Source organism: Bradyrhizobium sp. 159 (assembly GCF_023073795.1).
Classification (GTDB): domain Bacteria; phylum Pseudomonadota; class Alphaproteobacteria; order Rhizobiales; family Xanthobacteraceae; genus Bradyrhizobium.
This window is the reverse complement of sequence record NZ_JADPKE010000082.1, coordinates 1-115,343: the sequence shown is the minus strand read 5'-3', so window position 1 is coordinate 115,343 and position 115,343 is coordinate 1. Positions and strand designations below refer to the sequence as shown.

General features: G+C 64.6%; 93 protein-coding genes and 1 pseudogene (1 of these 94 running past the window's edge). 48 read left to right on the top strand and 46 right to left on the bottom strand.

The window, feature by feature from the left end:
* From IVA96_RS22920 to hpaH, 6 genes are all read right to left on the bottom strand, one after another.
* Window positions 1-1,290, bottom strand: the 5' portion of a protein-coding gene (locus IVA96_RS22920; protein WP_247419337.1) for a thiamine pyrophosphate-dependent enzyme. The gene continues 339 nt to the left of window position 1, outside the view; only the first 1,290 of its 1,629 coding nucleotides appear in the window; it begins with the start codon at window positions 1,288-1,290; its stop codon lies off the left edge, out of view.
* 25 nt (window positions 1,291-1,315) lie between these two features.
* The gene (locus IVA96_RS22915) at window positions 1,316-2,185 is read right to left on the bottom strand and encodes a fumarylacetoacetate hydrolase family protein (protein ID WP_247419335.1); all 870 of its coding nucleotides are present in this window, start codon (window positions 2,183-2,185) and stop codon (window positions 1,316-1,318) included.
* A complete protein-coding gene (hpaD, locus tag IVA96_RS22910; protein WP_247278928.1) occupies window positions 2,185-3,168 on the bottom strand; it encodes a 3,4-dihydroxyphenylacetate 2,3-dioxygenase in 984 nt (327 codons plus the stop codon). Before hpaD ends, IVA96_RS22915 begins: the two co-directional genes overlap by 1 nt.
* A gap of 133 nt (window positions 3,169-3,301) precedes the next feature.
* Window positions 3,302-4,840, bottom strand: a complete 1,539-nt coding sequence (hpaE, locus tag IVA96_RS22905) for a 5-carboxymethyl-2-hydroxymuconate semialdehyde dehydrogenase (RefSeq protein WP_247419333.1) — start codon at window positions 4,838-4,840, stop codon at window positions 3,302-3,304.
* Window positions 4,833-5,231 (bottom strand): 5-carboxymethyl-2-hydroxymuconate Delta-isomerase, encoded by a 399-nt coding sequence (locus IVA96_RS22900; protein WP_247278926.1) that lies wholly within the window; start codon window positions 5,229-5,231, stop codon window positions 4,833-4,835. The genes hpaE and IVA96_RS22900 overlap by 8 nt, the downstream gene beginning before the upstream one ends.
* Window positions 5,232-5,264: 33 nt before the next feature.
* A complete protein-coding gene (gene hpaH / locus IVA96_RS22895; RefSeq protein WP_247278925.1) occupies window positions 5,265-6,071 on the bottom strand; it encodes a 2-oxo-hept-4-ene-1,7-dioate hydratase in 807 nt (268 codons plus the stop codon).
* Between the two features lie 111 nt (window positions 6,072-6,182).
* Here hpaH and hpaR point away from each other — a divergent pair, with 111 nt between their 5' ends.
* From hpaR to IVA96_RS22825, 14 genes are all read left to right on the top strand, one after another.
* Window positions 6,183-6,701 carry a homoprotocatechuate degradation operon regulator HpaR gene (gene hpaR, locus IVA96_RS22890; protein WP_247419330.1) on the top strand — a complete coding sequence of 173 codons (519 nt, stop codon included), beginning with the start codon at window positions 6,183-6,185 and terminating at the stop codon, window positions 6,699-6,701.
* A gap of 118 nt (window positions 6,702-6,819) precedes the next feature.
* Entirely contained in the window at window positions 6,820-7,905 is a 1,086-nt protein-coding gene (locus IVA96_RS22885) for a malate/lactate/ureidoglycolate dehydrogenase (protein WP_247419327.1), read from the top strand.
* Window positions 7,906-8,016: 111 nt separating this feature from the next.
* Entirely contained in the window at window positions 8,017-8,793 is a 777-nt protein-coding gene (locus IVA96_RS22880; protein WP_247278922.1) for an aldolase/citrate lyase family protein, read from the top strand.
* 211 nt (window positions 8,794-9,004) lie between these two features.
* Window positions 9,005-10,528, top strand: a complete 1,524-nt coding sequence (locus IVA96_RS22875; RefSeq protein WP_247419323.1) for an altronate dehydratase family protein — start codon at window positions 9,005-9,007, stop codon at window positions 10,526-10,528.
* A 104-nt stretch (window positions 10,529-10,632) separates the two neighbouring features.
* Window positions 10,633-13,908 (top strand): transglutaminase family protein, encoded by a 3,276-nt coding sequence (locus IVA96_RS22870; protein ID WP_247419320.1) that lies wholly within the window; start codon window positions 10,633-10,635, stop codon window positions 13,906-13,908.
* 27 nt (window positions 13,909-13,935) lie between these two features.
* Window positions 13,936-16,461, top strand: coding sequence for a circularly permuted type 2 ATP-grasp protein (locus IVA96_RS22865; RefSeq protein WP_247419317.1), 2,526 nt, complete (start codon window positions 13,936-13,938; stop codon window positions 16,459-16,461).
* Window positions 16,458-17,336, top strand: coding sequence for a transglutaminase family protein (locus IVA96_RS22860; RefSeq protein WP_247419314.1), 879 nt, complete (start codon window positions 16,458-16,460; stop codon window positions 17,334-17,336). Before IVA96_RS22865 ends, IVA96_RS22860 begins: the two co-directional genes overlap by 4 nt.
* A 216-nt stretch (window positions 17,337-17,552) precedes the next feature.
* The gene (locus IVA96_RS22855) at window positions 17,553-18,380 is read left to right on the top strand and encodes an HD domain-containing protein (RefSeq protein ID WP_247419312.1); all 828 of its coding nucleotides are present in this window, start codon (window positions 17,553-17,555) and stop codon (window positions 18,378-18,380) included.
* A 109-nt stretch (window positions 18,381-18,489) separates the two neighbouring features.
* Window positions 18,490-19,380 carry an alpha/beta hydrolase gene (locus IVA96_RS22850; RefSeq protein WP_247419309.1) on the top strand — a complete coding sequence of 297 codons (891 nt, stop codon included), beginning with the start codon at window positions 18,490-18,492 and terminating at the stop codon, window positions 19,378-19,380.
* 136 nt (window positions 19,381-19,516) lie between these two features.
* Entirely contained in the window at window positions 19,517-20,143 is a 627-nt protein-coding gene (gene folE / locus IVA96_RS22845) for a GTP cyclohydrolase I FolE (RefSeq protein WP_247278915.1), read from the top strand.
* A 27-nt stretch (window positions 20,144-20,170) separates the two neighbouring features.
* The gene (locus IVA96_RS22840; RefSeq protein WP_247419306.1) at window positions 20,171-21,694 is read left to right on the top strand and encodes an FAD-dependent oxidoreductase; all 1,524 of its coding nucleotides are present in this window, start codon (window positions 20,171-20,173) and stop codon (window positions 21,692-21,694) included.
* A 169-nt stretch (window positions 21,695-21,863) separates the two neighbouring features.
* Window positions 21,864-23,075 (top strand): ABC transporter substrate-binding protein, encoded by a 1,212-nt coding sequence (locus IVA96_RS22835; protein WP_247278913.1) that lies wholly within the window; start codon window positions 21,864-21,866, stop codon window positions 23,073-23,075.
* Between the two features lie 29 nt (window positions 23,076-23,104).
* Window positions 23,105-24,322, top strand: a complete 1,218-nt coding sequence (locus IVA96_RS22830; RefSeq protein ID WP_247278912.1) for an acyl-CoA dehydrogenase family protein — start codon at window positions 23,105-23,107, stop codon at window positions 24,320-24,322.
* 311 nt (window positions 24,323-24,633) lie between these two features.
* Window positions 24,634-26,064, top strand: coding sequence for a hypothetical protein (locus IVA96_RS22825; RefSeq protein WP_247419304.1), 1,431 nt, complete (start codon window positions 24,634-24,636; stop codon window positions 26,062-26,064).
* A gap of 257 nt (window positions 26,065-26,321) precedes the next feature.
* Here the strand turns inward: IVA96_RS22825 and IVA96_RS22820 are convergent, their stop codons facing one another.
* A complete protein-coding gene (locus IVA96_RS22820) occupies window positions 26,322-28,061 on the bottom strand; it encodes a HAMP domain-containing methyl-accepting chemotaxis protein (protein WP_247419303.1) in 1,740 nt (579 codons plus the stop codon).
* 319 nt (window positions 28,062-28,380) lie between these two features.
* Here IVA96_RS22820 and IVA96_RS22815 point away from each other — a divergent pair, with 319 nt between their 5' ends.
* The 4 genes from IVA96_RS22815 to IVA96_RS22800 all read left to right on the top strand — a co-directional run bounded on the left by IVA96_RS22815 (window position 28,381) and on the right by IVA96_RS22800 (window position 34,862).
* Window positions 28,381-29,763: an ethanolamine ammonia-lyase subunit EutB gene (locus IVA96_RS22815; RefSeq protein WP_247419302.1), complete on the top strand. Its 1,383-nt coding sequence runs from the start codon at window positions 28,381-28,383 to the stop codon at window positions 29,761-29,763.
* 147 nt (window positions 29,764-29,910) lie between these two features.
* The gene (locus IVA96_RS22810) at window positions 29,911-31,497 is read left to right on the top strand and encodes a B12-binding domain-containing radical SAM protein (RefSeq protein ID WP_247419301.1); all 1,587 of its coding nucleotides are present in this window, start codon (window positions 29,911-29,913) and stop codon (window positions 31,495-31,497) included.
* A gap of 6 nt (window positions 31,498-31,503) precedes the next feature.
* Entirely contained in the window at window positions 31,504-32,292 is a 789-nt protein-coding gene (gene eutC / locus IVA96_RS22805) for an ethanolamine ammonia-lyase subunit EutC (RefSeq protein ID WP_247419300.1), read from the top strand.
* Between the two features lie 206 nt (window positions 32,293-32,498).
* Entirely contained in the window at window positions 32,499-34,862 is a 2,364-nt protein-coding gene (locus tag IVA96_RS22800) for an MMPL family transporter (RefSeq protein WP_247278906.1), read from the top strand.
* Between the two features lie 119 nt (window positions 34,863-34,981).
* On the opposite strand, the gene IVA96_RS22795 is transcribed toward IVA96_RS22800, so the two are convergent.
* Window positions 34,982-35,479: a hypothetical protein gene (locus tag IVA96_RS22795; protein ID WP_247278905.1), complete on the bottom strand. Its 498-nt coding sequence runs from the start codon at window positions 35,477-35,479 to the stop codon at window positions 34,982-34,984.
* 448 nt (window positions 35,480-35,927) lie between these two features.
* Between IVA96_RS22795 and IVA96_RS22790 the strand changes: the two genes are divergently transcribed.
* The 6 genes from IVA96_RS22790 (at window position 35,928) to IVA96_RS22765 (ending at window position 42,075) form a co-directional block, all read left to right on the top strand.
* On the top strand, window positions 35,928-36,161 hold the full coding sequence (locus IVA96_RS22790) for a hypothetical protein (RefSeq protein WP_166817451.1): 234 nt from the start codon (window positions 35,928-35,930) through the stop codon (window positions 36,159-36,161).
* Between the two features lie 179 nt (window positions 36,162-36,340).
* A complete protein-coding gene (hpnC, locus tag IVA96_RS22785; RefSeq protein ID WP_247278904.1) occupies window positions 36,341-37,225 on the top strand; it encodes a squalene synthase HpnC in 885 nt (294 codons plus the stop codon).
* Window positions 37,215-38,054, top strand: coding sequence for a presqualene diphosphate synthase HpnD (hpnD, locus tag IVA96_RS22780; protein WP_247278903.1), 840 nt, complete (start codon window positions 37,215-37,217; stop codon window positions 38,052-38,054). The genes hpnC and hpnD overlap by 11 nt, the downstream gene beginning before the upstream one ends.
* Window positions 38,054-39,310: a hydroxysqualene dehydroxylase HpnE gene (gene hpnE / locus IVA96_RS22775; RefSeq protein WP_247419299.1), complete on the top strand. Its 1,257-nt coding sequence runs from the start codon at window positions 38,054-38,056 to the stop codon at window positions 39,308-39,310. The genes hpnD and hpnE overlap by 1 nt, the downstream gene beginning before the upstream one ends.
* 51 nt (window positions 39,311-39,361) lie before the next feature.
* Window positions 39,362-41,329, top strand: a complete 1,968-nt coding sequence (gene shc / locus IVA96_RS22770; RefSeq protein WP_247419298.1) for a squalene--hopene cyclase — start codon at window positions 39,362-39,364, stop codon at window positions 41,327-41,329.
* Window positions 41,326-42,075 (top strand): phosphorylase, encoded by a 750-nt coding sequence (locus IVA96_RS22765; RefSeq protein WP_247301325.1) that lies wholly within the window; start codon window positions 41,326-41,328, stop codon window positions 42,073-42,075. Before shc ends, IVA96_RS22765 begins: the two co-directional genes overlap by 4 nt.
* A 90-nt stretch (window positions 42,076-42,165) precedes the next feature.
* On the opposite strand, the gene hpnH is transcribed toward IVA96_RS22765, so the two are convergent.
* Window positions 42,166-43,323 carry an adenosyl-hopene transferase HpnH gene (gene hpnH / locus IVA96_RS22760; protein ID WP_247301324.1) on the bottom strand — a complete coding sequence of 386 codons (1,158 nt, stop codon included), beginning with the start codon at window positions 43,321-43,323 and terminating at the stop codon, window positions 42,166-42,168.
* A 35-nt stretch (window positions 43,324-43,358) separates the two neighbouring features.
* Window positions 43,359-44,285 carry a 4-hydroxy-3-methylbut-2-enyl diphosphate reductase gene (gene ispH / locus IVA96_RS22755; protein WP_247419343.1) on the bottom strand — a complete coding sequence of 309 codons (927 nt, stop codon included), beginning with the start codon at window positions 44,283-44,285 and terminating at the stop codon, window positions 43,359-43,361.
* Window positions 44,286-44,750: 465 nt separating this feature from the next.
* On the opposite strand from ispH, the gene IVA96_RS22750 reads away from it, so the two are divergent.
* Complete coding sequence (locus IVA96_RS22750) at window positions 44,751-47,339, top strand: MMPL family transporter (protein WP_247419296.1); 2,589 nt, start codon at window positions 44,751-44,753, stop codon at window positions 47,337-47,339.
* Here IVA96_RS22750 and IVA96_RS22745 read toward each other — a convergent pair.
* The gene (locus tag IVA96_RS22745) at window positions 47,307-47,933 is read right to left on the bottom strand and encodes a DUF2147 domain-containing protein (RefSeq protein WP_247419295.1); all 627 of its coding nucleotides are present in this window, start codon (window positions 47,931-47,933) and stop codon (window positions 47,307-47,309) included. The two genes, IVA96_RS22750 and IVA96_RS22745, sit on opposite strands and share 33 nt — an antisense overlap.
* A 141-nt stretch (window positions 47,934-48,074) precedes the next feature.
* Between IVA96_RS22745 and hpnO the strand changes: the two genes are divergently transcribed.
* Window positions 48,075-49,466, top strand: coding sequence for an aminobacteriohopanetriol synthase HpnO (gene hpnO / locus IVA96_RS22740; RefSeq protein ID WP_247333440.1), 1,392 nt, complete (start codon window positions 48,075-48,077; stop codon window positions 49,464-49,466).
* Between the two features lie 119 nt (window positions 49,467-49,585).
* Here the strand turns inward: hpnO and IVA96_RS22735 are convergent, their stop codons facing one another.
* The 6 genes from IVA96_RS22735 to IVA96_RS22710 all read right to left on the bottom strand — a co-directional run bounded on the left by IVA96_RS22735 (window position 49,586) and on the right by IVA96_RS22710 (window position 55,048).
* The gene (locus tag IVA96_RS22735) at window positions 49,586-50,353 is read right to left on the bottom strand and encodes an anti-sigma factor (RefSeq protein ID WP_247419292.1); all 768 of its coding nucleotides are present in this window, start codon (window positions 50,351-50,353) and stop codon (window positions 49,586-49,588) included.
* Complete coding sequence (locus IVA96_RS22730) at window positions 50,350-50,898, bottom strand: sigma-70 family RNA polymerase sigma factor (RefSeq protein WP_247419340.1); 549 nt, start codon at window positions 50,896-50,898, stop codon at window positions 50,350-50,352. Before IVA96_RS22730 ends, IVA96_RS22735 begins: the two co-directional genes overlap by 4 nt.
* Window positions 50,899-51,013: 115 nt before the next feature.
* A complete protein-coding gene (locus IVA96_RS22725; RefSeq protein ID WP_247355170.1) occupies window positions 51,014-51,349 on the bottom strand; it encodes a cupredoxin family copper-binding protein in 336 nt (111 codons plus the stop codon).
* Window positions 51,350-51,363: 14 nt separating this feature from the next.
* Window positions 51,364-52,308, bottom strand: a complete 945-nt coding sequence (locus IVA96_RS22720) for a metallophosphoesterase (RefSeq protein ID WP_247419291.1) — start codon at window positions 52,306-52,308, stop codon at window positions 51,364-51,366.
* A gap of 226 nt (window positions 52,309-52,534) precedes the next feature.
* Window positions 52,535-53,416, bottom strand: coding sequence for an alpha/beta hydrolase (locus IVA96_RS22715; protein ID WP_247419289.1), 882 nt, complete (start codon window positions 53,414-53,416; stop codon window positions 52,535-52,537).
* 12 nt (window positions 53,417-53,428) lie between these two features.
* On the bottom strand, window positions 53,429-55,048 hold the full coding sequence (locus IVA96_RS22710; protein WP_247276684.1) for a GMC family oxidoreductase N-terminal domain-containing protein: 1,620 nt from the start codon (window positions 55,046-55,048) through the stop codon (window positions 53,429-53,431).
* Window positions 55,049-55,260: 212 nt separating this feature from the next.
* On the opposite strand from IVA96_RS22710, the gene IVA96_RS22705 reads away from it, so the two are divergent.
* A complete protein-coding gene (locus tag IVA96_RS22705) occupies window positions 55,261-56,433 on the top strand; it encodes a M20 aminoacylase family protein (RefSeq protein ID WP_247276683.1) in 1,173 nt (390 codons plus the stop codon).
* Between the two features lie 155 nt (window positions 56,434-56,588).
* On the opposite strand, the gene IVA96_RS22700 is transcribed toward IVA96_RS22705, so the two are convergent.
* The 3 genes from IVA96_RS22700 to IVA96_RS22690 all read right to left on the bottom strand — a co-directional run bounded on the left by IVA96_RS22700 (window position 56,589) and on the right by IVA96_RS22690 (window position 60,993).
* Window positions 56,589-58,217, bottom strand: a complete 1,629-nt coding sequence (locus IVA96_RS22700; RefSeq protein WP_247276682.1) for an inorganic phosphate transporter — start codon at window positions 58,215-58,217, stop codon at window positions 56,589-56,591.
* A gap of 98 nt (window positions 58,218-58,315) precedes the next feature.
* Complete coding sequence (locus IVA96_RS22695; RefSeq protein ID WP_247276681.1) at window positions 58,316-59,758, bottom strand: UdgX family uracil-DNA binding protein; 1,443 nt, start codon at window positions 59,756-59,758, stop codon at window positions 58,316-58,318.
* Entirely contained in the window at window positions 59,758-60,993 is a 1,236-nt protein-coding gene (locus tag IVA96_RS22690) for a putative DNA modification/repair radical SAM protein (protein ID WP_247419287.1), read from the bottom strand. Before IVA96_RS22690 ends, IVA96_RS22695 begins: the two co-directional genes overlap by 1 nt.
* Window positions 60,994-61,156: 163 nt before the next feature.
* Here IVA96_RS22690 and IVA96_RS22685 point away from each other — a divergent pair, with 163 nt between their 5' ends.
* The 3 genes from IVA96_RS22685 to IVA96_RS22675 are packed head-to-tail and all read left to right on the top strand — an operon-like array spanning window position 61,157 to window position 66,913.
* Window positions 61,157-61,945, top strand: a complete 789-nt coding sequence (locus IVA96_RS22685) for a DNA repair protein (RefSeq protein WP_247276679.1) — start codon at window positions 61,157-61,159, stop codon at window positions 61,943-61,945.
* Window positions 61,842-63,434, top strand: a complete 1,593-nt coding sequence (locus tag IVA96_RS22680; RefSeq protein ID WP_247276678.1) for a DNA polymerase Y family protein — start codon at window positions 61,842-61,844, stop codon at window positions 63,432-63,434. The genes IVA96_RS22685 and IVA96_RS22680 overlap by 104 nt, the downstream gene beginning before the upstream one ends.
* On the top strand, window positions 63,431-66,913 hold the full coding sequence (locus tag IVA96_RS22675; RefSeq protein WP_247276677.1) for an error-prone DNA polymerase: 3,483 nt from the start codon (window positions 63,431-63,433) through the stop codon (window positions 66,911-66,913). The genes IVA96_RS22680 and IVA96_RS22675 overlap by 4 nt, the downstream gene beginning before the upstream one ends.
* Window positions 66,914-67,063: 150 nt before the next feature.
* On the opposite strand, the gene IVA96_RS22670 is transcribed toward IVA96_RS22675, so the two are convergent.
* Both IVA96_RS22670 and IVA96_RS22665 read right to left on the bottom strand, forming a co-directional pair.
* On the bottom strand, window positions 67,064-67,834 hold the full coding sequence (locus IVA96_RS22670; protein ID WP_247419286.1) for an SDR family oxidoreductase: 771 nt from the start codon (window positions 67,832-67,834) through the stop codon (window positions 67,064-67,066).
* Window positions 67,835-68,011: 177 nt separating this feature from the next.
* Window positions 68,012-68,299 (bottom strand): hypothetical protein, encoded by a 288-nt coding sequence (locus IVA96_RS22665; protein ID WP_247276692.1) that lies wholly within the window; start codon window positions 68,297-68,299, stop codon window positions 68,012-68,014.
* A gap of 68 nt (window positions 68,300-68,367) precedes the next feature.
* Between IVA96_RS22665 and IVA96_RS22660 the strand changes: the two genes are divergently transcribed.
* From IVA96_RS22660 to IVA96_RS22650, 3 genes are all read left to right on the top strand, one after another.
* Window positions 68,368-69,780: a CoA transferase gene (locus IVA96_RS22660; RefSeq protein ID WP_247276675.1), complete on the top strand. Its 1,413-nt coding sequence runs from the start codon at window positions 68,368-68,370 to the stop codon at window positions 69,778-69,780.
* Window positions 69,781-69,925: 145 nt separating this feature from the next.
* Window positions 69,926-71,170: an efflux RND transporter periplasmic adaptor subunit gene (locus IVA96_RS22655; protein ID WP_247419285.1), complete on the top strand. Its 1,245-nt coding sequence runs from the start codon at window positions 69,926-69,928 to the stop codon at window positions 71,168-71,170.
* A 28-nt stretch (window positions 71,171-71,198) separates the two neighbouring features.
* The gene (locus IVA96_RS22650) at window positions 71,199-74,330 is read left to right on the top strand and encodes a CusA/CzcA family heavy metal efflux RND transporter (protein ID WP_247419284.1); all 3,132 of its coding nucleotides are present in this window, start codon (window positions 71,199-71,201) and stop codon (window positions 74,328-74,330) included.
* Here IVA96_RS22650 and IVA96_RS22645 read toward each other — a convergent pair.
* From IVA96_RS22645 to IVA96_RS22630, 4 genes are all read right to left on the bottom strand, one after another.
* Window positions 74,318-75,280 carry an amidohydrolase family protein gene (locus IVA96_RS22645; protein ID WP_247276672.1) on the bottom strand — a complete coding sequence of 321 codons (963 nt, stop codon included), beginning with the start codon at window positions 75,278-75,280 and terminating at the stop codon, window positions 74,318-74,320. The two genes, IVA96_RS22650 and IVA96_RS22645, sit on opposite strands and share 13 nt — an antisense overlap.
* A gap of 192 nt (window positions 75,281-75,472) precedes the next feature.
* Window positions 75,473-76,822, bottom strand: coding sequence for a TolC family outer membrane protein (locus IVA96_RS22640; RefSeq protein ID WP_346015545.1), 1,350 nt, complete (start codon window positions 76,820-76,822; stop codon window positions 75,473-75,475).
* 268 nt (window positions 76,823-77,090) lie between these two features.
* Complete coding sequence (locus tag IVA96_RS22635; RefSeq protein ID WP_247419283.1) at window positions 77,091-77,870, bottom strand: enoyl-CoA hydratase; 780 nt, start codon at window positions 77,868-77,870, stop codon at window positions 77,091-77,093.
* A 108-nt stretch (window positions 77,871-77,978) separates the two neighbouring features.
* Window positions 77,979-78,632: a hypothetical protein gene (locus IVA96_RS22630; RefSeq protein ID WP_247419282.1), complete on the bottom strand. Its 654-nt coding sequence runs from the start codon at window positions 78,630-78,632 to the stop codon at window positions 77,979-77,981.
* A gap of 290 nt (window positions 78,633-78,922) precedes the next feature.
* On the opposite strand from IVA96_RS22630, the gene IVA96_RS22625 reads away from it, so the two are divergent.
* Both IVA96_RS22625 and IVA96_RS22620 read left to right on the top strand, forming a co-directional pair.
* Complete coding sequence (locus IVA96_RS22625) at window positions 78,923-79,468, top strand: sigma-70 family RNA polymerase sigma factor (protein WP_247276669.1); 546 nt, start codon at window positions 78,923-78,925, stop codon at window positions 79,466-79,468.
* A gap of 2 nt (window positions 79,469-79,470) precedes the next feature.
* Complete coding sequence (locus tag IVA96_RS22620) at window positions 79,471-80,109, top strand: DUF1109 domain-containing protein (RefSeq protein ID WP_247276668.1); 639 nt, start codon at window positions 79,471-79,473, stop codon at window positions 80,107-80,109.
* A gap of 11 nt (window positions 80,110-80,120) precedes the next feature.
* On the opposite strand, the gene IVA96_RS22615 is transcribed toward IVA96_RS22620, so the two are convergent.
* Both IVA96_RS22615 and IVA96_RS22610 read right to left on the bottom strand, forming a co-directional pair.
* Entirely contained in the window at window positions 80,121-81,224 is a 1,104-nt protein-coding gene (locus IVA96_RS22615) for a DUF2336 domain-containing protein (RefSeq protein ID WP_247276667.1), read from the bottom strand.
* A 63-nt stretch (window positions 81,225-81,287) separates the two neighbouring features.
* Window positions 81,288-82,444 (bottom strand): annotated as a pseudogene (locus tag IVA96_RS22610) (GGDEF domain-containing protein).
* A 431-nt stretch (window positions 82,445-82,875) separates the two neighbouring features.
* Between IVA96_RS22610 and IVA96_RS22605 the strand changes: the two are divergent.
* From IVA96_RS22605 to IVA96_RS22590, 4 genes are all read left to right on the top strand, one after another.
* Window positions 82,876-83,445, top strand: a complete 570-nt coding sequence (locus tag IVA96_RS22605; protein WP_247276665.1) for a sigma-70 family RNA polymerase sigma factor — start codon at window positions 82,876-82,878, stop codon at window positions 83,443-83,445.
* A complete protein-coding gene (locus IVA96_RS22600; protein ID WP_247276664.1) occupies window positions 83,442-84,137 on the top strand; it encodes a hypothetical protein in 696 nt (231 codons plus the stop codon). Before IVA96_RS22605 ends, IVA96_RS22600 begins: the two co-directional genes overlap by 4 nt.
* A gap of 16 nt (window positions 84,138-84,153) precedes the next feature.
* Window positions 84,154-85,866 carry a S8 family serine peptidase gene (locus IVA96_RS22595; protein WP_247276663.1) on the top strand — a complete coding sequence of 571 codons (1,713 nt, stop codon included), beginning with the start codon at window positions 84,154-84,156 and terminating at the stop codon, window positions 85,864-85,866.
* Between the two features lie 511 nt (window positions 85,867-86,377).
* A complete protein-coding gene (locus IVA96_RS22590; RefSeq protein ID WP_247276690.1) occupies window positions 86,378-86,953 on the top strand; it encodes a TIGR03809 family protein in 576 nt (191 codons plus the stop codon).
* Here IVA96_RS22590 and IVA96_RS22585 read toward each other — a convergent pair.
* The 6 genes from IVA96_RS22585 to IVA96_RS22560 all read right to left on the bottom strand — a co-directional run bounded on the left by IVA96_RS22585 (window position 86,950) and on the right by IVA96_RS22560 (window position 93,394).
* Window positions 86,950-88,320 carry a TIGR03808 family TAT-translocated repetitive protein gene (locus IVA96_RS22585; protein WP_247419280.1) on the bottom strand — a complete coding sequence of 457 codons (1,371 nt, stop codon included), beginning with the start codon at window positions 88,318-88,320 and terminating at the stop codon, window positions 86,950-86,952. The genes IVA96_RS22590 and IVA96_RS22585 overlap by 4 nt on opposite strands.
* Window positions 88,321-88,440: 120 nt before the next feature.
* On the bottom strand, window positions 88,441-89,097 hold the full coding sequence (locus IVA96_RS22580) for a pyroglutamyl-peptidase I (RefSeq protein ID WP_247276661.1): 657 nt from the start codon (window positions 89,095-89,097) through the stop codon (window positions 88,441-88,443).
* On the bottom strand, window positions 89,094-90,083 hold the full coding sequence (gene meaB, locus IVA96_RS22575; RefSeq protein ID WP_247276660.1) for a methylmalonyl Co-A mutase-associated GTPase MeaB: 990 nt from the start codon (window positions 90,081-90,083) through the stop codon (window positions 89,094-89,096). Before meaB ends, IVA96_RS22580 begins: the two co-directional genes overlap by 4 nt.
* Window positions 90,084-90,134: 51 nt before the next feature.
* Complete coding sequence (locus IVA96_RS22570; protein ID WP_247276659.1) at window positions 90,135-91,646, bottom strand: tripartite tricarboxylate transporter permease; 1,512 nt, start codon at window positions 91,644-91,646, stop codon at window positions 90,135-90,137.
* A 4-nt stretch (window positions 91,647-91,650) separates the two neighbouring features.
* Window positions 91,651-92,142 carry a tripartite tricarboxylate transporter TctB family protein gene (locus IVA96_RS22565; protein ID WP_247276658.1) on the bottom strand — a complete coding sequence of 164 codons (492 nt, stop codon included), beginning with the start codon at window positions 92,140-92,142 and terminating at the stop codon, window positions 91,651-91,653.
* A gap of 259 nt (window positions 92,143-92,401) precedes the next feature.
* Complete coding sequence (locus IVA96_RS22560) at window positions 92,402-93,394, bottom strand: tripartite tricarboxylate transporter substrate binding protein (RefSeq protein WP_247276657.1); 993 nt, start codon at window positions 93,392-93,394, stop codon at window positions 92,402-92,404.
* A gap of 203 nt (window positions 93,395-93,597) precedes the next feature.
* Here IVA96_RS22560 and IVA96_RS35635 point away from each other — a divergent pair, with 203 nt between their 5' ends.
* A complete protein-coding gene (locus IVA96_RS35635) occupies window positions 93,598-93,720 on the top strand; it encodes a hypothetical protein (protein ID WP_256464535.1) in 123 nt (40 codons plus the stop codon).
* A gap of 118 nt (window positions 93,721-93,838) precedes the next feature.
* Here IVA96_RS35635 and scpA read toward each other — a convergent pair whose 3' ends face one another.
* From scpA to IVA96_RS22520, 8 genes are all read right to left on the bottom strand, one after another.
* Window positions 93,839-95,995, bottom strand: coding sequence for a methylmalonyl-CoA mutase (gene scpA, locus IVA96_RS22555; RefSeq protein ID WP_247276656.1), 2,157 nt, complete (start codon window positions 95,993-95,995; stop codon window positions 93,839-93,841).
* A gap of 191 nt (window positions 95,996-96,186) precedes the next feature.
* Complete coding sequence (locus tag IVA96_RS22550) at window positions 96,187-96,651, bottom strand: GFA family protein (RefSeq protein WP_247276655.1); 465 nt, start codon at window positions 96,649-96,651, stop codon at window positions 96,187-96,189.
* Window positions 96,648-98,519 carry a methylmalonyl-CoA mutase family protein gene (locus tag IVA96_RS22545; protein ID WP_247419279.1) on the bottom strand — a complete coding sequence of 624 codons (1,872 nt, stop codon included), beginning with the start codon at window positions 98,517-98,519 and terminating at the stop codon, window positions 96,648-96,650. Before IVA96_RS22545 ends, IVA96_RS22550 begins: the two co-directional genes overlap by 4 nt.
* A gap of 80 nt (window positions 98,520-98,599) precedes the next feature.
* The gene (gene folK, locus IVA96_RS22540) at window positions 98,600-99,091 is read right to left on the bottom strand and encodes a 2-amino-4-hydroxy-6-hydroxymethyldihydropteridine diphosphokinase (protein WP_247276653.1); all 492 of its coding nucleotides are present in this window, start codon (window positions 99,089-99,091) and stop codon (window positions 98,600-98,602) included.
* A 1-nt stretch (window position 99,092) separates the two neighbouring features.
* On the bottom strand, window positions 99,093-99,461 hold the full coding sequence (folB, locus tag IVA96_RS22535; RefSeq protein ID WP_008553485.1) for a dihydroneopterin aldolase: 369 nt from the start codon (window positions 99,459-99,461) through the stop codon (window positions 99,093-99,095).
* On the bottom strand, window positions 99,458-100,318 hold the full coding sequence (folP, locus tag IVA96_RS22530; RefSeq protein ID WP_247276689.1) for a dihydropteroate synthase: 861 nt from the start codon (window positions 100,316-100,318) through the stop codon (window positions 99,458-99,460). Before folP ends, folB begins: the two co-directional genes overlap by 4 nt.
* 160 nt (window positions 100,319-100,478) lie before the next feature.
* Window positions 100,479-100,886, bottom strand: coding sequence for a DUF4332 domain-containing protein (locus IVA96_RS22525; protein ID WP_247276652.1), 408 nt, complete (start codon window positions 100,884-100,886; stop codon window positions 100,479-100,481).
* A gap of 26 nt (window positions 100,887-100,912) precedes the next feature.
* Window positions 100,913-101,278: a DUF2267 domain-containing protein gene (locus IVA96_RS22520; RefSeq protein ID WP_247276651.1), complete on the bottom strand. Its 366-nt coding sequence runs from the start codon at window positions 101,276-101,278 to the stop codon at window positions 100,913-100,915.
* A 323-nt stretch (window positions 101,279-101,601) separates the two neighbouring features.
* Between IVA96_RS22520 and IVA96_RS22515 the strand changes: the two genes are divergently transcribed.
* The 3 genes from IVA96_RS22515 to IVA96_RS22505 all read left to right on the top strand — a co-directional run bounded on the left by IVA96_RS22515 (window position 101,602) and on the right by IVA96_RS22505 (window position 106,205).
* The gene (locus tag IVA96_RS22515; protein WP_247276650.1) at window positions 101,602-103,224 is read left to right on the top strand and encodes a helicase HerA-like domain-containing protein; all 1,623 of its coding nucleotides are present in this window, start codon (window positions 101,602-101,604) and stop codon (window positions 103,222-103,224) included.
* 240 nt (window positions 103,225-103,464) lie between these two features.
* Window positions 103,465-104,787, top strand: coding sequence for a glycosyltransferase family 87 protein (locus IVA96_RS22510; RefSeq protein ID WP_247419277.1), 1,323 nt, complete (start codon window positions 103,465-103,467; stop codon window positions 104,785-104,787).
* A gap of 23 nt (window positions 104,788-104,810) precedes the next feature.
* Window positions 104,811-106,205, top strand: a complete 1,395-nt coding sequence (locus IVA96_RS22505) for a M20/M25/M40 family metallo-hydrolase (protein ID WP_247276648.1) — start codon at window positions 104,811-104,813, stop codon at window positions 106,203-106,205.
* A gap of 235 nt (window positions 106,206-106,440) precedes the next feature.
* Here IVA96_RS22505 and IVA96_RS22500 read toward each other — a convergent pair whose 3' ends face one another.
* Both IVA96_RS22500 and IVA96_RS22495 read right to left on the bottom strand, forming a co-directional pair.
* Complete coding sequence (locus IVA96_RS22500) at window positions 106,441-107,220, bottom strand: class II aldolase/adducin family protein (protein WP_247276647.1); 780 nt, start codon at window positions 107,218-107,220, stop codon at window positions 106,441-106,443.
* A 184-nt stretch (window positions 107,221-107,404) separates the two neighbouring features.
* Window positions 107,405-109,054: a glycosyltransferase family 39 protein gene (locus IVA96_RS22495; protein ID WP_247276646.1), complete on the bottom strand. Its 1,650-nt coding sequence runs from the start codon at window positions 109,052-109,054 to the stop codon at window positions 107,405-107,407.
* A gap of 312 nt (window positions 109,055-109,366) precedes the next feature.
* On the opposite strand from IVA96_RS22495, the gene IVA96_RS22490 reads away from it, so the two are divergent.
* Window positions 109,367-110,245: a DUF308 domain-containing protein gene (locus tag IVA96_RS22490; protein ID WP_247276645.1), complete on the top strand. Its 879-nt coding sequence runs from the start codon at window positions 109,367-109,369 to the stop codon at window positions 110,243-110,245.
* Window positions 110,246-110,392: 147 nt separating this feature from the next.
* Complete coding sequence (locus tag IVA96_RS22485) at window positions 110,393-110,809, top strand: MucR family transcriptional regulator (RefSeq protein ID WP_247276644.1); 417 nt, start codon at window positions 110,393-110,395, stop codon at window positions 110,807-110,809.
* Window positions 110,810-110,814: 5 nt separating this feature from the next.
* Here the strand turns inward: IVA96_RS22485 and IVA96_RS22480 are convergent, their stop codons facing one another.
* Together IVA96_RS22480 and IVA96_RS22475 are read right to left on the bottom strand one after the other, a co-directional pair.
* Window positions 110,815-111,243: a SufE family protein gene (locus IVA96_RS22480; protein ID WP_247276643.1), complete on the bottom strand. Its 429-nt coding sequence runs from the start codon at window positions 111,241-111,243 to the stop codon at window positions 110,815-110,817.
* Between the two features lie 86 nt (window positions 111,244-111,329).
* Window positions 111,330-111,764 (bottom strand): DUF5330 domain-containing protein, encoded by a 435-nt coding sequence (locus IVA96_RS22475; protein WP_247276642.1) that lies wholly within the window; start codon window positions 111,762-111,764, stop codon window positions 111,330-111,332.
* Between the two features lie 408 nt (window positions 111,765-112,172).
* Here IVA96_RS22475 and IVA96_RS22470 point away from each other — a divergent pair, with 408 nt between their 5' ends.
* From IVA96_RS22470 to IVA96_RS22460, 3 genes are read left to right on the top strand one after another with little or no spacing between them, the layout of a single operon-like run.
* Entirely contained in the window at window positions 112,173-114,026 is a 1,854-nt protein-coding gene (locus tag IVA96_RS22470; RefSeq protein ID WP_247276641.1) for a PAS domain-containing sensor histidine kinase, read from the top strand.
* Window positions 114,019-114,720, top strand: a complete 702-nt coding sequence (locus IVA96_RS22465; RefSeq protein WP_247276640.1) for a peptidoglycan-binding domain-containing protein — start codon at window positions 114,019-114,021, stop codon at window positions 114,718-114,720. Before IVA96_RS22470 ends, IVA96_RS22465 begins: the two co-directional genes overlap by 8 nt.
* A 57-nt stretch (window positions 114,721-114,777) precedes the next feature.
* On the top strand, window positions 114,778-115,122 hold the full coding sequence (locus IVA96_RS22460; RefSeq protein WP_247276639.1) for a DUF1491 family protein: 345 nt from the start codon (window positions 114,778-114,780) through the stop codon (window positions 115,120-115,122).
* The last annotated feature ends 221 nt before the right edge of the window (window positions 115,123-115,343 follow it).

The following is a 115,343-nucleotide window of genomic DNA, read 5'->3' as shown; positions in this document are numbered from 1 at the left end:
GTCGCCGGTGATGGCGACGACGGGTTTGTCAGGGTTCGCGACCTTGGCGCCAAGCGCAGTCGGAAAGCCCGAGCCGAGCGTGCCCTGATAGCCTGATGTGATGAAGGTGCGCGGCTGATAGACCGGAAAGCCGTACCAGGAGGCGAAGCCGAACTGCGACAATTCATCTGTCACGATCGCATTCGCCGGCAGCACCTCGCGCAGGATGTTGAGATGCGCCATCTGCGGCTGGATGCGCTGGATTTCCTGTTGCGCGGTTGCGGCGGCCTCGCGGATGTCTCCCCGCCGGCTGCGGCTTCTCGCATAGCCGGCCTTCTTCACGGCGGTGACGAGATCGGCCGTGCCAGCCTTGGCATCGGCGACGATGGCGGTATCGAAGGCGAGCCGGCGCATCTCGGCCGGATCGATATCGATCCGAATGGATTTCAATCCCTTCGGCTGATAGGGCCAGCGAAAGCCAGAGGCCGGCAGCTCCGCGCGAGTGCCGATTGCGATCATCAAATCAGTGTGCGGCCACAGTTTGTAGGCGGCGGCCATGGTGAGGCCGAGCTCGTGCGCGTTGGAGACGATGCCGCGGCCGCTGCGGAAGGCAACGACGGGCGCATCGATCATCTCGGCGAGCTCGAGGATCTCCTCGCACGCCTCGATCGCGCCGCTGCCGACGAAGATCATCGGCGCCTTGCTGGTCTTGATCAGCGTGGCGGCCTGCTTGATCAGGTCAGGATCAGGCTGCGGCGCGGGCAGGGGTGCCAGCATCTGTGCGGCGGCGGTTTCGGCGCGCTGGGTGAAGACGTCCCAGGGCATCTCGACAGACGCAGGCCCGCGCCGCCCCGACATCATCTCCTGAAAGGCGCGCGCGACGACCGTCGGCGCATTGCCGGGATATTCGATACGGTCTGCCCATTTCACATAGGTGCGCAGGGTCGCGAGCTGGTCCGGCATCTCGTGCAGATGGCCGCGACCCTTGCCCAAAAATGGCGTCGGCACCTGGCCGGTGACGCAGAGCACCGGCTCGTTGCAGCCGAACGCGGTGAGCAACGCCGCGCTGGCGTTGAGCACGCCGGGGCCAGGCACCACGCTGAACACGCCGGGCTTGCCGCTGGAGCGCGCATAGCCGAACGCCATGTAGCCGCAGGCCTGCTCGTGCCGCGCGCCGATCACCTTGAGCTGGGCTTGGTGGAAGGCATCGAACAGGCCGTAGACCTGCGCGCCGGGCAGGCCGAACACGGTGTCGACGCCGTGGGCGACGAGGCCGCTTACGATCGCTTCGCCGCCGGTGAGAGTGGTCATGGTGCTATTCCACTTCGATGGTTGATCAGGCTTCGTCGACGACGCCGTTGCGCAAGAGCCCGATGCCTTCTGCTTCGACCTCGACGATATCGCCCGGCCTCAGGTAGCGCGGCGGATCGAACCGCGCGCCGGCGCCGGTCGGCGTGCCGGTGACGATGATGTCGCCGGGGACGAGGGTGGCAAAGGTCGAGATATAGTTGATGAGGTAGCGGAACGGGAACATCAAGCGGCTGGTGCGATCGTCCTGCCTGAGCTCACCGTTGACATGCGTGGTGAGGCGAATGTCGGCGATCTGGGATTCCGTTGTATAGGGCACGAGCCATGGCCCGAGGCTGCCGCTGGAATCAAAGTTCTTGCCCTGCGTGACGTTGAACTTGGCATGACGCAGCCAGTCGCGCACCGAGCCTTCGTTGCAAAGGGTCAGCGCGGCGACGTGATTTAGCGCGGTGCTCTCCGCAATGTGCCGGCCTTCCTTGCCGATCACCAGCACGATCTCGCCTTCATAGTCGAGCTGTGCGGAGGCGCGCGGCCGCACCAGCGGCGTTCCATGGCCGACGAAGGAGCGTGGGCTCCGCATGAACATGCTCGGGTATTTCGGCGCGTCCTGGCCATCCTTGTACTCGGCGTTGCGATCGGGATAGTTGACGCCGATGCAGATGATCTTTTCCGGCGCGGGCACTGGCGGCAGAAAGGTGATCTCGCGGAGGGGATGATCCGGCGTGCGGCCTGCGGCTTCCTCGGCAAGGCTCGTCAGCTTCCCGGCCGCGATCACCTCGCGCAGCGTCGGAAAATCCTTGGCGTGGCGCGCGGAGAGATCGACCACGCCGCTATCGACGACCGCGCCGTAGCGCGTTGCCCCCTTGACGGAATAGGTGGCGAGGCGAGGGAGTGTCATCAGTCTGCCACCAGCACGTCGGCCACGAATTTCGGCTCGCGCACGGCCTGGCCAGTGAAGGGCGAGCCCTGCTCGAACCAGGAGCGCGGCGCGGGGGCACCCCACAGCGTCTGCCGGCGCGGATCGCGCAGCGACCAGCGCAGCGGCTCGTGGTCGTGATCGCCCGTGAAGTAATCGCTGGTGTAGAGCTCGAGCCGGTGGCCGTCAGGGTCGCGCACATAAAGGAAGAACGCATTCGAGATGCCGTGGCGTCCGGGGCCGCGCTCGATGTTCTTCACGAAGCCCTGGGAGGCCATGACGTCGCAGAGATGGATGATGTTCATCGCCGTCGGCGTCCAATAGGCGAAGTGGTGCAGGCGAGGGCCCTTGCCGTTGGTGATGGCGAAGTCGTGGACGTTGCCCTTGCGATGCATCCAGGCTGCGGCGATACGTCCGTTCGGTCCGTCCTCCTCGGCATATTCGGTCAGCCGGAAGCCGAGCCGGGCGTAGAAATCGACGGTGTCCTGCACCTCGGCGGCGAAGACGTTGAAATGGTCGAGCCGCTGCGGGTGGCAGCCTCTGTAGAGATCGTAGCGGCGCAAGAGGTGTGGCCGGCGGTCCATCGCTGCATAGAGCTCGATCTGGAAGCCGAAGGGGTCCGTGAATTGCAGAGTGCGGCCCTGGAACGGCTGGTCCGCGAAGCCGTAGGCGAGACCGTTCTCGGAGAGGAATGCGGCCGCCTTGTCGAGATCCTTGTCGTTGCCGACCTTGAAGCCGAGCCGCGCGCAGGCGGGCGCTGCGGCCTTGCGCAGGACGAGCGAGTGATGCTGATGCTCTTCAGCTCCGCGCAAATAAACGACATTGTCGTCGGCGTCCTCGACATGCAGGCCAACAATGGTCTCGTAGAACTCGCGGCTCAGTTTCAGATCGGTGACGTCGAGCACGACATGGCTGGAGCGAATGATGTTGAACGGCGGCTCGAAGACGTGTTGCGGTATGGGCATTTGCGTTTCCCCTCTCTCGGCTTCGTCATTCCGGGGCGTGCGAAGCACGAACTCGGAATCCATTCATCCACGAACTCTGCTGCACAATGGATTCCGGGTTCGGCTCTTCAAGCCGCCCCGGAATGACACTGCGTTAAATTCCCAGCTTCTGAATCTTGTGCGTGCCCCGCGCCAGCGAGACGTGCTTGGTTTCCATGTAGAAATCGAACGAATAGTCGCCGCCGTCGCGGCCGATGCCTGAGGCCTTCATGCCGCCGAACGGCGTCGGCAGGTGGCGGACGTTTTCCGAGTTCAGCCAGATCATGCCGGCCTCCAGCGCGTCCGCGACACGCAGGGCGCGGCCCATGTCGTTGGTCCAGACATAGCCGGTGAGGCCATAGCGAATGTCGTTGGCGATCTCGATCGCGTCCGCCTCGTCACGGAACGGCAACACGGTCAGGAAGGGGCCGAACACCTCCTCCTGCGCCACCCGCATCTTGCCATGCGCACCGGTCACCAGCGTCGGCTCGACGTAATGTCCGCCGCCGAGGCCGTCACAGGGCTTGCCGCCGACCGCGATCGTCGCGCCGTCCTGGCGCGCGACGTCGAAATAAGAGCAAACCTTTGCGAGGTGACGCTCGTGGATCAGCGGCCCGATCTCGGTTGCGGGATCGAGGGGGTGGCCGACCTTCAGCGCCTTCACGCGCGCGGTCAGCTTCTCCACGAATGTCTCGGCGATGCTCTGCTGAATCAGCAGGCGGCTGGAGGAGGTGCAGCGCTCGCCATTGAGCGAGTAGATCATGAACACCACCGCATCGAGCGCGCGGTCGAGATCGGCGTCATCGAACACGATCACGGGGTTCTTGCCGCCGAGCTCGAAATGCACGCGCTTCAAGGTCGGCGCGCCCTGGATCATGATCGCCGAGCCCGTCGCACTCTCGCCGACGAAGCCGATCGCCTTGATGGCGGGATGTTCGGTCAACGCCTTGCCGGCCTCTTCACCAAAGCCGTGCACGGTGTTGAGCACGCCATCGGGAATGCCGGCTTCCTTGACGAGCTTCGCCAGAATGGAGGCCGTCACCGGCGACCACTCGGCCGGCTTGTGCACGACGGTACAGCCGGCTGCCAGGGCAGGGGCGATCTTCCAGGTCGAGAGCATGAACGGCGTGTTCCACGGCGTGATCACGCCGACCGGGCCGATCGGCACGCGCGTCGAGACATTCCAGTGCTCGTCGCTCGGCGTGTTGAGGCCGTCGCGCGCCTCGGCGCATTTGTCGGCGAAGAACCGAAAGTTCTCGGCGGCGCGGATGGCGGCCTTGGCCATGAAGCGATAGGCTTGGCCGGTGTCGATGCATTCGAGCACCGCGATGTCATCGGCATTGTCCTCGATCGCGTCGGCGACCCGATGCAGCAGCTTGCGCCGCATAGCCGGGCCCATGTCGCGCCAGGATTTGAAGGCCAGCGCGGCAGCAGTGGCCGCACGATCGATGTCCTCGGCATTGCCGCGGGCGACGCTCGCGAGCGTCGCGCCATCGACCGGCGACTTGGTCTCGAAGGTCTCGCCAGAGATCGATGGCTCGATCTTGCCGTCGATGATGTGACCGATGCCGTCCGCGCGGAGCTTTTTCAGCAGCGGTGCGAGGAGGTCGCGGTTGGCCTGGAACACGTCGGCTTTTGGCGCGGGCTTATCCATTTGCGGCCTCCACTTTCAGGGCGTCGTGGATGTTGTTGCGCTTCCAGCTCGTGTCCTTGTCGTTGATCTGCATGTCGAACGACAAGGCGAACTTGCTGGCAGCGAAGACGGGGTCGAGATGTTTTGAGAGCGCCTGGAATACGTGCTCGCCGGCTTTCTGGCGCGTCTTGAGATCGCGGCCCTCGCCGATGCGCAATACCATGTCGAGAAAGCCGTAGTCCTGCCGCGCGTCCGCGATCGCGTAATGCTCGCACCTGACGGCGCGAACGCGGATGCCGCCGAGCGGGAAGATGCCGGTCTCGACCGCTGCCTTGCGCACGACTTCGCATACCAGGCCCATGTCGAGGCGGCCATCGAGATTGGCGGAATATTCGATGGTGAAATGCGGCATCGCGGTTTCACTCCCTGTCTTCTTATTGTCCGTCTAAGCGAAGTAGCAGCTCACCGAGCCGTAGGCGCCATAATCGGCCTGAATTGTGTCGCCCTTGCGGGTCTCGATCGGGCGGATGAAGGAGCCGGCGAGCACGACCTGTCCGGGCTCCAGCGCATGGCCGAGCGGTGCGATCTTGTTCGCGAGCCAGGCCACGGCGGTTGCGGGATGGTTGAGCACGCCGGCGGCAAGTCCGGTTTCCTCGAGCTGGCCGTTCCGGAAACACAGCGCGCCGATCCAGCGTAAATCGGCGTCCAGCGGCCGTATCGGCCGCCCGCCGAGCACGATGCCGGCATTCGCCGCGTTGTCGGCGATGGTGTCGAAAATCTTCCGCGTCGCTTTGGTCCTCGGATCGACCCGCTCGATGCGCGTGTCCAAAATCTCCAGCGCCGGCACCACGAAGTCGGTGGCGTTCAGCACGTCGAACATCGTGCAGCCGGGTCCTGAAAGGCGCTTGCTCATGACGAAGGCGAGCTCCGCCTCGACGCGCGTCGCGATGAAGCGCTCCGTCGGGACGGGGCCGCCATCAGCAAAGAACATGTCGTCGAGCAGCACGCCGGAATCCGGCTCGTCGATATCGAGCGCGCTCTGCATCGCCTTCGAGGTCAGGCCAATCTTGTGGCCTTTGACGATCCGCCCCTCGGCGATCTTGACGTCGACCCAAGCCTTCTGAATCGCGTAGGCGTCAGCGATGGTGATCCCAGGAAAATCCTGCGAGAGCTGCCGGATCTGCGTGCGAGTCTTCTCCGCCTGGTGCAGACGCCTCGCGCAAGCTTGGATATCGTCGTTGGAAAGCGCCATTTGTGATCTTACAAATCGGGGTGCCCGGAGATACTTAACATGTTAAATGAATGCGTCAAACACAATTCGCGCTTGCTGCATTGCGAAGATTTTGCAGCTTGAAAGGGTATCATGACGAAGAAACCCGCCGATCCCGCCGGCGAAAACGCGCCTGCCGCGCGGCAGGTGCCGATGCGCGACTTCTCGCGTTCACTGCCGATGTCGCTGCTGCGGGCACGCGAGGCGGTGATGCGGCAATTCCGCCCCTCACTGCGCGAGCACGGCTTGACCGAGCAGCAATGGCGCATCCTGCGCGCGCTGGCCGGCATCGAGGCGACCGAGGTCACGGAACTCGCGCGCACGGCGTTCCTGCTCGGGCCGAGCCTGTCACGCATCCTGCGCGACCTCGAAGCGCGCAATCTGATCGAGCGCAAGACCGCCAAGGCGGACCAGCGCCGCAGCATGGTCTCGATCTCGAAAGAAGGCGTGAAGCTGATGGCCTCCGTGGCGCCGACGTCGGAGGCGATCTATGCCGAGATCACGCGACGCTTTGGCGCACGCAAACTCGTCGAGTTGCAGGACATGCTTGGCGAGCTCGAACAGAGTCTCGCAGGGCTCGGCAGCGGCGAGGGGGCAAGTGCCGAGGAGTGAAAGCTGATATGCGCGAGCGCGCGGTGCGAGCCATGGACATGGCCGCGTTTTTTCGCTCAAAGTGCCGCCCAAGCCGATCGCTGCAAAATCGGCAGCGGGTAGAGGTAAGCAGACCGTCATGGTCACCATTCAAGTCCAGAGGCTGATCGACTTCGTCAGCGAGGTCTTTGCGCATGCGCAGTCCTCGCCGGAGGAAGTCAGGCGCATCGCCACCTACCTCACAACAGCGAACCTGACCGGCCATGACAGTCACGGCGTGATCCGCGTGCCCGTCTACATCCGTTGGCAGAAATCCGGCGCGGTCGTGCCCAACCAGAACGCGGAAGTGGTGCTGGACACGCCCTCGCTCGCGGTGGTCGACGGCAAGTTCGGCTACGGCCAGACCGTGACGCCGCAGGCGGTTCGGATCGGCCTCGACAAGTGCAAGAAGGCGGGGCTTGCCGCGGTCGCGCTGCGCAACGCCGGCCATATCGGCCGTGTCGGCGACTGGGCCGAGATGGCTGCCGCCGAAGGGCTGATCTCGGTGCACTTCGTCAATGCGGCGGGCTCGCTGCTGGTTGCGCCGTTCGGCGGCGTCGAGAAGCGGCTGTCGACTGCGCCATATTGCGTCGGCATCCCCCGCGCGGGTCAGGATCCGATCGTGCTGGACTTCGCGACCTCGGTCGTCGCCGAAGGAAAGGTGCTGGTCGCAAGCCGTGGCGGCAAAAAGCTGCCGAAAGGCGCGCTGGTCGATTCCGACGGCAGCCTGAGCGAGGACCCAGTCGTGCTCTACGGCCCCTACACGCCGGCGGGACCGCGCGATCATACCAAGGGCACAGGCGCCATCCGTGCCTTCGGCGAGCACAAGGGATCGGGGCTCGCCTTCATATGCGAGCTCTTGGGCGGTGCGCTGACTGGAACCGGGGCCACATCGGGCGGGCGGCGCTTTGCCAACGGCATGCTGGCGTTCTATGTCGATCCGAAGGTGGTCGATACCTCCAACCTTTTCGACGACGAAGTCTCGCGCTATGTCGATTTCATACGCGCCACCAAGCCGATGGCCGACGTCGATCGGGTGCTGATTCCCGGCGATCCCGAGCGGAAAATCCGCGCGGAACGCACGAAAAACGGCATCCCCTTGCCGGATGACACCTGGGCGGCAATAGTGAACACGGCCCGCGAGGTCGGCGTCAGCGAAGTCAGCATCCAGAGGGCGACCGCATAGGTCTTGCGCCATTGCGAGCGTAGCGCGGCGATCCAGTTCGCGGTAACAGCGGGGTTGTGCTGTCGCGGCGCTCGTCATGGTAAGGTTCAAACAACAAAGAAGGAAGGCAACGTGGCGAACAAGGTCAAGGAAATCTGGAAGTCGGGCAAGGCCGTGGTCAACGCGTGGCTCGCTATACCCTCTGGCTTCTCGGCCGAGATGGTCGCGCAATGCGGCTTCGACAGCGTCACCGTCGACATGCAGCATGGCGTGCAGGACTATCTGTCAATGGTCCAGTGCTTCCAGGCCATGGACAAGCATCCGATCACCCCGATGGTCCGCGTGCCCTGGAACGAGCCCGGCATCATCGGCAAGGTGCTCGACGGCGGCGCCTATGGCGTGATCTGCCCGATGGTCAATACGCCGCAGGAAGCCCGGAACCTGGTCTCCTATTCGAAATATCCGCCGAAGGGCGTGCGCTCCAACGGTCCGATCCGCGCCGGCATGTACGGCACCGCAGGCTCCTACCAGAAGACGGCCAACGACGAGATCGTGCTGCTGCCGATGATGGAGACCAGGACCGCGGTCGAGAACATGGAAGCGATCCTCGACGTCGAGGGCATCGACGGCGTCTATATCGGCCCGTCCGACCTCGGCTTCTCCTACGGCCTCGAGCCCAAGCTCGACCGCAGCGAGCCGGAGATCCTCGCGATCTACGAGAAGATCATCAAGGAGTGCGGCAAGCGCGGCCTCAACCCGGGCATCCATTGCAGCGGCGCCGAAGGCGCAGCGCGCGCCATCAATATGGGCTTCAAGCTGGTGACGTTGTCGAACGAGGTCGGTCTGATGACGACCTACGCCAAGATGCAGGTGAATGCGACCCGCAAGGAATCAGGCGGGAAGGCGTGATCTAGCGTGTCCCGGACGCGGTGCAGCGACAAAAGCGCGTTTACGCGCGTCTTTGACCGCTATGGCGATGCACCGCAGAGCCGCGACCCAGTTGCTGCGCAAGGCTGGCGTGACAAGGCTGACGTGACAATGGGCCCGGGATCAGCAGTGCATCCTTTCACGCTGCGCTGCGTCCGGCGCACGATATTTTGAAGACCCAAGGAGACCTCCCATGACCATTAGCCCCGTCATCCGCCTGCATCCCGATGATGGCGTGCTGATCGCGCGCGCGAGCCTGCCGCCCGGCACAATGGTCGCCGACGGCGTGATCACGGTCGATCGCATTCCCTCCGGCCACAAGGTCGCGATCAAGCCGATCGCATTGGGAGAGCCAATCAAGCGCTACGGCCAGATCATCGGCTTTGCCACGGTGCCGATCGCGCCGGGCCAGCACGTCCACACGCAGAATTGCGGCATGGGCGATTTCGCCAAGGACTATGCCTATTGCGCCGACGTCAAGCCGACGCCGAATTTCGACCTGCCGGCGACCTTCGAGGGCATCCGCCGTCCGGACGGCCGCGTCGCCACGCGCAACTATATCGGCATCCTCACCTCGGTGAATTGCAGCGCGCATGTCGCCAGTCTCGTTGCCGACGTCTTCAAGAAGAATCCCTTCACCGGCGACAACCCGCTGGCCGATTTCCCCAACGTCGACGGCGTGGTCGCGCTGACCCACAAGACCGGCTGCGGCATGACGCAGAACGAGCCGCTGGCGCTGCTCCGCCGCACGCTTGGTGGCTATGCGCGGCACGTCAATTTCTCTCACGTCATCGTGCTCGGCCTCGGTTGCGAGGTGAACCAGATCGGCGGCCTGATGGAAGAGCAGAAGCTCGCCGGCCGCCTGCGTGCGATGGACATCCAGGAGGTCGGCGGCACGCGCAAGACGGTGGAGGCGGGCATCGCCTTCGTGCGCGAGGCGCTCGCCGATGCCAACAAGGTCAGGCGCGAATCCGTGCCGGCAAGCGAGCTCACCGTGGCCCTGCAATGCGGCGGCTCGGACGGCTATTCCGGTGTATCAGCCAATCCCGCGCTCGGTGCTGCCAGCGACCTCGTCGTCCGTCACGGCGGCACCGTGATCCTGTCGGAAACGCCGGAGACCTATGGCGCCGAGCATCTGCTGACGCGCCGCGCCGTCAGCCGCGAGGTCGGCGAGAAGCTGGTCGACCTCATGCGCTGGTGGGACGAATACACCGCGCGCGAAGGCGCTGAGATGAACGCCAATCCAAGCCCCGGCAACAAGGCCGGCGGCCTCACCACCATCCTGGAAAAATCGCTCGGCGCAATGGCGAAGGCCGGCACCACCAATCTCGTCGAGGTGCTGCGCTACGCCGAGCCCGTCACCAAGAAGGGTTTTGTCTTTATGGACACGCCCGGCTACGACCCGGTTGCAGCGACCGGCCAGGTCGCAGGCGGCGCCAATCTCGTCTGCTTCACGACCGGGCGCGGCAGTGTGTTCGGCTGCAAGCCGGCGCCGTCGATCAAGCTCGCCACCAACACGCCCATGTACAAGCGCATGGAAGAGGACATGGACGTCAATTGCGGCACCATCCTCGAAGGCGAGGAGAGCGTCGAGCAGTGCGGCCAGCGCATCTTCGATCTCATCCTCAAGACGGCCTCGGGACAGCCGACCAAGAGCGAGAGTTTTGACTTTGGCGGCGCCGAGTTCGCGCCGTGGGTGTTAGGGGCGACGATGTAGTAAACCTGCAGCCTGCGCCATAGGCACGGTCTGCACGTTGTTAGTGCTTGATCGCGCTCACATCAGGTGTTCTGCTCAAAAAAGCTGCTGGAGCACCGCACCCCGTGTCGATCTACGTCGCACTACACCACGTCACGCACTACAAATACGACCGCCCGATCGATCTCGGCCCGCAGACCATCCGGTTGCGGCCGGCGCCGCATACTCGCACGCCGATCCTGAGCTATTCGCTCAAGGTCACGCCATCCAATCATTTCGTAAACTGGCAACAGGACCCGCAGGGCAATTGGCTCGCGCGCTACGTCTTCCCGGAGAAGACGACCGAGCTGAAATTCGAGGTCGATTTTACGGCGCAGATGACCGTGGTCAATCCGTTCGACTTCTTCGTCGAGCCTTATGCCGACAGCTTTCCGTTCGACTATCCGAAGGACCTGAAGACGGAGCTTGCGCCCTATCTCGAGACCATCAAGCCCGATCGCTTGTTTGCGCAATATCTCGATGCGATCCCGCAGGAAGCGCCGAACACCGTCAACTTCCTGGTCGATCTCAATCGCGAGCTCCAGAAGAAGATCCGGTACGTCATCCGCATGGAGCCGGGCGTGCAGTCTCCGGAGGAGACGCTTAGTTCCGGCGCCGGCTCGTGCCGCGATTCCGCCTGGCTCTTGATCCAGACCTTCCGCCATCTCGGGCTCGCCGCCCGTTTCGTCTCCGGCTATCTCGTCCAGATCCGTCCCGACATCGATCCGATCGAGGGGCCGCCGGAGGTTGAGAACGATTTCACCGATCTGCACGCCTGGGCCGAGGTCTACCTTCCGGGCGCGGGCTGGATCGGGTTCGACGCGACCTCCGGCATGCTCGCGGGCGAGGGGCACATCCCGGTTGCCGCAACACCGCATTATCGCTCGGCCGCGCCGATCTCCGGTGGCGCCGGCTTTGCCGAGGTCGAGTTCGCATTCGACATGAGCGTGAAGCGCATTCGCGAGGCGCCGCGCATCACAAAACCGTTCTCTGACGAAGCCTGGGCGCGGCTCAACGATCTCGGCGAGCAGGTCGACGGCGAACTTGCCGCCCACGACGTGCGGCTCACCATGGGCGGCGAGCCGACCTTCGTCTCGGTCGATGATCTTGAAGCGGCGGAATGGAACATCGACGCCGTCGGTCCGACCAAGCGCGCCGTTGCCGACGATCTGATCCGCCGCCTGCGCGTGCGGTTCGCGCCCGGCGGCCTGCTGCACTTCGGCCAGGGCAAATGGTATCCTGGCGAGACCCTGCCGCGCTGGGCGTTTGGCCTGTATTGGCGCAAGGACGGCGTGCCGATCTGGAAGAATGCGGATCTCATCGCCAGGATCGAGAACCCGGGGCGCGCTAACGTCAAGGACGCCGAGGCCTTCATGGAGGGCACGGTCGCACGGCTCGGCCTCGATCCCGGCTACATCATGCCGGCCTATGAAGATCCCGCCTATTGGTTGCAGAAGGAGGGGGAGCTTCCGATCAACGTCGATCCCTCGGATTCCAAGCTGTCCGATCCGGAAGCGCGCGCCCGCATGGCGCGGGTGTTCGACGAGGGGCTGAATACGCCAAAGGGCTTCGTGCTGCCGGTGCAGCGCTGGAACGCGGACGCGCCGCGCTGGCGCAGCGAGCGCTGGAAGCTGCGTCGCAAGCATCTGTTCTTGATGCCCGGCGATTTCCCGCTCGGCCTGCGATTGCCGCTCAGCGCGCTCGAATATGTTCCGCCCGATCGCTATCCCTATATCGTCGAGCAGGATCCGATGGAGCCGCGCACCAAGCTGCCGGTGTTCGAGCGCATGCCACGCCTGCAATCGCCGCCGCCGCGACTGGCGCCGGACCGTCCCGACGCAGCGGAGCCGGTACGCACCGCGATGTCGATCGAAGTCCGCGACGGCGTGCTCTGCGCCTTCTTGCCGCCGGTCGAGCGCATCGAGGATTATCTGGAGCTGGTCGCGGCGCTCGAAGCCACGGCCGAGGAGATGCAGCTCCAGGTTCATGTCGAGGGTTATCCGCCGCCGTTCGATCCGCGCATCGACGTCATCAAGGTGACGCCTGACCCTGGCGTAATCGAGGTCAACGTCCAGCCGGCAAAGAATTGGCGTGAGGCTGTCGACATCACCGTCGGGCTCTATGAGGATGCCGCCAAGATCCGTCTCGGCGCCAACCGTTTCCTGGTCGACGGCCGCCACACCGGCACCGGCGGCGGCAATCACGTCGTGGTCGGCGGCTCGTCACCGCAGGACTCGCCGTTCCTGCGGCGGCCCGATCTCTTGAAGAGCCTCGTGCTGTACTGGCAGCGGCATCCGTCGCTGTCCTATTTCTTCTCCGGCCTCTTCATCGGCCCGACCAGCCAGGCGCCGCGTATCGACGAGGCGCGCCACGACAGCATCTACGAGCTCGAGGTCGCGCTGTCGCATGTGCCGCCGCCGGGCACCCAGACGCCGCTGTGGCTGGTGGATCGCCTGTTCCGGCATCTGCTGGTCGACATCACCGGCAACACCCACCGTGCCGAGATCTGCATCGACAAGCTCTATTCGCCGGAAGGTTCGACCGGCCGCCTCGGACTGGTCGAATTCCGCGCGCTCGAGATGCCGCCTGATCCGCGCATGTCGCTGGCTCAGCAGCTCCTGATCCGCGCGCTGATCGCAAGGTTTTGGCGCGAGCCGCTGACAGGCAAGTTCGTGCGCTGGGGCACCGCGCTGCATGACCGCTACATGCTGCCGCATTTCATCTGGGAGGATTTTCAGGACGTGCTCACCGAGCTGAAGCAGTTCGGTTATACCTTCGAGCCGGAATGGTATCTGGCCCAGCTCGAATTCCGCTTCCCCGCCTTCGGCCGCGTCCATCATGGCGGCGTGACGCTGGAGCTGCGGCAGGCGCTGGAGCCCTGGCACGTGCTCGGCGAGGAGGGCTCGGCCGGCGGCACGGTGCGCTATGTGGACTCATCGGTCGAGCGGCTTCAGGTCAAGGCCGAGGGATTCGTCGAGGGGCGCCACATCGTCACCTGCAACGGCCGCCGCCTGCCGATGACATCGACCGGCCGCTCGACGGAAGCCGTGGCCGGCGTCCGCTTCAAGGCCTGGCAGCCGGCCTCCGGCCTGCACCCGACCATTCCGGTCCATGCGCCGCTGACCTTCGACCTGATCGACACCTGGAACGGCCGCTCGCTGGGCGGCTGCGTCTACCACGTCGCCCATCCCGGCGGACGCAACTACGATACCAAGCCCGTCAACACCTATGAGGCCGAGGCGCGGCGGCTGGCGCGCTTCCAGGACCATGGCCATACCCCTGGGCCAATACAGCCGCCGCCCGAGGAACGCACAAATGAGTTTCCGCTGACCCTCGACTTGCGGACCCCGCTCCTGCAATGAGTATGATGGTGGGGCAGGGAGAGGCGCATGGCCGAGGGCGCAGCCGAGCAGGACGACCAGGCGGGCAGGGCGCAAGGACTGCGTGAAGGCCAGCGCCGCCTTGCGCAATGGGTCCGCGATTATAGCCGCCTGCCTGGCATCCCCGACGAGTTCCTGGGACCCGACGGCGCCCCGCGGGCGGTCTGGAGCCGCTTCTTCGATGCCTTCGGCGCGCTCGCGCCCGACGAGGTCGAGCGTCGCTTTGGCATGGCCGACCGCCATCTCCGCGAGGCCGGCGTCACCTACCGCGCCCCAGGCGACAGCGCCGACCGGCCGTGGTCGATCAGCCATCTGCCGCTCCTGATCGACGAGGCCGACTGGAAGCAGCTCTCCGCCGGCATCACCCAGCGCGCCGAATTGCTCGAGCTCGTGCTGCGCGACATCTATGGCGAGGGGCGCCTCATCGCCGAGGGCGCACTGCCCGCGGCTGCGATCGCCGGCAGTCCCGAATATCTCCGCCCCGTCTGCGGCGTGCCGCCGCCCGGCGGGCGCTACCTCTCGATCTATGCCGCCGATGTCGGCCGCGGTCCTGACGGCCGCTGGTGGGTGCTTGGCGACCGCACGCAGGCGCCGTCGGGGGCCGGCTATGCGCTGGAGAACCGCCTGGTGCTCTCGCGCGCCTTCTCCGATCTCTACAAGTCGATGAATGTGCCGCGCGTCGCGCCGTTCTTCGAGGCGTTCCGCGACAGCCTGCGCGCGCGTGCCGACCGCGACGAGCCGCGGATCGGCGTGCTCACGCCGGGCAGCTTCAGCGAGACCTATTTCGAGCATGCGACGCTGGCGCGCTATCTCGGCTTCCTCCTGGTTGAGGGCGACGATCTCGCGGTCAGCGACAACCGCGTTCACATCCGCACCGTCGCCGGCCTGAAGCGGCTCGACGTGCTCTTGCGCCGCGTCGATTCCAACTCGCTCGACCCGCTCGAGCTCGACGCGTCCTCGCATCTCGGCGTGCCGGGGCTGATCGACGTGCTGCGCAAGGACGGCGTCGTCATCGCCAACATGCCGGGCTCGGGCGTGCCGGAAGCACGGGCGCTGCTCGGCTTCCTGCCGGCGCTGAGCCGCCGCCTGCTCGGCGAGGAGCTGAAGATGCCGCACATCGCGACCTGGTGGTGCGGCCAGCGCGCGGCGCGCGACGAGGTGCTGGCGCGGCTCGACGAGGTCGCGATCGAGGGTGCCTACCGACGCGGCGTTCCCGGCTTCGACAGCACGGGACCGGTGCTCGCGAGCGAGTTGGATGCGAGCGAGCGCCAGCGCCTGGTCGATGCGATCACCGCGCGCGGCATGGACTATGTCGGTCAGGAGGTGGTGCGGCTCTCGACCATGCCGGTGTGGGAGCAGGGCCAGCTCACGCCGCGGCCGTTCGTGCTGCGCGTGTTCGCAGCCGCCACGCCCGATGGCTGGGCCATCATGCCCGGCGGCTTCTGCCGGATCGCCGAGCAGGCCGACGCGCGCGCGGTATCGATGGGCGACGGTGCCCGCGCCGCCGACGTCTGGGTCGTCTCGGACAAGCAGGTCTCGACCGCGACGCTGCTGCCGGCGACCGACAAGGTGCGCATCCGCCGCATCGCCGGCGTGCTGCCGAGCCGCGCCGCCGACAATCTGTTCTGGCTCGGCCGCTATCTGGAACGCGCCGAGGCGACGCTGCGCCTGGTGCGCGCGTTGGGATCGCCGAGCGGGCCCAACAAGGGCAGCTCGGCTACGATGCAGTCGATTGAACGGATCCAGCGCCTGCTGGTCGCATGGGGCGCGGTCTCGCAAACCTCGCGCGCGGCGCCTGGACCTATCGTCGCCGAAGCGCTGCAGAGCCCGGAGCGTTTCGGCTCGGCGCTGTCGCTGGTCCGCGCGGCGCAGCGCACGGCGACCTCGTTGCGCGAGCGCCTCTCGCCTGATGCCTGGCAGGTCATCACCGAGATGGCCGAGCGCCTCGCCCACGAGGTCGAGGACGACGACAGCGTCTTGAGCGCGGCCGAGCTCACTTTGCAGGAGCTCGCGAGCTTTGCAGGCCTCGCGCAGGAGAACATGAACCGCGCCGCCGGCTGGCGCTTTCTCGACATCGGCCGCCGCGTCGAGCGCGCCGTCAACACCACGCGCTTCACGCGTCAATTCGCCTATGACGAGGCCGGCGACGAGGATCTCGACATCCTGCTGACGCTGGTGGATTGCCAGATCACCTACCGCTCGCGCTATCTGCTGGCGCCGGTCCTGGCGCCGGTACGCGACCTCGCCGTGCTCGATCCCTACAATCCGCGTTCGGTGGCGTTCCAGGTGACGACGCTCAACGAGCACATCGCCGCGCTGCCGAGCCTGAAGGAGCACGGCCTGATCGAGAAGCCGCAGCGGCTTGCAGTGGCGATGCAGGCGATGCTCGCGACCGCGGAGGCCGAGAAGCTCGAGGTCAAGACGCTGTTCGCGCTGGAGCAGGATCTGCTCAGCCTCGCGGAGGCGATCGGGCAGCACTATTTCCCGCACGGCCCCAATGCCAGCCGGCCGGAAAAGTTGACGGGGCTGGCGTGATCTACGACATCCGTCACGTCACGACTTACGAATATGAGAGTCCGGTCAGCTTCGCCCGCTGCACGCTGCGGCTGGAGCCGAACAGCGGCAATGGCCAGGAACTGATCTCACACCACGTCGAGATCCGTCCGCGTCCGGCCGAGCGCAATCTCCGCCGCGATTTCTTTGGCACGCTCACCGAGAGCGTGGTGATCGAAGCTGCGCACCGCAACTTGCGGATCGATTCTCGATCACGTGTGTCCGTCTCGCGACAGCCGCCAGCGCGTGATGCGGAAAGCCCGGCCTGGGAAAGCATTCGCGACATTGCCTTCGAGGCGACGAGCCTCGGGCCGTCCTCGCCAGTCGGCTATGTCTTTGCGAGCCCGCTGGTGCCGGTGTTGCATCCGCTCAGCGCCTACGCGGCGATGAGCTTTGCGCCCGGCGCCGGCATCCTCAAAGGTGCCGCCAATCTCATGCATCGCATCCGCAGCGATTTTCGCTACGACCCGAAGGCGACAGTGATCTCGACGCCGCTCGGCGAGGTCTTCGACAAGCGTCACGGCGTCTGCCAGGATTTTGCCCACGTGATGATCGCAGGGTTGCGCGGGCTCGGCCTGCCGGCGGCCTATGTCAGCGGTTATCTGCGTACCGTTCCGCCGGCGGGCCAGCCGCGTCTGCAAGGTGCCGACGCCACCCACGCCTGGGTGTCGCTGTGGTGCGGGGCGGAGCTCGGCTGGGTCGATTTCGATCCCACCAACGATCTCCTGGTCGCAAATGACCATATCGTGCTCGCGGTCGGGCGCGATTTTTCCGACGTGTCGCCGGTCGACGGCATCATCGTCGGCTCGCCGAAGCAGAAACTCGGCGTCGCCGTGGACGTGCTGCTGGTGGAATGACCGCAATCTTGCGGTTTGGACGGAAGCCACCCCAAGATGTATCGCGCCGCAACTGCAACTGAGGTATGACGCAGCGCAACTGCAACATATTTTCGTGTTTTCGTGCCGGGATTTGGTCAGTCGGCCCAAGATGGGCTATGCTCGCTCGTGCGTCGAGGACAAGAATGAGGCGTCGGGAGTTGGTATGGAACACCAGCGACAGACGGGGCTGCATCCATGATGACGTTACCGAGACTGGCGGCCGAGACCCTCGAGAAGATGCTGGGCTCGTTCATGCGTCGCCGGTACGACGAGACCTCTGCCAGGATGCTGGAAGGCTCGACGCGCACCGCGATGGAATGCATCGGCAACAGCGACGCGTTGTATCACAACATCGAGCATACGATGCTGGTGACATTGGCCGCTCAGGCGATCCTCATGGGACGTAATCTCCATGCGCATCTTGCCGCCGAGGACTACCTCCATATCCTGATCGCCTGCCTCGCGCACGACATCGGCTATGTTCGCGGCCTGTTTCCCGAGGATGACGAACACGGTTTTATCATCGACGAGGCTGGAACCAAGGTGTCGCTGCCGCGGGGCGCGTCGGATGCCAGTCTGATGATGTATCACGTTGATCGCTCGAAACTCTTTGTGCGGCGGCGGCTGCCGCCGATCCGCGGCCTCGACTCTGAGCGTGTCGCGCGTGCCATCGAGGGCACGCGGTTTCCGGCCCGCGAGGGCCAGGACTATGACAAGGAAGCCTCGATCCTGCGCGCCGCCGATTTCATCGGCCAGCTCGGCGATCCCAACTATCTGCGCAAGGCCAACGCGCTCTATTACGAGTTCGAGGAGGTCGGCATCAACCGCCAGCTCGGCTACGACTCGCCCGCCGACATCGTCAACCGCTACCCACAGTTCTACTGGAACAGCGTCGCGCCGCACATCCAGACCGAGATCGGCTATCTGAACAAGACCGAGATCGGCCGGCAGTGGATCGCCAATCTTTACAGCAACGTGTTCCGCGCCGAACGCGACATCTCGCTGTCCGGTCCGCAGAAATGACATCGAGCTCCTAGCTCGGATGAACGCAGCGATATCCAGGTTCAGCATGGCCTCGGAAGTCGCTCCGCTCGTCCGAGGCTACGATAGCGAACAGCTCGGCGAACAAATCATGCAACACAAAACGATCGCCACCGACATCCTCGACATCGCCTATCTCGACTATGGCCCGCTCGACGGCTGGCCCTGCATCATGGGCCACGGCTTTCCCTACGATGTGAACGCCTATGCCGAGGCCGCACCGATTATGGCACGGGCCGGCGCGCGGGTGCTGGTGCCCTGGCTGCGCGGCTACGGGCCGACGCGGTTTCGCGCTGCCGGGACGCTGCGCTCCGGCGAGCAGGCGGCGCTTGGCGCGGATCTCCTGGCCTTCATGGACGCACTCGGCATCAAGCGCGCGGTCGTCGGCGGCTATGACTGGGGCGGACGCGCCGCCTGCGTGGTTTCGGCGCTCTATCCGGAGCGCGTGATCGCTCTCGTCTCCGGCAATTCCTACAACATCCAGAACATCGCCCTCGCGATGGAGCCGGCCTCGCCGGCCGAAGAGGCCGCGCTCTGGTATCAATATCTCTTCCACAACGAGCGCGGCCGCCGCGCGCTGGAGCGCAACCGGCGCGGCTTTGCGCGTCAGCTCTGGTCGATGTGGTCGCCGAAATGGACGTTCGACGAGGCGACGTTCGAGAAAAGCGCGGTATCCTTCGACAATCCTGATTTCGTCGATGTCGTGATCCATTCCTACCGCCACCGCTATGCGCTTGTTGACGGCGACCCCGCCTATGCCGCGATCGAGGCCAAGCTCGCCGCGCAGCCGCCGATCCGCGTCCCGACCATCGCAATCGACGGCGATAGCGACGGCGTCAATCCCGGCACTGCCCATCACGCGCGCAAGTTCGAGGGGTTGTTCGAGCGGCGCGTTTTCACGAATGCCGGTCATAATTTGCCGCAGGAGCGGCCGGTCGAATGGGCGAGGGCCGTGCTCGACGTCCGGAAAGCGGCCGCATAGAGCCCGTTTCTAGTCTCGCGGCTGGCTTGTCTGTCATGCTTCCGATTTTTCCTGATTCTGGGAACCTTTTCCGATTGCAGCCGTCCAAGCTGTGGGGCCGCCTCTGTGTTGCGGCTCGTCGCAGGGGAGGATCTAGATGAAGTCACAAGTGCGCAAGCTGGAACGTGTCGCGGTTGCGCAGAGGCCAACCGAACGGCCTGATCGGGCGGAGGTCGAGCAAGCGGTCCGGACCATGATCCGCTGGGCGGGCGATGATCCCGCGCGCGACGGCCTGCGCGATACACCGGATCGGGTTGCGCGTGCCTTCGAAGAATATTTTTCCGGCTATGCGCTGGATCCAACCGAAATCCTGCAAAAGACCTTCGAGGAAATCGAGGGCTATGACGAGATGATCGTCCTGCGCGGCGTCCGCTTCGAAAGCCATTGCGAGCACCACATGGCGCCGATCGTCGGCCGCGCCTGGGTTGCCTATATTCCGCAAGGGCGCGTGGTCGGCATCTCAAAGCTGGCGCGCGTGGTGGACATCTATGCGAAACGCCTCCAGATCCAGGAGAAGATGACCGCGCAGATCGCCAATACCATCAACGACGTGCTGAAGCCCGAAGGCGTCGGCGTCATCATCAAGGCGACGCATCACTGCATGACCACGCGCGGTGCGCACAAGCCCGGGACCGATCTCGTCACCAGCCGCATGCTGGGCGTGTTCCGCGACAATGCGCTGACACGTCAGGAGCTGTTGGGGCTGGCCAATTCGGACGATTGATCCGCGCTTGCTCAAGGAGATGACGCCATGACCGAGGACAACAAGCCGAGCGGACCCGATCTGGCCAGGGGCGTATCACTGACCGCGTTCGAGGACGGCAAATTGCTCGGCCACGTCGGCGAGGAAGACGTCCTGCTGGTGCAGGCCGGCAGCGAGATTTTTGCGATCGAGCCGGCCTGCAGCCACTACCACGGCCCGCTCGCCGATGGTCTGGTGGTCGGCGACACCATCCGCTGTCCCTGGCATCACGCCTGCTTCTCCCTGCGCACAGGCGAAGCCACCCGCCCGCCGGCGCTGAACGCGCTGGCGGTGTGGGAGGTCACGCGCGATCGGGACAACATCGTCGTCCAGCGCAAGCGCGACGCACCGAAGCCGTCGGCAGCGCATCGCAGCGCGTCGACGCCGGAGAAATTCGTGATCATCGGCGGCGGCGCGGCTGGCTTCGCCGCGGCCGACACGCTCCGGCGCGAGGGCTTTGCCGGTGCCATCACCATGCTCAGCAATGACGGCGCGATGCCGGTCGACCGGCCCAACCTCTCAAAGGATTACCTCGCCGGCAACGCGCCAGAGGATTGGCTGCCGCTGCGGGCCGAGGATTATTATCACGACGCGGGCATCGATCTCAGGCTCAACACGAACGTCTCCGCCATTGATCCGCAGGCGCGCAACGTCACGCTGGGCAATGGCGACAGACTGCCGTTCGACAAGCTGCTGCTGGCGACCGGGGCCGAGCCGGTCAAGTTGCAGATCCCGGGCGCGGACCAGCCGCGCGTCCACACCTTGCGCTCGGTTGCCGATAGCCGCGCCATCATCAAGGCCGCAGGGACCGCCAAGCGCGCCCTGGTGATCGGCGCCAGTTTTATCGGCCTCGAAGTCGCAGCTTCCTTGCGGGCGCGGAAGATCGAGGTGCATGTGGTCGCGCCCGAGCAACGGCCGATGCAGCGCGTGCTCGGCTCGGAGATGGGCGACTTCGTTCGCGCACTGCACGAAGAAAACGGTGTGATCTTCCACCTCGAGGACACCGTGGAGAAGCTCGAGGGCGCACGCGCCACGCTGAAGAGCGGCGGCGTCATCGAGGCCGATCTCGTCGTGGTCGGCATCGGCGTCAAGCCGCGTCTCGCGCTCGCCGAGCAGGCGGGTCTTGCCGCCGATCGCGGCGTGAGCGTGAACGAATATCTGGAGACCAGCGCATCCGGCATCTTCGCCGTCGGCGACATCGCGCGCTGGCCCGATCCGCACTCAGGCCAGAACATCCGCGTCGAGCATTGGGTCGTTGCCGAGCGCCAGGGCCAGACCGCAGCGCGCAACATGCTCGGCAAGCGCGAGCGCTTCGACGCGGTGCCGTTCTTCTGGTCCCAGCATTACGATGTGCCGATCAACTATGTCGGCCACGCCGAGAGCTTTGACGATATAGTGATCGACGGCAGCATCCCGGGCAAGGACTGCCTGCTGAAGTACCGCAAGGGCGCCCGCGTGCTCGCGGTTGCTTCGATTTACCGTGATCTCGACAATCTCAAGGCCGAGCTCGGGATGGAGCGGTCGCGCACCTGAAGCCAAGCATCGGGTTTGACCCTCAACTCCTCACGTTACAGGCGCTGGAGGCGCTCCATCAGCAACTCGACGCAAGACCGTCTGGCGCAACTCCGCTGATCTGATGTGCTGACAAAAAACAGCACGCAGCGCGTTCGCTTCGCGCGGAGATGATCACCGGGGAGAAACCATGAAATCCGCCTTGGTCCTGGCCGCAGCGCTGGCTTCCGCCTGTCTGTTCACGCCCGTCGCCGCGCAAAAATCCTACGGTCCGGGCGTCACCGACACCGAGATCAAGATCGGCAATACCATGCCCTATAGCGGCCCGGCCTCGCCGCTCAGCATCACCGGCAGGGTGATCGCGGCCTATTTCGATGAGGTCAACGAGAAGGGCGGGGTCAATGGCCGCAAGCTCAATCTGATTTCCCTGGACGACGCCTTCTCCCCGCCCAAGACCATGGAAGCGGCGCGGCGGCTGGTCGAAGGCGATGGCGTCGCCTTCATCTTCGCCACCATGGGCACCGCGCCGAGCTCGGCGATCGCAAAGTACCTGAACAGCAACAAGGTGCCGCAGCTGTTCCTGATCAGTTCGGCCTCGAAATGGAACGATCCCGCCAACATGCCCTGGTCAATGGCGCTGCCATGGGCGCCGAACTACACCAGCGAAGCGGCGATCGACGTCGCCTATGCCCGTGCCAAGAATCCGAATGCGCGCTTTGCGGTGCTCTATCAGAACGACGACGCTGGGAAGGAATATCTGCGCGGCGTCAAGGAAGCGCTCGGTGCCGACGCCGACAAGGCGATCGCGATGGCCTCGAGCTTCGAGGTTGCCGACCCCACAGTCGATTCCCAGGTGCTGACGCTCGCCAATACCAAGGCCGACGTCTTCATGATCTATTCGGTGACGCCGCGCGCCTGCGCGCAGGCGATCCGCAAGGCGCATGAGGTCGGCTGGCAGCCGACGCGCTTCCTCGCCTCCGGCTGCGCCAACAAGGCGACCGTGATGGTGCCGGCCGGCCTCGATGCCGGCAAGGGCGTGCTGTCGCTCGGCGCGCTCAAGCCGTTCGTCGCCGAGCCCAAGAACGATCCGGCGATGACGGCCTATATCGATTTCATGAAGAAGCGCCTGCCCAATGCAGACATCAACAACGTCGCCGGCCTCTACGGCTACACCGTGGCCGAGGCGCTGGTGGTCCTGCTCAAGCAGTGCAAGGACAATCTGACGCGCGAGAACATCATGGCGCAGGCGTCGAACCTGAAGAACGTGCCGCTGTCGCTGCTGATGCCCGGCATCACCCTCAACACCACCCCGCAGGATTTCCGCCCGATCAAAGACGGCTACATGCTCCAGTTCGACGGCAACGACTGGGTCGTGGCGAGCGAGCTGCTGCGCGGTACCTGACGCGCCGGCCGAGCGAACGGGAGGATACGATGGATTTTCAACACTCCGCCCGTTCGCTCGAGCTCCAGGACCGCGTCCGCCAATTCATGCGGACGCATGTCGAGCCCGTCGAGGAGCTCTATTACGAGCAGGTCAAGCCGGAGGCCGCGCGCTACAAGACGCCGCAGGTGCTTCAGGACCTGAAGAAGCTGGCGCGGGAGCACGGGCTCTGGAACCTGTTTCTCTCCGGCGAGCACGGACCGGGCCTCAGCAACCTCGACTACGCGCCCGTGAAGGAGATCATGGGCCGCATCCTCTGGGCGCCCGAGGTCTTCAACTGCTCGGCCCCTGATGTCGGCAACATGGAGGTGCTGGCGAACTACGGCACGCCCGCGCAGCAGGAGCGCTGGCTGAAGCCGCTGCTGGAAGGGCGCATCCGCTCCGGCTTCTCGATGACGGAGCCGCAGGTCGCCTCCAGCGATGCCACCAATATCCAGTGCGAGATCCGCCGCGACGGCGACGATTACGTCATCAATGGCCGCAAATGGTTCACGTCAGGCGCCATGAACGAGGATTGCGAGATCCTGATCGTGATGGGCAAGACCGCGCCCGATCATCCCGACCGCCACCGCCAGCAATCCATGATCCTGGTGCCCAAGGCGACGCCTGGCGTGCGCATCGTCCGCGATATGCTGACCTACGGCTATGACGACGCGCCGGTCGGCCATCCCGAGATCGTCTACGACAACGTCCGTGTGCCCGCTGAGAACATCCTGCTCGGCGAGGGCCGCGGTTTCGAGATCGCGCAGGGGCGGCTCGGGCCCGGCCGCATCCACCATTGCATGCGGCTGATCGGCTGTGCTCAGCGCGCGCTGGAACTGATGTGCCGGCGAGCGACTTCCCGTCTTGCCTTCGGCAAGCCGCTGGCGGAGCAGGGCTCGGTGCGCGAGGACATCGCGCACTCCTTCTGCGAGATTGCGCAGGCGCGGCTGCTCACGCTGCAAGCCGCCGATAAGATGGACCGCGACGGCAACAAGGCCGCGCGCGACCTGATCGCCGCCGCCAAGATCGTGGTGCCCAGCATGGCCGCCCGCGTCATCGATCGCGCCATCCAGATCCACGGGGCTGCCGGCGTCTCGCAGGACACGTTCCTTGCGCGTGCTTACGTCTACGCCCGCTTCATCCGCATCGGCGACGGGCCGGACCAGGTGCATCTTGCGGCGGTGGGGAAGGAGCTGATCAGGCGTGGCGGGGTGACGGCGGGCTAGGGCTATTGCGCTCCTGCTCTCGGTCAGTCGGATAGCCAGGCTGCCCATGTCGAATGCAGGCGCACCGGGCCCACGTCTCCAGGGCTTGATAGCTCTCGCCCGAAAAAGACCGTGATGGCCACCGGAAGCGAGATCTCTGCGGCAGGGCGAAGTGCCTTCACTGTTACCCTCTTTTAGGGCGTGTGGGCTAAACACGCGGGTGCCCGATCGATGCGGATGTCCGCCTAGGCTGCCACGGGCTGCTCTGCAGGAGAAGGTACGCCGTGGGTCTGTTAGATGACCAATTCAGCGCAAGACGACGTTGGATTGTCGTGGCTGCGATCCTCCTGGCGGCCCTGGTCATTCAAATCCCCCTCGTCCTCCACGCGGATCTGGGCTGGCTTCTGACTGCAAACGAAAAGATCCTGGATGGCCGGAAGCTCGGCATCGACCTCTTTGAGTCCAACCCGCCTCTGTCGGTCTACATGTACATGCCGACGGTGATGCTCGCGCGCGTGACCGGTGTTGCACCCGAATTCGTCGTGATCGTCTTGGTGATTGCCGAGATCGCCGGCGCGCTTCTGTTGATGGACCGAGCGGCCGCAGCCGCAAGGCTGGGAGCCCGGGAGAGAAGTATTTCAACCTGGTCGTTTGCGCTTCTGCTCGCAATTCTTCCGGGTGCCATCTTTGGACAACGTGAACACATCGCGGTGATCGCGTTGACCCCGTTTGTCGCCGTCGCCGCACTGCGCTGGCGCGGGCTCGATTCTGGATGGGTGGCGATCGTCGCCGGAGCGGGGGCGGGGCTCGCCATGAGTATCAAGCCATTCTTTGCTCTGGTGGCAGGCCTCCCGATCATCCTGGGCGCGCTCCGCCAGCGTTCTTTCAGGTCCTTGTTCACCTCGGAAGCGTGCACGGCTGCTGCTGTCGTCATCGGCTACGCGGCGGTGGTGATAGCCGTCTTCCCCGCCTATCTCTCCACCTATGCCCCGATGGTCGCCGAGGCGTATCTGCCGATCAGAAGGGAATTTGGTCGCCTGCTCCCCATTCCAATCGCGGTGATAGGCGCTTCCATCGGCTTCCTGCGCCTGCTTGGCCGCCAAACTCTCAAAATGCAGAGCGAGGCGATCCCTTGGCTGGCCGCCGCGGTCGGCGGAGCCGCGGGTTTCCTTCTTCAGGGCAAGGGCTGGCCATATACGGCTTTCGCGCTTTGTCTGTTTGCGATTGCGGCGCCGCTGCTACAGGCCTGCGCGAGGGCAGTGCGAGCGCCGATTGTGATCGGTGGCCTCGCAACCGTTGTGGCCATCGGGCTGTATTTGTCCTCACCGGCCCCAGGGTTTCCGCCGCTGAAGGAGCGTGTCCAGGCCCTCGTGAAGCAGCCGCGGCTGATTACGATCACCGACCACATCGGACTGGGGCACCCCCTCGTCCGTCAGATCGGCGGCACTTGGGTGGGCAGCTCGTGTGCGCAGCTTTTGGCGGCCGGCGCAATACTGCGCGAGAACAGCTCGCAACCGACTCCGGAGGAGCGGGCACGATTGGACAGCATCATCAATTTCGAACGACGGCATTTGCTGGCGGACCTGCGAAACGGTCGGCCAAATGTCATTCTCGTGGATACTTATCTGCTGAGCACGTTCGAGTTCGATTGGTTGGCCTGGGCCAATTCAGACGCTGAACTCAAGCTGGAGCTAAGTCGCTATCGCGAAATCGAGGACGTCGGCCGCGTTCGCATCTTCGTCGATCGATCAAGCCTGGAATGATAAGCCGCTCTCTCGTTCGATGTGCACCGACCGAACGGCAGATAAAGGCTCCGGCGCAGCCGGGGCTGCAGGGAGAACGCTGGAGGGCGCGCCATTGCGATGGTGACATCATGCCCCTGTTTTGCCCGACGTGTCAAACGGCTTCGTGAAATCCGCAGTCGTTGGCGCCGACCGTCAAGTCATTGATATAGCTGCCCCCGCCTACTGTGCATGGGGTTGTTTTTCGACTTTTTTCGAGGATGGGCCTTGCCGTTCGCTCACCCCGCCTTGGCGGTGCGGCCGTCCGCCGCGCCCGAACGCAGGTTCTGGAAGAATTTCTCCACCTCGCGCGACAGCGTGTCCGCCGTCTCCGTCAGGCTGCTCGCCGCCGTCAGCACGGATGCCGCCGCCGTGTCGGTCTCGCCGATCGCGTCGCGCAGCGAGGTGATGTTGGCGACCAGGGTCTCGTTGCCCTGCGCGGCCGATTGCGCGTTGGAGGAAATCTCGCGCGTGGCGGCGTCCTGCTGGTCGATGGCGCCGGCGATCGCCGAGGTGACCTCGTTGATCTCGCGCACCGCGCCGCCGATCTCGCGGACGGCCTCGACCGCATTGCGCGTGGAGGCCTGGATCATCGAGACGTTCTCGCCGATCTCGGCGGTGGCCTTGGCGGTCTGGCCCGCGAGCGCCTTCACCTCATGGGCGACGACGGCAAAGCCGCGGCCGGCATCGCCGGCGCGGGCCGCCTCGATGGTGGCGTTGAGCGCGAGCAGGTTGGTCTGCTCGGCGATCGCCTGGATCAGGTTGAGAACGCCGTCGATACGTTGGGTGGCCGCGGCAAGGCTCTCGATCTCGGAGATCGACTTCTCGGTGCGCTGGCCGGTCTGCTCGACCGCGCCGGCGGATTGCCGCACCTGGCGACCGATCTCTTCCACCGAGGTCGACAGTTCCTCGGCGGCGCTCGCCACCGCCGTGACGTTCTGCGAGGCCTGCTCGGTGGCGTTCGCCGCCGTGCCGGCGCGACTATTCGCATCCGCAGTGACGCGCGTGATGGTCTGCGCCGTCTCGCGCATGGTGGAAGCGTTGTCGCTGAGGCCGCGCATGATGGCGCCAATCGCCTCGCGAAACGCCTCGACGGATTTTTCGATATGGCGGGCGCGCTCCTCGCGCGCGGCGGAGTCGTGCGAGACCTGCGAGGCGAGATTGCGGTTGCGGTCCATTGCCTCCTGGAAGACCTCGATCGCGCGTGCCAGCGCGCCGATCTCGTCGGCTCGGTTGCTATAGGGCACCACGACGTTCTCGGTCCCGTCGGCGACCTGCTTGATGGTCGCCGTGATGGCCGAGAGAGGCCGTGCGATCGAGCGGGCGATGATGACGATACCGATCACGACCAGGGCCAGCGCGATGCCGCCGAGGCAGGTCAGGACGAAAGACAGCGTGCGATTGGTCTCGGTCTGCTGGGCGATTTGCCTGCCGCGTTCGGCATACACCTTGGAGAGCGCTTCGAGGTCCTTGTTCAGCGCCGAGCGCACGCTGCGATTGGCGTCGTTGTCGCCCCATTCGCGGCCCGCGGCCGCATTGATCTCAATGCCGCGGCGCACCAGCTCCTTGCGGAACTCGACGAACTGTTCGATGCGCTTCTTGAAGGTGGAAAACTGCTCGGCGTCGTCGGCCTTGACGATGGTCTCCCAGCGCTTCACGACGTCGAGGATCTGCGCGTTGAACTTGAGCAGGCCCTCGCCGTATTTCTTCACCACGGCGGGCTCGGTCGACATGTAGACGCCGCGCGATTCCATCACGACCGCATAGACCAGCGAGTTGACCCGCTCGACGTTCAGCGCGGCCGCGTTCGCCGTCTCGATCGCGCTGGTCAGGTCGGCGCTGCGGCGGCTGTTGTAGTCGGACAGCATCGCGATCGCTGCCGTGAGCAGCGCAAACAGCGCGAAGATCGCGTAGAGCTTGGTGGCAAGCGTGAAACGGCCGGCAAGGCCAGCGGCATTCCCAGATCGGTCTGATGGCATGGTGTTCAAGAGGCCCGTGATGGCCTGGAGCGGCCGGTGGCGCGGTCGTTTGAATTTGATGCAAAACTATGCAGAACGAAGATGGATGCGGCGTTAACGCCGCAGGCCCGGAAGAGCGCGCCGGCCGGGCGGAAATACGAAATGTTTCAGCTGGTTGGGAAAGCCGCATCGATCTCCGGCAGGTCGCCCCCCGGGAATCCGGCGGGATGCTCCAAACATCGGCGTGCACGCCGGCCGCCGAAAGCGTATTCCTGCCGTCGGGATCGCCTTCGAGATTGAATTTGGACTCGGCCACCGGCCGACGACCCTGGAGAGGCCCTTGGTCTACCGCCACACCATCGACGCGACGACCTACACGTTCCCGGACCTGCGCGACCTTCTCGCCAAGGCGACGCCGCCGCGCTCCGGCGACCGGTTGGCTGGGATCGCCGCCGCCAGCGCCGAGCAGATGATCGCGGCGCGGATGGCGCTCGCCGATCTCCCCCTCGGACAGTTCCTCCAGGAAGCCGTCATCCCCTATGAGGCCGACGAGGTCACCCGTCTCGTCGTCGACAGCCACGACGCAAAGGCCTTTGCGCCGGTGGCCTCGCTGACGGTCGGCGCTTTCCGCGACTGGCTGCTATCGGACGCCGCCACGCCCGAGGCATTGAAAATGCTCGCGCCCGGCCTCACGCCGGAAATGGCGGCCGCGGTCTCGAAACTGATGCGCAACCAGGATCTGATCCTGGCGGCGCGGAAGTGTGAGGTCACCACCGCCTTCCGCAACACCATCGGCCTGAAGGGGCGGATGAGCACGCGGCTGCAGCCCAACCATCCGTTCGACGATGCCAGGGGCATCACCGCCTCGATCCTCGACGGCATCCTGCTCGGGGCCGGCGATGCCTGCATCGGCATCAACCCGGCGAGTGACGATCCGGCCGTCGTCGCCCAATTGCTGCGGCTGCTCGACGAGATCATCGCGCGGCTGAAGATCCCGACCCAGGGCTGCGTGCTCACCCATGTCACGACGACGCTGTCGCTGATCGGGCAAGGCGTGCCGGTCGATCTCGTCTTCCAGTCGGTCGCCGGCACCGAAGCCGCCAACCGCAGCTTTGGCGTCGACCTCGCACTTCTGAGGGAAGCCCACGAGGCCGGGTTGTCGCAGCGGCGCGGCACCGTCGGGCAGAACGTGATGTATTTCGAGACTGGCCAGGGCTCGGCGTTATCGGCGGGCGCCCATCACGGCGTCGACCAGCAGACCTGCGAGGCGCGCGCCTATGCGGTCGCCCGCGCCTTTGCGCCGCTTCTGGTCAACAGCGTGGTCGGCTTCATCGGACCGGAATATCTCTATGACGGCAAGGAAATCATCCGGGCCGGGCTAGAGGATCATTTCTGCGGCAAGCTGCTCGGCCTGCCGCTTGGGGTCGACATCTGCTACACCAACCACGCCGAGGCGGACCAGGACGACATGGACAATCTGCTGACGCTGCTCGCCGCCGCCGGCGTCACCTTCATCATGGGCGTGCCCGGTGCCGACGACGTCATGCTGAACTACCAGTCGACCTCTTTTCACGACGCGCTTTATGTCCGTGACGTCTTTTCCCTGCGCCGCGCGCCGGAATTCGATGACTGGCTGGTGTTATCAGGCATTGCCGGCGCCGACTTCCGCCTTGCCGGAGATGCAGGCCTGCTGCCCGATTTTGCCTCGCGGCTGATCGCGTAAGGTCACGGAAAACGCCCGGGAAACTATTGGCGCCCCTCGCTAATTGAATGCCGGCCACAATATTGAGAAATTCCGGCGACAGCATTACGCTAGGTGACTGGCTGGCAATTTCCGCACCATTCGGTCGAGCGTGGCGGGGGAGCTTTGATGCGAGCTGAAAGTAACGGAACGTCCCGGCGGATTCTCTGTGTGTTTCCGCGCTACACCTCGTCGTTCGGCACGTTCGAGCATTCCTATCCCCTGACCGATGGCGTCCGCGCGTTCATGCCGCCGCAGGGGCTGCTGCTGATTTCCGCCTATCTTCCGAAAGAGTGGCAGGTCAAATTCGTCGACGAGAACCTTCGCCGCACGTCGAAGGAGGAGTTCGAATGGGCCGAGGCGGTCTTCGTCAGCGGCATGCACATCCAGCGCCAGCAGATGAACGACATCTGCCGCCGCGCCCATGAATTCGATCTGCCGGTCGCGCTCGGCGGTCCCTCGGTCAGTGCCTGCCCGGACTATTATCCCTCGTTCGACTATCTGCATGTCGGTGAGCTCGGCGACGCCACCAACCGGCTGATCGACATCCTGTCGCGCGACACCTCGCGGCCCCAGCAGCAGGTCGTGCTCACGACCAAGGACCGCGTGCCGATGACGGCGTTTCCGATCCCGGCCTACGAACTGGCCGACGTGAAGAAATACTTCCTCGGCAGCATTCAGTATTCCAGCGGCTGTCCCTATCAGTGCGAGTTCTGCGATATCCCCGGCCTCTACGGGCGCAATCCCCGGATCAAGACGCCGGAGCAGATCATCGCCGAGCTCGACCGTCTGCGCGAATGCGGCATGACCGACACCGTCTATTTCGTCGACGACAATTTCATCGGCAACCGCAAGGCAGCGATGGACCTGCTGCCGCATCTGATCGAATGGCAGAAGCGGACCGGCTACGTGGTGCGGCTCGCCTGCGAGGCGACGCTCAACATCGCCAAGCGGCCCGAGATCCTCGAGAAGATGCGCGAGGCCTATTTCATCACCATCTTCTGCGGCATCGAGACGCCCGACCCCGATGCACTGAAGGCGATGCACAAGGATCACAACATGATGGTCCCGATCCTGGAGGGCGTGCGCACCATCAATTCCTACGGCATGGAGGTCGTGTCCGGCATCATCATGGGACTCGACACCGACAAGCCGAACACGTCGGAGGCGCTGCTCGCTTTCGTCGAGGAGTCCCGGATTCCGCTGCTCACCATCAACCTGCTCCAGGCGCTGCCGAAGACACCGCTGTGGGACCGGCTGGAGCGTGAGGGACGCCTGGTCGACGACGACCGTCGCGATTCAAATGTCGACTTCCTGTTGCCCTATGACGAGGTCGTCGCATCGTGGAAGCACACCATGGCGGTCGCTTACGCGCCCGAGAAGGTCTACGCCCGCTATCAGTATCAATGCGACCACGTCTACGTGCACCGCCTCAAGATGCCGGTGCCGGACGAGATGAAGACCTGGCCCAATATCAGGCGCGCCCTCGTCATGCTGCGCAACATCTTCTGGAAGGTCGGCGTGCTCGGCGACTACAGGCGCGTGTTCTGGAAATTCGCGCTCGGACGCATCAAGCGCGGCGACATCGAAGGCCTGATCGGCTGCACCCTGACCGCGCACCACCTCATCACCTTTGCGCGCGCGGCCTCCAGCGGCAAGCAGAACGCCTCGAACTATTCCATTCGCCTGCGCGAGGCCGCCATTCCCGCCGAATGATGCGACATGTCTGATCCGCTTCCGCCGCGCCGTCCCACGCTCGATCTTCTGCGGACGTTCACGCCCGCGCGCGTTGCGCTGGGCCGCAGCGGCGCGAGCGTGCCGACGCGCGCGCTGCTCGATTTCACGCTCGACCATGCCCGCGCCCGCGATGCCGTGCATGCCGTCTTCGAGGTGCCGCGTCTGGTCACCGATCTCCGCGCGCTAGGCCTGGTCGTGACCGAGGTGAGGAGCCGGGCGGTCGACCGCAGGGACTATCTGCGGCGGCCGGACCTTGGACGGCAGCTTGATGCCGGCTCAGCCGAGCTTCTGGCGCAAAGGGCCTCGGCGCCGTGCCAGCTCGTGGTCGTGATCGGCGAGGGCCTGTCGGCGGCAGCGGTCCACGGCCATGCGGTGGCGCTGCTGAGGCGCCTGCTGCCGCTGCTCGCGGCCGGCGATGGTGTCGCGATCGGCCATGTCGTTGTCGCCTCGGGCGCGCGCGTCGCGCTCGGCGACGAGATCGGCGCGATTCTCGGCGCGCGCATGGTCGCGATGCTGATCGGAGAGCGGCCGGGCCTGTCGGCGCCCGACAGCCTCGGCGCCTATCTGACCTTCGCGCCCAAACCCGGCCGCACCGACGCTGAGCGCAATTGCGTGTCGAACATCCACCGCGCTGGGTTGAGCTATGAGGACGCTGCTTTCAAGATCGCCTGGCTGGTCCGTGAGGGGCTCGCCCGGAAGACCACCGGCGTGGCGCTGAAGGACGAGAGCGCGGACCGCGCGCCGCGTCGAATTGGCACGGCTTTGCTGGAATGACTAGCATTCCGGCAAAATCGCCGCATCTTGATCGATTCGGCCACATTTCGCCGGCTTGCGAGAAGGGTGATTGACCTGCTAAACCCCTCGCGGCGATTTTCCGCGCATTTTCAAAGGGCAAGCCTCCCATTGGTATGGCGTTTTCAAGCCGTTCGCGGGGCGTAATAAGCTCTCAAGACCGAACCGATTTAGGAACTGGATAAGGCATGCTCGAAAAGCACAGCGAGAATGAGGTTCATGTCGACAAGGTCGAGCAGGGACCTACGTCCTCGATCGCCTTCGGGCTGGAACGGCTCGGGCTGATCGCCGTCCGGACCCCGATCGTTTCCTGTATCGTCCTGCTCGCGCTGATCGTCGGCGCCGTGTTCGGCATTCACCGGATCAAGATCGACGATTCGCTGTCGCAGCTCTTCCGCTCCGACACCCGCGAATTCCACCAATACGAAGAGGTGACCAAGAAGTTCCCGGCCGAGGAGTTCGACGTTCTCGTCGTGGTTGAGGGCAAGGATCTGCTGGCGAGGAACAACCTGGAGAAGCTGCGGGACTTCATCACGGACCTGCAATTGGTCGAAGGCACGCGCGGGCTGGTCTCGCTGTTCTCTGCGCGCCAGGCGCCGGCGCCGGGCAAGCTGCCGGCGGCGCTGTTCCCGCCCGAGCTGCCCGAGGGCGCGGCCTATGACAAGTTCATCGAGACCGTCAAGAACAACGAGATCATCCGCGGCAAGCTGTTGTCGGAGGACGGCACGCTGGCCCTGATCGTGTTGTCGCTCGATCCGGAGGTGGTCGGCTCCAATAAGCTGACCAAGACCGTCGGCGACATCCGCGCGCTGATGAAGGAGGACCTTAGCGACACCGGGCTCAACGTGCAGCTCTCCGGCGTGCCGGTGATGCAGCTCGAGATCCGCAACGCGGTCGAACGCGACGGGCTCACCTACAACATCCTCGGCATCCTCGCCGGCTGTATCATCGCCATCATCTTCTTCCGCAAGATCTCGTTCATGGTCGCGGCGGCATTCCCGCCGATGATCGCGATCCTGCTGGCGCTCGGTGCGCTCGGCTGGGCTAATTTCAACCTTAACATGTTCCTGAACGTGATGACGCCGCTCATCATGGTCATCAGCTTCTCGGACTCGATGCAGCTCACCTTCGCCGCGCGCGACCGGCTGATCGCAGGCCAGGACAAGTTCACCGCGTTCAAGAACGCCGTGCTGGTGGTGGGACCGGCCTGCGTGCTGACGCACGGCACCGCCGGCATTTCCTTCATCGCGCTCCAATTCTCCGACTCCGACCTGATCCGCAAGTTTGGCGAAGCGGGCCTTGCTGCCACCATCATCGCGCTGGTCGCGGTGCTGTCGCTGGTGCCGGTGTTCGGCGTGCTGTTCGTGCGCAACGAGAAGGTTTTTGCGGTCAAGTTCCAGGGTGCCGATGCCGGCGTCCAGGCGCTGCGCAATTTCTGCTATTGGATCGCGGTGCGCATGGTCGGCCGTCCCGGCCTGTTCAGCCTGATCGCGGTGCTGTTCGTCGGCGGCCTCGGCGTCATCTATGCCAATCTGGAGCCGCGCTACCGGCTCGCCGATCAGGTGCCGGACAAGCGCCAGGCGGTCGCCGCCAGCGACCGGCTCGACGCCAAGCTGACCGGCGCCAATCCGGTCAACGTTCTGATCGCGTTCCCCAAGGGCGAATCGCTCTATTCGCCGGAGACGCTCCAGACCATCGGCGACGTGCATGCGATCGTGGAGAAGGCGGCCGGTGTCGGCAACGTCTGGTCGCTCGAGACCCTGCGCCGCTGGCTGGCGGAAAAGGCCGGCAGCGCCGACGTCGCGACGCTGCAGGAATATGTCAACGTCATCCCCGAGCACCTGGTGCGGCGCTTCATCGACGCCGAGCAGGACGCGGTCGTGGTCGCCGGCCGTGTGCCGGACAAGGATTCCAGCCAGCTGCTGCCGATCGTCGACAAGCTCGATTCCGAACTCGACGCCGTCCGCAAGAAGCATCCCGGCTACGAGATTGCGGTGACGGGCCTCGCTGCGATTGCGGCGCGCAACTCGGCCAGCATGATCGAGAAGCTGAACCGCGGCCTCACCGTCGAATTCGCGCTGGTCGCGATCTTCATCGGCCTCGCCTTCCGCTCCTGGGTCGTGATGTTGGCCTGCATCCTGCCTGGCATCTTCCCGGTGGTGATGTCGGGTACGGTGCTGTGGGCGATGGGCGAGGGCCTGCAATTCGCCAGCGTCGTCGCGCTCACCGTCTCGTTCGGCCTCGGCCTCAGCGCCACCATCCACTTCCTCAACCGCCTGAGGCTCGAGAGCAAGCCGGGCGTCGGCTCGGCGCTCGCGGTGGAGCGCGCCACCGTCTTGGTCGGCCCGGCGCTGATCCTGACCACGGTGGTGCTGGCCTGCGGCCTCGTCGTGACCGTGTTCTCCGACCTGCCGTCGCTGCGGCTGTTCGGCTGGCTCAGCGCCTTCTCGATGGTGATGGCGCTCGTCGCCGACCTCTTCATCCTGCGGCCGACGGCGATGTGGCTGATCAATCTGCACGCGAAGCTGCAGGGCGACAAGCCGGCGATTTGAGCGGGAGGGCCCGGGCCGTCTCGTATTCGACGTCAAGCAGCCATACGCATGTCCATGTCAACAAAAAGCCCCCGGCTCGCGAGAGCCGGGGGCTTTGTTGCTCGTGAGCGGAAAGGACGTCAGCCCTTCGTCATCGTGATGTTGACGCCGCGGATTTCGCCCTTGGAAGAGATCTGCACCGTCTGCTTGGTGCCGTTGGTGCGCAGTGACAGATTGGCGGCAAAACCGTTGGCCTCGACGAACACGTCGATCTGGCCGCCGCCGGCGGTGCCCTGGAGGTTGCCGAAGATGTTGCGGCTGGCTTCGCTCCAATTGCCGGAGATGCGGTCGCCCTGGCTCGTCACGTCGCTCGTGAGGTCGAACTTGTAGCTGTCGGACGCGCAGTGCAGCGCCTGCTTGAGGTTGAGGCCGCTGCCGGCGACCTTGTAATCGGCCTTGCAGCGGATGCGTTCGGTGGAGCCGTCGGACAGCGACACCGTGCCGGTGCCGGTCCACGCGCCGTCAAAACCGGCAAATGGGCCGGACGATTGAGCATGGCTTGCCGACACTGAGAAGAGCAGCGCAGCCCCGATGCCGACCGCCTTGATTGCCTGTCCAGATCGCCCAAAGAATGTCATCTCAAATATCCCGTTTTGGAACGACGTCCATTCAAGACAAGGACGTCTCGCCACATCGAAAGTTTAGTGTTCCGAGCCTGTGCTAGGTTCAACGCGTGACCACCGAAGATGGTGCTTCGTGCCACGCGCAATAACGCGATTCCCCGTGTTTCGGTGTGTTTCTGACCGAAACAGCGAGGCGGAGAGATGCAGCTCTGCAACAGATCCCAGCCAAAACGCGATGTTCCAGAATTATCTCGTAGTATCAGCCTCTTACATCTGCCAATGAAGGCGCAGGGAAGACCTGATTTGGTGGAAGTGGCGCCAATTTGGCCGCATTTGCCAGTGCTTGTGCCTTCTCTGAGCCCGCTACTCCCGCGGCAACTTGCCATCAGAAGAATCCGCGCCGGACATCCGCCCTGTGCAGCCCGTGATCGGTGCGATTCTGCCGTCAGAATGAAGGAATACAATGCGTAAGCTTCTCGTCGCTCTCACCCTGCTGTCGGCCTCTCTTTCGACGGCGGCGTTCGCCCAGCAAGGGCGTGGCACGGACGCTGAGCAGAAGGCCTGCACACGCGACGTGCAGAAGTTCTGCCGTCCGGTCATCGACCAGGGCGATTTCACCGTCCTGGCCTGCCTCAAGGAGAACCGGGCCAAGATCTCGCAGGCCTGCGACCAGGTCCTGAAGAACCACAACCAGTAAGCTCGGCCGCTGGCCGACAAGGGCGGCCTGGGCCGCCTTTGTCGGCGCGATCCGCAAGGGGCAGCCATCGAGAGACAGGATTGGTTTTGCGGCCGTATTCCCCTATATGGGGGCCGCCGGCATGAGCCCGCGCGAGCGAAAAAGCCCTTCCTGTCCAACCGATTGTAAACCAGCCCTCGATGACCTCTGCGAGCGAATTGCGATCCGGCAAGAGTGACCGCGACGAGAATTTTCCCGTCGCGTCCTGGATCATTCATCCGCGTCATCGCGCGCTGATTCTGGCGTATTACAATTTCGTCCGCACCGCCGACGACATCGCCGACCATTCGACGCTGCCGCCCGACGAAAAGCTCGCTTATCTCGACCTGCTCGAGGCGGAACTGCTCGGCAGGGGCGACACCCAGGCCGAATCGGTCACCCTGCGCCGTGCACTGGCCGAGCGCGGCATGGCGCCGCGCCATGCGCTCGACGTGCTCATCGCCTTCCGCATGGACGTCACCAAGCTGCGCTACGAGAATTGGGACGAGGTCATCCACTATTGCCGCTATTCGGCGATGCCGGTCGGCCGCTTCATGCTCGACGTTCATGGTGAGAGCACCTCGACCTGGGCTGCCTCGGATGCGCTCTGCGCGGCGCTCCAGATCAACAACCACCTCCAGGATTGCGGCAAGGATTTTCGCGAACTCAACCGCGTCTATCTGCCGCGCGATGCGCTGGCCGCGAGCGGCGCCTCCGTCGAGCAGCTCGGGCTGACGCAGTCGCCGCCGGCGATGCTGGCCTGCCTTCAGGCGCTCGCCGTGCGTAACGAAGCGCTGCTGAACGAGAGCAAGTCGCTCAGCGCGCAGGTGAGGGACTTCCGCCTGGGCGTCGACATTTCGGTGATCCAGGCCTATGCCGACCGCATCGTGCGCCTGCTCAAGGTGCGCGATCCCCTGCGCCAGCGCGTGCATCTGAACAAGCTCGAGCTGCTCGCCTTCAGTCTCGCCGGGATGATTGGCGAAGTCGGCCGTCGCGCGATCGGACGCAGGGCCATTTCCAGACCGGGGACTGCACATGACGCTTGAGGCGACCTCGCCCGGCGCCAATTATGGTTCGACCGCATCCGGCAGCTCTTTCTACGCCGCGATGCGCATCCTGCCGCATGATCAGCGCGAAGCGATGTTCCAGATCTACAGCTTCTGCCGCCAGGTCGACGACATCGCCGATTCTGACGGCCCGCGCGCGGAGCGGCTTGCCGCGCTTCAGCAGTGGCGCAACGACATCGATGCGCTCTATCAGGGCAATCCGCCGCCGCGCCTGAAGGACTACGTCGCCTCGGTGAAGACCTTCGGGCTGAAGCGCGAGGACTTCCTTGCCATCGTCGACGGCATGGAGATGGACGTGCCGCAGGACATCCGCGCGCCCGATATGGCGACCCTCGATCTCTACTGCGATCGTGTCGCCAGCGCCGTGGGGCGCCTGTCGGTGCGGGTGTTCGGCCTGCCTGAAGAAGACGGTATCCTGCTTGCCCATCATCTCGGCCGCGCGCTTCAGCTCACCAACATCCTGCGCGACATCGATGAGGACGCTGGCCTCGGCCGGCTCTATCTGCCGCGCGAGGCGCTGCTGCATGCCGGCATCACCGCCACCGATCCCAACCGCGTCATCGCCGAGCGCGCGCTGCCGAAAGTCTGTCTGCCGCTGGCGCAGCGCGCGAAATCGCATTTCGAGAAGTCGGACGAGATCATGAACCGCAACAAGCGCCGCGCGGTGCGCGCGCCGCGGATCATGTCGAAATACTATCATTCCATTCTGGACCTCCTGATGGCGCGCGGCTTCGACGCGCCGCGCGCGCCGGTGCGTGTGTCGAAGATCACACGCATCCTGATCCTGCTCCGTTACGCTTTCATCTGATGCAAAAGACAGTTCATATCATCGGCGCCGGGATTTCCGGCCTCTCCGCCGCCGTGCGGCTCGCCAATGCCGGCTTCAAGGTCGCCGTGCACGAGGCAACGCACCAGGCCGGCGGCCGCTGCCGGTCCTATTTCGACGGCGCCACCAATCTCACCATCGATAATGGCAATCATCTGCTGCTGTCGGGCAACAGCCATGCGCGTGCCTATGCGCGCGCGATCGGCACCGAGGCCGGCCTTGTCGGCCCCGAGCGCGCGCAGTTTCCCTTCGTCGACATCAAGACCGGGCAACGCTGGCAGATCGATCTCGGCGATGGCCGGCTGCCGACCTGGGTCCTCGACGAGAGCCGCCGGGTGCCCGATACCGGGCTGAGCGATTATCTCAAGCTGGCGCCGCTGGTCTGGGCGTCGGAGGAGACACTGGTCGGCAAGTCCATTCCTTGCGAGGGCATCCTCTATCAGCGTCTGGTGCAGCCGTTGCTGCTGGCGGCGCTCAATGTCGATCCGCCCGAGGGCTCGGCCGGGCTCGCCGGCGCGATCGTGCGCGAGACGCTGCTCGCGGGGGGGCAGGCCTGCCGTCCCCTGATCGCGCGCGACGGCCTCAGCGCCGTCCTGATCGAGCCTGCTGTGAAATTCTTGGCTGAGCGCGGCCACACGGTTCAGCTCGGCCATGAGCTGCGTTCGTTTTACACCAATGACGGCAAGGTCGCCGCGCTGAATTTCGGCGGCGAGGACGTGATCGAGCTCAGTGAGGGGGACGTCATCGTAATGGCGGTGCCACCCCGCGCCGCCGCCAGCCTGCTGCCCGGCCTGAAGACGCCCACCGAATTCCGCGCCATCGTGAACGCGCATTTCCGCTTCGAACCGCCGCCGGGCTCTGCGCCGATCCTCGGCGTGATCGGCGGCGTTGTGGAGTGGCTGTTCGCGTTCCCGAACCGACTTTCCGTCACCATCAGCAATGGCGACCGCCTGGTCGACATGCCGCGCGAGGAACTCGCGCAGGCGATCTGGAACGACGTCTGCAAGGCCGGCGGCGTGTCCGGTGAGTTGCCTCCGTGGCAGATCGTGCGTGAGCGCCGCGCCACGTTTGCCGCGACGCCAGCGCAGAATGCCCTGCGTCCGGCGCCGGTCACTGCGCTGAAAAACCTGTTCCTTGCTGGGGATTGGACTGCTACGGGATTGCCGGCAACCATCGAGGGATCGGTCCGGTCGGGCGATCGCGCCGCCGATCTGATTCTCGCCGCACAGCGGCCCTGACGGGCAAATGTCCCGGTCAATTTCAATCGACAATCGGAGCAATCGAGCGACATGGATTCCGTGAACGCGACCAGCCGCGAAGCCTTGGATCCAAGCATCTTGGAATCGAGCATTGCATCGGCGACGCAAGGCGTCCTCGGCTTCCAGCAAGCGGACGGCCATTGGGTGTTCGAGCTCGAGGCCGACTGCACGATTCCGGCCGAGTATATCCTGCTGCGCCATTATCTCGCCGAGCCCGTCGACACTTTGCTCGAAGCCAAGATCGGCAACTATCTGCGTCGCGTCCAGGGTGCCCATGGCGGCTGGCCGCTGGTGCATGACGGTGAGTTCGACATGAGCGCCAGCGTGAAAGCCTATTTCGCGCTGAAGATGATCGGCGATTCCATCGATGCCCCGCACATGGTGCGTGCGCGCGAGGCCATTCATGCCCGCGGCGGTGCGATTCATAGCAACGTCTTCACGCGCTTCCTGCTGGCGACATTCGGCGTCGTGACCTGGCGCGCGGTGCCGGTGCTGCCGATCGAGATCGTGCTGCTGCCGTTCTGGTCGCCGTTCCACCTCAACAAGATCTCCTATTGGGCGCGCACAACGATGGTGCCGCTGATGGTGATCGCCGCGCTGAAGCCGCGTGCGAAGAATCCGAAGGGCGTCGGCATCGACGAGCTGTTCCTGCAGGATCCGCGTTCAATCGGCATGACCGCGAAGGCGCCGCACCAGAGCATGGCCTGGTTCCTGCTCTTCCGCTCGCTCGATGCGATCCTGCGCGTGATCGAGCCGATGTTTCCCAAGAGCCTGCGCAAGCGCGCGATTGATGCGGCGCTCGCCTTCACCGAGGAGCGGCTCAACGGCGAGGATGGCATGGGCGCGATCTATCCGCCCATGGCTAATATCGTCATGATGTATGACGCGCTCGGAAAGGACGAGAATTATCCGCCACGCGCGACGACGCGGCGGGGCATCGACAAGCTGCTCGTTATCAAAGACGACGAAGCCTATTGCCAGCCCTGCGTCTCGCCGGTGTGGGACACGACGTTGACGGCCCATGCGCTGCTGGAAGCTGGCAACGCGCAAGCCGTGCCGGCCGCCAAGCGTGGCCTCGATTGGTTGGTCCCGAAGCAGGAGCTCGAAGTGAAGGGCGATTGGGCGGTGAAGCGGCCCGACGTGCGTCCGGGCGGCTGGGCCTTCCAGTACAACAATGCCCATTATCCCGATCTCGACGACACCGCCGTCGTGGTGATGTCGATGGACCGGATGCGCCGGGAGCACGGCGCGACCGGCTATGACGCCGCGATCGCCCGCGGCCGGGAGTGGATCGAGGGCATGCAAAGCGACGACGGCGGCTGGGCTGCCTTCGACGTCAACAATCTCGAATATTACCTGAACAACATCCCGTTCTCCGACCACGGCGCGCTGCTCGACCCGCCAACCGAGGACGTCACCGCGCGCTGCATTTCGATGCTGGCCCAGCTCGGCGAGACCGCGAAGACCAGCAAGCACGTGGCCGACGGGGTCGCCTACTTGCGGAAAACCCAGCATCCGGAAGGGTCCTGGTATGGCCGCTGGGGCATGAACTTCATCTATGGAACCTGGTCCGTGCTCTGTGCCCTCAACATGGCCGGCGTCGACCACAAGGACCCCATGATTCGCAAAGCCGCCGCCTGGCTGGCCTCGATCCAGAACGAGGACGGCGGCTGGGGCGAGGATGCCGTCAGCTATCGCCTGGACTACAAGGGCTGGGAGGCTGCGCCCTCGACCGCCTCGCAAACGGCATGGGCCTTGCTTGCCCTTATGGCGGCAGGCGAGGTTGATCACCCGGCCGTCGCCCGCGGGGTGGAGTACCTGATTGCAACACAAAACAAAAAAGGACTGTGGGACGAGCAGCGGTACACCGCCACAGGCTTCCCCCGCGTGTTCTATCTACGATATCATGGTTACCCAAAGTTCTTCCCGCTGTGGGCACTGGCGCGGTACCGGAACTTGCGGAACACCAACAGCAGGGTGGTAGGGGTCGGAATGTGACTTTGGGGACGGGGGACTATTTTACCGCGGGTAATACGATCGACCCGCGGCCGATACTGATCGTGACCGGTTTGGTTCAGGAGGCCCGCATTGCAGCCGGGCCCGGAATGGCGGTCATCTGTTCATCCAGCAGCCCGACCCAGTTGCGGGCCCTGCTGACGGTGGTGGATCCCGAAACGATTCGCGGTGTGATCTCGTTTGGTGTGGCTGGCGGGCTCGACCCGACCTTGCGCTCCGGTGACGTCGTGCTGGCGACCGAAGTGCTGTCCGGCGACACCCGCTGGGCCGCCGGCCTGTCGCTCGGCGACGACCTCATCGATCGCCTGACCTCGGGACGCCGCCGTGTCGTGCGCGGTAGCCTCGCCGGTGCCGAGGAAGTGGTCACCGGGCGGTCCTGCAAGGCGGCGCTGCATTCCGAGACTGGAGCAGCGGCCGTCGATATGGAGAGCCACATCGCGGCCGCCTACGCGGCCGAGGCCGGGCTGCCCTTTGCCGCGGTCCGCGTCATCAGCGACCCCGCCCATCGCGCGCTGCCGGCGCTCGCCCGCGCCGCCATTAAGCCGAACGGCCAGATCGACCTTCCGGCCGTGCTGCGCGGCATCGTGCGCAATCCGGCGACGCTGCATGCGCTGGTCTCGACCGGCCTCGACTTCAACCGCGCGCTGCGATCTTTGCGCGGCTGCCGCGACTTTCTGATCGGCACCGAGGTCGCCGGCAGCGAGACCCTGGTGTCAGAGGCGGCCTGAGCGGCTTCTTCGAGCTGACGAAAAGAAAGGCCCGGTCGCATTGGCGACCGGGTCTTTATCTTACCTGCATCTTACCTGCTTGGGCCTGCCTCAAGCCGCCGTCGAAGCCTTCGTCGCCTTCTCCTGCGCTGCGAGAGCTTCGTCGCGGCGGATCTCCGAGAGCTTCTTCTGGACCTGCTCGGAGAAGATGTACTGAGCCGGGCGCTGCTTGGACATGTCGATCTCCGGCGCCATCGGGCCAGTGGTCTTGATGCCGCGCAGCGACACCCACATCGCCTTCAGCGGGTTGTTGAGGGCTGCGGTCGCCGCGGTCGGCTCGTAGCCGCAATGGGCCATACAGTCGGCGCACTTCTCGTATTTGCCGGTACCGTAGCTGTCCCAGTCGGTGGTCTCCATCAGCTCCTTGAAAGTCTTCGCATAGCCTTCGCCGAGCAGGTAGCAGGGCTTCTGCCAGCCGAAGATGTTGCGCGCGGGCATGCCCCACGGCGTGCACTCGTATTCCTGGTTGCCGGCGAGGAAGTCCAGGAACAGGCCGGAATGCATGAAATTCCACTTCTTGCCCTTGCCCATGGCGAAGACGTCGCGGAACAGCTTCTTGGTCTTGGTGCGGTTGAGGAAGTGCTCCTGGTCCGGCGCGCGCTCATAGGCGTAGCCCGGGGACATCGAGACGCCGACGCCGAGCTCGACGGTGAAGTCGAGGAATTTCGCGATCTCCTCGGCCGGATGGCCGTCGAAGATGGTGGCGTTGACGTTGACGGTGAAGCCGCGCGCCTTGGCCGCCTTGATTGCGGAGACGGCGCGGTCGAACACGCCCTTCTGCGACACCGCCTTGTCGTGGTGATCGCGCAGGCCGTCGAGATGCACGGAGAAGAACAAATACGGGGAGGGCTCGAACAGATCCAGCTTCTTCTCAAGCAGCAGCGCGTTGGTGCAGAGCGAGACGAACTTCTTGCGCGCGACGAGGCCGCGCACGATCTCGCCGATCTCCTTGTGGATCAGCGGCTCGCCGCCGGGAATCGCGACCATTGGCGCGCCGCATTCGTCGGCGGCGTCCCAGCACTCCTGGGCCGTCATGCGGCGGTTGAGGATCGCGTCGGGATAATCGATCTTGCCGCAGCCGACGCAGGCGAGGTTGCAGCGAAATAGCGGCTCCAGCATGAGCACAAGCGGATAGCGTTTGCGGCCAAGCAGTTTCTGCTTGAGCAAATAGCCGCCGATACGCATTTCCTTGAAGAACGGGATGGCCATTACAAGTTTCTTTCTGGGCTTTGAATTCGGGTGGGTCAGCTCGCAGCCAGTTGCGCCGGAAGCCTGAATTCGATGTTTTCCTCGCGGCCCGGCAACACCGAGACCTTCACAGGTCCGATCCGCCGCATCGCTTCGATCACGTCATCCACGAGTACCTCGGGCGCCGATGCGCCGGCCGTGACGCCAACAGTTCTGGCATCCTTCAACCACTCCGGATTGAGCTCGCTGCCGTCGGCAATCAAATAACTGGCGACGCCGGCTTCAGTGCCGATTTCGCGGAGCCGGTTCGAGTTCGAACTGTTGGCAGCGCCAACCACCAAGATCACGTCGACCAGCTTGCTCAAATCCCTTACCGCAGTTTGGCGGTTCTGTGTCGCATAGCAGATATCCCGGATATCCGGACCTTGAATATCTGTAAAGCGGGCCTGAAGGGCCGCGATGATGTCCTTGGTGTCGTCGACCGACAGGGTGGTCTGGGTGATGTAGGCCACTGGCGTATCCGCCGGCAGCGTCAGCGCCTTAACCTCTTCAACGCTTTGAACCAGCAGCACGGGAGCGGGAACCTGGCCCATCGTGCCCTCGACCTCGGGGTGGCCGGCATGGCCGATCAGGATCAGCGTGCGTCCCTTGGTGATGTAGCGCTTCCCCTGATTGTGAACTTTCGTGACCAGGGGGCAGGTGGCGTTCAGCACCGGAAGGTCGCGCGCGGCGGCCTCTTCCTCGACGCTCCGGGCGACGCCATGGGCGCTGAAAACGGTGACCGCTTTCGGCGGCACCTCGGACAATTCCTCGACGAAGATCGCGCCCTTGTTCTTCAGGCTCTCGACCACGTATTTGTTGTGCACGATCTCATGGCGCACGTAGACGGGCGGGCCGTACTTTTCCAGGGCCCGCTCCACGATCTCGATCGCACGCACCACGCCCGCGCAGAAGCCGCGCGGCTGCGCCAGATAAACTTCCATTGGACGTCCATCACGCAAGTTGCACCAATCCACTTCAAAGTTCCCGACAGCACCCGATACTGACCAACGAGCTGCAATATCCGCACCATCGGTCTTGCGCACGCGGTAGCCGCCACTCCCCGTTCGGGGCTCCGGCGCATGGAGGCGCAATACTTTGTGTCAAAAAATCGGCAGCAAGGGAAGGCTGAATGAACCTAGGGTTCCCGACAAAATCCATTCGATGGTATTATAGTAGGGTAATCCACGGTGAGCGAGATGCGGCACGGTGCTCACTCTTTCGTCACTTTCCCGCCTCAACTTCCCGGTTATACCGACCGCCCCGCATTGGTTTTTGCCACGCTCCTCCGCCGTTTACCTCGAACCTTCGCGCGGCGAGAGCCACTCAAAACAGCAATAGGTTTCGCCCGGGAACTCCGATAAACAGCGGGCGTTTCCGGCAAGCTGTTAACCGCAGAAAGAAAAGAAGTGCTGCAAAGCGTCGTCGTTGCCATTGTCAGGGCCTGCACCCGGTTTGCCTCCCTCGTCGTCGTTCTCGGGCTCCTGCTGTCGGTGGGAGCGGGCTATTACGCTGCGCGCCACTTCGCCATCAACACCGACATCAATTCGCTGATTGCCCAGAATCTCGACTGGCGCCAGCGCGACCAGCAGTTCGACCGCGCCTTCGACCGCGATGCGACTATCACGGCGGTCATCGAGGCCAAGACGCCCGAAATGGCGAGCGCGGCGGCGGACGCGCTCTTTGCCAAGCTGAAAGACGACAAGACCAACTTCCAGTCGATGCAGCAGCTCGGCAGCGGCGAGTTCTTCGAGAAGAACGGCCTGTTGTTCCTGCCGACCGAGGAGGTCGGCAAGATTACCGGTCAGTTCGAATCCGCAGCGCCCCTGATCGAGATCATGGCGGGCGACCCCTCGATCCGCGGCCTGACCGGCGCGCTCGAGACCGGACTTGCCGGCGTCAAGCGCGGCCAGGTCAAACTCGACAGCACGGAACGGCCCTTCAACCTGATCGCGCAGACGGTCGAGACCGTGCTCAACAAGGGCAATGCCAGCTTCTCCTGGCGCGAGCTCGTCAGCGACGAGCCGCTGAAGGATTCGGACAAGCGCGCCTTCATCGAGTTCAAGCCGATCCTCGACTACAACGCGCTGGAGCCGGGCAAGGGCGCCACCGATGCAATCCGCAAGGCCGCAGCGGATCTGGATTTCCCCACCAAATACCAGGCGCGGGTGCGGCTGACCGGCCCGGTCCCGATCGCCAACGAGGAATACGCGACCGTCCAGGAAGGCGCCGTCGTCAACGGCATCGGCACGGTCCTCGTCGTGCTGCTCATCCTGTGGCTGGCGCTGCATTCGGCGAAGATCATCTTCGCGGTGTTCGTCAACCTCTTCGTGGGCCTCGCGATCACGACCGCGGCCGGCCTGATGATGGTCGGCTCCCTCAATCTGCTATCGATCGCGTTTGCGGTGCTGTTCGTCGGTCTCGGCGTCGATTTCGGCATCCAGTACAGCGTCCGTTACCGATCCGAGCGCTACAAGCACGACAATCTCTCGGGCGCGCTGGTGCTGGCCGCCAAGCGCTCGGCGGTGCCGCTGTCGCTCGCGGCGATGGCAACGGCCGCGGGCTTCCTCTGCTTCATGCCGACCGATTACAAGGGCATCTCCGAGCTCGGCCAGATCGCCGGCGTCGGTATGCTGGTGGCGTTCATCTCTTCGATCACCGTGCTGCCGGCGCTGTTGAAGCTGTTGAACCCGCCCGGCGAACCGGAGCCGGTCGGTTACGCCTTCCTGGCGCCGCTCGATCACTTCCTCGAAAAGCACCGCGTCCTGATCGTCGGCGGCACGCTGCTGCTGGCGCTCGGCGGCCTGCCGCTGCTCTACTTCATGAAATTCGACTTCAATCCGATGAATCTGCGCAACCCGCACGCCGAATCCATCGCGACCTTCCTCGACTTGCGCAAGGATCCCAACACCGGCGCCAATGCCATCAACGTGATGGCGACGTCGGAGGAGCAGGCAAGGCAGGTCGAAGCCAAGCTGGAGAAGGTGCCCGAGGTGCTGCGGGTGATGTCACTCGACAGCTTCGTGCCGCAGGATCAGCCGCCGAAGCTGAAGCTGCTCGCGCAGGGCGCCAAGGTGCTGAATCCCGCGCTCAATCCCGACCAGATCGATGCGGCTCCCTCCGATCAGGAGAACGTCGAATCGCTGAAATCCTCGGCTGACAATCTGCGCCGGACCGCGGGGGATGCGAAGAGCCCGGGTGCGGCCGCCTCGCGCCGGCTGGCGGACGCGCTCGAGAAGCTCGCCAATTCCGATGAGGCCGCGCGCAACAAGGCGCAGGACGTGTTCGTCACGCCGATGAAGATCGTGTTCGACCAGCTCAGGAACGCGATGCAGGCCGAGCCGGTCACCCTGAAATCCCTGCCGCCGGATCTCGTCAGCGCCTGGAAGAGCAAGGATGGCATCATCCGCGTCGAGGCATTGCCCAAGGGCGACCCCAATGACAACGACACCCTGCGCAAATTTGCGGCCGCAGTGCTCGCGGCCGAGCCGACCGCGATCGGCGGCCCGGTCTCGATCCTGAAATCCGGCGACACCGTGGTGAAGGCGTTCATCCATGCCGGCATCTATGCGCTGCTGGTGATCGGCTTGCTCTTATGGGTCACGTTACGCCGGTTCGTCGACGTGCTGATGACGCTGGTGCCGCTCCTGGTTGCCGGCGCGGTGACGCTCGAGATCTGCGTGTTGATCGGCCTGCCGCTCAACTTCGCCAACATCGTCGCATTCCCGCTGCTGCTTGGCGTCGGCGTCGCCTTCAAGATCTATTACGTCGTGGCGTGGCGCTCGGGCAGAACGAACCTGCTCCAGACCAGCCTGACACGCGCGATCTTCTTCAGCGCGCTGACGACGGCGACCGCGTTCGGCAGCCTGTGGCTGTCGAGCCATCCCGGCACGTCCAGCATGGGCAAGCTGCTCGCACTCTCCCTGGTGACGACGCTTGCCGCCGTGCTGCTGTTCCAGCCGGCCCTAATGGGCAAACCCCGCAATCTCCGGGAGTAGGCAGATGTCGCCGATCGGGTCGGCGGCGCTCTTCTGACCGGCCTTGGCTGCGCCGACGGCCTTCGGGGCAGCGGGGGCAGGTGCTGTGGCGCCCGTCGTTCCCTGGGCCTTCGGTGCCGCGCCGCTGGACTTCGGCGCGCCCCTGGCCATGGCGTTGGCGGGGCTCAAGGGGATCGGCGGACCAACCCGGGTCCAGGTCTCGCCCCCGCAGAGGAAGCCCATCACGCAGCCCTTGATTTCGAGCTGGTCGGTACCGGCCGGCGTGATGGTTGCACTGTAGAGCTGGCCGTCCTTCGCGTTGTAGACCTGTCCCTCCCACTGATCGACGCCGGGCTTCTTCTTCATGTCGATCAGGGTCGCCATGCCCAGCGTCGGCCTGTTCTTTTTTGACGCATCCGGGTTGTTCTCGTCGCGGCCGCCAGGCTGCTTTTCCCAGGACACGGCACCCCACATGCTGCCGTTGCATTGGGCGACACGGATGTTGGCGACGCCGTCGGCGACCCGCCAGTCGCCGGTCGGGTCTGCGGCGAGCGCGGGGGTCGGACAGGTGTAACCGGCAGCCAGTATTATTCCGGTGTAAAGGGCTAAACGCATGATAGTTCCTTGGCAGTGCAACATCGCTTAAAGCTGTGCTTGCGAAGATGGTCCGAAAAAGGGCAAAAGGCCGCACAGAGCGTTTTCGACAGCGGTCCGTTTTCAGTTGACGAGACGGCCCTCAACCGAAGTATGTAGCGGATGCACAGTCCAAATCCAGACATGTCTGAGCTCTTCGCGGACCGTCAGGCCCAGCGCAGCGCCCTGCATAATCGGTATCTGAATGAGCAGTTCGTTCGGGTTCTGAAGACCATCGGATACGATGTCGGGTTCCAGAAGGGGCAGGGGCAGTACCTCTATGATCGCGATGGCGCGCGCTATCTCGACCTCTTGTCCGGGTTCGGCGTGTTTGCGATCGGGCGCAATCATCCCGTCATGCGTGAGGCGCTCAAGAGCGTGCTCGACGCGGACCTGCCCAATCTCGTCCAGTTCGATGTCTCGGTGCTCGCCGGCGTGCTTGCCGAGCGGCTTTTGAAGTACGTCCCTTATCTCGACAAGGCGTTCTTCGCCAATTCCGGCGCAGAATGCGTCGAAGCCGCGATCAAGTTCGCGCGCGGCGCGACCGGCCGGCCCGGCATCGTCTATTGCGCTCACGGCTATCACGGCCTGACCTATGGCGCGCTGTCGCTAACGGGTGATTCGAACTTCCGCACCGGTTTCGAGCCGTTGCTGCCGGGCTGCACCCCGATCCCGTTCAACGATCTGGCCGCGCTCGAAAAGGCGCTGGCCTCGCGCGAGGTCGCAGCCTTCGTCGTCGAGCCGATCCAGGGCAAGGGCGTCAACATGCCCACCGATGAGTTCCTGCCCGGCGCGGCCGCGCTCTGCAAGAAATACGGCACGTTGTTCGTAGCCGACGAGATCCAGACCGGCATGGGCCGCACCGGCCGCTTCCTTGCGGTCGAGCACTGGAACGTCGAGCCCGACATGGTGCTGCTGTCGAAGTCGCTGTCGGGCGGCCACGTGCCGGTCGGCGCGGTGCTGACGCGCAAGAGCATCTTCGACAAAATCTTCAACCAGATGGATCGTGCGGTGGTGCACGGCTCCACCTTCTCCAAGAACGACCTCGCCATGGCTGCGGGCATCGCCACGCTCGACGTCATGGAGTCCGACAAGCTGATCGAGTCCGCCGCCAAGCGCGGCGCCGAGCTGCGCCTCGCGCTGACGCGCATGGTGCCCGGCTACGAGCTGATGAAAGAAGTCCGCGGCAAGGGGCTGATGATCGGCGTCGAGTTCGGCCCGCCGAAGTCGCTGCGCCTTCGCGCTTCCTGGAACGTACTGGAGACCGCCAACAAGGGCCTGTTCTGCCAGCTCATCACGGTGCCGCTGTTCAAGGATCACAAGATTCTGACCCAGGTCGCCGGCCACGGCAGCCACACCATCAAGCTGCTGCCGCCGCTCACCATCACCGAGGAAGACTGCACCTGGATCGAGCGCGCCTTCGACGACGTCATCGCCGGCAGCCATAAGGTCCCCGGCGCGATCTGGTCGCTCGGCAAGACCTTGGTCGACAACGCGGTACGACGGTCGGCGTAGTTTCGCCGATCGGTCTCAACGCGCGTCATTGCGAGCGAAGCGAAGCAATCCAGGATCGTTCCGCGGAAAGAACCTGGATTGCTTCGTCGCTACGCTCTCGCAGTGACGGCGAGACCCTTCTATCCCTCCACATTCGCCTTGATCGCCGCCTCGAACCTGTCGACGAACTCGGCGAGCTCGTCGGCGCCGAGATCGCTGACGGCCCAGAAGTTCAGGCCGCGATTGCCCCAACGACGGCAGTTGAAGCCCTGCATGGTTTCGGTCTTTGGCGCGCGATATTCTGCGTTCGATGTCTGCGACACGAACAGGTTGATGACGTGCTGCCGGCGCCGGTAGACGACGGCGCCGATGGCGCGCGCATCGATATAGTCGAGCCGGCCGCCGACCAGCGTGAAACCCTGCGCGGTGAGGTCGATCACGGGCGGGGCGACGTCGAGCTTGCCGTTGAACCATGGCTTGACGGTGTGCTGGTCGGTGGAAATCACGTCGGTAAGGTGACCGGCCTGGAGCGAGCGCAGATGCGCGGAGACGACCTCCGACAGGATACGCTGCTGGTCGTCCTGGCGCAGCACCACCGCGACGACCCCCGAAGCAGCAAGCGCGGAGACGGCTGAGCCCATTGCAAAGCCGCGCAGCACGGAGCGGCGGGTCGGTTGTTGGCGCTGCGGCTCGGGCAACGAGGCCTCGATCCGGCTGCGCAGGCTTACGGGCGCGGTGTAGCGCAAATTGGCGTGGGCGAGCACGCGTTGCATGTCGCGCTGCGCGGCGAACTCCGCAGCGCAGTCCGGGCAGCTTGCGATGTGGGCTTCGACCTCGCGCGCATGGCCCGCATCGAGCTCATTGTCGAGCAGCGCGTGAAGCAGGTTCCTTGCTTCTTCGCAAGTCATCTTGAGTGCTCCTCTTCCACATTCCAGGCCGCGCGCAGCATGGCGCGGGCGCGGGCGAGGCGGGACATCACGGTACCGATGGGCGCGCCGACGACCTCGGCGATTTCACGGTAGGAAAGATTGTTGATCTCCCGCAGCACGAAGGTTTCCTTGAACGGTTCGGCGAGCGCGTCGATCAGCTTGCGGATCGCGCCGGCATCGCGGCTGCGCTGCACTTCGGTTTCCGGGCTTGCCTCGCTCTCTTGCCAGATCGGCGTCTGCTCGGCGGCGCCGGGCGTCTCCTCGATCGCGCTGTGCGAATGCGCGCGCCGCGCATATTCGGCGTTGCAGACGTTGCGCAGGATCGCGAACAGCCACGGCTTCATCGCCGGTCCATGATAGCTGTCAAAGTGCTTCAGCGCTCGCAGATAGCACTCCTGCACCGCGTCCTCGGCGTCGGAGGCATCGCGCAAGAGATAGCGCGCGAGCGTGTAGACGTCGTCGAGATAGGGCAGCGCCGCTTCGCGGAAGCGCAGCGCCTTCTGCAAATCGTCGGTGCCGGGCATCGCTCCTCGCTTTGCCTTTTGCTTTGCCACTTCTTTTGCCGTGATCGAATAGGTCTGAGCCCGGCCGGCGTGGGACAACCGGCCGGGCAAGACGTGGGTGCCTTGGTTGGAGACGTTACTCAACCTTGATCATCCCCGTCATGTGCGGATGCAACGAGCAAAAATATTTGTAGTCGCCCGCATTGGTGAAGGTGAACGAGAACTTGTCCTCGGTGTCCAGGGTCTTGGACCTGAACTTGCCGGCCGACACCACGGTGTGCGGGATGTCGTCCCGGTTGGTCCAGGTCACGGTGGTGCCGACCTTGATCGTGAGCTCGGCCGGCTGGAAAACGAAATTATCGATATGCACCTCCGTCTCGTCGGCACGGGCAGCTGTTGTGGGCAACAGGATGGCCGCGGCCAAAGCGAGACCGAAGTCGACACCGAAGTCGCGCCGATTGAGTGTCTTCATGATCAGCTTTTCTCTCAGCCCTGGAGCGGCGTGTCGATGATGGCGAGGCGCTGCTCGTTCTGCTTGAAGTTGATGCTGGCAACGCCGAGCATGGAGCGGAGCCTGGCGTTCTCGACCTTCATCGGTCCTGGTGAGGGAGCGGCCCCCGGCGCCGGCTGCGGGAAGGCGGTCGAGCGCGCAGTGTGGAAAGTGACGTTGCCCTCGAGCTTCTGCATCACCTGGTGGATGTGGCCGTTGAGCACCGTGACCGAGCCGAACCCCTTGACGTATTCCAGCGCGCGGCCGCCGTCTTCGGTGCCCCAGCCCCATTCGGGATAGACGGTCCAGAGCGGGATGTGCGCGAACAGCACGACCGGAGTCGATTTTGACTTGCCGCGCAGATCGTCATCGAGCCAGGCGAGCTGCTCGGCGCCGAGATTGCCGAGGCCGCCGGCCTTGAGGTCGACGACGTTGACTAGGCCGATGAAGTGCACGCCGCCGGCGTCGAACGAGTACCAGCCGTGACCCTTGGTGCCACGGCCGTAGCGTTCGCGATAGAGCTTCACCTCCTCGTCGATGATGTCGTGCTCGCCCGGCACGTAATGCACGTCGAGCTTGGTTTGCGAGATGATGCGCTCGGCATTGTCGAATTCGGCGGCCTTCGACAGATGCGTGATGTCGCCGGTGTGGATCATGAAGGACGGCTTGACCGGCATCGCGTTGATCTTGCCCACGGCTTCCTCCAGCGTGCCGAGCGCGTTGGGATTGGCCGGCTTGTCGAAGCCGACATGGCTGTCGCTGATCTGGAGGAAGGTCATGCCGGGCGCGGCCGCGGTAGCAGCTTGCGCACTATCGATGATGCCGAGCGAGCGCGGCACGCCGCCGGTGATGGTCCAGAGCACCCCGGTGCCGGCCCAGGTCATGCATTCCAGCACCTTGCGGCGGCTGACGCCGTCGTCCCCGTGATCGTGTCCGCTCATCGCGCATCTCCTCTCGCCCGGAATTGGGCTTCGGGAAGGTGATCGGGGAAGGAAGCGTCTTATTCCCGAATGCGATGACGATTTCGTGAGGGGGAAATTCTCGTGTCCCGGACGCAACGCAGCACCTCTTGGTGATGCGTTGCAGAGCCGGGACCCTGAAAGCCGCGCGGTGCGCCGAGATGGGCCCCGGCTCGGCGGCGCATCTGCGCCGCGTCCGGCACGAGACTTACTTTGAAAAATCTCTCACGGCTTGCACCACGGCCTGCGGCACTTCCTGCGCCACGCAATGCCCGGCATCATCGAAGGCCAACGTACTGACGCGCGGAATCAGCGATACGGCGCGCGCCGACATTTCCTTGTAGATCGGCCCCGACTTCGCGGCGGTCGTGACGCGCACCGGGCAGTCGATCTCGGTGAGCGAGGTAAACGGATTCCCGCGGGCATCGCCAACGTAAACCTGCTCCATCGCCTCGTAGATCGGACACAGGATTGCCGACTCGATCTCCGGCGTGCAGCAGAGCTTTACCCGGCCGTCGTCGAGCGGCACGAAGCCGTGGCGCACGTAAGCCCAAAGCGACGTCTCGGTCCAATCCGCAAATGCCGGCGCCGCGCGGTAGCGCGCGAAGACGGCCGCAGCGTTCTCGAATTCGGCCCGTCGCCGCAGCGTGCCGTGCACGCGGGAAAGGGATTCGTCGCTCAATGCGCCGGAGCGCGCCGCGCGCGGGTCCATCACGGTCGGCTCCATCACGAACAGGCGCGTGAAGCATCCGGGACGAAGTTTTGCCGCGAGGAGTAGGTCGGTCGCACCAGCACTGTGGCCGATGCCATAGACGTCGCGCAGCTCGAGTGTCTCGATCACCCGGCACACGTCATCGGCGTAATCCAGGAAGTGATAGGCGCCGGGCTTGTGGCTGGCGCCATGGCCGCGGCGGTCGAGCGCATAGACGGTGTAGGTCGATGCAAGCTCGCGCGCGACCTCGTCCCAGACGTCAGCGACGAAGCCAGTGCCATGCAGGAGCAGGGCAGGTGGTTTCCCGCTCTCGCCCCATTGCAACATGGCGATCTGCGCGTCGGCTGGGCCGATTGAAAAGCGGTACGGATTGATCATGGTGGCCGGATGCTACTTCGCATCCTCCAAAATCATCGCCGCACCTTTCTCCGCGATCATCGCGGTCGGCGTGTTGGTGTTGCCCGAGGTGATGGTCGGCATGATCGAGGCATCGACGATGCGAAGACCGCCGAGGCCGTAGAAGCGCAGGCGTTCGTCGACCACCGCCATCGGATCGTTCGCCGCGCCCATCTTCGCGGTGCCGACGGGATGGAAGATGGTGGTGCCGATGTCGCCGGCAGCCTTCGCAAGCGAGGCATCGTCGTCGCCGACGGTGGGGCCGGGCAGATATTCGATCGGGCGGTATTTTGCCAGCGCCTTCTGCTGCATCAGGCGTCGCGTGGTGCGGATGGCGTCGGCGCCGACCTGGCGATCGTCGTCGGTCGACAGGTAATTCGGCGCAATGATCGGCTTCTCTTCAGGCGTTGCCGAGCGCAGCCGCACGGTGCCGCGAGAGGTCGGTTGGAGATTGCACGCGCTCACCGTGATCGCGGGGAAGCGGTGCAGGGGATCGCCGAACTTGTCGAGCGACAGCGGCTGCACGTGAAACTGGATGTTGGCGCGTGCGCGCGTCGCATCGGAGCGCGTGAAAATGCCGAGCTGCGATGGCGCCATGGTCAGCGGCCCGCGGCGGCGGAAGGCGTAGTCGAGCCCCATCAGGCCGCGGCGAAACAGGTTGTAATAGGTCTCGTTCAGCGTGCGCACCCCTTCGACCTTGTAGATCGCGCGCTGCTGGAGATGATCCTGCAAGTTGCGCCCGACGCCGGGCCGGTCCACGACGATGTCGATGCCGAGCGGCGAAAGCCAGTCGGCGGGGCCGATGCCGGAGCGATGCAGCACCTGCACCGAGCCGATCGAACCGGCCGAGAGGATCACCTCGCGCTTGGCGCGCGCCTCGATGATCTCGCCATTCTGGATGAAGCGCACGCCGACGGCGCGGCCCTGCTCGATGACCAGGCGGTCGACGAGTACATGCTTTTCCAGCCGCAGATTGGGACGGTTCAGCGCGGGCTTGAGGAAGCCGCGCGCCGACGACCAGCGCCGGCCGCGCTTCTGGTTGACGTGGAAATAGCTGGTGCCTTCGTTGTCCCCGGTGTTGAAGTCCGGGATGCGCTTGATGCCCATCTCCTCGGCGGCGTCCCCAACGGCGTCGAGAATGTCCCACGACAGTCGCGGCGCCTCGATGCGCCAGCCGCCTCCTGTGCCATGATGCTCGCTCGGCCCAAGGAAATGATCCTCCAGCCGTTTGAACAGCGGCAGCACGTCGCCATAGCCCCAGCCGGTCAGCCCGAGCTGGCGCCAATGGTCGTAGTCGGCAGCCTGTCCGCGCATGGAGATCATGGCGTTGATCGCCGAGCAGCCGCCGATCACCTTGCCGCGGGGATAGGCGAGCGCGCGGCCGTTCAAGCCCGGCTCGGCTTCAGTCTTGAACATCCAGTCCGAGCGCGGATTGCCGATCGCGAAGAGATAGCCGACCGGGATGTGGAACCAGATCCAATTGTCGTCGCCGCCGGCTTCGAGGATGAGGACGCGGTTGTTGCGATCGGCCGACAGCCGGTTCGCGACGATACATCCCGCGGTGCCGGCTCCGACGATAATGTAGTCAAACTCACCTTCGAGCCGTCTTGGCATTCTGCGTCCATCCCAATAGGCGTCATGCCAGGGCTTGTCCCGGCCATCCACGCGCTTTCTGTCGTAATAGTCGGACGTAGATGGCCAAGACAAGCTGGCTAAAAGCCCGGCCATGACGAAAGGACAGGTTACCTTCGATCCACCGGAGTTAGGTGGACCGGCGCTTGCATGGTAGGACAATCCTGTGTTCCCAAAAAAGCTTGAGATCCTCCATGCCTATCGTGAACCGCGTCGCCGACCTCCAACCGGATATTCAGGCCTGGCGCCGGGACATCCATCAGCATCCGGAGCTGCTGTACGAGGTTCACCGCACCGCAGCATTTATCGCTGACCGCCTGCGCGAGTTCGGCTGCGATGAGGTCGTGACTGGCCTCGGCCAGACCGGCGTGGTCGGCGTCATCAAAGGCAGCAAGCCGGCCGGCGACGGGCTCAAGGTGATCGGTCTGCGCGCCGACATGGACGCGCTCCCGGTCGAGGAGCAGACCAACCTGCCTTACGCCTCGAAGAACCCGGGCAAGATGCACGCCTGCGGCCATGACGGCCACACCGCGATGCTGCTGGGTGCGGCGCGCTACCTGGCCGAGACCCGCAACTTCGCCGGCGATGCCGTGGTGATCTTCCAGCCGGCCGAGGAGGGCGGCGCCGGCGGCGAGGCCATGGTCAAGGATGGCCTTATGGAGCGTTTCGGCATCGAGCAGGTCTATGGCATGCACAACGGCCCGGGCATCCCGATCGGCTCGTTTGCGATCCGGCCGGGACCGATCATGGCGGCGACCGACGAGGTCGACATTCTGATCGAGGGCGTCGGCGGCCATGCCGCGCGTCCGCACAAATGCGTGGACTCCGTGCTGGTCGGTGCACAGGTGATCACTGCCCTGCAATCGATCGTTGCGCGCAGCGTCGATCCCCTGGAATCGGCTGTGATCTCGATCTGCGAGTTCCACGCCGGCAATGCCCGCAACGTCATTCCGCAGACGGCGACGCTGAGGGGCACTATCCGCACGCTGTCGCCGGAGGTGCGCCAGCTGGTCGAGAAGCGCGTCCGCGAAGTTGTGGCCGGCGTGGCGCAGATCACCGGCGCCAAGATCGATCTGCGCTACAAGCGCAATTATCCGGTGGTGAACAACCACGCTGCGGAGACCGAGGTGGCAAGGCGCATCGCCAAGCAGGTCGCAGGGGACGCCAACGTGCACGAGATGCCGCCGCTGATGGGCGGCGAGGATTTTGCCTATATGCTGGAAGCGCGGCCTGGAGCGTTCATCTTCTGCGGCAACGGCGACAGCGCCGGCCTGCATCACCCCGCCTACAATTTCAACGACGAGGCGATCGTCTTCGGTACGTCCTACTGGGTCAAGCTGGTCGAGGAACAGCTGGCGGCGTCTTAAGGCTTCTGAGTCGTCATTCCGGGATGGTCCGCAGGATCAGACCTGGAATCTCGAGATCCCGGGTTCGGCTCTTCGAGCCGCCCCGGAATGACAATCTTGAATGCAAATGGCCGGGCTAAGGCCCGGCCATCCGCATTTATGAAGTGTCGTTCTTCTCAGAACATCCGCGAGAAGATCACGTAGAGCGTGGCCGACAACATGATCGCGCAGGGCAGCGTCAGCACCCAGGCCATCAGCAGATTGCGGATGGTCGACCATTGCAGGCCCGAGCCGTTGGCCGCCATGGTGCCGGCGACGCCGGACGACAGCACGTGAGTGGTCGAGACGGGCAGGCCGAACACGTCGGCCGCGCCGATCGTGGCGGCGGCCACGAGCTCGGCCGAGGCTCCCTGCGCATAGGTGAGATGGCTTTTGCCGATCTTCTCGCCGACGGTGATAACGATGCGCTTCCAGCCGATCATGGTGCCGAGGCCGAGCGCGATGGCGACTGCGATCTTCACCCAGGTCGGGATGAACTTGGTCGCGGCGTCGAGCGAGCCCTTGTAGGTGTTGAGCACCGCGATCTCGTCCTTGTTGAGATCGTTCGCCTTATCCTTCATCAGGAAGCGGATCGCTTCCGAGGTCAGGTACATGTCGTTGCGGGTGTTGCCGACGGCTTCGGCGGGTACCTTGCTCAACGTGCCGTATCGAGCGACCTGATCGCCAACGTCCTTCACCAGCAGGGCGAGCGAGGGATAGGTACCATCGTTGAGCTCGTGCAGGGCGATGTATTGCGTCACCGCCGGGCGAGGATCGCCGATGATGCTGTGGCCGGCGCCTTTCGCCGAGATCACCTTGGAGGCAGCCTCGGAGGCCTTCTGGAACTGGGCGACCTGAGATTCCGGCAGCGCCCGGTTGAGGGCGTAAGCCGTCGGCACGGTGCCGATCAGGATCAGCATGATCAGGCCCATGCCCTTCTGGCCGTCATTGGAGCCGTGGGCGAAGCTGACGCCGGTGCAGGTCAGGATCAGCAGGCCCCGGATCCAGAGTGGCGGCGCCTTGTTGCCCTCAGGTGCCGCGTACAGAGACGGATTGCGCACGATGAACTTGAGCAGCAGCAACAGCACGGCGGCACAGATGAAGCCGAACAGCGGCGACAGCAGCAGCGCGTAACCGATCTCGGTCGCCTTGCTCCAGTCCACGCCGGAGGTGCCGTCGCGGCCGCGCATGACGGCGTTGGCGACCCCGACGCCGATGATCGAGCCGATCAGCGTGTGCGAGGACGAGGCGGGCAGGCCGAAGAACCAGGTGCCGAGATTCCAGAGGATCGCGGCGATCAGAAGCGCGAACACCATGGCGAAACCGGCGCTGGAGCCGACCTGGAGGATCAGCTCGACCGGCAGCAGCGAGACGATGCCGAACGCGACCGCGCCGGAGGACAAGAGCACGCCGAGGAAGTTGAAGAAGCCCGACCACATCACCGCGACTTCGGCCGGCAGCGAATGGGTGTAGATCACGGTGGCCACCGCATTGGCGGTGTCGTGGAAGCCGTTGACGAACTCGAAGCCGAGCGCGATGAGGAGCGCGACGAATAGGAGGATGTAGGGCAGGTAGGTCGTCACCCGCGTGCCGGTCGCGTTGATGTCGACATAGATGCTGTAGGCGACGAACAGCGCGCCCGCGGCGAGGATGCCGAAGAACAGGATCAGCGTCAGCGGATTGAAGCCCTTGTCGAGATTTGGCCGCGACGCCTGCTGGACGGGCGCGCGATCTGTTACGGCGCGGTCGAATGCTACATCGGTCATCTCTGGACGCCCCTTAACCTTCAGGTAAGGGTATTGTCCGCGATGGATTTGAAGGCTGGATGACAACCAAGGCGTGAAAGCCGCCTTCCTGCCAGTATTTAAGCAGCCCGTGCAGCCTTCTTCTGCAAGCCGGCCGCGATCTTCAAATCTTCGACAAAGCGCTGATATTCCAGCACCTTGGCCTCGGGATCGGGCAGCCGCAGCAGATAAGACGGATGCACCGTCACCAAAGCCTTGCGCCCGTCGGGAAGGTCGATCAACCGGCCTCGGTTTTTGCCGATGGGCGTGATCTTGCCGAACACGCTTTGCGCGGCGGTGGCGCCCATCGCGACGACGAGATCGGGCTGAACGGCCGCCAGCTCCCGCTCATACCATTGCCGGCACGCCCGGATCTCCGGCGTATTCGGCTTCTGGTGCAGGCGGATCTTGCCGCGCGGCACGAATTTGAAGTGCTTGACGGCATTGGTGACATAGACCTTCTTGCGATCGACGCCGGCTTCCTCGAGCGCGCGATCGAGCATCTGGCCGGCCGGGCCGACAAAGGGATGGCCGGCGAGGTCTTCCTTGTCGCCGGGCTGCTCGCCGACCAGCATGATGTTGGCGGACTTCGGGCCCTCGCCGAACACCGTCTGGGTCGCGTCCTTGTAGAGATGGCAGGCGCGGCAATGCGCGGCCTCCTCGCGAAGCGCGTCGAGATCGTCGGTTGTGGTTTTGCGTTTCATCGGAGCCTCCGGCCGCTTCTGAGGCTTGTGCGGATCGGTTGCGGCATTGGCGATCATGGCGCCGGTCATGCGCTCGGCGTCCTCGATCAAGGGCTTAATGATCGAAGCCTCGGGCAGGTTCCTCCAGTATTTTTTCGGCATCTCGGCCTGCATCGGCTTCACCTTGAGCCGGGCCGGATTGAAGATGCTGGCATAATAGCGCCGCCAGGTTTCCTCCAGACGGTCTTCGCCGGGCGCCTCGCTCTTGCTGACGCCCGGCGTGAACGAGAGTGCGTGGCCATCCCAATGCGCGCAGAGGTCGGGCGTCAGGATCGACCAGGGCATGTCGGCAAAGCGCTTGGCGAAAAATGGCGCGGCGAGCTCGACGATGTGATGTTCCGGCTCGAACCAGGCGACGTAATGCGCCTGGCGTTCCCTGCCGATTTCGCGGAAGCGCACGAAGGCATGCATCTTGTGCTCGTCGCGGTAGACTGCCTTCGCCATGGCCGTGACTTGCGCGACATCGGGATCGGTTGCGACCTCGATGAGATCGTGATTGTCCTTCAGCCGAAATAGCAGGCGATAGAGGATCGCAAAGCGTTCGCGGTCGCGGTGCAGGATTGCCGCTTTGGCGAGCTCGACGAATTTCGCGGAGACGTTGAAGGTGCTATCGCTGCCCTCCGGCAGCAGAGACGGCGAGGGCGGCGCGAACAGCTCCGCTTCGCCTCCCTGCACGGCCCAGGTGACATCGGCTGGCCTGACGCGGTGAAGCACGAGGCTACGTGCGGCTTTGCGCCAGCCTTCGAAATCGGTTTCATGATCGAGAGTGATGAATTGCATCAGAAGCCAAATCCCAGTTGCGTCGCCTTTGGCTTGAACCGCTCGATCAGCCGCGCCTCGTCGAGACAATGCGGTGAGGGGCGGTGATCGCTGAGGACGATGAACGGCAGCGCCTTGTGCCGGGGCACGTGCAGCCGCGCGAGATCGGCGAGGCGGATCATTGTCGTGCGCCGCGTCGCGATGATGCGTTCGACTGCTTTGGTGCCGAAGCCCGGCACGCGCAGCAATTCCTCGCGGCTGGCGCGGTTGACATCGAGCGGAAAGCGGTCGCGGTGGCGCAGTGCCCAGGCGAGCTTTGGATCGATGTCGAGCGGCAGCATCGCGCTGTCGTCGACGATCTCGCCGACGTCGAAGCCGTAGAACCGCATCAGCCAGTCGGCCTGATAGAGGCGGTGCTCGCGCAGCAAGGGCGGCGCGCGCAAGGGCAGGGCGCGGCTGGCGTCGGGGGTCGGGCTGAACGCGGAATAATAGACGCGGCGCAGGCGGTAGGCGCCGTAGAGATTGGCGCTGGTGTGGAGAATGGTGTGATCGGAGGCCGTGTCGGCGCCGACGATCATCTGCGTGCTTTGCCCAGCCGGCGCAAAGCGCTGCGGCTTGGCCTTCGTTTTCGCGCTGCGGCCTTCCTCGGCTTCATCGAGCTTGAGCCGCAGCCGGCCCATGGTGCGGCGGATCGCGCGCACGTCCTTCTCCGGCGCGAATTGCTTGAGGCTCGTCTCCTGCGGCATCTCGATGTTGATGGAGAGACGGTCGGCATATTGGCCGGCTGCTGCGATCAGCGCATCGTCGGCTTCGGGAATCGTCTTGAGGTGGATGTAGCCGCGGAAGTGATGCTCCTCGCGCAGTTTTCGCGCGACGCTGACCACTTGCTCCATGGTGTAATCGGGACTGCGGATGATGCCGGAGGAGAGAAACAGGCCCTCGATGTAATTGCGCCGGTAGAAGTCGAGCGTCAGCTTGACGACCTCGTCGATGGTGAAGCGGGCGCGCGGCACGTTGGAGGAGGCGCGGTTGACGCAATAGAGGCAATCGTAATTGCAGGCATTGGTCAGCAGCACCTTGAGCAGGGAGATGCAGCATCCATCCGGCGCGTAAGAATGGCAGATGCCCATGCCCGGCGCGGTCGAGCCCATGCCCTTGCCGTCGCTGGAATCCCGCTTCTCGGTGCCGCTGGAGGCGCAGGATGCGTCGTACTTGGCAGCATCCGCCAGGATTTCCAGCTTGCGTTGTACGTCCATGTTTGAATCTCTTTGATTCCACTCATGAATCCTAAAGCGCGCCAATTCGATTGACTCCCAGGGCGGCGTTAGCTTTATATTAGAACATATCATGAACAAATGAGCCAGCCGCTGGTTCTCTTTTTGAGAGCCACCGGCAATCACCCCTGAAGGAGCGGCGAGCATGAGCGGCGCACGCAGAAGCGCGCTTGCGACCTTGCGCAGCCAGATCGAGCGCATCGAGACGGCGGAGGTCGTGCATCAGCGCGATCGCGTCGCGCTCGGCCACAGCGAGGCGGACAGCGCGCTGAAGGGCGGGCTCGCACGTGCGGCGATCCATGAGGTGTTTTGTGAGGGCCGGCAGGGGACGGCCGCAACGGGCTTTGTCATGGGGCTTGCGGGCCGCGTTTCGGCGCGCCGGCCGCTGCTGTGGGTGCGGCAGGATTTTTCGGAAATCGAAACCGGCGCGCTGTCGATGAGCGGGCTCGCCGAGTTCGGTCTCGATCCGCGCCGCGTGGTGATGGTGCGCGCCGCTGATGTCGAGAGCGCACTGCGCAGCTCAGCCGACGCGCTTGCCTGCGATGCGCTGGGGGCCTTGGTGCTCGAGCTCTGGGGCGAGACCAGGCAGTTCGATCTCGTGGCGAGCCGCAAGCTGACGCTGGCCGCGCAAGCTTCCGGTGTCACCGGGCTCTTGCTGCGCATGGCGGCGCAGCCGCTGCCCTCGACCGCGGAAACACGATGGATGCTGCGCGCAGCGCATTCACCGCCGGGCCCGGTGTCGAGTGCCTGGGGCGCGCCGCGCTTCGATGCCGAGCTCTTGCGCAATCGTCATGGCCCATGTGGCCGGTGGACCATGGAATGGAAATGTGATGAGTGCCAGTTCAGTGAGCCGTCGACGTATTCTCAGCCTGTGGCTGCCACGCCTGCCCATCGACCGGATTCAGCGGTTCTTTGGGAACGTCGGACTGCATAAGAGCAATGATCCAAGCATCGTCGTCATCAAGGACAACAATGCGCTGGTGATCCATGCGCTCGACGAGGCCGCCGAGCGCCTCGGCCTGTATATAGGTCAGCCCTTGGCCAATGCGCGGGCGATGTGTCCGGACCTGAAAGTGTTCGACGCCGATATTGTGGCCGATGCGAAGACGCTGAGCGATGTCGCGGACTGGTGCGACCGCTTCACGCCGCTGGTGGCGCTCGATCCGCCGCACGGCCTGTTTCTGGACATCACCGGCTGCGCGCATCTATTCGGTGGTGAGGCCGCGTTGTTACGGACGTTGGTTCGCGCATTGGCCCGGCAGGGGTTTGCCATCAGCGCGGCGATCGCCGGCACCTCGATCTGCGCACGCACGCTGACGCGGCAGGCCACGGGCACCATCGTGGCCGATGGCGAGGAGGCGGAGGCGATCAGCCGATTTCCGATTTCCGCGCTCGGTGCAGGTGAAGTCATCACCACAGGCTTGCGTCGCGCCGGTTTGAAGACCATCGGCGACGTCGCCTCGCGCTCGCCGAGCGAGATCACGGCGCGGTTCGGCGCCCGGTTCTCCACGCTGCTGGCGCATGCGCTGGGGCAGGGCGATGCGCCGATCAACCCGCGAAAACCGCTGCCCGACTACATCGTGGAAAAACGTTTCGCCGAGCCGATCGCGACCGACACCATGATCGCGATGACGCTGTCGCGGCTTGCCGACACGTTGATCGCATCCATGGAGAAGCAGGGCAAGGGCGCGCGACGCCTGGAAGCCGCGTTCTTCCGCACCGACGGCGTGGTGCGCGCGATTACGGTCGAGACCGGGCGTCCGGTGACGCGCAGCGCGGTCATCGACCGGCTGTTTCGCGAGCGTCTCGATGCGCTCGCCGATCCGCTCGATCCTGGCTTCGGCTTCGACATGGTGCGGCTGTCGGCGAACCGTACAGAAATCGTGGTGCAGGAGCAGCGCGATCTCGATGCCCATGCCCACGACAATGACGAAATCGCCGCACTGATCGACCGCATTGCCGCGCGCATCGGCGGCAAGCGTGTCGTCGTGCACCTGCCGCAGGACACCCATATCCCTGAATGCGCGGTTGTAGCCGCGCCGGCGCAGCATCATCTCGCCGCCGCCATGCAGGCGGAATGGCCTGCGCGGGCCGAGAACGAGCCGCCGCTGCGTCCCTTGCGGCTGTTCGACAAGCCGGAGCCGATCAAGGTGCCATTTGCGACCGTGCCGGACGGCCCGCCGCATCAATTCACCTGGCGCCGCGCGCTGCATGCGGTGGTGCGGGTGGAAGGGCCCGAGCGCATCGCGATGGAATGGTGGCGGCAGGACGGCAAGCAGCTCACGCGGGACTATTTCCGCATCGAGGATGCCGAAGGCCTGCGCTTCTGGATCTTTCGCGACGGTCTTTATGAGGGGGAGGTGTTCGACGACGACGGCAAACCCGCTTCTCCCGGCTGGTATGTGCACGGTCTCTTCGCATGAATACGCCTGCCTATGCCGAGATCGGCATCACCACCAATTTTTCCTTCCTGCGCGGCGGCTCGGATCCGCGCGCCTATGTGCATCAGGCCAGCATCCTCGGCATTCCCGCGATCGGCATCGCCGATCACAACACGCTGGCCGGCGTGGTGCGCGCCTACAAGGAGCTCGACAATGCCGAGGTGCTGCACAAGCCGAAACTCCTGATCGGTGCGCGCATCGTCTTCATCGACGGCACGCCGGACATTCTGGTCTATCCGCGTGACCGCGGGGCCTATGGTCGGCTGTGCCAGCTTCTCACCAAGGGCAAGCGCGGCGACGACATCACGCGGATCGAGAAGGGCGAGTGTCGTCTCACCTTCGCCGACCTCATCGAGTTTTCAGAAGGCCAGCTCCTGGTCCTGACGCTGCCGCATCGTTTCGAACCCGCACAGGCGCTGGATGTTCTTGCAAAACTCAAGGACAGCCGCGCCGAGGGCGTGTGGCTGGCGGCGAGCCTGATCTATCGCGGCGACGACCGGCGCCGGCTGGCGCGGCTCGATGATCTCGCGGCAAAAGCAAGAGTGCCGTTGCTCGCGACCAACGAGGTGCTCTATCATCATCCCGCGCGCCGTCCTCTCCAGGACGTGCTGACCTGCATCCGGGAAAAGACCACGATCGAAGCGGTCGGACGGAAGCTGGAAGCCAATGCCGAGCGGTTCTTGAAGGCGCCGCAGGAGATGTCGCGGCTGTTCCGCGATTTCCCCGAGGCGATCGCGGAGACCATGCGCTTTGCCGATGCAATCGACTTCTCGCTCGATCAGCTCAAATACCAATATCCGGACGAGCCGGTGCCGCCGGGCAAGACCGCGCAAGGTCATCTTGAGGATCTGACCTGGGCCGGTGTCGACAAATATTTCGGCGGCATCACCAAAATCGACGAGAAACTGTACGCTACGCTGAAGAAAGAGCTCACGCTGATTGCCGAGCTGAGATACGCGCATTACTTCCTCACCGTGCACGACATCGTGCGCTACGCGCGCAGCCAGAATATCCTGTGCCAGGGGCGGGGATCGGCGGCGAACTCGGCCGTGTGCTACGTGCTTGGCATCACCTCGGTCGATCCGACCAAGGTCGATCTGTTGTTCGAGCGCTTCATCTCCAAGGAGCGGCTGGAGCCGCCCGATATCGATGTCGATTTCGAGCATTCGCGGCGCGAGGAGGTGATGCAATATGTCTATCGTCGCTACGGCCGCCACCGCGCCGCGATCATCGCCACCGTCATCCATTATCGCCCGCGCAGTGCCATTCGCGACGTGGGCAAGGCGCTGGGCCTGACCGAAGATGTCACTGCCGCGCTCGCCGACACCGTCTGGGGAAGCTGGGGCAAGGGTCTTAACGACATGCAAGTCAGGCAGGCCGGGCTCGATCCCAACAATCCCATGATCAACCTCGCGGTCGAGCTCGCAACCGAACTGATCGAATTCCCGCGCCATCTCTCCCAGCATGTGGGCGGTTATGTGCTGACGCAGGACCGGCTCGACACCTATGTGCCGATCGGCAACGCCGCGATGGACGATCGCACCTTCATCGAATGGGACAAGGACGACGTCGACGCGCTCAGCATGATGAAGGTCGACGTGCTGGCGCTGGGCATGCTGACCTGTATCCGCAAGTGTTTTGATTTGATCGCGGAGCATAAGGGCGAGCGCTGGGTGCTGGCGAGCGTCCCGCAGGACGACCCCAAAGTCTATGACATGCTTTGCGACGGGGAATCGCTCGGCGTGTTCCAGGTCGAAAGCCGCGCACAGATGAACATGCTGCCGCGGTTGAAGCCGCGGACGTTCTATGATCTCGTCATCGAAGTCGCGATCGTACGTCCGGGCCCGATCCAGGGCGATATGGTGCATCCTTACTTACGGCGGCGGAACGGCCTGGAAAAAGTGAGCTATCCCTCGCCATCGCCCGAGCATGGTCCCGCGGACGAGCTCTACAAGGTTCTGCATAAGACCAAGGGCGTCCCGCTGTTCCAAGAACAGGCGATGCGCATCGCGATCGAGGCGGCAAAATTCACCTCCGAGGAGGCCAATGGCCTGCGCCGCTCGATGGCGACCTTCCGCAATATCGGCACCATCGGCAAATACGAGGACAAGCTGATCGGCAACATGGTCGCGCGCGGCTACGATCCCGACTTTGCCCGAAGCTGCTTTGATCAGATCAAGGGTTTTGGCTCTTACGGCTTTCCGGAGAGCCATGCCGCGAGCTTTGCGCAGCTCGTCTACATTTCTTCATGGCTGAAGCATTACCACCCCGACGCCTTCTGCTGCGGCCTCTTGAACTCGCAGCCGATGGGCTTTTATGCCCCGGCGCAGATCGTCGGGGATGCTCGCAAGAACGGCGTCGAGGTGCGCGACATCGACGTGTCCTACAGTTTTGCGCAGAACACGTTGGAGCAGGGGAGAGGCAAATACTGCGCCGTGCGCCTCGGCTTCCGCCAGATCGACGGCTTTCACTGGTTGGACGAGGATGAGGAGAGGCTAAAGTGCTCTCAGTCGTCATTCCCCATTGCGCAATTGCGCAATGGGGACGCGCCACTTGGCGCGAGCCCGGAAGCCGTCGGGCCGCATACGCCTGACGTAATGGATTCCGGGCTCGACGCCGCCGCATCGCGCCGGAATGACAGGAGAGAGGACTGGGCCGACCGCATCGTCGCCGCCCGCAACCGCCGTCCCTTCACCTCGCTCGAAGATTTTGCGCGCGACACCGGCCTGCCCAAGCGCGCGCTGATCCTGCTGGCGGATGCCGATGCGTTCCGCTCGCTCGGGCTCGACCGCCGCGAGGCGCTATGGCAGGTGCGGCGGCTGCCCGACGACGTGCCGCTGCCGCTGTTCGAGGCGGCCACCGCGCGCGAGCAGCCGGACGAGCACGCAAGGCCGCTGCCAGTGATGCCGCGCGCCGAGCAAGTGGTCGCCGACTATCAGACCATCCGCCTGTCGCTGAAGGGCCACCCGATGGAATTCCTCCGCGAGATGTTCTCGCGCGAGCGCGTCATCGCCTGCAAGGATGTCAGCCATGAGAACGAGCGGCGCCGCGTCCGCTGCGCCGGCGTGGTCTTGGTGCGGCAGCGGCCGGGCAGCGCCAGCGGCGTCGTGTTCATGACGCTAGAGGACGAAACCGGCATCGCCAATGTCGTGGTGTGGCCCAAGATCATGGAGCAATACCGCAAGGAGGTGATGGGCGCGCGCCTCATCCTGGTTGAAGGCTACATCCAGAGCAGCCCTGAAAAGGTGACGCATCTCATCGCTCAGCGCATGATCGACCGCTCGCACGATCTGATAGGTCTCGCCAACGATGCCTTAAGCCGCAAGCATCCGGTGCCGGCAGGCACCGCCCTGGTCGAGCCGCTCAACGACGATCCCCGTGCTCACGCGGATAGCCCGGCGCAGAAAATCCGCCACCCCCGCAACGTCCGCACCCTGCCGCCATCGCGGGATTTTCATTGAGATGTGACGCGAGATGCCGCCACACGCTTACTGCCGTCGGGTGGGCAAAGGCGCGTAAGCGCCGTGCCCACCTTCCAGCGGCTGTCGCGAAAGCGGTGGGCACGCTTCGCTTTGCCCTCCCTACGAGTTCTTCGATGATGATGCCGTGCCCTAAAAATTCACTCGGTTCGAAATCGCGCCGTCCACGACGAGATTGGACCCAGTGGTGAACCCTGACACCGGGCTTGCCAGAAACACCGCGGCGCTCGCGATCTCCTGCGGCGTCGCCATGCGGCCGGTCGGGTTGCGGCTCATCGCATCCTTGTAGCGCTCCGGCATGTTCTGCTCGATCATCTCCCAGACGCCGCCCTTGAAATAGACCGTGCCGGGCGAGACCACGTTGACCCGGATCTTCTTCTTGGCATATTGCCGCGCTAGTCCCTTGGCCATGTGGATCAGCGCCGCCTTGATCGGGCCGTAGGAGCTGGCGGTGTCCGCTTGCGCCGCGGAGATCGACGAGATGATGACGAAGGCGGCGTCGCCACTGCTGGCGCCGCCTGTCTCCAGGAACGGTCGCGCGGCATCGAAGGCATGCACCGCACCGAGCACGTCGAGCCGGAAATTCTGCTCCCAGGACGCGGGGTCGTGCCCTTGCGCCATCGCGCCGGCATTGGAGAACAGCATGTCGATGCCGCCGAGCTCCTTTGCGGCATTCTCGATCCAGGCTTTCAGCGCCGCGCCGTCGGTGACATCGACTGGACTGCCGGTCGCACGGATTCCGCTCGCCTTCAATTCAGTGACGGTGGCCGCAACCTGATCGGCGTTGCGCGCGCAGATAGCGACATTGGCGCCTTCACCGGCAAGTGTCGCCGCGATCGCCCGCCCGATGCCGCGCGTGCCGCCGAGCACGATGGAGTTCTTTCCTTTGAGACCGAGATCCATTGTCTGGTTTTCCTTGTTGTTGGTGCCGGGAGTGTAGCTCTTTTGGGAGATATGCTGAACTCTCCAATTCGTCACTGCGAGCGCAGCGAAGCAATCCAAAAATGCATCCGCGGAAGCACTCTGGATTGCTTCGTCGCAAGGGCTCCTCGCAATGACGCGGAGAGAGGCGGGGCCCATTCACTCCAGCGCCGCTCCCACCGGCGGGCCGCCGGGCGGGCGGTGCAGGAAGGTCAGCGAGACGTAGGCGCCGACCCAGGAGCCGATCGCGGCGAACGCGACGTAGAAGGCGTTCTCGGTGTAGCTGATCACGGCGTAAGACGAGAGCAGGTACCAGATCGCGCTCCAGGTCGCGGCGGGCACGCGCTTGCGCGCGACCACGGCCGAGGTGAACATCACGTAGACCGCGTCCGTCGCCGCCGTCGCGACGAACACGGCACCCGCGGTGAGGGGATCGACGGCGGCCATTGCAATCCTTTCTGTGATCATGACATGGTCGCGAAAAGTACAGCAAACGAGCAGGGAGAGAAGCGGCCATGCAAAGCCCGGCCGATATTCTCAAGAGCATCTGGACCTCCGCAGGCGGCGAGGCCGCCGCGCTCGACCGCGTGCAGCTGACCGGTGAGGAGCCGCAGATCCCATCCTCCTTTCGCGTCGCCGTCGCCGGCCAGACGACGATCGCCGCCGCCGGCCTCGCCGCCGCGGAGATCTGGCGACTGCGCAGCGGTGAGGCGCAGGACGTCTCCGTCGACATGCGTCATGCGGTCGTCGAATGCCGATCCGAGCGCTATTTGCGCGTGGACGACAAGCCGCCGCCCCCGGCCTGGGACGCCATCGCCGGCGTCTACAGAACCGGCGACGGCCGCTTCGTCCGCTGCCACACCAATTTCCCGCATCACCGCGAGGCCGTCTGCAAGGTACTCGGCTGCGTGCCCGAGCGCGAGAAGGTGCAGGCGGCGCTCATGCAATGGAAAGGCGAGGATTTCGAGGCTGCGGCTTACGCCGCGGGCGGCGTCGTTGCCCTGATGCGCAGCTACGACGAATGGTCGGCGCTGCCGCAAGCGTGGGCGCTCGCCGAACTACCGCTGGTCTCGATCGAGAAGATCGGCGAGGCCCCGGCGAAACCGTGGCCCCTGGGATTGTCGAACAGCGATCGTCCGCTCGCGGGCCTGCGCGTGCTCGATCTCTCCCGCGTCATCGCGGGCCCTGTCGCAGGCCGCACGCTCGCTGCGCACGGCGCGGACGTGCTGCTCGTCTCAGGGCCCGAACTACCCGCCATCCCCTGGCTCACCATCGACACCGGCCGCGGCAAGCTTACCACCTTCATCGAACTGAAAAGCGAGGCGGGCAGGGCGCAATTGCGCGCCCTGTTGCAAGACACCGACGTCTTCTCGCAAGGCTACCGCCCGCGCGCGCTCGCCGCCCTCGGCTTCGCGCCGGAGGACGCAGCGCAAACCAATCCCGGCATCGTCTATGTCACGCTGTCGGCCTATGGCCATGCCGGTCCGTGGGCAGAGCGGCGCGGCTTCGATTCACTGGTGCAGACCGCGACCGGCTTCAACCAGGCGGAGGGACAGGCCGCCGGCATCGACGGTCCCAAGGAATTGCCGGCTCAGATGCTCGACCACGCCACCGGTTATCTGATGGCGTTCGGCGCCATGATGGCCAAAGTGCGCCAGGCTCGCGAAGGTGGCAGCTGGCACGTCCGCGTGTCGCTGGCGCAGACCGGACGCTGGCTGTGGAATCTCGGCCGGCTTGACGGCGGACTGGACACCCCGGATCTTACGGGGGAGGCCATACATGCTGCGTTCATCGAGAGCATGCCATCTGGCTTCGGCATGTTGAAGGCGGTGCGCCATTCGGCGGTGCTATCGACGACGCCGGCACAATGGAGTCGTCCGGCGATGCCGCTCGGCAGTCATCCGGCACAGTGGCCGGCGCGAAGCTGACATGAAGCTGACACATCGCGAAATTTTAACGTCGACCAAGAGGCGCCCAGCGTTTTTTAGGTTGTTTGAAATCGGAATTCAGCACTATTAGCGCGACCGATAAGGCAGTCATTTGCCGAGATCGTCGCAAACACGACCGGGCTCAATGGTGGTTGAAAATACCAAGCGATTGCAGGTGCTTACAAAACAACGGATGATCACCTCCGTAGTTTTACTAGCGCTCGCCGGTGCCGGGGCCTACGGCTTCCTGTATTCGGGATCTAAGGAAAAGAAACACTCCGAAATCTCGAGCCAATCGCGCAGGAATGCGCAGACCTTCACACCGACGCCGTCCGAATGGGCGACGCTGACGATCGAGCCGGTCAAGGCCAAGAGCTTCCGGGCCGAGTATGTCACCGAGGGCAAAGTCGCGGTCGACGAGGACCGTTCGACGCCGGTGTTCTCGCCCTATGCGGGCCGGGTCACCAAGCTGCTCGCCAAACCGGGTGAGATGCTGAAGCAAGGCCAACCGCTGTTCACGATCGAGGCCGCCGACACTGTGCAGGCTCAGAACGATTTCGTCGCGGCCATGACCTCGCAGAACAAGGCAAGGTCGGCGCTTGAGCTCTCCGACATCCAGTTCAAGCGCGCTAAGGACCTCTATGAGGGCCATGCCATTCCGCTGAAGGACTATCAGCAGGCGGAGGCGACCCAGGTTCAGGCGCAGAACGACATGCGCTCCTCGATGACGGCGCTAGAAGCGGCGCGCAACAAGCTGCGCATCCTCGGCTTCACCGACGAGACCATCAAGGCGTTCCAGGAAAAGGGCGTCATTAATCCGGAAATCACGATCTATTCGCCGATCGCGGGCACGGTCGTGCAGCGCAAGATCGGCCCTGGCCAGTACGTCAGTTCCGGTGCCAGCGATCCGGTCTTCGTGATCGGCGACCTCTCCACGGTCTGGCTCACCGCCTTCGTGCGCGAGAGTGATGCGGCCGCGGTGTGCATCGGTCAGGACATCACCGTCAACGTGATGGCGCTGCCCGGGCGGCCGCTGACCGCCAGGATCAACTACGTCGCCGCCGCGATCGATCCCAACACCCGCCGCCTCCTGGTCCGAGCCACCATCGACAACAAGGACGGCTTGCTCAAGCCGGAGATGTTCGCCAACGTCACGATCTACTCGGCCGGCGACCGTGCCGCGCCGGCGGTGCCGAAGCAGGCTTTGATCTATGAAGCCGACAAGGTCCGCATCTGGGTCGCGCGCGAGGACAAATCGGTCGAGCTGCGCCAGATCAAGATCGGCCTCATCAACGGCAACCTCGTCGAGGTCACTAGCAATCTGAAACCTGGCGAGCAGATCGTCACCAGGGGCAGCCTGTTCATCGACCGCGCGGCGTCCGGCAGCTGATCGACGACCCAAGAAAACTGAAGACCTGATGGATCGTCTCGTTGCCCTTGCCGTCAATCGGCGCTTTCTGATGGTCGGCATGTTCGTCGCCGTCATGATCGGCGGTCTGATCGCGTTCAACCAGCTCAACATCGAAGCCTATCCCGATCCGACCCCGCCGATGGTCGACATCGTGACGCAGAGTCCGGGCCTCTCGGCAGAGGAGATCGAGCGCTACATCACGATTCCGATCGAGACACAGGTCGCGGGCCTGAAGAACCTCACGACTATCCGCACAATCTCGCTCTACGGCCTCTCCGACGTCAAACTCCAGTTCTCCTTCGCCTATACCTATGACGAGGCGCTGCAGCAGGTGCTGAACCGGCTGGCGCAACTCGCGCCGCTGCCCGGCAACGTGCAGCCGCAGATATCGCCACTCAGTCCGGTCGGCGAAATCTTCAGGTATCGTCTCGTCGGACCGCCGAACTACAGCGTGCTTGACCTAAAGACCATCCAGGACTGGATCCTGCAGCGCCGCTTCCGCGCCGTGCCGGGCGTCATCGACGTCACCGGCTGGGGCGGCAGGAGCAAGACCTACGAGCTCCAGGTCGATTTCAACAAGCTGGTCGCCAACGGCTTGACGCTGCCGCAATTGCTCCAAGCGGTCGGCAATTCCAACGTCAATGTCGGCGGCAACACCGTCAATATCGGCCAGCAATCGGCGGTGGTGCGCGGCGTCGGCCTGATCCGCTCGATCGATGATCTCGCCAACACCATGGTGGCGCAGTCCGGCGGCAATCCGGTGCTGGTCAAGGACGTCGCCACCGTAACCGTTGGCCAGAAGCCACGTCTGGGCATTGCCGGCATCGACGATTCCGATGACATCGTGCAGGGCATCGTCCTGATGCGCCGCGGCGAGCAGAGCTCGCCGACCATCAAGCGCGTCCACCAACTCGTTCAAACCATCAACAACTCCAGCATCCTGCCGCCAGGCGTGCGCATCGAGCGGATCTACGACCGCGGAGACCTGATTGAGCTCACCACCCACACCGTGCTGCACAACATGGTGGTCGGCATTCTGCTCATCGTGCTGTTGCAGTGGATGTTCCTCGGTGACTTGCGCAGCGCGCTGATCGTCGGCGCCACCATTCCGTTCGCGCTTTTCTTCGCCGTTATCATCCTGGTGCTCCGCGGAGAATCGGCGAACCTGCTGTCCGTCGGCGCCATTGATTTTGGCTTGATTGTCGATGCTACCGTCATCATGGTGGAGGCGATCTTTCGACGCCTGACCCAGACCACGCCGATGTCGGAAGCCGAGCAGATGTCGCATGAGACGCTGTTCGGCATGAAGAGCCATGCCATCCTCAGCGCTGCGGCCGACGTTTCGCGCTCGATCTTCTTTGCAGCGGCCATCATCATCGCGGCCTTCCTGCCGCTGTTCACGCTGTCAGGCGTCGAGGGCAATATCTTCGGGCCGATGGCGCGCACCTACGCATATGCGCTTGCGGGCGGGCTGCTTGCGACGTTCACCGTCACCCCGGCGCTATCGGCGATCATCCTGCCCGCCCATGTCGAGGAAACCGAGACCAGGATCATGCAGATCCTGCACAGGCTTTACTCGCCGCTGCTGCATTGGGCGGTCGCCAATCGAAACATCGTGCTCGGCGGCGCCGTCGGCCTCGTGCTGATGACGGTTGCGCTCGGCCGGCTGCTGGGTCTCGAATTTTTGCCCAAACTGGAAGAGGGCAATCTCTGGATCCGCGCCACGCTGCCGCCGACCATCTCGCTCCAGGAAGGCAATTCTTACGTCAACGAGATGCGCAAGGTGATCCGCGCCCGGCCCGAGGTCGAGTCCGTGGTGTCGCAGCACGGCCGTCCCGACGACGGCACCGACGCCGCCGGCTTCTTCAACGCCGAGTTCTTCGCGCCGCTCAAGCCCGCGAGCCAGTGGCCCGGCACGCGCGACAAGGAAGAGCTGACCGCGCAACTGTTCAAGCAGCTCGACGACCGCTTCCCCGGCGTCGAGTTCAACTTCTCGCAATATCTCCAGGACAATGTCTCCGAAGCCGTTTCCGGCGTGAAGGGCGAGAACTCGATCAAGCTGTTCGGCAGCGACCTCCAGGCGCTGACCGACACCGCCAACAAGATCAAGTCGGTGCTGGCCACCGTGCAGGGCGTCACCGATCTTGCGGTGTTCACCTCGCTCGGGCAGCCGACTATCCAGATCGACATCGATCGTGCCAAGGCTGCGCGCTATGGTCTCGCCCCCGGCGACATCAACGCCACGATCAAGGTCGCAATCGGCGGCGACACTGCGGGCGATCTCTATGAGCCTGGCAGCGACCGCCACTTCCCGATCATCGTGCGCCTCGCGCCGGAATACCGCAGAAGCGCGGAGGCGATCCAGAATTTGCGGATCGGCGCGCCGGGACCGAACGGCACCGTCACGCAGATCCCCCTGAGCGAGGTCGCCAACATCAGCCTCGTCTCCGGCGCCGCCTACATCTATCGCGAGCAGCAGGAGCGCTATCTGCCGATCAAGTTCTCGGTACGCGAACGCGACCTCGGCAGCGCGATCCGCGAGGCGCAGCAAAAGATCGCCGAGCAGGTGCAGCTGCCCCCCGGCTCGCGCATGGAGTGGGTCGGCGAGTTCGGCAACCTCCAGGATGCGATCCGGCGGCTGTCGATCGTGGTGCCGATCTCGCTGGCGCTGATCGGCGTCCTGCTCTGGTTCAATTTTGGCTCGATGACCGACACGCTGCTCGCGATGAGCGTGATCCCGATGGCGATCTTCGGCGGCGTGCTGGGCCTTTTGATTTCCGGCACGGCCTTCAGCGTCTCCGCGGCGATCGGCTTCATCGCGCTGTTCGGCATCGCCGTCATGGACGGCATCATCATCCTGTCGCAGTTCAACCAGCTCATCGAGGAAGGCATGGACCGCATGAGCGCGGTGGTGCGTACCGGCGAATTGCAGCTTCGGCCGGTGTTGATGACCTGCGTCGTCGCCGGCGTCGGCCTGTTGCCGGCGGCGCTGTCGGACGGCATCGGCTCGCAGGTGCAGAAGCCGCTCGCGGTCGTGGTCGTCACCGGCATGATGCTGGCGCCGGTCGTGATCCTCGTGACCTTGCCGGTCCTGATCTCCTTTTTCTCCCGCCCGCGCGCTGATCGTCAGAACCCGTAGAGACGCGCCGGATTGTCGACCAGGATCTTCTTGCGCACGTCCGCATCTGGCGCCCATACTGGCAGCTGATTGAGCAGACGTCCGTCGTCGATCTGATAGAGCGGCGCGATGTCGGTGGGCTTGCGTCCCTCGACGCGGCTGGAATCGGGATGCGGCCAGTCGGTGCCCCAGACGATGCGATCCGCGTTCGCCGCGATCAGCGCCTTCGCGAAGGGCACCATGTCCTGATAGTCGGGTGCGAGCTTTGATGACCGGTAGGCGGCCGAAATCTTGACATAGGCCTTGCCGGATTTCACCAGCGCGACGAGATCGGAAAAGCCCGGCTGCTCCAGGCCCCGCGAGGCTTCGAGACCGCCAAAATGGTCGAACACGACGGGCACCGGCGCCGTCTCGACGAGGTCCTTGATCGCCGAGATCATGGCGAGCGTGGTGTAGAGTTGCACGTGCCAGCCGCGCGCCTTCATCCGTTCGACGGCGGCAGTGAAGCGCGGTCGGCCGACATTGGGGTCATTGACGCCGCCGGTCGCAAGATTGAGGCGGATGCCGCGGAATCCGTCCTGATGCATCGTGTCGAGTTGGGCCTCGGTGGTCTTGTCGTCGATCACGGCCACTCCGCGCGCGGTCGCGCCGCGTGCTTTCATGCCGAACAAGGTCGATGAATTATCGGTGCCGTAGACGCTTGGTGTCACGATCACCACGCGCTCGATATGCAGCGCCTTGTGCAGCGCGGCCATTTCTTCGGGGCTCGCCGGCTCCGGCGTGTAGACGCGCCCTGCGAAGAACGGAAACTTTTCGACATCGCCATGGATGTGGGTGTGGCAGTCGCAGGCATGCGCCGGGACATCGAAATTGATCGGCGTCTCAGGCTGCGCCGCACGGGCGTTGGCTCTGTTGGTCATGGCTACTCCGGCGGCAAGCGAGGCGAACAGGACGCCGCGTCGGCTGAGCATGGTTTCTCTCCTTGTAATACGATCTTTGGCAATAGGGCTGGGACAGTATCACATCAGCCCGGCAGCCGCTCCACTTCGCTGCATAGCTGCTCAACAAGGTCCGCAAGCCGGCGTGAGCCGTCAACACGCACGACCGGGTACGTCAAGACGGGCGAGCAGGGCAGCGCGCTGGAGATCCTGCGTCGCCGGCTGCTACTGCCCCGACGGCGTGCGCAAGCCGTGCCAGGCGTCGCGGACCTGGTGGTAGTGCACCTCGGGCAGGTAATCCGGCGTGTTCAGGTTCAACGTCTTGACATCGAGATGGCCGACCGCGCTGAGCAGCGTGTAGGAGGCGATGACGCGGTCGCGGTTGGCGCTGATGAGGCGCGCCTTGGCCTGGATCAAGTCGGCTTGCGAGTTCAGCACGTCGACCGTCGTACGTTGTCCGCCGGCGGCCTCACGCTGCACGCCCTGGAGCGCGACGGTAGCCGCCTTCACTTCGGACTCCGAGGCCGAGACCGTGATCTTGGCGCCTTCATTGGCAACCCAGGCGCTGACTGCGGCCGTACGTGCCTGGTTGCGCACCTGGTCGAGCACGAGCCGGCTCTGCGCCGTGATCTCCTTGGCCTGCCGGGTCTGCGCCGCGGCCTGGCCGCCGTCGTAGATCGGGGCGGTGACGTTGGCGACAATCGAGGCCTGATCCTCGGCGAAGGTGCCGAGCGTCGGGTCGTTGTTGCGGCTCTTGCTGGCGCTGCCCTGGATGCTGGCGCTCGGCAGCAGCGTGCCTTCGGCGATGCGGATGTTGGTGGAGGCGACGTCGACGTCGAAGCTTGCGGCCGTCACCGCCGGATGCTGCCGGATCGCCATCGTCATGGCATCCTCGCGGCTCTTCGGCAGATAGCGGTCGACGGCTTCGGCGGGCCGAAGCTGCGACGGCGCGTTGCCGATCACTTGCGTATACGTTGCCTGGCTCACGGCGAGCGCGACTTCCGCCGCGTTGAGATCGGCAAGGCCGCGGTTGAGGCGCGCCTCGGCCTGGGCGGTGTCGGTCGGTGTGACATCACCGGCATTGAGGCGGCGCTGGGTCACGGCGAGTGTTTCGCGCAGGAAGGCGACGTTGGAGCGCTGCGCTTCGACCAGCGACTGGTTGGCGAGCACGTTGGTGTAGGCGGTGACCGCGTCGAGCAGCACGCCCTGGCCGACATTACGCAGCGCCTCGCGGCCCGACTGCACCTGGAGTTCGGCGGCGCGCACGCTGTTGGCGGTGCGGAAGCCGTTGAACAGGGTCTGCGTCACGGTGACGCCGATGATCCAGGGTTTTAGATTGGCGGTCTGGATGGTGTTGTCGGGCAGCAGATTGCGCACCGATTGCAGGCCGGCGCTGAGGCTGGCCACGATCTGCGGTCGATAGCCGGCAAGTGCCTGCGGCACGTTCTCGTCGGTCGCACGCTGCCGTGCGCGCTCGGCATTGAGCTGGGGGTTGGTCTGGTAGGCCTTGGCGAGCGCCTCTGGCAGGGCCTCGGCCCACGCTGGGGAGGAAAGGACGCACGAGAGCGCCAGCATGGTCCATGTCGCAAGCACGGGAGCCACGCCCGATCGATGCCGCGTCATCACGCGACCAGCTCTGGCGGTACGCCCAATCATGTAATCCCGCAAAATCCTGGCTGTCCGCCCCCGCCGACGGGGCCCTCTTAACTGTTTAACCAGCGCAGGTCCCGCAGGCAAACTGCCGCGGGGAAAACCCCCATGAAATCCGTGCTTGTTGCAGCTTCGTCACAGGGTTTCGGCGAGAACGCGGCAGAGCCTTACACCAGCCTGATGGACTTGTCCCTCACCGGTTCTTGTTCACCGGCTTGCGCTTCTCGATGAACGCGGCCATGCCCTCGGAGCGGTCTTCCAGCGCGAAAGTCGCGTGGAACAGGTTGCGTTCAACGCTCATACCCTCGGCGAGCGTGGTCTCGAAGGCGCGGTTCACCGCTTCCTTGGCCATCGCGGCGGCAGGGCGCGACATGGCCGCGATCTTCTCGGCTGCCGCCATCACCTCGTCCATCAGCTTGTCGGCCGGCACGATGCGGCTGACGAGGCCACCGCGCTCAGCCTCCGCCGCATCCATCATGCGGCCGGTGAGGCAGAGGTCCATCGCCTTCGATTTGCCGATTGCGCGCGTCAGGCGCTGGGTGCCGCCGATGCCTGGAATGGTGCCGAGCGTGATCTCGGGCTGGCCGAACTTGGCGGTATCGGCGGCGATGATGAAGTCGCACATCATGGCGAGCTCGCAGCCGCCGCCGAGCGCATAACCCGCGACTGCCGCAATGGTCGGCTTGCGGCAGCGCGCGACGCGGTCGCCGCCGATCGCGGCAAAATCCTCGGAGAACATGTCGATGAAGCCTTTCGGCTGCATCTCCTTGATGTCTGCGCCGGCGGCAAAGGCCTTCTCGCTGCCGGTCACGACGATGCAGCCGATGGCCTCATCGGCCTCGAGATCGTCGACGGCGGCCGCAATCTCGCGGAAGACGCCGAAAGAGAGCGCGTTGAGCATCTTCGGCCGATTCAGCTTGATGATGCCGACCGCGCCTTTGCTTTCGACGATGATGTGTTCGAACGTGCTCATGGTCCACCCACGCTTCTGATTGGGTGGGCAATGTGCCCGCTGGCGCGGTGGGCTTCAAGGGGCCGGACGCAGGACTCGCGGGGCCGTGCGTCCTGGCGGAACTGACGGTCAGGCCATGAACATGCGCGCAGCCGAGGCCAGCGTCAGAAACGTGCCGACACCGATGAAGATCTTGCCGATCAGGGAGCTCTGGTCCCAGGCCGAGCTCTGCTGGCTGCTTGCCATCACCGGCGTGGGGCGCGGCTGCGCTTCGGTTGCAGCGACCACGGCCTTCTGCGCCGGCGGGTTGTCCTGTTGCACGGCGCGGTCGATGTCGTTGAGCTGATCGGGGGCCACCACCTGGGTCTCGGCCGCGGTGTTATTGGCGGTGTCATCGGCCGCCGCCGCCTGGACGTTGTCGTTGGCACGGCCCGTCATCGCAGTGGCCGCAGCAGCGGTCGGCATATCGGTGGCGGTGAGCTGCGCATGCGCGTTGGCGACTTCCGGCGGCATCTGGCTTGAGGCCGTCCCGTCGATGCCGGCCTTGGCCTCGGAGGTATTTGCCGCAGCGTCCTTCTTGTCGGTCTTTTGCGCCGTCTTGCTGCTGGCGCGGCGCGACTCATGGTGCCGCTGCTTGCTCGGCTTGGCCGCGTCGGCCTGATTGCCTGCGCTGTCGGATTTGCTGCTTTCGGCTGAGTTCGGCGCCGCCTGTGCAACGCCGCCAAACACCAAGAAAAGCCCGGCCACAAGGATCAGGGCCGCGCGCCCGCTGGCTTTGATCATGTTGACGATCTCCCCAATTCCGCCCGTCCCAAGAACGAACAGAGACCCTGGGGCGTGACGACAGCGGGGCAGAAAATGGGATTCTTCGGGCTCCACAGGGCGAAAACGGGGCAAACCGCCCCTCGCCGCCGGCCGCCGGATGCGGGCCGGATTGATAGGTGTTATGAGGCGTCGCGGGCTCTTACGGCCGCAGCGGAGAGGAGGCTCGGCGTCGATCACGAGTTCGTGATCACGCGGGCGCAGGGGTAACAAATTGAAAGAGCGGCCGAATTGCATGGTGAGGGGCGCGCGTGCGCGGACGTGAGGATGAATGGACCGGCCTGATGCGGTCGGCCATGGCGGGCGATAATGCGGCGTATCATCGCCTGTTGAAGGCGGTTACGCCGGTGCTGCGCGCTGCTGCAAGACGTGGGCTGGCGCGGGCAGGCCAGTCTCCCGACCAAGCCGAGGATATCGTGCAGGAGATTTTGTTGGCGGTGCATCTGAAGCGGCACACCTGGGATAGCGAAGCCCCCTTCGCGCCTTGGCTGTTCGCGATCGCCCGCAACAAGCTGATCGATACGCTGCGGCGGCGCGGCAGGCGCGTCTTCGTCAACATCGACGATTTCGCCGAGACGCTGCCGGGCGCGGCGCCGCAGGAGACGGCTTCGGTGGGCGAGGTCGCCGCCCAGCTGAGCACCCTGCCGCAGCGCCAGCGCGACGTTTTGCAGTCGATCGCGGTCGAGGCCGCCTCGATCAAGGATACGGCGGCAAAGTTTGCGATGAGCGAAGGTGCGGTGCGGGTTGCGCTGCATCGTGGACTTGCTGCACTGACTGCCAAACTGCGGGACCACTAGGCATGGATACCGATCAACTCATTCGCTCGCTCGCGGCCGACAACGTTCATCGCGCGCCGCGCGTCGGCACCGTCCTGACCATGGCACTGCTGGTGGCCGCGCCGCTGTCGATCCTGATCTTCGCGACGTTCCTCGGTGTGCGTCCGGACATGATGAGTGCGATGCGCAACCCGTTCTTCGACATGAAGTTCGCGGTGACGCTGTCGCTCGCGATTCCCGCCATCATCGTCAGCCTGCATCTGTCGCGTCCCGAAGCCCTGCTGCGCGGCTGGGGCTGGCTCTTGCTGCTTCCCGTCGGACTGCTTGCTGTGGCGATCGGCAGTGAGGCGATGATGGCGCCGGCCATGCCGATGACGATGCGCTTGATGGGCAAGAACTCCAGGGTGTGCCTGTTTGCGATCCCCGCGATGGCGCTGCCGCTGCTTGCGGGAGCGCTGTTCGGCCTGCGCCACGGTGCGCCGTCGCGCCCGGCGCTCGCCGGCGCGCTCGCCGGGCTGTTGTCTGCCGGGCTGGCCGCGACGCTCTACGCTTCGCACTGCACCGACGATTCTCCGCTGTTCGTCGCGACCTGGTACACGCTCGCGACCGCGGTGGTGACCGCGATCGGCGCGGCAGTGGGCTCGAAAGTCCTGCGGTACTAGCGCGCCGGGCTTCACGACGCCGGCGTCGTGCTCTGCTGCATGCGGTAAAACCGCAGTACCTGCTGCGCGGTCGATGAGCGCAGGGCCTCGTAGGTGTCGCGCCGCGTCAGCGTGTCAGTCTGCGAGCCGCCGGAGAGCTTCTCGCGCATGGCGATGATGGCGCGCACGCTCGACCATGACATGCCCGCGATCTTGGCGAGGATCATCACGCCCTCGGTCCGGCTGTCGATCATTATGGTCTCGGCGGTCTCGATCGCGACGCCCGCGAGTGCTGCGAGTCCCGCATTGGTCTCGTCGAACTTGCCCTGCTCGGCGAAAGTGCTGACCTGAAATTCGTTGAGGCGACCGTCCTCGTGCAGCGACTTCACCAGCGCGCGCGCCGTCTCGGTCTGCCTGGTCGTGGCGGCGGCGCGGACCCGCTGGGCGGCTTCCTGGACGACGCTCGACACTTCCTCCGCGAGCCCGGGGTGTGCGGCCTCTAACTTCTTGCGCACGCTCAAGGAAGCCTTTGCAATCAGCTTCAAATAGTGATGACGCGGCAGGTCGGGTCGCAGACCGATGCAGGTGGCGAGGTCATCGTCGCGTTCGGCGCGGTTGACGAGGTCGGTGAGACTTCCCTCCGACAGGCGCGCGCCCGGATTGCTGACGGTCGACTGCACCACGTCCTCGTTGCCGCGCGTCACCAACACGTCGGTCAACGCCTCCGATAGCACCCGCCGCAGCGAGATCGCCTTGAGATGCGCCTGGCCTCTGCTTCGCGCGATCTCGATCAGTGTCGCTTCGTCCAGCCGTTCCGATTTCGACAGCACGGGGCCGGAGACTTCGATCACCTCGTCGAGCGCGAGCGTACGGATGATCTTGGGCGGCGCGGACGCGATCGGTGCGAGGCGGTCAGCGAGCAGCGCCCTGGCCGAAACCTCGATCTGCTCGATCAGGCACTGGAACACGTCGTCGAACACGCGGACGTGGTCGTCGGAATAATCCACCGCGTTGCCCACGAAGAGATCGGTGACGCGGCGCAGCGTCTCGACCCGGCGCGCAACGGTGCCGTGGGAGAGCGCCGCCTGCAATTCCTCGAGCAGGTTCTCGGATGACGTTGCGGATTTCGATCTCATGGCCCTGTCCTGGAGCGTTCGGTCCGGCGCCGTCTTCTCACGCGTCGGAAAAAAATGAATTGGTCAGTCCGTTATAACGCGGTTGCGCCCTTGCGCCTTGGCGGAATAGAGCGCGCGGTCGGCGCGCACGAGAAACGTGTCGGCAGTATCGTTGTCGCGCAGCGTCACGACGCCCGCGGAAATGTCACGCGCATGCCCGGAGAAAATGCATTCCAGTCGAGATCGGCGACGATTTGGCGCAAGCGGTCGAGCATGCGCGATGCCGCCCCGCCATCCGCTCCGGGCAGCAGCAGCAGAAATTCCTCGCCGCCGTAGCGGCCGAAGCAGTCGGCCGGGCCGATGTTGGCAAAAATGGTGATGGCGAAGGTGCGCAGCACCTCGTCGCCGATGGGATGGCCGTGGGCATCGTTGATGCGCTTGAACCAGTCGAGATCGATCAGCGCGATCGCGCAAGGCGTTGATGCCTGCCGTGACTCTTCGATCGCGGTGTCGAGAAGCCGCATGATGCAGCGGCGATTGTAGGAGCCAGTGAGTTCGTCGAGCTCGGCCAGCTCCTCGATGCGCTGATAGGCGGCCTTCAGCTCGATGCTGCGCCGGTACAGGATCTTGCGCAGCGTTGCGCCAAACAGGCCGAGGGTGGCGCACTGGCCGATCACCAGCACGAAGCACAGCATCGAGGCGGTCCGCTGCAACCGGGTCGTAACCGGCAGGCCGATCGGCAGGTCCGAGCCCAGAAAGACCACGACGAGCCCGCAGGTGGTAAGACCCCAGGTGACCATCGCCTGGCTCGACGTCATCCGCAGCGTACCAAACGCGAAGATCAGAAACAGCACGGCAAGGAAGGCGACCCCGACCGTCGGTACCGCGAGCAGGAACACCACTTGCAGCGCCGTATGCGCAGATATCTGGAAGACGGTGAGGTAATGATCTTCGAACCGATCACCGAAGCCGGCTTCCGACAGCACGGTGAACGTACCGATGATCAGGAGGCCGCCGAGCCAAAACAGCGACGGCACGCCCATGGAGATCGCGCCGTCATAGGCGTACAGCAGCAGGACCGAGGCCCCGAGCGAGTAGCTCGCGACCTGGCCGATATACATCTGGCGGCGCTGCCGGGCCCGGCGCGCCACGACTTCCGGAGCCGCCGCTTCGCGCGCGAAGACGAGATCCGCGACTTCAGCGGCATTCCTCTCCGGAAAGGACGTCGCGGCCGTGTTCATTATCCTGCCGATGGTGGATGTCAGCCCAAAAATCTACGTGGCAAGCCTTTAGGTTTGGTATCCTTCGGAACCGAAACCGTGTGGGGCGTTCCGGTCATGGAACATCGGTGGCAGGGACATCTGCCGGCGATGAGGCAGGGCGATGCGGTCGAGCCAAAACGGGGGGTCGTGAGACATATGGCGTGCAGAACTGCTATGGATCCAGACTTGGCCGCGCTGGCTGTGCTGGACCGGCTTTCTGCTGAGGACATATTTCAGTACTATGCTACCGATCTGGACCGAAATGGCCGACCGCCACGGGCGAATATGAAGAATGCACGTATGTGGGGTAGATCACACAGGCTCGCGTATGACTGCGGTAAGTTGAAGAATTTCGCCTTTTCGGTCGAACCGTCCGCCGCATCGACCCGACCAATCTTGCGAGACGGCCTTTGAGCGTGACACAGGCGGCTTCGGACGAGGTCCTCATCGCCAGGATCGCTCAAGGCGACCGGCTCGCCATGCAGGTGCTGTACGGGCGGCACCATGTCAGGGTTTACAGGTTCGGGCTCAGGCTCGTGCGGAACGAGCAGGCGGCGGAAGACCTCATCAGCGAGGTGTTTCTCGACGTCTGGCGTCAAGCCGGCAAGTTCGAGGGTCGATCCGCCGTTTCCACCTGGCTGCTGGCAATCACCCGATTCAAGGCCCTGTCTGCGCTTCGGCGCAGGAAGGATTTTGAGTTGGACGAAGAGGCCGCCAACGCGATCGAGGATACGTCCGACGATCCAGAAACGCTGGTGCAGAAGAAGGATACCAGTGAGGCGTTGCGGGAGTGTCTGACGGGTCTCTCGCCGGAACACCGGGAAATCGTCGATCTCGTCTACTACCACGAGAAGTCCGTGGAAGAAGTGGCCGAGATCGTCGGGATACCGGAGAACACTGTGAAGACGCGCTTGTTCTATGCGCGCAAGAAATTGGCCGAACTGCTGAAGGCAGCCGGCGTTGAGCGAGGCTGGCCATGATGGCGTTGAGCAAGAAGATGCTGGAGCAAGAGCCCAGTGAAATTGAACTGCTGCTGCCCTGGCACGCCGCCGGCACGCTGAACGCGCGCGATGCCCGCCGCGTCGAGGAAGCCCTGGCGCGCGATCCGGAGCTCGCGAAGCAATATGCCGCGATCCGCGGCGAGTACGAAGAGACCATCCATCTGAACGAGAGCCTGGGGGCTCCGTCCGCGCGCGCGCTGCAGAAGCTGTTCGCCGCGATCGATGCCGAGCCGGCGCGGGCGACCGGTTCGCTGCCGCTGTCGGCGCGCATTTCGACCTTCTTCGCGAGCTTGTCGCCGCGGACGCTGGCCTGGTCGGCGAGCCTCGGCGCCGTCGCGCTCGTGCTGCAAGCCGGAATCATCGGCGCCGTGCTGATCAAGAACCAGCCGGCGACCTTCCAGACGGCTTCGCTCTCGACCAGCGCGCCGATCACACGCGAGCTTGGAAGCACGGCCGCGCCGGCGCGTGCGCTGGTGCGCTTCACTCCCGAGGCGCGCATCGCCGACATCACCGCGCTGCTCGACAGCTATCAGGCGTCGATCATCGACGGAGCCAAGGGCGGCATGTTCCGCCTCCAATTCAACAAGGCGATGAGCCAGGACGAGCTCGCCTCGCTGCTCGGCAAGATGCAGCGCGAGAAGTTCGTCAATCTGGCCGTCGCGACCCCCTGACCGCGCCGCTGAACCGATGACGCGCCAGTCGGAGAGCAGGGTACACGCCGGGGCCTACGTTTCGTCGGTCGGAGCCGCGCTGCTGCTCACAGCCTGTCTCGGCGTCGAGGTTGCGCAGGCGCAGGCGATCATGCGTACGCCCACGATCAGCGTTCCCTCGCGCACGCCGACCATCTCTCCGAGCATTGCCCCGCGTGTAAGCCCCGGTGTCGCGGCGCGCGCGGTCAGCGTCGGCCGCGGCCCGCGGACGATCGCGGCCATCCCCCACACCACGTCGTCCCGCATACGGCCGACGCCGGTAATGCCCTATGCGCGCTATTCGCCGAACCTCTATCCGGCCTGCACCGCACCCTATCGCGATGCCGGGGGCGAATGCCTGGCGCAGCCGAACGCAGGCGGCGAGGGCGGTGGAAAATCAGTCAAGAAGAGCGCCGGCAAGGGGCGTGGCAACAGCACGCCGGCCGCGGTCACCTCGCGCAGCTTCGCCAAGGAGCTCATCGCCGAGATCGACGGTGCGCTCTCGCCGGCCGAGGCCGACGAACTCGCCCGTCGCCACGGCTTGACGCGCGTTGCCTCCGAGAATTTCCCGCTGATCGGCGCCACTTTCGGCCTGTTCCGCATCACCGATGGCCGGGCATACGAGACGGTGCGGCGCGAACTCGCGGCCGAGGGCAGTGTGCGCTCGCTTCAGCCGAACTTCCGTTATGTGCTCCAGGACCAGAAACCGTCGGGGCCGACCGAAGGCGATCCTGCGCAATATGCACTGACAAAGCTCCGCCTGCCGCAGGCGCATACGCTGGCGCACGGCGCCAACGTCACGGTTGCCGTGATCGATTCCGGGATCGACGCCAGCCATCCCGAACTCGCTGATTCCATCGCCGACAATTTCGATGCGCTCGGCACCACCGAGGGACCGCATGTTCACGGCACTGGCATCGCGGGTGCCATCGTCGCGCATGGCCGGCTGATGGGCAGCGCGCCCGAGGCGCGCATCATCGCGATCCGCGCCTTCGGCGGCCCTGCGGGCGGGGCCGAGAGCTCGTCCTACATCATCCTGCGCTCGCTGAACTATGCTGCCGAGCACGGCGCGCAGATCGTCAATATGAGCTTTGCGGGCCCCAAGGACGCCCTGATCGAGCGGGCCATCGCCGCGAGCGCCGCGCGTGGCCTCGTGCTGATCGCGGCCGCCGGCAATGCCGGGGCCAAATCGCCGCCGCTCTATCCCGCCGCCAATCCCAACGTGATCGCGGTCAGTGCGACCGACCAGCAGGACCGGCTGTTCACCGCCTCCAATCGCGGCAACTACATCGCGGTCGCAGCTCCCGGCGTCGACATCTTCCTGCCGGCGCCTGACGGCAAATACCAGATGACGTCCGGAACCTCCTTCTCCGCCGCCTATGTCTCCGGCGTCGCGGCGCTGCTGCTCGAGCGCAACCATGCCTTGAAGCCGGAAGCGCTGCGCACGACGCTGGCGAAGACCGCGCGCGACCTCGGTTCACCCGGCCGTGATGATCTGTTCGGCGACGGCGAGGCCGATGCGTTTGCCGCGGTCATGGCCGTTCCGGCCGACAGTGCGACGCCGGTTGCGGCGGCATCCGGTACAACAAAACGTGAAGATGCCGGGAAGCGTCCCGACGAGCCCGGCATCCGCGCCATCGAGCAACCCTCGTTGTCGAGCGCAGACGAAAAATCCGCGATTTCTCAGGCGGATAGGCCGGCGCCGCGGTAGCGGCTGCGACAAGACGCGCGCGCCCGCCGAAGGTCAAAAAAGCGAATGCCGCGTTGAACGTTCAGCCAGCTGCCACGACCAAATTATGTGGGAGCGGTCATCCCTCCCCATCGGTCATATCAGGCGCGAGCGCCCATCCACCCCAAGCGCCCATATGGCTCGACCCGTCCGGTTGTCCCCCCGGACGGGTCTTTTCTTTGTGGGCATCCAATTTTAAAGCCTCGCGATCGTTCAGCTTCCGGTTGAAGGACCGCACCCGCGTCCGCCGCGTCGCTCGCGCGGCACGCCGCAAGCCGGTCATGCTTGTGCGAAGCTTGACTCGAAAACATAGCAAATCTCCGCACGATTACGGTGCTCGATGGCGGACGCGGTGTCGTTGCTGGACAAGTCAAAACTTTTCCACAAAATAATCATGTCGCGTCTAAATTGATTCGTGTGCGTTGCGTCCCCGCGTCCGTGTTTTCTCCTGACGGGCTGGTTCATGACACATCGCCAAGAAGTCGTTCGCGACGTGGCCGTTAGCCGCGACATTGCGGCACGCTGGTGCGCTCTCGCGGAGCAGCGGCTGCAACATCTCTCCGAAATGTTCGAGACCGGACGCTGGCGCCGCTACCACTCCGAGATCGCATTTCTCGAAAATATCCAGGAGGCCAAGCGTGCGGTCCAGACCTGGCGCGCCCTTGCAACGGGCGCGGACGTCGCTGCGGCAGCCGCCAGCGTGACGCCCGCCTTCGGCTGGTCGCCGGCAACGATGCCGCGCGTATTTCCGCGCGACCAACAGGCGCAGACCGTGCAGCCGAAGGCCGTCCACATCGCGCCCGAGACCGCGGTGCCGGTCAGGCTCGATCCCACGCCGGACGTTCTCGCCGACGTTACCGAAGCCCCGATCGCACCGCTCTCCGCGCCACCCGCGATGGCATCGCGCACGGCACCTGCCGTTATGGCGCCGGCCACGGCGGCAACGCTACTGCCGCAATTCTCCCCACCTCCCGCCGAAATCGTCGCCGCCCCCGAGCGCGTCGTCGAATTCACCTTCAGCCTCGATGGCCTGGAGGCCAAATACCCGCTGCTGCGCAACGCGTTCTAACGCCGCACCGCATTCCCGCCGACCACCACCTGCGCGAACCGCTGCGCACCGTCGGCTGACAGGTCGGACGTCACGGCGCGCGCGTGGTCCAGCCCGACCACGGCGCCGCGCGGGGTCTCCGAGATCATGTTGTTGTTGACGAGCGCGGTGCCGGCACCGGGCATCACGGAGACGCCGATGCCTGCCAGCGCCTTGCGGATCACGTTGCCGGTGATGGCGACGTCGCGCAGATACTTGCCCCAGCCCGCGACGATGCCGTAGGACGGCGCGTTCTCGATCACGTTGCCGGTCACCGAGGAATCCGCCTCGATATAAATGCCGACGCCGGCATCGTCGTCCGGCGCGGTGCCGATCGGCCGTTTCGGGATCAGGTTGCGGATGATGTTGCCCTGGACCACGGCGATGCGGCCACCCTCGTTGAAATTGCAGACGGAGACACCGACGGCGGCGCCATCGACAATGTTGTTGGCAATCACCGCGGCCTCGAACGCGAACTCCGAATAGAGCGCGACCTCGCGCACGTCGCTGACGCTGTTGCCGGTGATATGGATGTTCGAGGCGGAGTTGCCACGCACGGCGGAGTAATCGCAATTCCTGATGCGGTTGCCGCGCACGATCACGTTGCCGGCGCGAAAGGCATTGATGGCGTTGCCGTACTGGCCGGAGCCGCCGGGGCCGGCCTTGATGTCCTCGATGCGGTTGTCAGCGACCAGCGTGCCGTCGTCGCCGATCGCGGTGCGCAGGATCTCGATGCCGTTATCGTTGGTGCCGGTGATGGTGTTGCGGGAGACGCTGAGGCCCCGGGCATCGAACGAGACGACCGCCGTCACTGCGACATTGGAGAAGATGTTACCGGAGATGTCGCCTGAGACCTGCTCGAGCCAAATGCCGCTGCCGCCGGAGCCGATGATCATGCAATCGGTGATGCGGACGTCGCGGCCGCCGAGGACGTGGATCAGGCCGCGCCGCGTCGGCAGCGGAATGTTGCCACCATCGAACGTGATGCCGGTGAGGCCGATGGAGTCAGCGCCGTCGCTCTGGATCGCCGACGCGCCCCCAGTGAAGACGAATTTCGTCGCACCGCGCACGCCGATCAGCTGCGCGCCGCTCGGTAGCCGTAATAGTCCAGTGCGGTAGATGCCGGGCGGCAAGGCGAGCGGCATCTGCGTCCGCGCGCTCTCATCGATCGCACGTTGGAGCGCGCGGGTCTGGTCCTCGCTGGCGCCGGGCCGCACACCGTATTGCGTGGCGTCGCGGCCGAGCAGGGACGTCAGCGGCGCCGCGCGCGCAGCATCGGCCGGCACGGCGAGCGCGCCGGCGATGCCCGCGGTCGAGGCTCCGATGAGGTGACGGCGATTGAGGTCCATGACGCGTCCTCCGGCGGACGCGGGACGTGTCCGCGGGGACTAGGTAGCTCAGGACGGCCGGTGGCGTGAGGATTGTTCGCGGTAGGGTTAAATGTTTACGTAAGCAAGGTGCGGTAGGGGTTACGGCCCCAGCGTGTTCCGTTCCTTCCGCGCCAATCGCACCATCTCCATCAGCATCGCTTCGCCCGCATCCACCAGTTCCTCCAGCGTGATCCGGGGTGCGCCCTTGCGGCGCACCGCGCCGCTGCGCGCGAGCAGCGGGATGTGGATGAACGCCGCAAGCCTGGGCCCGCCCGCTCTCACATTCTCGATCGCGCGCCAGCTCAGATAGTTGCAGAGGTAGGCGCCGGCATCGCGCGAGGCGCGCGCATCGATGCCGGTGAGGCGTGCGGCGCGCAGCAGCCTTGCGGTGTGCGGACCGAACGTCATCGCGTCCGCATCGCCGGCGATGCCGCGCTTGCTCGAGCGGGTGTTGGCGGCATCCGGCCAGAGCATGGTGACCGCATTGCGGGCGCGGGTCTCGATGCGCAAGTAAGGCGTGCGTGCGGCGAGGCCGAACATCAGAAGTGCATCCGGCTTCACCTTCGCGAGCACGTCAGGCAATTGCCGGTCGACCGCAGCATAGGTGACCGGGAAGATGTGGCTTGCGATCGCAACATTATCGAGCGCCGGGCGGCGCAGCTGCGCCAGCCGCGCTATCAGCGGCTGGGTCGGGTTAAACGGCGCGCCGGGAAACGGCCCGAAGCCGGTGAGGAGAATGCGGAGCCTTTCGCTCATTGCAGCAACTCCAGCATCTGCTCCGCGGCGAGGGCCGGCGTGAGATGGCCGTCGGCGACCTCGGCCTCGATCTTCCGGACCTTGGTCCGCACCGACGCCTCGCTGCGCAGCCGCGCCAGCATGCGCTGCTCCAGCATCGACCACATCCATTTCACCTGCTGATCGCGCCGCCGCGCGGCAAACTCGCCGGATGCGCTCATCGCCTTGCGGTGATCAAGGATCCTCTGCCAAATTCTCGCGATTCCGTCGCCGGTGAGCGCCGAATAGGTCTCGACCGGTGGGTGCCAATGCTCGGACCGCGGCGCGAGGATGTGCAGCGCGCCGCGGTAGTCAGCGGCCGTGATCTTGGCGCGCTTGAGGTTGTCGCCGTCGGCCTTGTTGATGGCGATCATGTCGGCGAGCTCGACCAGGCCCTTCTTGATCCCTTGCAGTTCGTCGCCGCCGCCCGGCAGCATAAGTGCGAGGAAGAAATCGGTCATGTCGCAGACCGCCGTCTCGGATTGGCCGATGCCGACGGTCTCGACCAGCACGACGCCGAAGCCTGCGGCTTCGCAAATCAGCATTGCCTCGCGTGTCTTGGCCGCGACGCCCCCGAGCGTGCCCGAAGACGGCGAGGGGCGGATGAAGGCATCGGTGGAGGCCGACAGCCGCGCCATCCGGGTCTTGTCGCCGAGGATCGAGCCGCCGCTGCGCGCTGAGGACGGATCGACCGCGAGCACTGCGACCTTGTGGCCTTGTTCGATCAGATACGTGCCGAGCGCGTCGATCGTGGTGGACTTGCCGACGCCCGGAGAGCCGGTGATGCCGACGCGCACCGCCTTGCCGGTGTCGGGCAGCAGCATCTGCACCAGTTCGCGCGCCAGCGCCTGATGGTCGGAGCGCCGGCTCTCCACCAGCGTGATAGCCCGCGCCAGCGCCGCGCGGCTGCCGGCGCGCACGTCGCGGGCGAGGGATTGGGTGTCCGGCGAGGCCTTCTTCTCAGTCATGCCCTGCTTTACAACGGCCCGGCTGGGCAGGCGAGGGCGCTCGCCTGCAAATCACCGGGATGTTGCCGCCGCCGCCTGGGGCGGTTTCATCTTGCGCCACACCCACACCATTACCGGCCACAGCAGGGCGCCGATTGCCATCGCGGCGAGGATCGCCGCGACTGGGCGCTCGAAGAACGGCAGGATGCTTCCGTCCGACTTGATCAACGAGGTGACGAAAGCCTGCTCGACCATGGTGCCCATGACGATGCCGAGCACCATGGCTGCCACGGGATAGCCGTTCGCTTCCATGATATAGCCGATCACGCCGAAGGCGGCGACGGTGACGACGCCAAACATGTTGTTGCCGATCGCGAACGAGCCGACCGCGCAGCACAGCATGATGATCGGCATCACGGTGGAGCGTGGCGCCAGCAGGATGTAGGCCGCGACCCGGATCATGGCGATGCCGAGCGGGATCATCATGATGTTCGCGATGATGAACATCAGATAGATCGCGTACATGCTCGACGCCTTCTCGGTGAACAGCGTCGGGCCGGGATTGAGTCCCTTCATGTAGAGCACGCCGATCGCGATCGCGGCGATGGTGTCGCCGGGGATGCCGAACAGCAGCGATGGCACCCAGCCGGAGGCGATGCTGGCGTTGTTGCTGGCTCCGGCCTCGACCAGGCCTTCGACGTGACCGGTGCCGAACTTTTCAGGCTCCTTCGAGAAGCGCTTCGACATCGCGTAGGAGACCCAGGCGGCCATGTCGGCGCCGGCGCCGGGCAGCACGCCGATGATGATGCCGACGATATTCCCGCGCGTCATCTGCCAATGATACTTCTTGGTCAGCTTCCACTGGCCGGCCATGATGCTTCCGAATTTTCGTCGCGGCAGCGGTGGCGGCTCGGGCGTCAGCATCGCGCGCATCACCTGCGCCACCGCGAACACGCCGACCAGCGCCGGGATCGGTTCGATGCCGCCGAACAGATCGGTGAGGCCGAAGGTGAAGCGCGGGACGCCGCCGGGATTCTCGATGCCGATGCAGGAGACCAGCAGGCCGATGAACATGCCGGCGATCGCCTTCACGGGCGAGGAGCGCGCGACCAAAGTGGCACACATCAGGCCGAGCAGCGCCAGCCAGAAATATTCGAACGTCGAGAACGACAGCGCGATCTCGGCGAGCGGCGGCGCCAGGATCATCAGCGACAGCACGCCGGCGATGCCGCCGACCGCGGAGAACCAGACGCCGGCCCCGAGCGCGAGCTCGGCCTGGCCCTTGCGGGTCATGGCATAGGCTTCGTCGGCATAGGCGGCGGAAGCCGGCGTGCCGGGAATGCGCAGCAGCGCGCCGGGAATGTCGCCGGAGAAGATCGCCATCGAGGACGCCGCGACGATGGTCGCAATCGCCGCGATCGGCGACAGGTAAAAGGTGACGGGGACGAGCAGGGCGGTCGCCATCGTCGCCGACAGGCCCGGCAGCGAGCCGATCACGAGCCCGTACACGGAGGCCGCGAACATCGCGATGATGACCTCCCAGGTCGAGATCAGTGCGAACGCATCAATCAGGGTTTTCAGCATGGGATTACCAGGGCGTCGGCAGCAGGCCGGCAGGCAGCGGCACGCGCAACAGCTTGCCGAAAATGAGGTGAATGGCGAATGGCGAGAGCGCCGCGAGCGGCAGCGCCAGCTTCCACTTCGCCCCCAACGCGGTCGAGGTCACGTAGACCATGATCGCGGCAGCGAGGATGAAGCCGAGCCGGTCGGCGGCAAAGACGTAGAACAGCAGCAGCGCCGGCGGCAGCAAGGCGCGAAGGCCGTAGAGCTTGCCCTGCGGCGGCGGGCTGGCGGCCTGACCGTTCTCGAGCGGGACCAGCTCTTCCTCCTCCTCGAAGGAATGGCCGATGCCGAACACGATCGCGAGCCCGCACAGGGCGAGCCCGGTGCCGATCACCAGCGGAAACACGTTGGGGCCGACCGGCTGGCCCGGCACCGGCGGCAAGATCCAACCGCCATAGGCGGCGGCCGCGCCGAGTGCGACGAGAAACGATCCCGTGACGGAGTCGGGAAGACGCATGGGAGAGTCCTATGAGAAGTGCACTCCCTCTCCCCGCGTGGGTTGGGCTAGCGCATATGATGAAGCTGCTCGGCCTGCATGGTTCGAGACGCCCGCTTTCGCGGGCTCTTCACCATGAGGGTTTGATATCTCGCCGCAAAACGCGACCTCATCCTGAGGGCCCGCCGTAGGCAGGCGTCTCGAAGGATGGGCTGCAAGCGAGCTACTCGCCACGTTCTTCATATGCGACAGCCCTGCCGCTCGCGCGGAGAGGTGAAAATCACGCCTTGCTCAGGCCCGCCGCCTTCATCGCCTCGCCCATCTGGGCGTCGCCCTTGTCCATGAAGGCGGCGAAATGGGCGGCATCGCCCCACACGGTGCCGAAGCCGCGATTGCTCATGAAGTCCTTGAACTCGGCTGAGTCGTAGACCTTCTTCAGCGCTGCGGTCAGCTTCGTTGCGATCTCCGGCGGCAGGTTCTTCGGGGCGCCGATGCCGCGCCAGGCACCGGTCGCGTAGTCGATGCCCATCGCCTCCTTCAATGTCGGCACGTCCTTGAAGATCGGGTTGCGCGCCGGCGCCATGATGGCAAGGCTCCTGGCCTTGCCAGCCTCGATGATGGCGCGCGCTTCCGGCACCGAGCAGGTGGTCAGGTCGAGGCCACCGGCGGCGAGATCCTGCATCGCGGGCGCTGCGCCATTTGACGGCACCCAGGCGACCTGGTTGGCAGGCAGGCCCATCGCCTGCATCCAGCCGACCAGCGCCAGATGCCAGATGCCGCCCTGGCCGGTGCCCGAAGCCTTGAACTTGCCCGGAGGCGCCGCCTTGATCGCGTCGGCGAGCTCCTTGACCGTCTTGTAGGGCGAGGAGGAGGAGACCTGGATGCCGGGCGGATCCTCGTTCATCAGCGCCAGCGGCGTGTAGCTCTTTGGCGTCAGCTCGGTGAGGCCTTGCCAGTGCATCATCGAGATTTCGACCGTGAGCATGCCGATCGTGTAGCCGTCGGGCTGCGCGCTCGCGATCGCGCTATGGCCGACGACGCCGGAGCCGCCGGTGCGGTTGACCACGTTGAAGGGTTGGCCGAGATCCTTCTCCAGCAGCGCCGCGACGATGCGCGCGGTCGCATCGGTGCCGCCGCCCGCGCCCCAAGGCACGATCACGGTGACCGGACGCGCCGGATAGGCTTGTGCGAGTGCCGGCTTGAACCCGAAAGCGGCGGATGCCGCGACCGCGGCAGACGAGGCCGCAAAGGCGCGGCGGGTGATCTTGGACATTGAATGCCTCCCAGCGGCGCCCGCGACGTCGAGCGCTCTTGTCAACGGCGGCATTCTAGTCGGCTTTGCGGCGGCGCCGCAAGGTAGCGCTACCAGCGAGATCGCCGTTTGTGTGAAACCATCGGACAGGCAGTCGGAAATCGGGTGGGTTTTGCCGGCGCAAGTCGCCAACCTCAGCGCGCAACAAGTGCCAAAGGCAAGCCATGACCCAAGCCTATTACAGCACGGTGCTGGATCACCCGCTGGACGAAGTCTGGTCGCTAATTCGCGACTTCAACAACTATCCCGTTTATATCGACGATAATCGTCGCGGACGTGCGAGCTGAAGATGGAGAGCTTCGATACGCCCTTGCCTTTGATGGCATCCGCGTTCTTGCGTATTGCAGCAATGATTTCGTCAGGTGTCATGGACACAACCTGGCCGGGCGCACGACCAGTCCATCACTACTCCGCCGCCTCGCTATGCCCAAGCCGGACGTTCAGCTTGCGGATCAGTTCCTCCGCCGCATCGGCGATCACGGTGCCCGGCGGGAAGATGGCTTCGGCGCCGGCCGCGTACAGCGCGTCGTAATCCTGCGGCGGCACTACGCCGCCGACGATGATCATGATGTCGTCGCGGCCCTGCTTCTTCAGCGCGGCCTTCAGTTCCGGCACCGCCGTGAGGTGGGCGGCGGCGAGCGAGGAGACGCCGAGGATGTGCACGTCGTTCTCGACCGCCTGCCGCGCAGCTTCGTCGGCGGTCGCGAACAGCGGCCCGATGTCGACGTCGAAGCCGATGTCGGCGAAGGCTGACGCGATCACCTTCTGGCCGCGGTCATGGCCGTCCTGGCCGATCTTGGCCACCAGGATGCGCGGGCGGCGGCCTTCCGCCTCCTCGAAGGCGTCGATCAGCGCCTGAACCTTCTCGACCTGGTTTCCCATGCTGGAGGCCTCCCGCTTGTAGACGCCGGTGATGGACTTGATCTCGGCGCGATGCCGGCCGAACACCTTCTCCATCGCCTCCGAAATCTCGCCGACGGTCGCCTTGGCGCGCGCCGCGTCGATGGCGAGCGCGAGCAGATTGCCGTTGCCTTCTCTGGCCGAGCGCGTCAGCGCGGCGAGGGCGGCATCGACGTCCTTCTGATTGCGCTCGGATTTCAGCCGCGTCAGCTTGTCGATCTGCAAGCGGCGGACATTGCTGTTGTCGACTTTGAGGATCTCGATCGGCGCCTCATCGGTCGGCTTGTACTTGTTAACGCCGATCACGGCCTGCTTGCCGGCATCGATGCGGGCCTGTGTCTTGGCCGAGGCTTCCTCGATGCGCAGTTTCGGCACGCCCGCCTCGATCGCCTTGGCCATGCCGCCGAGCTCCTCGACCTCCTGGATGTGGCTCCAGGCCTTGGCGGCGAGGTCGCGCGTGAGCCGCTCGACATAATACGAGCCGCCCCAGGGATCGATGATGCGCGTGGTGCCGCTCTCCTGTTGGAGGAAGAGCTGGGTGTTGCGAGCGATGCGCGCCGAGAAATCGGTCGGCAGCGCCAGCGCTTCGTCGAGCGCGTTGGTGTGCAGCGACTGGGTATGGCCTTGGGTGGCCGCCATCGCCTCCACCGTGGTACGCATGACGTTGTTGAAGACGTCCTGAGCGGTCAGCGACCAGCCTGAGGTCTGGCTATGCGTGCGCAGCGACAGCGAGCGCGGGTCTTTCGGATTGAATGGCTTCAGCAGCTTCGCCCAGAGCAGGCGCGCGGCGCGCAGCTTGGCGACCTCCATGAAGAAGTTCATGCCGATCGCCCAGAAGAACGACAGGCGCGGCGCGAAGCGGTCGACGTCGAGGCCTGCAGCGAGTCCGGCACGCAGATATTCGACGCCATCGGCGAGCGTGTAGGCGAGCTCGAGGTCCTGCGTCGCACCGGCCTCCTGCATGTGATAGCCGGAGATCGAGATCGAGTTGTATTTCGGCATCCTCGTGGAGGTGTAGGCGAAGATGTCCGAAATGATCCGCATCGATGGCGCGGGCGGATAGATATAGGTGTTACGCACCATGAATTCTTTCAGAATGTCGTTCTGAATGGTGCCCGAGAGTTTTTCCGGCGGCACGCCCTGTTCCTCGGCGGCCGCGACATAGAGCGCCAGGATCGGCAGTACCGCGCCGTTCATGGTCATGGACACGCTCATCTGATCGAGCGGAATCCCTGCGAACAGCGTGCGCATGTCGTAGATGGAATCGATCGCGACGCCGGCCATGCCGACGTCGCCGCCGACGCGCGGATGATCGCTGTCATAGCCGCGATGCGTGGCGAGATCGAAGGCGACCGAGAGGCCCTTCTGTCCAGCGGCGAGATTACGGCGATAGAACGCGTTGGAATCCTCTGCCGTGGAGAAGCCGGCATATTGCCTGATGGTCCAGGGCTGGTTGACATACATGGTCGGGTAGGGACCGCGCAGAAAGGGCGCGATGCCGGGATAGGTCTCGAGGAAATCGAGGCCGGCAAGATCGGCCTCGCCATAAGCGGGTTTTACGAGAATGCCCTCGGGCGTCAGCCACGGCTCGGCGCTGCCTAATGGCGCTGTGGTTGCGGTCCGCTCGAAGGCGACATCGGCGAAATTGGGAATGCGGCTCATCTCTTGGAATCCTCAAAGCTGCGATGATGCTCGATCAGCCTTTGCACATTCTTCTTGTAGACCGGATCATCCAGCCGGCTCTCAGTCATCGCTCAAGTCCCGCTCCGCGGCAAGCGCGCGAAAAGCTCGACAAACTTCCATTCTGCGAGACCTAGCAAGCTTTGTCCGAGCAGCTGAAACACCGGACGGCCTCAATCATGATCCGGATGCTGATAGCTGACGATGGTCGCCATCTTCTCCGGTCCGTAATTCTGCTGGGTGGTCTGGCTCGGCAAATTGGAGATGCCGACTACCCAGCCGAGGCGAGATTCGGTGCCGAACTGCCGCGTTGGGACAACGTGGTCGGGGCGGTCGAACGTGCCTGTCATGATCTCGATCCGGTCGCCGTCGATGCGGCCAAAGCTCAGCGGCGTGCCGCAGGCGGCGCAAAAGCCGCGCTCGGCGATGGAGGAGGAGCGGAAGAACGACGGCCGTCCCTTGGTCCAGGCAAAGTCCGTCTTGTTGATGTCGGCGAAGGAGGCGAACGGGGCGCCAGCCGCCTTCTGGCACATCCGGCAGTGGCAGATCGAGACCTTGGTCGGTGCCGTCGTGACTCGAAAGCGCACGGCCCCGCATTGGCAGCCGCCGGTGAGAACGGTTTTGCTGGTTTCGGTCATGGCTGCTCCATCCGCCGGTAGGCGTCTTGCAGCGTCGCAAGCGCATCGCCTCCGGCGAAGACGAAACCGGTGACGCCGGCCGCACGCAGCGCCGCCTCGGCATCGGTCGGGCGGCCTGCCAGATAGATATGTCGGGCGCCGGCCGTTTGCAGGGCCCGGGCGGCGGGTTCCGCGTGACCGGCATAGACCTTGTCGCTGGAACAGAGGCAGGCAAGCTCCGCGCCGGAGGCCTTGAACGCGGTAGCAAGCTTGGACGGATCGGCAAAACCCTCGCTGTCGAGGGCCTGGATGCCGCCAGCCTCGAAGAAGCTCTTGGCAAACGTCGCCCGCGCGGTGAAATCGGCGGGCGTGCCGAGATTGGCCAGGAACACCTTTGGCCGGGCGCCACGTGCTTTCAACGCGGCATCCGACTTGTCACGCAACGCCTCGAACGGTTCCGCCAGCCGGATCGGCGACAGTGCATCGAATTTGTATTTTTGCTCACCGTAAGGCGGAAGCGCGATTGGCGTCACCTTCAGCACGGCCGTCTCGCTCTCATGCAGGTTCGGAAACTCGCTGGCGCCGGTCAGCACGTCTCGGCGTTTTGCGATGTTGGCCTCGCGCGCCTTTCGCGTAGCCGCTACTTTACTTTGAAAAATACCCTGCTGAAGCGCGGCAAAGGCGCCGCCGGCTCTCTCGCTCTCCTGGAACAGCGCCCAAGCGGCCTCGCACAGCTGCGCGGTCAGCGTCTCGATGCCGCCGGCGCCCGCCGCGGGATCGCTGACCTTGGCGAGATTGCTTTCTTCCAGCAGCAGGGCTTGCGTGTTGCGCGCCACGCGTCGTGCGAACGGATCGGGCAGTCCGAGCGCCAGCGTATGCGGCAACACGGTGATCGCGTTGGCGCCGGCAAGCCCGGCCGCAAAGGTCGCGATGGTCGCGCGCAGCATGTTCACGTAAGGGTCGCGCTGCGTCAGCATGCGCCAGGCCGTGTCGGCAGCGATGAACAGCGGTTTCGGCGTCAGGCCACAGGCCTGCTCGATGCGCGCCCACAGCAGCCGCAGCGCGCGGAATTTGGCCATGGTCAGGAACTGGTCGGCATCGGCGGAAAGCCGCGCATAGACCATGTCCTGCGCCTGCTGCAGCGCAATGCCGGCATTTTCGATCGCGCGCAGATAGGCAACGCCGCAGGCGAGCACGAAGGCAAGCTCCTGCACTTCCGAACCGCCGGCATCGTGGATCACGCGTCCGTCGGCGGAGGCGAATGGCCCCTTGAAGCCGAGCCCAGCGAGACCCTTGATGGCGCCGGTGATGGCTGGAACGATCTCCTCCCAAGTATAGGGGCTGTGGCCCCACACCGCGCCGGCCGCGAGCGGATCAAGCCCGAAGCGGATGTTGCAGGCGGCGGGATCGAAGCCTGCGCTCTTCACATATTCCGCGACATGGATCGCGGCCATCCGCGATTGCGGACCGATCTGAAGCTCGAGGCCGATGCCGGCATCGAGATGGATGTCCTTCAAGACTCTTGCGACCGCATCGGCTGACGGTTCCAGGCCGAAGCCGTGGGCGCCGCTGTCGCCGGCGAACACCAGCGCGAGCCCCGTCGCGCCGTTCTCGAGATCGGTCAGCGCCTGCGCATTCGCGGCAGCCGCATCGGGATGGTCGATCCGCTGCATGATCTGCCAGGGCGCAGCTGGCGGCCGGCCCACCACGGGCGCAAGGCCCTTGGCGCGTGGGTAGAGCGGCTCGATCTTCAGGCCATCATAGGTCTTGCCGACCAGCTTCTCGAACGGCGCGCCCTTCAGCACGCCGTCAACCAGCTTGCGCCAGTCTTCGATCGTCGCCTTGGGGAAATCCGCCGCCAGCGGCAGGTCGTCAGTCACGGAGGTCATGCGGCGAGGGGCTCCCGAAATCTTGTTATTCGCAGGCGAAATTGCCACGGCGGACCGCCCCTGCAAACGGTTGTTTTTGGTTAACCGGTATCCGGAAGCCGCTCAATGCCTTGCGTCGAGACGCTGGCGAGCCCGTCACGCACACGAACGCCTGATATGAGGCGGTCGGGCGCGATTTCGGCCAGCGGCACCAGCACGAAGGCGCGCTCGAACAGGCGCGGATGCGGCAGGGTCAGATCGGGCTTCTGCAAGCTGACATTGTCATAGGCAATCATATCGAGATCGAGCGTGCGCGGGCCCCAGCGCCGCTCCTTGTCCCGCGTGCGGCCGAATTTCTGCTCGATCTTCTGGAGCACGAACAGCAGTGCATGCGGATCAAGGCTGGTCTCGATCTCGATGCACGCGTTGATGAAGGGCTCCTGGTCCTCATCGCCCCAGGGCGGCGTTGCATAGTCGGACGAGCGCGCGATCAGCGCGGCTTGCGCCATGCCGCAGATATGCGCGATCGCCTTGCGGAATGTCGCGCGGACATCGCCGACATTTCCGCCGAATGCGATCAAGACGCTCGCCATCTTATGGATGCCGCGAGCGCGTCAGCATGATGCCGACGTCGTCGAAGATCGCGGCGATCGGCGCATGCGGCTTGTGCACGGTGATCTTCACGGCGCGGATGCGCGGGAAATGCGACAGGATGGCATCGGCCACCGCGCCGGCGGCGCGCTCCAAGAGCTTGTAATTGGTGTTCTTGAACGCCGCCGTGGTGGTCGCCACCACTTCGGCGTAGGACACGGTATCGGCGAGCCGGTCGCTGCGCGAAGGCTCCGACAGGTCGGTATAGAGTTCGAGATCGATGACGAAGCGCTGGCCGACTTCGGTTTCGTGATCCATGACGCCGTGGCGCGCGTGGATCGACAGGCCGGTGACGAAGATCGTATCGGTCATGGCTTGCTCTCGATTGCTGCTGCTACACGCAGGGCCTGCAAGGTTTCGGCGACGTCATGGGTCCGAATGATTTTTGCGCCGCGCTGCGCGGCGATGACGTGCGCGGCGATCGATCCGGCGAGTCGCTCTTTCGGCTCCGACGGCGACACCGCGGCGATGAAGCGCTTGCGCGAGGCGCCGACCAGGATCGGCAGGCCGAACATGTCGAGTTCGCGCAGCCGCGCCAGCGCGATCATGCTCTGCTCGGCCGTCTTGCCGAAGCCGATGCCGGGATCGAGTACGATTTTGTCCCGCGCGATACCAGCCTTGGCCGCGATATCCAGCGAGCGCAGGAAGAAGGTTTTCATGTCCGTGACGATGTCGATGGTGGGGTCGGCATTGTCGCGGTTGTGCATCACGATGACCGGAACGCCTTTAGCCGCGACCAGCGGTGCCATGGCGGCGTCGCGTTGCAGGCCCCAGACGTCGTTGACGATCGCCGCGCCCTGGTCGAGCGCGAACGCCACCACCTCCGCCTTCATGCTGTCGATCGAGACGGGCGCGCCAAGCGCCACGACGCCAGCCAGCACCGGCTTCAGCCGGGCGAGCTCGCGTTCCGCTGTGACCGGCTGGGCGCCCTTGTAGGGCCGGGTGGACTCCGCGCCGATATCGATGATGTCGACGCCATCAGCGATCATCGTCCGGGCACGCTCCAAGGCCTGCTCGGGCGCGATGAACGCGCCGCCGTCAGAGAAGGAATCCGGGGTGACGTTGAGCACCCCCATCACCGCCGGAAGCGGCCGTTCCAACAGCGTCCGCAGCACGTCGGCCCCGGCCGAGCCGGCCGGCGGGACGGATGGGGAGGGCGAGGCGCTCATGCGGGTGGCTTTAGCGGTCGGGGAGGGGGAGTTCAAGACCAACCCCTCGTGTCATTGCCCGCGAAAGCGGGCAATCCAATACTCCGAGGCATTGCGACAATGTGGAGGAGGCGCGGCGTACTGGATACCCCTTCGGGGGTACGACGGAGAGAGTGTGTGGCTAATACGTAATCTTCGGCGGCAGCTTCTTCGCCTTGGCGATGATCTCGCCGACCGACTTCTCGGAAGGCAGGATGCGGAGGAGCTTCTTCTTCTCGTTCGCGTCCCGCATGCTCTGCGCGAGCCTTGCCGGATTCCGATAAGCGAGCTCGCGCACCGTGGTGACGCCGGCAGCGCGGACCAGGCCGACCTTGGCCCGGCCCATGCCGGGGATGCGCATGTAGTCAGAGACGTTGGCCCATTCGAGCAGCAGCTGCTCGCTGATGCCGGTCTTGGCAGACAGCGCCTTGCGGCCTTTCACGGTGCCGGCAGCCTCGAGCAGCGCGTCGGTGGTGCGGATTCCCTGCGCCTTCAACTTGTTGGCGGCAAAGGCCGACAGGCCCTCAATCTCGGAGATGGGATATGTCATGATTCTCGATATGAAATGCGAAAGCTTCAGGCGAATTGGCTGAGGCCCGGCGTCCCCGCGATGATCTTGCCCATCTGATCGGCTCCGATTTTGTCTCGGCCGAAGCGAAAAAGTTCACGGGCGATGTTTTGAATCTCCGACATGCCGAGTCCGAGGCCCATCAGGCGTGAGCCGACGGCCATCAGGCCACCGCCCATCAGCCGCGACAGTCCGCCGCCGCTCCCGGACGTCTCGATCACGGCTTCCGCACCGGGAATCTGGTCGATCAGGGCCTGCACGCTGTCGGAAGGACCCTCGCTGCGGAGGAAACCCAGGATAATGCCGACAGTCTTTTCAGCGACAGCACTATCTATGCTGGCGTTTGTTGCCAGCCGCCCGATCAGCTCGTCCATATGGCCTGCCCCTCAGCCGGTTCACATGCCGGAGTATTGCTTTCGAAAATGATCTTGAGCCGGTGCGATGTGAAATACAAGCGATGAACGCGACCAACGTTTCGAACGCGCGAAAAGTGTTGCAGCGATGCAAGAGCGGAGATGGAATCAGCAAGAAAATACCGCGGTGCGAATGCACCTTTCCGACTTTCGGCTGATGTTTCCGACGATGTCGCATGTCCGGACCACGTTGAATGGTTTCAATCGGCTCGCGACATGCGTTAAACTCCGGAACTGGTGTATTCGAGTTTCGATACGCGAAACTGCAGAGATCAGAGACCATAATGACCGCACAGGACAGCAAGCTCGGTGACACCGACGAGAAGATCTTCGTCGGCAAGGGAAACGAGCAGGCATGGCTGACGCTGGCGCTCGCCAATCGCCATGGCCTCGTCACCGGTGCAACCGGAACCGGCAAGACCGTGTCGCTGCAAGTGATGGCGGAAGGATTTGCGCGCGCCGGCGTTCCGGTCTTCGCAGCCGACATCAAGGGCGACCTCTCCGGCATCTCCGAGGTCGGCGAACCAAAGGATTTCATCGTCAAGCGCGCCACCGAGATGGGGCTGACGTTCCAGCCCGACCAGTTCTCGACGGTGTTCTGGGACGTGTTCGGTGAGCAGGGCCACCCGGTGCGGGCGACGGTCACCGAGATGGGACCGCTGCTGCTCGCGCGCATGCTCGACCTCAACGACGTGCAGGAAGGCGTGCTCAACGTCGCCTTCCGCGTCGCCGACGACAACGGTCTCGTCCTGATCGACATGAAGGACCTTCGCGCGCTGCTCGACGCCATCGTGCCCGATAGCGGGAAGAAGGGGCCGGACGCGGCGGCGGATCCGCTCGCCGCCATCCGCAAGGCCGCGCAGGGCTTCGGCAACGTCACCAAGGCGACCGTCGGCACCATCCAGCGCCAGCTCCTGGTGCTGGAGAACCAGGGCGGCTCCAAATTCTTCGGCGAACCGGCGCTGACGCTGAAGGACTTCATGAAGACCGACCGCGACGGGCGCGGCATGGTCAACATCCTCGTCGCCGACAAGCTGCTCCAGAGCCCGCGGCTTTATGCGACATTCCTGTTGTGGATGCTGTCGGAGCTGTTCGAGGAGCTGCCCGAGGTCGGCGACCTGCCCAAGCCGAAGCTCGTGTTCTTCTTCGACGAGGCGCATCTGTTGTTCAACGATGCGCCCAAAACGCTGATGGACAAGATCGAGCAGGTGGTGCGTCTGATCCGCTCCAAGGGCGTTGGCGTCTACTTCGTGACGCAGAACCCGGTCGACGTGCCCGATCGCGTGCTCGGGCAGTTGGGTAACCGGGTGCAGCACGCGCTGCGCGCTTTCACCCCGCGCGACCAGAAGGCGGTCGCCGCCGCAGCCCAGACCTTCCGGCCCAACCCGAAGCTCGACACCGCCAAGGTGATCATGGAGCTCGGCAAGGGCGAGGCGCTGGTGTCCTTCCTCGAGGGCAACGGCACGCCTTCGATGGTCGAGCGGGTGATGATCCGGCCGCCGTCGGCCCGGATTGGACCGATCACGCCGGAGGAGCGCAAGGCGATCATGGCTATAAGCCCGGTCAAGGGCAAATACGACACCGCTGTCGATTCCGAGTCTGCCTACGAGATTCTTCAGAAGCGCATCGCCGGCACGGCGGCAACGGCAGATGGTTCGGCAGGTGGAAGCGGTGGCGGCATCCTCGGCCAGATCGGCTCGATCGTCGGCTCTATCTTCGGCACCAACGTCAAGCGCGGCCGTCTGTCAACCGGCCAGGTCATCGCGCGCGACGTGACGCGATCGGTGACCAACCAGGTGATCGGGGGGATGGCCGCCAATATCGGCAAGTCGGTCGGCGGCCAGCTCGGCGGCTCGATCGGCCGCACCCTGGTTCGCGGCGCGCTCGGCGGATTGCTGCGGCGCTAGAGCGTGATCCGGAAAAGTGTGTGAAGCGGTTTTCCGAAAAGATCATGCTCAAACAATAACCTGAAGCGCGATGACGATTCATCCCGATCTCGTCGCGCCTTAGGCAGCACGCCCGGCCATCACGCCGCCGGAGGTTTAGCGGCCATCGGGAGGCCATCACAGCGCACAAATTCCGGTGAGGGGCTCTCCAAGCATCCGCCCGTCTGCTACGTGGTAGTCCGCCGCCGACTGGACTCCACCGTGACCTCCACCGCCCCGTTAGCCAAACCTGATGCGCCGAGACGCCTGTCGCTGCGCGCGCCGCTGGACCTGCTTTTCCTGTTCTGCTGCGTCCTCCTGACCGCCGATGTGCTCATTCCCGAGATCTTCGGCCACGGCAAGACCAAGGATTACGGGCTGTGGTACTGGGCCGGGCAGCAGATCCTGGAGGGACGCTCGCTCTATCCCGGCGATATCAGCGACTACTTCGAATTCATCTATCCGCCGCTTCCGGCGATCATGTTGGCGATCCCGAGCTGGTTCGGCAAGATCCCGCTCTATACCGTCCTGTCCATCCTGAATGCAGTGGCGTGGTGGTACACCGGGATGTTCTCCCAGGTCCTGGCTGGCTCGGACCGCAAGCCCGGTCCCTGGCTGGAAGCATTGCCCGCCTTCGTCACCGTCACTTTCGTGTTCGACATGTTCGACCTCGGCCAGCCGAACCTCGTCCTGTTGGCGATGATGCTCTACGGCTTCTGGAGCTTGCGGCATCAGCGCCCCTGGCTTGCTGGCTTCATGTTTGCGCTCGCGACGGCCATCAAGGTGTTTCCGATCGCGGTGCTGCCCTACCTGATGTGGCGGCAGAAGTGGGCGGCCGCCGTCGCTACGGTCGCCTTCACCGGCATTCTTCTTTACGTCGTGCCGGCGCCGATCCGCGGCTTCGAGCGCAACGCAGCCGAACTTGCGACCTGGTACCAGGCCATGGTCGGTACCAACTCGGAACAAGGCTTTGGCCAGCGCGGCGAGCAGAATTGGTCGTGGGTCAACCAGTCCCTCATTGCTGTCACGCATCGCCTGGTCCGGCCGATCAATTACAATCTGGAAGACCCCAACAAGCCGCCGCGTACGATGAACGTCATCGACGTCGACTACAGCACGGCGAACTGGATCGTGCTCGCGCTGTCGGCGGTGCTCGGGCTCGGCTTCGTCCCGATCATGCCTCGGCAAGCGCGGCGAACGGCGCGCTCCGACGCCGAGGAGCTCGGCATCCTGTTCTGCCTGATGACGATTGCCTCGCCTCTGGCGCGGCAATACTACTTCATGTGGCTGTTCCTGCCCATGACGGTGCTGATGCATCGGGCCACCCTCGACGCGCGGGCGAATGTGCGGCTGGGAACCTGGCTCGCTTTGGGTGCCGCCGGCATCCTCATGCTGCTATCGCTGCCGTGGTTTCCCAATGTCATCCAGGCCTGGGGCAATAATCTCGTTGCGACCGCCATCCTTGCCGGCAGCCTCGCATGGCACATCTGGCATCCGCCGGCTGGTCCCGAGGCCGCGCCAGCGCTAAAAGCGCAGACACCTTGAGACCAACAATCGGGAATACGACCATGGCCAATGCGCAGCTTCAATCCGTGCTCGACCACATCGACAAGGATTTCGATAACAGCCTGGAGCGTCTGTTTTCGTTGTTGCGGATCAAGTCGATCTCCGCGGATCCGGCCTTCGCCGCCGATTGCAAGGCCGCGGCCGAGCACCTCGCCAAGGACATCGCAAGCCTCGATGTCGCCACCGAAGTGAGGCCGACCGCCGGACATCCCGCCATCGTCGGCAAGGCCAGGGCGGGCGGACGGCCGCACGTACTGTTCTACGGCCATTACGACGTGCAGCCGGTCGACCCGCTCGATCTCTGGGATCGTCCGCCGTTCGAGCCTGTCGTCACCGACCATGCCGATGGTCGCAAGATCATCGTCGCGCGCGGTGCCGAGGACGACAAGGGCCAGGTCATGACCTTCGTCGAAGCCTGCCGCGCCTGGATGAAGGTGACGGGCTCGCTGCCGGTCGACATCACCTTCCTGATCGAAGGCGAGGAGGAGGTCGGCTCGAAGAATTTCGTGCCCTTCATCGAGGCCAACAAGGACGAGTTCAAAGCCGACTACGTGCTGGTCTGCGACACCGGCATGTGGGATCACAACACGCCGGCGATCACGACATCGCTGCGCGGCCTGCTCTATGAGGAGCTGAAGATCACCGCCGCCAATCGCGACCTGCATTCCGGCGTCTTCGGCGGCAGCGCGATGAACCCCATCCGGGTCCTCACGAAAATTCTGGGCAGTCTGTTCGACGACGACAACCGCATCACCATTCCCGGCTTCTATGACGGGATCAAGGACACGCCCCCTGACATCTTGGTGCAGTGGAAAAAGCTCGAATTCACGCCGGACACGTTCCTCAAGCCGGTGGGCTTGTCGATCCCTGCCGGCGAGAAGGGGCGCTTGCTGATCGAGCAGGCCTCCTCGCGTCCGACCTGCGACGTCAATGGCATTTGGGGTGGCTATATCGGCGAGGGCTCCAAGACGGTGATCCCGTCGCACGCGTCTGCCAAGGTCTCGTTCCGTCTGGTCGAGGGGCAGGACCCCCAAAAGATCCGCAAGGCGTTCCGCGACTACGTGACCGCGCGCATTCCGGGCGACTGCAAGGTCGAGTTCGGCGACCATTCCGCCGCGCCCGCAGTCGCGCTCGACTGGAATATGAAACCGCTCGCCGCCGCCAAGAAGGCGCTGACCGAGGAATGGGGCAAGGAGACCGTGCTGATGGGATCGGGTGCCTCGATCCCGATCGTCGCCGATTTCAAGCGCACGCTCGGCCTCGATTCGCTGCTGGTCGGCTTCGGCCTCGACGACGACAACATCCATTCGCCGAACGAGAAGTACGATCTGCGCAGCTTCCAGAAGGGCATCCGCTCCTGGGCCCGCATCCTCGCCGCGCTGGCGGAGGTGAAGTGACCGCGTAGCGGTCATTCCGGGGCGCCTCGAAGAGGCGAACCCGGAATCTGGAGATTGTTGCGCGAGATTCTCAGGTGCGCAATTGCGCACCTTAGTTCGCGCTTTTCGCGCGCCCCGGAATGACGGGCGTGGGGAGTTACCCCTAAATAAAAACGCCGCCCGGAATTGGGCGGCGTTTCATTCCAAAAGGCGTAGAGGTTCGTTGCACGCTACCCTACACCAAATCCCGAAAATCTCAAGTCCGATAGCCCGGATTGACGCGGTCGAGCTTGCGTAGCAGCGGCGGCCACACGAGATTGGTGGCGCGCAGCTCGGCGCGGTCGCGGTTCGACAGTAGCTCGGTATTCTTGTCGATCGCGACGTCGTCGACTGGATAGATCGGCGTACCCAGCGCGCGCGTGCGCACCTGCATCGAGCAAGCGCGCTCGAGGTGGTACATGCGCTCGAAGGCGGAAGCGACCGAGCGGCCGACCGTCAGCGTGCCGTGATTGCGCAAAAGCATGTGGTTGTGGTCGCCGAGGTCCTTCTGCAGCCGCGGCCGCTCGTCATGGTCGAGCGCGATGCCTTCATAGTCGTGATAGGCGAGGTCGTGGGTGACGAGCTGGGCGGTCTGGTTCAGCGGCAACAGGCCTTCGGCGCTGCTCGACACCGCGGTGCCGTCGAGCGTGTGGAGATGCAGCACGCAGATCGCGTCCTCGCGCACCTCGTGGATCGCCGAATGGATGGTGAAGCCGGCGGGGTTGATGCTGTATTCGCTCTCGGAGAGCTGATTGCCATGCAAATCGACCTTGACGAGGCTCGACGCCGTGATCTCGTCGAACATCAGCCCGTATGGGTTGATGAGGAAGTGATGGTCGGGGCCGGGCACGCGCGCGGAGATGTGCGTGTCGACCAGATCGTCCCAGCCGTACAACGCGACGAGGCGATAGCAGGCGGCGAGATTGACGCGTTGCTGCCACTCGGCTTCCGTCATGTTCGACGGCACTTCCTTCAGGCGCGCTTCCGCTGGCGACATGGCTGATCTCTCCGAACATCGTTGTTGCGGAGAAGGAGCCTAGTCTTGGGTGAGGCGGGCAGCAAGGCGCGGCCAGCGCGCGGCAGTTCAGCGTTGCCCGCATGAGCGAAGCGATATGCGGGCAGCTCCAAGGTGGCCCCGGATGTCGCTTCGCTCATCCGGGCTTCGAGTTGGGAGAAGATTATTACGGAGCCGGGATCGACAGCAGGCTGGAAATGCTGCGGCCGCGGATATCGTAGACGCGGGCGAACACCACGTCGTCGCGCTTGATCTCGACCATGACGGGTGCGGTGAGGCCCTTGCAGTAGAATTCGCCCAGCGTCATCGCGAAATCGGCCGCGTTGGAATCCCAGCCGATGGTGAAGTCGGGGCCGAGCGCGACCTGGGCCGGTCGCTGCGGCCCGCACACCGCGACCTTCCATTTGCGATTGCTGGGCGGCACTTCCTGGCGCTCGACCAGCTGCTCGCGCAGCTCGTCCGAGGCCTGCTTCAGCGCCAGGCCCCAATAGTCGAGCATAAAGCGGTCGTCGGCGCCGCGCACGGTGCCGGCGATGTGGTTGAAGTGCGTGTATTGATAGGGATGCAGCCGGATCATCTCGGCGAGCGACAGCGCAAGACCGAAGCAGAAGGTGGCGAGCACGACCGGCTGCCAGGTGCGGTGATTGGAGCGCAGGCGTTCCATAGTCCAGCCGAAGGCGACGCCGCCGAGCACCGCCATTGGCGGGATCACGAAGACGAAATGGCGGATGCCGTTGTACAGTGCGGGACGCTTCACCATCGCGATCGCGAGCGGCAGGGTCGCGGCCAGCGTCAGCATCAAGAGGATGGTTTTGCGGCGCGCGGGAACCTCGCGGCGCGGCAGCATGGCGAAGGTGCTGACTACGGCGCCGCCCATCAGCACCAGCATCACCTCGGGCAGCTGCAGCGCGAACAGCGTCGGCAGATAGGACCAGGGCATGTCGGGCACGGACACGATCGCGCCATCGAACATCTCCTTCCACGGCTTCTCGAAGAAATGCGAGAAGTAGGTCAGCGCCTCGAAAGGATTGCCCGGCTCCATGATCGACCACGGCCAGATCAGGCCCATCACGAGATAGCCGAACGCAAGGCCAGGCAGCAGCACATAGACGACATGGGCGAAGCGGCGGACCGCCTCGCGCAAGCCCTCGCTGCGCAATTCCTCCAGGAACAGCGGGACGAAGCCAAGCATGGCGTAGACCAGCGCGAGACCGCCGAGAACGCGGCAGCCCAACGAAAGGCCGGCACCTAGGCCGACGATCAGGACCGTGCGCGGCGAAGGCTGCGGATATTCCTCCGCGAGGCGGACGAGGCCCAGCATCAGGATGATCATGGCCACCGCGAAGGGCGCATCCTTCGGGTTCATGAACATGTGGCCGTAGAAGATCGGGCAGAGCGCGAGGAGCAAAAGTGAGGCAAGACCGGCGAGGGCCCCGCCGATGCGGCGCCCGAGCCGCCACGTCACCGCAAGCCCGATCACGCCGACGATGGCACCGACCAGACGTCGTGTCTCGAACAGTTCGAGCGGAATGATCTTGTGCAGGAGAGCGGCGATCATGTCGAAGCCGCCGCCATACATGTACAGATTGGCGAACGAGAGCGCCGCGGTATCCCTGAAGCCGGAACCGAACATGCGCAGCAACAGATCGGCATATTCAGCGTGGGTGTAATCGTCCCAGCCGAGCCCGTAGTCGCGGAAGGTCAAACCTGCAATGACGGCGACCGCAGCCAGCACCAGCATGGCGAGATCGTCGCAAGTCCGTTCGACCGAGCGCCGCAGAGGCGTATCGATCGCCGAAGTCGTGATGGATGTCATGGCTATTGGTGACCCGGAATCCCCTCTCGACCCTGCTGGCGCGCGCGGGCCTGCTCCCCGGGATCCCTATAGCGCAGTTCCATTACCAAGTAATTGGGCATTATGGCTAAATTCCTGATGCGGCGCAGCAAATGCGGAAACTTGGAGTACCGGTAGCAGTAGTGAGCCGCAGCTGAAGGGAATGTGAATAAGTCCCTGATTTCCTTCCCTTTGGGAACACCGCCCATAATTGGCCGTTGGCGTGGAACACCGGATGACGGTATCGTGGCGTGACGAGTGTCGCATGTGGATGCGCGGTCGGGGGTGAGTTCGATGACCTTGGCATTGCTGATCGTGGGGATTTTCGCCGTTCTGGCGGGCCTCCTTGCGATCCTGTTCGGCTACACCGTCAGGGAATTCAGCGTCGGCAGCACTCTCATAATCTCCGGAACCATCGGCGTCTGCACCGGAATGTTACTGGTCGGCCTGCATCTTCTGCTCCTTGAGCTGAGGGGCATCGCCCGCCGGTTGGCGGCCGGATCTGCCGCATCGTCCGAGGTTCGCGTCAGGCCCGTGCTCCCGGGCCTCGCAATGCCGGGTGCGCCTGCGCCCGAGCCGGCGCTTGCCTCGCCTGCGAAGACCGAGCCCGGGCCACCACCGCCACCACCAGGCCCTCCGCCGTGGCAGAGCGAAGCCGCCGTGCGCGAGCGTCCGCGCGCCGAGGCGCCCGAACCACTAGCGCCTCCTGCGGCTCCGGAAGCGCCGCGCCGCCGCAACCTGTTGTTCGCCTCGACCTCGCGCAAGGAGCGTGAGCGCGCGGAGGCAAAGCCCACGGAGGGCCCGCAGCCGTCTCATGAAGAACCCGCAGCCCCGGACGTTCCGCCTGCCAGTTTCGACGATGCCTGGCCGAAGCCGGAACGCATGCGCCCGCCGGAGCCGCCGATCACCTCCCGCCGCCCGCCGCCGCGCTCGCCCTCGACCTTTGCGGAAGCCGCTCCCCCGCCGCCGCCGCCTGCACCTGAGCCGGCGCCTTCACTTGAGCCGGCGGCTGCGGCCGAGCAGGCGCCCGTGACCGTGCTCAAATCCGGCGTTGTCGATGGCATGGCCTATTCGCTCTATTCCGACGGTTCGATCGAAGCGCAGATGCCGGAGGGCATGATGCGCTTTGCCTCCATCGACGAGCTCCGCGCGCATCTCGACCAGCGGGGCTGAGGCCGCTGTTTGGAAGTAAAGCGCCGCCCTTCGCCAGTAATTAGCTCTTCGTCCTCAGTCGTCGTGGTTCAGCCCAACGTATTGTTGACACGGAATACTCTGACGTCGTCAATCCCATGAGACGCAAGGTGGAGAAGGGGCGGGCGCATGTCGGATGCTGGGAATAAGAATTTCATCGAGCTGACGGCGAGCATCGTGTCGGCCTATCTCAGCAACAATCCGACACCCGCGGCCGAGATCCCGAGCCTGATCAGCCAGGTGCATGGCGCCTTGGTGCGGGTCTCGTCAGGCCGCACCGAGACCGCGCCGCTCGAGCCGGCCAAGCCGGCGGTGTCGCTGAAGAAGTCGATCGCGCCGGATTATCTGGTGTGCCTGGAAGATGGCAAGCGCTTCAAGTCGCTGAAGCGCCATCTGCGCACCCAGTACAACATGACGCCGGAACAATATCGCGAAAAATGGGGACTACCGGCCGACTATCCCATGGTCGCGCCGAACTATGCGGTGGCCCGCTCGCAGCTGGCGAAACAGATGGGGCTAGGACAGCAGCAGCGGAAACGGAAGTAAAATTCTTACGAAGCTTCCGCGAGCGCCTCTTTGGCGTCGGTCTTGATGCGCTCGACCATCGAGCGCAGTCCGTTGGACCGCTGCGGCGTCAGATGATCGCGAAAGCCGAACTCGTTGAACACCGCGATCGCATCGGTATCCAGGATCTCCCGCGGTGTGCGGCCTGAATAGAGCGCGAGCACGATCGCGACCAGACCACGCACGATATGCGCGTCACTGTCGCCGCGATATTTCAGGACCGGCGCGCCATTGCTGCGCTCTACCAGCTTCTGGAGCCAGACCTGGCTGACGCAGCCTTGCACCTTGTTCTCGGCAGAGTGCTCCGCCTCCGGCATCGGTTCCAGGGTGCGGCCGAGCTCGATGACGTACCGATAGCGGTCGTCCCACTCGTCGAGAAGCTCGAAATTGTCCCTGATTTCGTCGATCGTCGTCATGCTGGCCCATGGTTCCCGTTCAGGCCAATATAGGGACGCGAAGCCGTGAAATCGATAGGGTTTGGGCGCTAATTGACGGGGCGGGCCTAATTCGCCGTGGCAGGTCCGCGCCATTCCAGCGCGAGGTCGTCCTGGGTCAGGGTGTCGCGCGGCGCCTCGCTCGCGGCAATGTCGCCTTCGCCGGCCAGCGCGATCGAGCCGGTGTGGTCGGGCGCCTTCTTGTCGGTCTTGTCGTTCTTCTCGTTGGTGTTCTGCTCTTTCTTGTCGTTGATGATCTGGTAGATCTTGCGCGCGCCGTCCTGGGCGCGCTGGCCGATGATGGTTGCGGCCTGTCCGCCGACCTCGCAGGCCGCCGGCTGACGCTTGCAGAACTGGGTCACGTCGGAGACGGCCGCGGTCGCAGCCTGCACTGCGTCGGCGGCGCCGATCTGCGGCAGCTTCTCCGATTCGGGCGTCTTGTCCCGCGGCAGGAGAACCAGCACCAGTCCGAGCCAGAATGTGATGCGGAGCAGAAAGCGCATCTTGCGACCTGTACGTTCGATCCTGCCGCGGCGATTTCCGCGGATATCGGACCTAGCAACGCTCGATAAATCGCAAGTGATTGCCTTGAGCTTAATTCGCGAAAAAATTGCGCAAAAATCTTCGCGCGATCGACGATCTCGTAAATTTTCAATTGACGCCCGCGCCCATGATTCTGCTGGACCCCGCATCCACCAATTCGAAACCATGCCGAGGGATGTGAAACCCCGTGTTCACCATCCGCAGCGAAGACGCCGCCAAATCATCTAAAAAGCCGCGCGATGACGCGGTGTCCGGCCGCATGCCACGCCGCCTTAGCACTCGTTTAAGGTCGCTCTGACACGGTGGCTCAACGACAAGGAGGCGTTCCGGCACGTCTTCTCAGACGATTGAGCCGAAGCGCGAGACCCGTGACAGTTTTGAGTACCATCCGCGATTGTCTCGATGCACTGCTGCATCCCTCCGCGCGTTACGATGCGCTGACGGGAGCGCGCCATCGTGCCTTCATGGCGCCGCGGCTGCTCGGCAGCCTGGCCGCCTTCGCCGCATTCCCGATCTATCTCGTCCTGCGCGGCGCGCCGAGCGCGATCGAGGTCACCGCCTTTGCCTGGCTGATCGCGCCGATCCTGTTGTCGTGGTTCCTGTCGCGCACCGGCCGCTATGAGGGCGCACACGTGCTGTCGTCGCTGGCGCTTGCCGGCCTGATTATGGCAGTGGCGGCCACCACCGGCGGCATCGAATCTTTCGCCGCGATCTGGCTGGTCGTGGTTCCGCTCGAAGCCGCGCTGTCGGCCTCGCGCCGCGTTGCGGCCTTCGCGTCGCTGCTCGCGCTGTCCTGTGCCGGGATCCTGATCCTCGTCAGCCAGTTCGGCTGGCTGACGGTCGAGGAGCCGGGCGCTGCAGCGCGCGGCGTGCTGATGGCGCTCGGCGTCGCTTCGGCGACGCTCTACGCCGCCGGCCTCGCCTTCGGCGCGGAATCGCTCGCGCGCACCAGCGTTGCGCTGCTATTGCGCGAGGAAGAGCGCTATCGTCTGCTCGCGCGCAACATGAGCGACGTCATCTCGCGGCACCAGCGCAACGGCGCGGTCGAGTTCATCTCGCCGGCGGCGGAGGCCATGCTCGGCATGCCCGTCACGCAACTGCTCGGCCACGGCCTGTTCGACCGCGTACACGTCGCCGACCGTCCGGCCTATCTCACTGCGTTATCGGATGCGGCGCGCGGTGACGTGTGCAGCGTCGAGTTCCGGTTGCGGCGGGAGCCTGCTGGCTCCGAGCGCGGCCAGATCGATTTCATTTGGGTCGAGATGCGCTGCCGCCCGCTCGAACAGGACAGGGCCCATGACGTCACGGGCGAGGCCGAAGTCGTTACCGTGATGCGCGACGTCACCGATCGCAAGCTTTCCGAGCAGGCGCTAGATCAGGCCCGCAGCGCCGCCGAGGCGGCCGATGCTGCCAAGACGCGCTTCCTCGCCACCATGAGCCACGAATTGCGCACGCCGCTCAACGCCATCATCGGCTTCTCCGAGATGATCGCGCAGGAGCAGACCTTGATGCTGGGTGCGGCCCAGCGCAAGGAATACGCCCAGCTCATCAACGATTCCGGCCAGCATCTGCTGTCGGTCGTCAACGGCATCCTGGACATGTCCAAGATGGAATCGGGCAATTTCGAGATTGCGTCGGAGCCGTTCGCGCCGCGCGCCGCGCTGCTGCATTGCTGCAATTTGCTGGCGCTGAAGGCGCGGGAGAACGGCATCGACCTTATCACCGATGCGCCGCAGGATCTGCCCGTCATGACCGGTGATCCCAGGGCCTTCAAGCAGATCGTGCTCAACCTCGTCGCCAACGCCATCAAGTTCACCGAGCGCGGCGGTCAGGTCACCGTGACGGCGGCAGTGTCGGGCGCGCAGCTTGCGCTGCGCATCAGTGACACTGGCGTCGGCATTGCGCCCGACGATCTCAAGCGCATCGGCGCGCCGTTCTTCCAGGCCGGCAAGACCTATCAGCGCCGCCACGAAGGCACCGGCCTCGGACTTTCGATCGTGAAGAGCCTCATAGCGTTGCATCTCGGCGAATTGACGGTACAAAGCAGGTTAGGCGAGGGCACCACCGTCACCGTCAAGCTGCCGCTCGTTTACACGCCGCCGCAGGTCAAGCCGGCGGAGAGCAAGGTCGCGACGCTGACGCCGATGTTGCGCCAGGAACCTCACGACCAACTTCACGAAGAATCTCACGACCAACCTGCGCTGGTGAAGAAAAGTGCCTAAGAAGTCTGCAAAGGACGAAGCTGCTCCGCGCCGTCGTGGTGCCAAGGCCGCGGTCATCGATGTCGAGACCGAGCGCAACCTCGTCATGCGCGTGCTGCTGCACAGCCCCAAGGATACGCTGGCCGGCCTCGTCGCCGCCGCCGCCATCGGTGCGATCGTCGCCAATGCGCTGTTCCTCCAGACCGGCCGGCACCCCGCGCCGATGTTCGGCACGGTGATCAATCTTCCTGCGCCGTCATCCGTGTCACTGTCGAACCCCTTGCCGCGTCCGCGCCCCGTTGGCGCCGACACTTCGCCGCTCGAGCCGCGTGCGACGGAGTTTCGCACCGAGCCCAAACCTGTCGAGCGCGTCGCCGAGAAGACGCCCGAAAAGCCCGTCGAGGCGACCGCCTCGACGCGCCCGAACGATCCGATGACCAATCTGGTCAAGGCCACGACCTCGACGTCGCCCTCGGTCGTGCGCCCGCCGGCGCCGATCCCGGTGCAGAGCCCGGCCGTGCGACGTATCGCCGGCGTGCAGCGCGCGCTGTCCGAATATGGCTACGGCAATTTGAAGATCACGGGCACGATGAGCGGCGAGACCCAGTCCGCGATCCAGAAATTCGAGCGCGAGCACAAGATGCAGGTCACCGGTCAGGTGTCGGACCGGCTGCTGCGCGAGCTCGCGGCCGCTATCGGCCATCCCGTCGAATAGTCTTGGCGCCTGCACGGAGGCTGGTGCTGATTGCAGCACTGGCCTATCGTTCGGCTCATGCGTTTGAAATCCAACATATGGGTGGCCGCCTATTTGCGTCGCTGCCAGACCGAGGGCGTGTTCGGCGCGGTGCGCCGCCGCGGCGCCGAGGAGGCGGGCGCGGTGTTCGTGAAAGTATCGCTACTCGACGGCCATGCGATGCTGTACGCCCCGGCGCCGCAGACCGTCTATGACGACGGCCGCCCCGTCGATCGCTTCTTCGTACCGGTCGCGCCGCAGCCTTTGCCGGAACAAACCATCGAGGAACGGCTGGCGAAGGAAATCCGCTTCGACCCGGACGCCTGGATCGTCGAGACCGAGGACCGCGCGGGCCGGCATTTTCTGGAATTGGCGAAGACGTAAGCCGGCGTCATTGCGAGGAGCGAAGCGACGAAGCAATCCATAATCCGTCCGCGGAGAGACTCTGGATTGCTTCACCGAGCCTGTCACGGGCCGCGCTTTGCGCGGACCCGTTGGCTCGCAATTGTCGATGTTCAATAATTCGCTGATTGGATCGCGGTGGTCTTGGTAGTGGCGAAGGCCTTGGGAGTTTGTCCTGCCAAGGCCTGATGGGGTCTGTGGTT

What these genes read in the sequence shown, in the direction of transcription:
- IVA96_RS22915 (WP_247419335.1), bottom strand. Translation starts at nt 2,185, where the DNA reads ATGACACTCCCTCGCCTCGCCACCTATTCCGTCAAGGGGGCAACGCGC.
- hpaD (WP_247278928.1), bottom strand. Translation starts at nt 3,168, where the DNA reads ATGCCCATACCGCAACACGTCTTCGAGCCGCCGTTCAACATCATTCGC.
- hpaE (WP_247419333.1), bottom strand. Translation starts at nt 4,840, where the DNA reads ATGGATAAGCCCGCGCCAAAAGCCGACGTGTTCCAGGCCAACCGCGAC.
- IVA96_RS22900 (WP_247278926.1), bottom strand. Translation starts at nt 5,231, where the DNA reads ATGCCGCATTTCACCATCGAATATTCCGCCAATCTCGATGGCCGCCTC.
- hpaH (WP_247278925.1), bottom strand. Translation starts at nt 6,071, where the DNA reads ATGGCGCTTTCCAACGACGATATCCAAGCTTGCGCGAGGCGTCTGCAC.
- hpaR (WP_247419330.1), top strand. Translation starts at nt 6,183, where the DNA reads ATGACGAAGAAACCCGCCGATCCCGCCGGCGAAAACGCGCCTGCCGCG.
- IVA96_RS22885 (WP_247419327.1), top strand. Translation starts at nt 6,820, where the DNA reads ATGGTCACCATTCAAGTCCAGAGGCTGATCGACTTCGTCAGCGAGGTC.
- IVA96_RS22875 (WP_247419323.1), top strand. Translation starts at nt 9,005, where the DNA reads ATGACCATTAGCCCCGTCATCCGCCTGCATCCCGATGATGGCGTGCTG.
- IVA96_RS22865 (WP_247419317.1), top strand. Translation starts at nt 13,936, where the DNA reads ATGGCCGAGGGCGCAGCCGAGCAGGACGACCAGGCGGGCAGGGCGCAA.
- IVA96_RS22855 (WP_247419312.1), top strand. Translation starts at nt 17,553, where the DNA reads ATGATGACGTTACCGAGACTGGCGGCCGAGACCCTCGAGAAGATGCTG.
- IVA96_RS22850 (WP_247419309.1), top strand. Translation starts at nt 18,490, where the DNA reads ATGCAACACAAAACGATCGCCACCGACATCCTCGACATCGCCTATCTC.
- folE (WP_247278915.1), top strand. Translation starts at nt 19,517, where the DNA reads ATGAAGTCACAAGTGCGCAAGCTGGAACGTGTCGCGGTTGCGCAGAGG.
- IVA96_RS22840 (WP_247419306.1), top strand. Translation starts at nt 20,171, where the DNA reads ATGACCGAGGACAACAAGCCGAGCGGACCCGATCTGGCCAGGGGCGTA.
- IVA96_RS22835 (WP_247278913.1), top strand. Translation starts at nt 21,864, where the DNA reads ATGAAATCCGCCTTGGTCCTGGCCGCAGCGCTGGCTTCCGCCTGTCTG.
- IVA96_RS22830 (WP_247278912.1), top strand. Translation starts at nt 23,105, where the DNA reads ATGGATTTTCAACACTCCGCCCGTTCGCTCGAGCTCCAGGACCGCGTC.
- IVA96_RS22820 (WP_247419303.1), bottom strand. Translation starts at nt 28,061, where the DNA reads ATGCCATCAGACCGATCTGGGAATGCCGCTGGCCTTGCCGGCCGTTTC.
- IVA96_RS22810 (WP_247419301.1), top strand. Translation starts at nt 29,911, where the DNA reads ATGCGAGCTGAAAGTAACGGAACGTCCCGGCGGATTCTCTGTGTGTTT.
- eutC (WP_247419300.1), top strand. Translation starts at nt 31,504, where the DNA reads ATGTCTGATCCGCTTCCGCCGCGCCGTCCCACGCTCGATCTTCTGCGG.
- IVA96_RS22800 (WP_247278906.1), top strand. Translation starts at nt 32,499, where the DNA reads ATGCTCGAAAAGCACAGCGAGAATGAGGTTCATGTCGACAAGGTCGAG.
- IVA96_RS22795 (WP_247278905.1), bottom strand. Translation starts at nt 35,479, where the DNA reads ATGACATTCTTTGGGCGATCTGGACAGGCAATCAAGGCGGTCGGCATC.
- IVA96_RS22790 (WP_166817451.1), top strand. Translation starts at nt 35,928, where the DNA reads ATGCGTAAGCTTCTCGTCGCTCTCACCCTGCTGTCGGCCTCTCTTTCG.
- hpnC (WP_247278904.1), top strand. Translation starts at nt 36,341, where the DNA reads ATGACCTCTGCGAGCGAATTGCGATCCGGCAAGAGTGACCGCGACGAG.
- hpnD (WP_247278903.1), top strand. Translation starts at nt 37,215, where the DNA reads ATGACGCTTGAGGCGACCTCGCCCGGCGCCAATTATGGTTCGACCGCA.
- hpnE (WP_247419299.1), top strand. Translation starts at nt 38,054, where the DNA reads ATGCAAAAGACAGTTCATATCATCGGCGCCGGGATTTCCGGCCTCTCC.
- shc (WP_247419298.1), top strand. Translation starts at nt 39,362, where the DNA reads ATGGATTCCGTGAACGCGACCAGCCGCGAAGCCTTGGATCCAAGCATC.
- hpnH (WP_247301324.1), bottom strand. Translation starts at nt 43,323, where the DNA reads ATGGCCATCCCGTTCTTCAAGGAAATGCGTATCGGCGGCTATTTGCTC.
- ispH (WP_247419343.1), bottom strand. Translation starts at nt 44,285, where the DNA reads ATGGAAGTTTATCTGGCGCAGCCGCGCGGCTTCTGCGCGGGCGTGGTG.
- IVA96_RS22745 (WP_247419295.1), bottom strand. Translation starts at nt 47,933, where the DNA reads ATGCGTTTAGCCCTTTACACCGGAATAATACTGGCTGCCGGTTACACC.
- hpnO (WP_247333440.1), top strand. Translation starts at nt 48,075, where the DNA reads ATGCACAGTCCAAATCCAGACATGTCTGAGCTCTTCGCGGACCGTCAG.
- IVA96_RS22735 (WP_247419292.1), bottom strand. Translation starts at nt 50,353, where the DNA reads ATGACTTGCGAAGAAGCAAGGAACCTGCTTCACGCGCTGCTCGACAAT.
- IVA96_RS22730 (WP_247419340.1), bottom strand. Translation starts at nt 50,898, where the DNA reads ATGCCCGGCACCGACGATTTGCAGAAGGCGCTGCGCTTCCGCGAAGCG.
- IVA96_RS22725 (WP_247355170.1), bottom strand. Translation starts at nt 51,349, where the DNA reads ATGAAGACACTCAATCGGCGCGACTTCGGTGTCGACTTCGGTCTCGCT.
- IVA96_RS22720 (WP_247419291.1), bottom strand. Translation starts at nt 52,308, where the DNA reads ATGAGCGGACACGATCACGGGGACGACGGCGTCAGCCGCCGCAAGGTG.
- IVA96_RS22715 (WP_247419289.1), bottom strand. Translation starts at nt 53,416, where the DNA reads ATGATCAATCCGTACCGCTTTTCAATCGGCCCAGCCGACGCGCAGATC.
- IVA96_RS22710 (WP_247276684.1), bottom strand. Translation starts at nt 55,048, where the DNA reads ATGCCAAGACGGCTCGAAGGTGAGTTTGACTACATTATCGTCGGAGCC.
- IVA96_RS22705 (WP_247276683.1), top strand. Translation starts at nt 55,261, where the DNA reads ATGCCTATCGTGAACCGCGTCGCCGACCTCCAACCGGATATTCAGGCC.
- IVA96_RS22700 (WP_247276682.1), bottom strand. Translation starts at nt 58,217, where the DNA reads ATGACCGATGTAGCATTCGACCGCGCCGTAACAGATCGCGCGCCCGTC.
- IVA96_RS22695 (WP_247276681.1), bottom strand. Translation starts at nt 59,758, where the DNA reads ATGCAATTCATCACTCTCGATCATGAAACCGATTTCGAAGGCTGGCGC.
- IVA96_RS22690 (WP_247419287.1), bottom strand. Translation starts at nt 60,993, where the DNA reads ATGGACGTACAACGCAAGCTGGAAATCCTGGCGGATGCTGCCAAGTAC.
- IVA96_RS22685 (WP_247276679.1), top strand. Translation starts at nt 61,157, where the DNA reads ATGAGCGGCGCACGCAGAAGCGCGCTTGCGACCTTGCGCAGCCAGATC.
- IVA96_RS22680 (WP_247276678.1), top strand. Translation starts at nt 61,842, where the DNA reads ATGAGTGCCAGTTCAGTGAGCCGTCGACGTATTCTCAGCCTGTGGCTG.
- IVA96_RS22675 (WP_247276677.1), top strand. Translation starts at nt 63,431, where the DNA reads ATGAATACGCCTGCCTATGCCGAGATCGGCATCACCACCAATTTTTCC.
- IVA96_RS22670 (WP_247419286.1), bottom strand. Translation starts at nt 67,834, where the DNA reads ATGGATCTCGGTCTCAAAGGAAAGAACTCCATCGTGCTCGGCGGCACG.
- IVA96_RS22665 (WP_247276692.1), bottom strand. Translation starts at nt 68,299, where the DNA reads ATGGCCGCCGTCGATCCCCTCACCGCGGGTGCCGTGTTCGTCGCGACG.
- IVA96_RS22660 (WP_247276675.1), top strand. Translation starts at nt 68,368, where the DNA reads ATGCAAAGCCCGGCCGATATTCTCAAGAGCATCTGGACCTCCGCAGGC.
- IVA96_RS22655 (WP_247419285.1), top strand. Translation starts at nt 69,926, where the DNA reads ATGGTGGTTGAAAATACCAAGCGATTGCAGGTGCTTACAAAACAACGG.
- IVA96_RS22650 (WP_247419284.1), top strand. Translation starts at nt 71,199, where the DNA reads ATGGATCGTCTCGTTGCCCTTGCCGTCAATCGGCGCTTTCTGATGGTC.
- IVA96_RS22645 (WP_247276672.1), bottom strand. Translation starts at nt 75,280, where the DNA reads ATGCTCAGCCGACGCGGCGTCCTGTTCGCCTCGCTTGCCGCCGGAGTA.
- IVA96_RS22640 (WP_346015545.1), bottom strand. Translation starts at nt 76,822, where the DNA reads ATGCTGGCGCTCTCGTGCGTCCTTTCCTCCCCAGCGTGGGCCGAGGCC.
- IVA96_RS22635 (WP_247419283.1), bottom strand. Translation starts at nt 77,870, where the DNA reads ATGAGCACGTTCGAACACATCATCGTCGAAAGCAAAGGCGCGGTCGGC.
- IVA96_RS22630 (WP_247419282.1), bottom strand. Translation starts at nt 78,632, where the DNA reads ATGATCAAAGCCAGCGGGCGCGCGGCCCTGATCCTTGTGGCCGGGCTT.
- IVA96_RS22620 (WP_247276668.1), top strand. Translation starts at nt 79,471, where the DNA reads ATGGATACCGATCAACTCATTCGCTCGCTCGCGGCCGACAACGTTCAT.
- IVA96_RS22615 (WP_247276667.1), bottom strand. Translation starts at nt 81,224, where the DNA reads ATGAGATCGAAATCCGCAACGTCATCCGAGAACCTGCTCGAGGAATTG.
- IVA96_RS22600 (WP_247276664.1), top strand. Translation starts at nt 83,442, where the DNA reads ATGATGGCGTTGAGCAAGAAGATGCTGGAGCAAGAGCCCAGTGAAATT.
- IVA96_RS22595 (WP_247276663.1), top strand. Translation starts at nt 84,154, where the DNA reads ATGACGCGCCAGTCGGAGAGCAGGGTACACGCCGGGGCCTACGTTTCG.
- IVA96_RS22585 (WP_247419280.1), bottom strand. Translation starts at nt 88,320, where the DNA reads ATGGACCTCAATCGCCGTCACCTCATCGGAGCCTCGACCGCGGGCATC.
- IVA96_RS22580 (WP_247276661.1), bottom strand. Translation starts at nt 89,097, where the DNA reads ATGAGCGAAAGGCTCCGCATTCTCCTCACCGGCTTCGGGCCGTTTCCC.
- meaB (WP_247276660.1), bottom strand. Translation starts at nt 90,083, where the DNA reads ATGACTGAGAAGAAGGCCTCGCCGGACACCCAATCCCTCGCCCGCGAC.
- IVA96_RS22570 (WP_247276659.1), bottom strand. Translation starts at nt 91,646, where the DNA reads ATGCTGAAAACCCTGATTGATGCGTTCGCACTGATCTCGACCTGGGAG.
- IVA96_RS22565 (WP_247276658.1), bottom strand. Translation starts at nt 92,142, where the DNA reads ATGCGTCTTCCCGACTCCGTCACGGGATCGTTTCTCGTCGCACTCGGC.
- IVA96_RS22560 (WP_247276657.1), bottom strand. Translation starts at nt 93,394, where the DNA reads ATGTCCAAGATCACCCGCCGCGCCTTTGCGGCCTCGTCTGCCGCGGTC.
- IVA96_RS35635 (WP_256464535.1), top strand. Translation starts at nt 93,598, where the DNA reads ATGACCCAAGCCTATTACAGCACGGTGCTGGATCACCCGCTGGACGAA.
- scpA (WP_247276656.1), bottom strand. Translation starts at nt 95,995, where the DNA reads ATGAGCCGCATTCCCAATTTCGCCGATGTCGCCTTCGAGCGGACCGCA.
- IVA96_RS22550 (WP_247276655.1), bottom strand. Translation starts at nt 96,651, where the DNA reads ATGACCGAAACCAGCAAAACCGTTCTCACCGGCGGCTGCCAATGCGGG.
- IVA96_RS22545 (WP_247419279.1), bottom strand. Translation starts at nt 98,519, where the DNA reads ATGACCTCCGTGACTGACGACCTGCCGCTGGCGGCGGATTTCCCCAAG.
- folK (WP_247276653.1), bottom strand. Translation starts at nt 99,091, where the DNA reads ATGGCGAGCGTCTTGATCGCATTCGGCGGAAATGTCGGCGATGTCCGC.
- folB (WP_008553485.1), bottom strand. Translation starts at nt 99,461, where the DNA reads ATGACCGATACGATCTTCGTCACCGGCCTGTCGATCCACGCGCGCCAC.
- folP (WP_247276689.1), bottom strand. Translation starts at nt 100,318, where the DNA reads ATGAGCGCCTCGCCCTCCCCATCCGTCCCGCCGGCCGGCTCGGCCGGG.
- IVA96_RS22525 (WP_247276652.1), bottom strand. Translation starts at nt 100,886, where the DNA reads ATGACATATCCCATCTCCGAGATTGAGGGCCTGTCGGCCTTTGCCGCC.
- IVA96_RS22520 (WP_247276651.1), bottom strand. Translation starts at nt 101,278, where the DNA reads ATGGACGAGCTGATCGGGCGGCTGGCAACAAACGCCAGCATAGATAGT.
- IVA96_RS22515 (WP_247276650.1), top strand. Translation starts at nt 101,602, where the DNA reads ATGACCGCACAGGACAGCAAGCTCGGTGACACCGACGAGAAGATCTTC.
- IVA96_RS22505 (WP_247276648.1), top strand. Translation starts at nt 104,811, where the DNA reads ATGGCCAATGCGCAGCTTCAATCCGTGCTCGACCACATCGACAAGGAT.
- IVA96_RS22500 (WP_247276647.1), bottom strand. Translation starts at nt 107,220, where the DNA reads ATGTCGCCAGCGGAAGCGCGCCTGAAGGAAGTGCCGTCGAACATGACG.
- IVA96_RS22495 (WP_247276646.1), bottom strand. Translation starts at nt 109,054, where the DNA reads ATGACATCCATCACGACTTCGGCGATCGATACGCCTCTGCGGCGCTCG.
- IVA96_RS22490 (WP_247276645.1), top strand. Translation starts at nt 109,367, where the DNA reads ATGACCTTGGCATTGCTGATCGTGGGGATTTTCGCCGTTCTGGCGGGC.
- IVA96_RS22485 (WP_247276644.1), top strand. Translation starts at nt 110,393, where the DNA reads ATGTCGGATGCTGGGAATAAGAATTTCATCGAGCTGACGGCGAGCATC.
- IVA96_RS22480 (WP_247276643.1), bottom strand. Translation starts at nt 111,243, where the DNA reads ATGACGACGATCGACGAAATCAGGGACAATTTCGAGCTTCTCGACGAG.
- IVA96_RS22475 (WP_247276642.1), bottom strand. Translation starts at nt 111,764, where the DNA reads ATGCGCTTTCTGCTCCGCATCACATTCTGGCTCGGACTGGTGCTGGTT.
- IVA96_RS22460 (WP_247276639.1), top strand. Translation starts at nt 114,778, where the DNA reads ATGCGTTTGAAATCCAACATATGGGTGGCCGCCTATTTGCGTCGCTGC.